Source organism: Syntrophotalea acetylenivorans (assembly GCF_001887775.1).
GTDB lineage: Bacteria > Desulfobacterota > Desulfuromonadia > Desulfuromonadales > Syntrophotaleaceae > Syntrophotalea_A > Syntrophotalea_A acetylenivorans.
The window spans coordinates 2706332-2821674 of record NZ_CP015519.1; the positions used below are offsets into that span (position 1 = coordinate 2706332).

The following is a 115343-nucleotide window of genomic DNA, read 5'->3' on the forward strand; positions in this document are numbered from 1 at the left end:
CCTCCAGAGCAAAGGTGGGTGGATAGCCGAAGTGTCAGGGGAAAAGTCGGTCAGCCTCGCACCAGACGATACCAACCGGAAGCAAGCAGTCCCCAGAGCAGGCACAGGCCGCCAATCAATACAGGTGTCAGAGCCCCGTAACCGAACCCGAACAGGCCCTTGCCCTGGTTGGGGAAGAACACCAGCAGAGCGTATGCGGTCGGTGCCAGGCTGATCAGGATGCCTCGCATCGGTACTTGGTTGGGCAGCATCGGCAGGGCCAACAGCAGCCCGCAGAGGCCGCCGAACATGAGGCGGGCGTAAAGCCAGCCGGTGGTAAGACGGGGCCCCAGGGCAACTCCCATCCAGGCCGTGACACCATCTCTCCCTAGCAACCAGAAAACCACGCAGGCAACCAGGGCGGCAACCGTGCCGCTGACATAGGCCAAGCTCAATTTGCGTAACATCGATTCCTCCGAAAATTCAAAACAAAATAAATAGAAAGTTTATTCCCAGCGCCCTCGTTTTTGCTGAAGGGTGATGACCTCCATCTTTCCTTGATCGTTGATCATGGAGGTCAGCAGCCAGCTGACGATGCCTATGACCAGTGAACCGAAGATCGCCGACCAGAACCCGGCAATATGAAAGCCGGAGATGACCCCGGAGACCATCATCAACATCAGGGCGTTGATAACGAAAGTGAACAGGCCGAGGGTGAGAATGTTGAGGGGCAGGGTTAGCAACAGCAGTAGCGGCCGAAGCAGGGCGTTGAGAATGCCGAGAATGGCGGCCGCAAAAAAGGCCGAAAAAACGCCACTGACCTGGATGCCGGGTAACAGATAGGCGGCTGCCATGATGGCCACCGTCAACATCAACCAGCGCACTAAAAGACCTTTCATTGCTTTCCCCTCCGAGAGTTGCCGGCACGAAAATGTGAAGGACGTTTTTCGGCCCGGCCAATGGTATCAAGGATAACGGATTTTTCCTTGTCTGGGAAGAGGGTAGGGCTCCTTTTGTTTTGGAGGCCGGAAACATAAAAACCGCGCCCGAAGGCGCGGCTCAAGTTCGGGAGAAGGGGCAGGCGGGTCAACAACAGGCGCAATACCAACCGGAAAATTTAGGAAGAAATACATTGTCGATAACGTGAATTGTGCCGTTGCTGCAGGCAATGTCGGTAGCGACCAGATAAGCATTGTCGATCTTATACTGGCCTACGTCCAGCTGAACGGTCAGTTGTTTTCCACTCAGGGTGTAGATGCTCTCGGTCTGCTCGATGCCCGCCCTGTCGATTTTCTCCTCGACAATATGGTAGCTCAGGGTCGACTTCAGTTTGTCGAGGTCGTTTACCAGGTCTTCGACATTGATACGGGTGAAGGCTTGATCGTTAGGGGCAAAAAAGGTGATGGGACCTGCTTCGTTGAGTCGTTCTTCCAGGCCGGCTTTTTTCAGGGCGGACAGCAGGGTGGTGAAGGAACCGTCCTCTTTCAGGGTGCTAAGGATGTCGTTCATGTCTGCTCCTTTGCTGTTTGCACCACATCTTTAAAAAGGTTGACAGATACGGTAATAATTATAGCGGTTAGGACGGCTAACCGCAAGATAGTCGCCGGTTTCAATCGGCCAGCATCTGCTGGATGCCGGCGAAAAAGCTGGTTGCCCGTTGCTCCTGTTGATCGGGGTCGAGGGGTTGGGGAGTGTCGCTGTCGATGCGGTTGAGGAGTTCCTTGGGAATCTCCTCGAGAAAGGGACTCGGCACCCGGACCTGCAATTGGCCGTATTTCTTGCGTTTGGCGGCGTGGAGCAGGGTCAGAGTACGCTGGGCGCGGGTGATGCCGACATAACAGAGGCGTCGCTCTTCTTCAATATCGGTAACGACCGATTTTTTGTGGGGCAGCAGGTCGTCTTCCAGACCGACCAGGAACACATGGGGGAATTCCAGACCCTTGCTGGCATGCAGACTCATGAGTACGACCGCATCTTTTTTAAGTTTACTCTCCTTGTCGTTACGGCCCGGTTCGTCGCGGTCGAGGAGAGAGACCTTTTCCAGAAAGCCGGACAGGCTCGGAGTGGCTTCCCGTTCTTCGTAAGAGGCCATGGCGTTGATGACCTCGGCGACATTGTCGGCCCGTCGCCGACCCTTTTCCGGGTCTTCAGCCGTTCGGTAGATTTCCTCTTCCAGGGCCAGGTCGCTTAGTAGTTCGCGGGCGGTATCACTCAACTTGCCCAGCTGAAAGCGGCGCCGAAAGCGCTCTATGAGCCGTACAAAGTCGACTATGGCGGCCCGGACCTTGTCTCCCAGTTCGGTGATTTCTTCCGCGTCTTTCAGGACCTGCCAGAGGGGGCGGTTTTCAGCCAGGGAGTGGCGAATAAGGTGGTCGGCGCTGGTGGTGCCGATGCCCCGCTTGGGAAAGTTGAGGATGCGCAACAGGTTGATTTCGTCCTGGGGATTCTGCAGAAACTTGAGATAGGCCAGTACGTCCTTGACCTCCTTGCGGTCGAAAAATTGTTGGCCCCCGATGAGCACATAGGGGATGTTGTCGTACCGCAGCTGCTCTTCAAAAGCTCGCGACTGGGCATTGGTCCGAAACAGTACGGCGAAGTCGCTGTAGCGGCATTCATCAGCGTAGCGCTCGGCCTGAATGCTTTCCACCACCATGCGGGCCTCGTCTTCACCGTCGTCGCAGCAGATGCAGTGAATGGGTTTGCCGGGACCGCCGGCGGTCCACAGGGCTTTGTCCTTGCGCTTCTGGTTATGGAGTATGAGGGCGTTAGCCGCTGACAGAATATTACCCGTGGAACGATAGTTCTGTTCCAGCTTGATCAAGCTGGTCCCGGGAAAATCCTTTTCGAAATCGAGGATGTTGCCAAGGTCGGCCCCTCGCCAGCCGTAGATGGACTGGTCATCGTCACCTACCACGCACAGGTTGCTGTGGGAAGCAGACAATAGGCGCAGCAGCTGGTACTGAGCGGCGTTGGTGTCCTGGTATTCGTCAACCATCAGATAGCGAAAGCGCTGTTGATATTTATCCAGCACGGCTGGCCGTTCCTGTAGCAGGCGCACGGTAAGCATGATCAGGTCATCGAAGTCGACCGCGTTAAAGGCTTTGAGGGCGCGTTGGTAGCGGGGGTAAACCTCGGCGGCCAGGCGCCCGTATTCGTCGTCGAAGCGTGGTCGAAAGGCCTCCGGCGGCTGAAGGCCGTTCTTGGCATCGGAGATCAGCCACAAAATCCGGTCGGCATCGATCTTCTGGTCACCCTGGTGCAGGCCGGAGCAGATGTCGCGGATCAGCCGGGTCTGGTCGGCGGTGCCGTAGATTGAGAAATTCTTTTTGTAACCGAGTTGGTCAATGTCCTCTTTAAGAATACGCATGCACAGGGCGTGAAAGGTAGAGACCACCATGCCTTTGCAGCGTTTGCGCCCGACCATCTCTTCGGTGCGCTGCTTCATCTCGCGCGCTGCTTTATTGGTAAAGGTCACAGCCATGACCTGTTCGGCCGGCACCTTCAGGGTACACAACAGATGCGCGATACGACAGGTGATAACCCGGGTTTTTCCGGATCCTGCGCCCGCCAGCAACAGCAACGGTCCGTCGACGTGGCATACGGCGGCCCGTTGTTGCTCATTTAGATTGGAAAGAGGCATAGAATGTAGTTCAAAAGGGGAGAAAGTTGATGCATTCGCAAAAACTCATAGGATTGCTAAACATAAAACCGGCTATAAAGGAGCCGGCTTCTATGGTCGATTCATATAGCGGAATCTTACCACGGTCCTTGGAAAAAGGGCAAGGTGAGCAGTGCTGCCGACGGCAGTCCGGGTAGTGAAAGAGGATCTTGGATGGCGGTTAAAGCTGCTGAGTATAGCGTTGCAGTCTGGCTAGGATCTCTTTCCGTTCTTTGCGTCTCATCCAGTATTTGAGCCAGGCCATGTTTGCCTCCTGTCAGAGCGCTTTGCTCTACAAAAAAAAGATAGGAGTACAATAATTGGTAAAAATTAAGATTAAAGTTATGTTAACAAGTGCGCTTTGTCCAGCTAAAAATGACATTTATTTAGGGGTTGAGAGGAAATAAAGCTTTCATGTGGGTCAAAAAGCGGGGAAAGTGCGTATTAGCACAGTTGGTTTTGCGGACTTGCGAACTTGTTTCTGCAGTTTTTGCCTCTTGATTTTCTCCTGTTATTTCTGTATGTTGCCGGCATGTTTAAAGCTACGGTCATTATTCTCAGTCTCGTTTGGGCTTCGTTGCTGCTGATCTCTTGGAGCGGCGCCGAAAATCCACCATCTCAAGTCAATGCTGTTGCCTTCGAGCAGCACGGCTTCTGAGCGTTCTCTGCGACCTGTCTTGGCGTGCGGAAGGGTGTTCCTGTTTCAATTTCCTGATTTTCAGCATTCGTGATGGCGTCGCAAAAAGTCCGTCCTACGGCGTTACGGTGTTTTTTCAGGACCTCGACATACCTGATATATGCCTTCGCCCCTGAAAAAACACCAAGCCTTGTAGGACAAGATTTTTGCTTAGCATCCTTCGTTTTTTTACGAAGCCATTATTCTTATTTCTCCTTGAACTAGCTCCGAGCCGTCAGCCGTCAAAGCGGCTGCCCTGCTTCGTGCCCCGGTGTTTGAATTCGGCATCGATGGCGTTGAGGACCTGCCACTTGTTCAGAGACCAAAGGGGAGCCAGCAATCGGTCACGGGGTCCGTCGCCAGTCAAACGGTGAATAAGGGTTTGGGGTGAAAGCCGTTCCACCATATCGACTACCAGAGACACATAGTCTTCCTGCGATAAGATCTCCATTTCTCCCTGCCGATAGAGATCGCCCAGTCCTGTTCCTTCCAGTACGTGCAGCAGATGCAGTTTGATGCCGTCGACGCCCAGTCGCGCCATCTCCTCGGCGCTGGCCAAAATCTGCTCCCGATTTTCACCGGGCAGACCCAGGATAAGATGAACGCAAACGCGCAGTCCTCTTCGCTTCGCCTGGTGGTAAGTCTTAACGAAAGTGTCATAGTCGTGTCCCCGTCTCAAGCGATTCAGGGTCTGGTCATGAATGCTCTGCAGTCCCAACTCCAACCAAAAATAGCTGCGCCGGTGGTATTCGGCAAGCAGGTCAAGAACTTCGGGTGGCAAACAATCGGGCCGGGTACCGACTGCCAGGCCGACCACTCCTTCGACGCCCAGAGCTTCATCGTAGAGACTGCGTAACCGGTCGACGGGGGCAAAGGTGTTGGAAAAGGGTTGAAAGTAAGCCAGAAAGTGCTCAGCTTTATATTTGCGGACCATGACTTCTTTGCCCGCCTGGATTTGTTCGGCCACCGAAAGGGCTGGTTCGATCCCTGCCGATCCGGAACCGGAGGGATCGCAGAACAGGCAACCGGGCTGGTCGCGGGTAGCGCCGCGATTGGGGCAGGAAAAACCCGCATCGACCGAGATTTTATGCACGCGCCCGCCGAAGCATTGTTTCAGGTGGCTGGAAAAGAGATTGTAGGGTTTGTTATTCATGGGATGGATTCTGCCACGGACCAGTCGTTGCGGGCAAGGCGGAAAGGTTAAAATTTTGATGGCAAAAAAATAAGGCCCGGCGGCTTGTTACAGGATCCTGAAGGGGTTGGCTTGCCTTCTGCGAACTCTTCTTGTTGACAGCAGTAAAAATAATTCGCAACATGCGTTGCAGTGACGCAGCAATGTCCCGTGAAGCTTTCGAATAAAACATTCTGAGGTAGGTTGATAGATGAAAAAAAAGCGCACCTTTAAAAATATCTTTGAAAACGCCCTGTTTTTGCCCCTCTACGTCCTTGTCCGGCATCTGCCCCGCAAGGCCGCCCTCTGGCTTGGTGCAGGGTTCGGCCGGCTACTGGGCCGGTTCATGTCCAGCAAACGTCGAATCGCCACCAACAATATGGCCAAGGCCTTTCCCGAATTGAGCGAGGCCGAACTTCGGCAGCGGATTAACGCCATGTTCGTTCACATCGGCAAAAGCGTCATGGAGATGCTGCGTCTCGACCTTTTTCGCAAAACGGATCTTGGAGATATCTTTCATGTCAAGGGGCTGGAGAATCTTCAGCAGGCTTATGACTGCAATCGCGGCGTGATTGTGTTGAGCGGCCACGTCGGCTTCTGGGAAGTCGGTACCTTTTTATTCCCCATGCTCGGTTTTCCCTTCGATTTTGTGGGCAAGAGGATGAAAAACCCCCTGGCTGACCGATTTATTACCCGGCTGCGGGAGTCGGCTGGCGGGCGTTGTATCGACAGCAAGAGCGGAGCGCGAAAAGTCCTCAAATCTCTGAATGAGAAAAGGGGGGTGGCCGTATTAATCGATCAGCACCGCAGCTCCAGAGAAGGGGTGGCGGTACCGTTCTTCAATCGCCCGGCCATGACCACCCCAATTATCAGCCGTCTGGCGATGAAGTACCAGATTCCGGTGGTACCGGTTTTTTCCTATCGTACCGCCGATGATAATTACGATGTCGAAATCCAGCCGATGTTCTTTCTACAAGATGAGCCTGAATCTTCAGTAGAAGAGAATACTGCTCTGCTGACCTCGATTATCGAAGAGGCCATACGTAAAGATGAGACGCAGTGGCTCTGGCTTCATCGGCGCTGGCGCTGAATCTCGCTTCGATACTTTTTCGAGGAAGCTCAGCCAGGCGATAAGATGTTGACACCGTGATAACACAAAAAGGCCTCACGATTTCTCGTGAGGCCTTTTAATATGGCTCCCTCTGCTGGGCTCGAACCAGCGACAATCTGATTAACAGTCAGATGCTCTACCAACTGAGCTAAGAGGGAATGATCGGTGCTTTTATATAGGATTTCATTGTTCTTGCTGGCATTTCCTGCCTTCGGGCTGAACCTCAGGGTTCCCGCCGGAAGTGAATTGAGTTTATACACTCTGGTAAGAAAGATGTCAAGCAGGAAAATGAGCAAAAAAAGCCCGCCGGTTTTTCTCTGCCAACGGTTCAGGGTAGGCTTCATTTGTTGTTCAGCGGCGGTCTGCAGGGCACCTTCATCGATTGCATCCTGAAAGGCAAATTGCTATAATTCTCTGGCCTTAACTGACCAACCGCCGCGGTCCTTCTGCCGCATCGATGTTTTTGCACCCGCAAGACGAACTATCGGCAGCCCATGTCCCTGGAACATAACATCAGTCCCCAATGGCTGGAAGCTCAATACCGGCTTTGGCAGCAGTCTCCTGAGCGCCTGTCCCCCGAATGGCAAAGCTTTTTCGAGGGGTTCGATCTGGCTCGACAGGCCGGGCTTCCGGCCATAAAGGAGGAATGCCACAGTTGTCCGATGGCCCTCAAACAGTCGGCGGTCGATGCCTTGGTCTATCGTTATCGGGATATTGGCCATCTGTTGGCCTGCACCGACCCCTTATCACCCTGTAAAACTGAACATCCCCTCCTGGCCCTGGAGACTTTCGATCTGGATGAAGCCGATCTCGATGAGGTTTTCTATGCGCGCCATCTGCCTGAAGGGCATGCTGATCTGCGTGAAATCATTCATCACTTGCGTGTAACCTATTGCCGGGCCATCGGTGTCGAGTTCATGCATATCCAGAACCCTATCGAGCGGAACTGGCTTCTGGAACGTATGGAAAAGGTGCATAACCAGCCGGCCTTCTCTCGCCGGGAGAAACTGACGATTCTGCGCAAACTACAGGAGGCGACCCTCTTCGAGACCTTTTTGCACCGCCAGTTTCTCGGTCAGAAACGGTTTTCCCTGGAGGGGGGCGAGGTGATCATCCCTCTGTTGGACCGCATGGTGCACAAGGCGACCTCCTTGCAGATTCAGGATCTGGTTCTCGGTATGGCTCACCGTGGTCGCCTCAATGTGCTGGCCAATATTTTCAGCAAGCCGCTGGAAAATATTTTTGCCGAGTTCGAAGACAATATCGAGTTTCACTTTGTCGGCGAGGGGGACGTCAAATACCATCAGGGGTTTTCTACCGATCTAGAGCTCGACGAAGGGCCTCTGCATCTGACCCTGGCCTCCAATCCGAGTCACCTTGAAGCGGTCGATACGGTGGTCGAGGGCAAGGCGCGCGCCCGTCAGGACGAACTGGGTGCTCAGGGTGAACAGCGCGTGCTTCCGGTGCTGATTCACGGAGATGCCGCTTTTGCCGGCCAGGGCATGGTGGCCGAAACCCTCAACTTGTCCCAGTTGGCCGGCTATCGCACCGGCGGTACCCTGCATATTGTGCTCAACAATCAGATCGGTTTCACCACGGTACCGAAGGATGCCCGTTCGACCACCTATGCCACGGATGTGGCCAAGATGCTGATGGTACCGATCTTTCACGTGCATGGCGAAAACCCGGAAGCGGCGGCCTATGCCGTCGATCTGGCTCTCGACTATCGGCAACGCTTCGGGCGCGACGTGGTGCTGGAGGTTATCTGCTATCGCCGCCAGGGCCACAACGAAGGGGACGAGCCTTATTTCACCCAGCCATTGATGTACGATAAAATCAAGCAGCGGCCGACAATGAGTGACCTCTATGCCCGTCAATTGTTGGATGAGGGCATTTCCCCGCAGGAGATTGACCACCAGGCGGAGTCTATTCAGAAGCGATTGGAGCAGGCCGCTGCACGAAAACATCAACAGTTGGATGTTGGCTATGGCGGTAAATGGCAAGAGATCACTCGCGAGTTTGCTCCGGTGACTCTGGAGACCGGCGTCGATGAGGCCACTCTGGTGGCCCTCGCGGAAAAACTTGCTGCCTTCCCGGCCGGTTTTTCTCCCCATCTGCGGATTGCCAAACTTCTTGACCGGCGTCTGGCTGCCGTCAAAGAAGGGAGCGGTATCGACTGGGCTAACGCTGAAGCCTTGGCCTTTGCCTCTTTGCTCGCCGAAGGCCACACCGTGCGTTTATCCGGACAGGACAGCCGGCGCGGTACCTTCAGCCAACGTCATGCCACCCAGTTCGATGTCACCAGCGGTGAGGAATACACCCCCTGGATACGGTGACCAAAGATGCCAGCTTCTATGCCTATGATAGCGCTCTTTCCGAGCCGTCGATCCTTGGCTTTGAATATGGTTATTCGCTGGAAACTCCCTATGGTTTAACTCTCTGGGAGGCCCAGTTTGGTGATTTTGCTAATGGTGCCCAGGTCATTATCGATCAGTTCATTGCCGGCAGCGAGCGCAAGTGGAACCGGGTCAGCGGCCTGGTGCTGTTGCTGCCGCACGGCTACGAAGGGCAGGGGCCCGAACATTCCAGTGCCCGTATGGAGCGCTTTTTACAGCTTTGCGCTGCCGACAACCTGCAAGTGGTTTATCCCTCTACACCGGCCCAGTTTTTTCACCTGCTGCGCCGCCAGGTCAAACAGCCCTTTCGACGTCCGTTGATTGTCTTTACTCCCAAGAGTATGTTGCGCCATCCGGTTTGCCGCTCCCATCGGAACGAACTGGCCAGCGGTCGCTTTCAGGAGATCCTGCCGGATGGGGCCGCCTCGGAACAGGTGAGAACCCTGCTGGTTTGCACAGGGAAGATCTATAATGACCTGCTGGAACATAAGGAGCGGGAGGGGCGGACAGATGTGGCGCTGTTGCGTATCGAGCAACTCTACCCCTTGCGGGATGAGATACTAGAAGAATCCTTATCATTCTACCCAAAGGCCAATCGTTTGGTCTGGGTCCAGGAAGAACCGCGCAATATGGGGGCTTGGCAGTTCATTGCGCCGCAGTTGGCTCGTGTTAGCGGTTTGACGCCGGTTTATGTAGGCCGCCTGGCGATGGCTGCACCGGCCGGTGGTTCTCATCGTTGGTTCAAAAGCGAACAGGAACAGATCGTTAGCAGAGCCTTTGCGGGCAAAGGTGATGAATCGCACGGAACATTAGCGAAGGAATAGCTATGGAATTGAAAGTCCCGGAAATCGGCGAATCGATCTTTGAAGCACTGTTGGTCAAATGGCACCAAAACGATGGTGCCAGTATCAGTAAGGACGATCTGCTGTGTGAGCTGGAAACGGACAAGATCACCCTGGAACTGCACGCCGAAACGAATGGCGTGTTGTCAGTCAGTGTTCCGGAAGGAACGATGGTTAAAGTTGGCGAGGTGATTGCCGTCCTCAAGGAAAGCGAAGAGTCGGTTATCCCGGAAGCACAGCCGGTCTCAGAAGCTCCTGCTGCTGAATCCGTTGCCCAGCAGTCAACGGCTGCACCGGTGACTGTTGCGCCGAAAGAGGTTCTTGCAGCGGAGCCGGCGGTGGGTGAGACAACGGCGACGAAGCCGCTGCCACCAATAGCGCCCCCAGTCCCCGAACAGGCGCCGTCTTCGGATCAGGACGACCGTATTACCCGTCAGCCCCTGACTCCCATTCGCCGTCGTATCGCAGAAAGGCTGGTCGCTGCCCGCCAGCAGACCGCCATGCTGACCACCTTCAACGAAGTCGACCTGAGCCGAATGCAAGCTCTGCGGGCCAAGCATCAGGAGACCTTTCGCCAGCGGCATGGCGTTAAGCTGGGATTGATGTCCTTTTTTGTTAAGGCGGTGGTTGAAGCTCTTCGGGAATACCCCCTGGTCAACGCCCGCCTCGAAGAGGATGCGATTGTCCAGCAGCATTTTTACGATATCGGTATCGCCATCAGTGCCGAAAAGGGTTTGGTGGTGCCGGTATTGCGGGATGCTGACCGTCTGCATTTCGCTGAAATCGAGCAGGCTATCATCGATTATGCTGAGAAGATTCAGAGCAATCGCCTGGGCGTCGCCGATCTCAAGGGCGGCACTTTTACCATTACCAACGGCGGGGTCTTCGGTTCTCTGCTCAGCACCCCGTTGCTCAATCCTCCCCAGTGCGCGGTACTTGGCATGCACACCATTCAGCAACGGCCAGTAGTGCGGGATGACGAGATCGTGATTCGGCCGATGATGTACCTGGCTTTAAGTTACGATCATCGGCTACTCGATGGGCGGGAAGCGGTCGGCTTTTTGAAGCGGGTTTGTGCTTATGTTGAGGAGCCGGAGGAGATGTTATTGGAGTTTTAATGGTATGTTTCCGGTAGGTTGAAGAAAGATCTACATCGCTGGGTTGCGTCCGCGGCAGGGGAGGGAGGGGTGTCAGGTTTTACGTATTACGCTTTAAGCCTCACGATTTACGGTTTCACCCTCTGAGAGTGCCGCCAAACGCAGGGATTTTAATCCGGAACAGAAAGACGTCTGAGCGTAGCGAATCTCGTCTTTCCCGGATTATAATCCCGAAGAGAGGGAACCCGCCGCAGGCGGGCCAACGGGGGGCGACCTTCTTTTGGTTACTTTTCTTGGTCGTCAAGAAAAGTAACTCGCCTGGCCGGGCGAAACCGGCCGACTTTAAAGGTGGCGTGGATCAGCTTTCCAGCGTTATTGGAGAAAAAATCAAGGTCGCGGGGTTGCGCCCCCGCCCGACGCCTTACTCTTTTTCTGCGCGGCAAAAGAGTAAGCAGAAAAACGCGCCCCGGTACGGTTCATAAACATAGGTAACACTTTAGTTCAGGTACATGGGTAACACTTTTTGTATCCTATAGGCACTTTCTACAAGGAGGTGCCCATGCCCTGGAAAGAGGTGAAACCTATGGACCAGAAGCTGCTGTTTATTGCCGACCACCTTCGAGCGATGGACACCTTCAAAGGCCTTTGTCACCGTTACGGTATTAGCCGAAAGACCGGCTACAAGTGGGTGGCTCGCTACAGGGAACTAGGTTTCGAGGGGTTGCAAGACCAACCTCGGAAGCCCCATCAACACCCCCTGAAGACACCCTTTACCGTACGCAAAGCGATCATTGGCCTCCGTTCAAGCCAGCGGGATCCGCCGGGGCCGAAAAAGATTCAAGTGCTACTGAGGCAGAACCACCCAGAATGGGACATCCCTTCCAAGACGACCATCTACAAGGTCCTGGCGGAGGAAGGATTGATTCGTCCTCAAAGACGGCGCAAACCGGTTCCTGTCGGTCAGCAGCCCTTTTCTCCAGTGCATCACCCGAACGATGTCTGGTCGGCGGACTTCAAAGGGCAATTCAAGACTAGAGATGGCACTTGGTGTTATCCACTCACCGTAATGGATCATCAATGCCGTTACCTTTTAGAATGCATAAATTTTCCAGGGCCGCGGCTAGAACCAACCAGAGACGCTTTTGAATCCCTTTTCCGGGAGTATGGGTTGCCATGGCGCATTCGTACCGATAATGGCGTACCCTTTGCCTCTAACTCGCCCGGTGGACTGTCCCAGCTATCCAAATGGTGGATTCGCCTGGGCATCGTGCCAGAACGAATTGAACCGGGAAAGCCTCAACAAAATGGGCGGCATGAACGGATGCACAGAACACTTAAGAACGCTACGGCCATTCCTCCGGCGCCAACAGCCCAGCTTCAACAGCAGGCGTTTGATGCATTTCGCCAGCAGTACAATAACGAACGCCCTCATGAAAGCCTTGGACAAACAACACCGGCATCGAAGTACAGTCCCTCAACACGCAGCATGCCTGAAAAGCTACCGGAGATAGAGTATCCTGGCTACTTTCGAATTGCCTTAGTTCATCACAGCGGCATCATTCATCATCAAGGGCATCGTGTTTACGTCGCCGGCCTTCTCAAGAGCGAAAAGGTCGGTGTCGAAGAAACCGCTGATGGCATCTGGGACGTTCATTTTGGACCATTGAGATTAGGCAGCTTCGATATGCGGGATATCAAGAAAGCCCACAACGACTACTTGAAGCTTAATGTGTAACCTATGTATGCGAACTTTTGTGTTACCTATGTCCTTGACTCGTACACCCGGCTCCTTGCCCTGCGGGTTCCCTGCGCTGCGCAGACGTTTTGCGGGCGGGGAAAAACTCGCTGCGCTCAGACAGTTTCCCCGCCTGATCGCAAAACATCCACTCCGCTCCGGCTGTGTCACAGGGGGGAGAGAGTCTAGGTCATATTCAAAATCATTCGTCGGTACAAAGAGAAGTAAGACGCCCGGCCGGGTAAGAACGGCCGACCGGGTCTCACAACAGCAAAGAGCCATGGTATCTTTTCGAGACCATGGCTCTTAATCTGTTTAAGAGGATGTCGGCGACAGCCTTAAACTTTGTCCTCGGTCTTGCTCACTGCCTCGTCCTTAATACGGTCGAGCAACTCGGCCAGCACCGGCTTAACATCCTCGCGCAGGGCGCCAGCGACGATGATGAACAGCAGGTCGTCTCCGGGATAGAGCTTGCCCTCGCAGGCTTCGGCCATCACCTTGTAGATGCCCGGCTTCTGCTCGTACTCGCGGCACAGTTCGGCGACCTTGGCGTGGTCGGCCTGAACATTGACAGCTTCGACTTCACTTTTGTCGCCCCGCGACCAGCTTCGCACTATGCCGTTGTGAACCAGTACCATGCCGACGTTCTTGGCAAATTCCGGGTCCTTTTTCAGTTCCGCCAGAGTTTGACTGATATCCATTTATCCCTCCTCGAATGCGCGTAATTAATAAAGATGTCATTTTATGTCGTTGACAGTTAATGCCAGTTGCGCGGCCATCTGTCAAATGAAACCCATTTTTCATTCGCCACACTGCAGACAGTCGGCGTCATCAACGCATTCGAGATAGCGCTGAGATTGCATGGCCGCCATGCAGCCGCTGCCGGCGGCGGTGATGGCCTGGCGAAAATGGGGGTCCTGCACATCTCCGGCGGCAAATACGCCACAGACACTGGTCTCTGTGCCATTTTTTGTTGTCAGATAGCCCCAGTCGTCCATCTCCAGTTGGCCTTTGAACAGACCGGTGTTGGGATGGTGGCCGATGGCGATAAAGACACCGTCGCAGGTTAAATCATTTTCTTTTTCGGTCTTTAGATTCTTGACAGTCAGGCCCTGAAAGCCGGTCTTTGGGTCGCCTTTCAGGGTGGTGACCACCGAATCCCACAGGAACTCGATTTTTGGATGTTGCAGGGCACGTTCGGCAAGGATCGGGCCGGCCCGCAGTTCGTCGCGGCGGTGGATGACGGTGACTTTGCTGGCGAACCGGGCCAGGAACAGGGCGTCTTCCATGGCGGTATCGCCGCCGCCGACCACGGCTACTTCCTTATCGCGATAGAAAAACCCGTCGCAGGTGGCGCAGACCGATACCCCGCGGCCGTAGAGTTCCTTTTCGTTGTCCAGACCGAGCATGCGCGGCGAGGCCCCGGTACAGATGATCAGAGACCGGCAACGGTAGGATTGATCATCGACCCAGACTCGAAAAGGCTGAGAATCCAGTTCGACTTTTGTCACCTCGCCATCGACCAGTTTGGTACCGAAATGCACGGCCTGGTCGCGCATTTTCTCCATCAATTCCGGGCCGTCAACGCCCTCGGGAAAGCCGGGAAAGTTTTCCACCAGGGTGGTACCGGTGAGTTGGCCGCCGGGCTGAATGCCGGCGATCAGCAGGGGACAACAGTTGCTGCGCGAGGCATAGATGGCTGCCGTGTAACCGGCCGGACCGGAACCGAGAATAATCTGATCGTGAACACCGTTTTTTTCAGGCATGAGAACCCTCCTCGTATTGTTCAGCGGCATGATATGACGAACGCACCAACGGCCCGGATTCAATCCCGGAAAAACCCAGCTCTTTGGCCTTTTGAGCCAGTTCGGTGAATTCCTGCGGCGGCAGATAGCGCTGCACTGGATGGTGTTTCTTGCTGGGGGCCAGATACTGACCGAGGGTCAGTAGAGTGACTCCGGCTGCCCGAAGATCTTTAAGCACGGGCAGAATTTCCTGGTGGCGTTCGCCAAGACCGAGCATCAGTCCCGACTTTATCGGCAGCTCTGGGGCTTGTTGCCGAATCTTCTCAAGCAACTGAAGAGACTTCCGGTAATCGGCCTGGGGTCGAACTTTGGGATAGAGGCGGGGTACTGTCTCGATATTATGCCCCAGAACATCGGGCGCAGCTGCGACAATGGCAGCTAGTGCCCTCCAGTTGTGTTGCAGGTCGGAAATGAGCAGTTCGATACGGCAGGCAGGGGAACGCTGACGCACCGCCTGCATTACAGCGACAAATTGGGCTGCACCCCCATCGGGCAGATCGTCGCGGGTAACGGCGGTAAAGACTGCGTGCTGCAACTCCAGTTCTGCTACCGCCTCTGCCAGTCGTTGAGGTTCCGTTGGATCGGGGGCAGAGGGAATGCCCTCGCCGATGTTGCAGAATCGGCAGGTGCGGCTGCACTTGTCTCCCAGCAGCATAAAGGTCACGGTGCCGCTATTCCAACACTCTCCGCGGTTGGGGCAGGCGGCATCATAGCACACAGAGCGCAGTTGCCCCTGGTGATGGTAGGCAAGAATTTGCCGGTAGCGAGGTCCGTGGCCCAACGGCGCCCGAAGCCAATCAGGGTGGGGATAGGGCAGAGTCATGGGATTTTCGTTTCGTATTTTGATAGTCAGGACCGTTGGCCTCCATGGTCCTATGTTGCCGGGTTATTGCTATTCGGTGGTTACCGGCGGTTCTGGTCTATCATCCTTGGCGACAATCTTGACGAAGCAGCCGGGACAGCTTTTACGCACTTCCTCGACCCAGCGGACTTCGGCTGCTTGCTGCGAATAGAGAAGTTCCCGCTCGTATTCACCGAGTAGGCGGCTGACCGTGGCGCAATCGGCTGCGTCGAGGGGCCGAATAGCCACTTGTGCTCCCTTGGCCAGGCGTCTGTACAGGGCCTTTTCGGTGAGTCCCATGGTTTCGTCGAGATGGCAATAAACAGTGCCGCCGGTCATGCCCGAACAGAGCCAGGGACCGGGATCTCCTAGAACCACGGCCTTGCCGTCGGTCATGTATTCGAAGGCAAAGCCCTTGAGATTGGCCCGGCCGGCAATATTCCCAGCTCGGTCGTCGACAGGTTGATGGATATGCCCGCCCAGAACCACCTCTGCCCCCGAAAGGCGAATGCAGGCCCGACTGTCCGTGTCTCCCTGTATGAGGAACAGGCCTCCGGTAGCGCCGTAGGCCAGGCCCTTGCCGACCGCACCGCCAACCCTCTGTCCCTGGCGGTTTTCCCCTTTGAGGACCACTATTTTGCCCCCCGTAGCTCCCTTGCCGACTCCATCCTGAGCGGCGCCCTCGACCCGATAGTTGATGCGGGGGATATTGAAGGCGGCCAGGCCGTTGCCTGGAATGGCTCGACGCCGGAATTGCAGCAAAACCCGCTTTTCCGCCGGCCAGCGTCCTTCGAGTTCGCCGCGGGTCATGGTGCCGGCCAGGTAGGTGCCGATAGCCCGGTCACTGCTAGAGGCGCTGTCGTCCTCGTAACGAACACGATCCTCGGGACCCTCAAAGGCTTCGGTGACCAGGCTTGAAATAAGCGAAGTCAGGTAGTTGAGGGGCTTGCGGATGATGCGTACATCGCTTACCGAACGGGGTTCCTGGACAATTTTAACCGGGGCGAGCAGCTCGTCCAGGTCGAGACTCTCGAGGCCCCTTTGCTGCTCAAGCAATTCGGCTTTGCCAACCAGGTCCTGAGTGCGGTGGAAGCCGAGACGGGCGGTGAGCAAGCGAATCTCCTCGCCGAGAGCACGAAAAAAGGTGGTTTCGTAGATGATACCGTTTTCCAGGACCCGCGGCACGAATCGTTTCTGCCCCTGGGCGTGGGCTTCTTCCAGCGTTTCCATCTGGGTAGCGATGCCGACGTGGCAGGTGCCGAGATGACAGGTCCGGCAGGCGGTGCAGCCGATGACCACCATCGGCAGGGTGCCGAAACCGACCCGGTTAGCGCCGAGCAGCAGCATCTTGACCACGTCGCGGCCGCTGTGCATGCCGCCATCGGCCCAGATTTCCACCTTGTGACGTAAGCCGGCTTCGGCCAGGGCGCGATGGGCTAATCTTACACCGATCTCTGCCGGCAAACCAACAAACTTGATGGCATGCCGGCGGGCGGCGCCGGTACCGCCGTCGTAGCCGCTGATAGTGATAATGTCGGCACCGGCTTTGGCGATGCCCAGGGCGATAGTACCGATACCGGCCACCGCTGGCACCTTGACCGAAATGCGAGCACGGGGGTTGGCGGTCTTCAACTCCTCGATGATTTGCGCCAGATCTTCGATAGAGTAGATGTCGTGATTGTTGGAGGGGGAAATGAGCGTAACCCCTTCCTTGGCATGGCGCGCCTCGGCAATCTTGGCCGTGACCTTGAACCCCGGCAGGTGGCCGCCTTCGCCCGGTTTGGCCCCCTGACCGATCTTGATTTCGAGAAAATCAGCCGAGTTGAGCAACGCCATGTGGGCTCCGAAGCGTCCTGAAGCGATCTGCTGGCCACGGTTGCGGCGGTAATTGCCCAGCATGTCGGGGATTTCTCCCCCTTCGCCGTTCATGCAAATGATATTGAGTCTTTTTGCAGCCTCAGCATAGATGCGAAAGGCCGTTTCCCCCTGGGACCCGAAGCTCATGGCGGAAAAGAGGATCGGCAGATCGTGGCCGCCGATGGTCGCATCGACCTCTTTGGGATCGACGGTCAGCGGTTCGGGAAAGGAGAAGCCCAGCAGATGACGGATAGCCAGAGGATTCTCGATTTTCAGCTGACTGATGAGCTTGGACAGGTCGGCGTAGTTGGCTTCCATCTTTGCCACTGAAGCGACCATTTTCCAGATCCGGGGATAGAGGCGAAATTGGCCCACCAACGGTTGTTTTTTTCGGCTTCGAGCCAAACGGCTTCGTTCCAGCCAAAGCTCTTCCAACTTTTCCAGGGTCAGGCCGCCCCGGGGCGAACCGCAGAAGTTGGGTACTCCAAAGATTTCAGCCAGTTCCGGCCCCAGGCCGATGGCGGCGAAGGGGCGCCCATAACCGCCCAATTCGTGACACCCCATGGTCGACATGACTTTTTCAAGGCCTTTGGCCAGCACGGTAATCAATTGTTTCAGGCCGGAGGGGAATTCGTCGGCCAGTTCCCACATCAAATAGGGGCAGAGAGCATCGGCGCCCATGCCGATGGCGAAGATCAGGTCGTGCAGATTACGCAGGGCACCGGAACGCACTACCAGAGACGTGCTTCGACGCAAACTGCGTCCAGCCCCATCCTCAATGTTGCTGAGGGCTCGATGCAGATGAGGCACCACCAGAAGCGGATCGATAAAACTGTTGCCGCTACTAAAAGCACTACTGTCATCGATCAGCAGCAATGAGGCTCCATTGGTGACGGCTGCCAGAGCATCATCCTGCAGTCGTTTCAGGGCTTGGCGAACTGTTTCGCCGCGGCGCAGGTTACAGGCCAGGGTGCGATGACGGTAGCGTCCGCCGCCAAAATGGCCAAGCAGCTGTTCCAGAGAGAGCGTTCCGAATTGTGACGCCATGGCTGCGTCGCCTGCCTGCGACGCAAGGCGGCGTCCGCCGGTGAGTAGCGGTACGTCAAGGGCAACGGCTTGCCGTACCCGTCCCTGCAGGCGTGGGGCAGGGCCGAGATAGACCCGCGTGGAGAAATGCTCCGCTTCACGCTCCCTGTCGATGGCCGGGTTGGTAACCACGGCGACCTGTTCTTTGAAAAAGTCCGCCAGATTCTGGCTGCTGGTGGCAATGGCAGCGAGAGGCCCGTCGTATCCGAGAGAAGAGATGGGTTCTTGCCCCTTCTCCGCCATAGCCCGCAGATTGCGCAGGTCGCTGCTTTTCCAGGCCATGGCCGATAATAAGTTGTCCCGCAGCAACCCCTTGCTACGGCCGAAAGCAGCGATTGCCGTCTTCTTGCTCGATTGTAGCTGCCGGGCATGGGTCAGCTTGCGAGTATGCCCGGTCAGAGACGTGCGGCGACTGAAACATTTGTATACCGACTGCCGTAGCTCTTCATGAGTGAGTACGGTCACCGGTTGCCCGCTTGGGGCCAGCAGCCCGATCTTTTCTCCGGGAGCCAGGGTTATGGGATCGGAAACAATCTCGTCCTGCGAGACGACGCCGACTTCCGAGGAAACGAAATATTCCCTTTCTGTTTCGCCGAACCACAGGGGCCGCAGGCCCATAGCGTCGACACTGAAAACGCAGTGACTTCCAAGCCGGGAAATAATGGCCGCAGGCCCCTGGGCGCTGGCTTGGAACATATGGCGGAAAAAGGCGTACATGGGGCGCAGCTCTTCGGGCAGCTGCTTATGATCATTAAAAATCGGTGGAAAGATCAGTTCCATGGCTTCGAACAGGGACAGGTCGAAGCGGCGGATCAATCCTTCCAGAATCCGGTTGAGATCCTGAGAATCGCTGCCGCCGAGGGGGAGTTCTATTCCCAGCAGCCGGGCTTCTTCGCGCAAGCGGGGGATGGTGTTGATTTCGCCATTATGGCCGAGCAGGCTGAAAGGCTGGGCGCGCAGCACGTCAGGCAGGGTGTTGGTGGAAAAGCGGCTGTGGCCGATCGTGAGTGCCGAGAGGAAGTCCCGGCGTTTCAGATCGGGGTAGTAGCGGGCGAGCAATTCAGGGGCGCCGAGAACCTTATAGGAAGCAACCTGGGTCGAGAGAGAGGCGACATGAACCGGCAGCTTTGTCTCCAGAGCCAGATGCAGATCGTAGAGGATTTTACGGAGATCGCTCTCGGCCGGTCCCTGGCAGGCCAGTTGCCAGAAAAAGGGTTCCGCCTGACGGGCGTTGACGGACAGGACTTCGCTGCGTACCGGACAGGGCCGTTCAACAAGCAGCTGCAGGCCGGCAGCGGCAAAGAACTCCAGGATTTTGCCACGTAAGGCGGCCTCGGGGGCAGCAGCCTCTGCCGGCAACAGCAGGTGGGCGACCACGAAGCGGTCACTTTCAGCCAGGTCGGCAGCGTAGCCGGATTGGGCCAGGCGTTCCTGCCACAATAAACGGGGGATATCGCTCAGTATGCCGCAGCCGTCGCCCTCGCCACGAATTTCGCCGGCTCGGTGCCCCATCTTGATCAAGGCGTCGATGGTTCGTTGCAGGTTGCCGTGGGTCGGCGTGCCGAGCTTCTTGATAAAGCCGATAATGGCGCAGGCATCCCGCTCTGGTGGCGGGGCAAAGGGACTGTTGCTGGCGGGCAGAGTCATGAGAGCTCCCGGGAAAGGTCATTGGGGTCCGGATCGATTCGTTAACTACTCCCTTTATTCTAACCCAAGATGCACGGTCCTCAATAGACGAAAGGGGGCCGGCCTTTCGGCTGCCCCCCCTTTGCAGAGATTCTTGATCGGCGGTTATGGCGATCAGCGTAATTTAAGCATGAGTTTGATGGCTTTATCGATGCCGACGGCGACCTGGGCGATGTTGTCCGCCAGCATGTAGGCCGGGGTGGTAACGAGCTTACGTTGTTTGTCGACTACCACCTCATCCACAGGGCAAGCCACGTGCTTGACGCCCATGGAGTCAAGGGTCGCGGCGGTGTCCCTGTCGGTGCCGATGGTCAGTGTTGCGGGGGGCTGTTGTTGACCAAGTATTTTGGCCAGCATGGCGGGAGCGATACAGATTCCGGCCAGGGGTTTTTCGGCCGCCAGCATTTCGGCGACCAAACGCTTTACCTGTTCGTTGACGGTACAGTCGGCCCCTTGAACGGCGAAGTCACACAGGTTTTTGGCGGCACCGTATCCGCCTGGAAAGACCAGAGCGTCAATATCGTCTGCCTTGACCGTGGCAATGTCGAGAATCTGGCCCCGGGCGATGCGGGCCGATTCGACCAACACGTTACGGGAGCAGCCATCTTCGGTTTGACCACTGAAATGATTGATAACATGCATCTGTTCCATGTCCGGTGCCATACACACAGCTTCAGCACCGGCTTTGGCAATGGCCAGCAACGTCAGGACTGCTTCATGGATTTCACTGCCGTCGTAGACGCCGCACCCGGCCAGCACAACTCCGACTTTGATCATGACATTACCTCCTGGTCTTTGCGAAAGCATCAAGTTTAACCGTCGGCCTTTGTTGGCCAAGGCTGTTTATCCATTGTCGTGAGATTTAGGGTAAGGCTCTATTAAAGTATCTCCCCCGGTGCAATAGTCAAGCAATGCCCCGTTAATCCCTTGAATAAACCACGGCTACCGCGCGCACCGGATCCGGAGCAATACCGACAAAGCCATGGGGTTCTTTGGAGTCGTAATAGATGGAATCGCCCGGATCGAGGGTCATGACCTGGTCGCCGTAGTGGAACTCCAGTTTGCCGGTAAGTAGAAAGATAAATTCTTCACCTTCGTGGGTTTCCAGCAATTCGTCCTGCCAGGGCCTCACGTCGAATTCGATGAGAAAAGGCTCGAGGCTACGCTGTTTTTTTCCGTAAGCCAGAGAATGGTAGTTGTAGGGGGAGCGCCCCTGGCTGCGGCTGGCTCGCCAGTCCATGCGGCGGCTCTCGCCGGCCCGTACCAGGACACATTTTTCAGCTCCATCCTGTTCCTGAAAAAAGGTCTGCAAGCCGACCTTAAGCGCTTTGGAGATGCGCAGCAGGGTCGCAAGGGGCGGTATGACCTGTTCGTTTTCGATCTGCGACAGCAACGGCTTGGAAAGGCCTGTCGCCTCGGCAAGGTTTTGCAGGGTCATGCGCCGTTCCTGGCGCAGGCGGCGGACCTTAAGGCCGATGAGCAAGCCTTTGACTTCTTCTCTGATATCGTTCATTGATGACTTACCTCGTTGTATTTATTGAATTCCTACCTTGCATGGCCATGGCAAGTCAAGGACTTATTGCCGGCTTAGCGGCAGTCTTTTGGTTCTTTGACGACACTTGAGGCCATGCTATCATGGAGCTACCTTTTTACCAGCGAATTGAGAGTGTTTTCTGCATGAACTGCCCGTCATTGCCACCTATCGAGGCGATCCTGTTCGATCTCGATGGTACCTTGCTCAATGTCGAAATGGATGCCTATATCTCCGGTTATGTGCGAGGGCTGGCGCGCCATTTCAGTGACCTTGCCAATCGCTGCCGATTTGCCGATACGGTGGTGGCAACCGCTTTCGATCTGCTCAAGGCCGATTGCGGCGAACAGACCATGGAAGAGCTTTTCCTTGATTTGCTCCAAGAGCGTCTCGGTATCAACGCCGAGCTCTTTCGCGACCGATTGAACCAGTATTGTGACAATGGTTTGCACCGCCTGGCGCCCCTGGTGCGCCCCTTTCCCCTGGCCCGCAAAATCTTACAGTATTGTTTCGACAGCGGTCTTCGGGTGATTATCGCTACCAACCCCGTTTTCCCTCTTCCGGTGGTTGAAGCGCGTCTGAAATGGGGCCAGCTGGATGATTTTCCTTTTGAGTTGATCACCAGTTATGAAAACAGTCGATATTGCAAGCCTCATCGTCAATATTTCATGGATATTCTCTATTCTCAGGACCTCACTCCGCAGCAGACGATCATGGTTGGCAACGATACCGAATACGACCTGCCGGCCCAGCGGGCCGGGCTGACCACCTTTCTTCTGGACACCTGTCTGATTGACCGGCAAAACCGGTTGGCTCATGCCGATTTTTGCGGTAGTCATCAAGACCTGCTGGAACTGGTCCGCTGTATCGTCGCAAACCGCCGAAACAATTGACACCGGGGGCCTTTTTGGTTACTCTGCTGGTTGTTTTTCTCTGTTGAAAAAGGTTTTTTCCGTCATGAGTATCTATCGCTTTGTCCTTCTGGCCTGCCTGCTGGCAGGCGTCCTTCTGGGGGGCTGCCGAGAGCAGCGTCAGGAGGCCAGCATTCCCGTTTCGGTACGGGACAGCAAGGTCGCGCCTCCAGTAGAGAAGCCGCCGAAGGAGTTGCTCACTACCCAACGGGCTTTTAGCGAGGTGTCGACGAAGGTTACCCCGGCGGTAGTCAATATTCAGGCGGCGCGGGTTCGCCGTGGGCCGCAGCTCGGCCCGATGTTCGAAGATTTTTTCGGAGAACTGTTCAAGCGTCATCCTCAGCGTCAGCAACAGACCAAGAGCCTTGGTTCCGGAGTCATCATCAGCGCCGCAGGTTTTATTTTGACCAACGAACATGTGGTCAAGGGAGCCGAAGAGATCAAGGTCAAGCTGGCCGACGGACGTGTTTTCGACGGCGAGTTGATCGGCACCGACCCCGATACGGATGTGGCGGTACTCAAGATTAAGGACAGCAACGAGCTGCCGGTAGCGGTGCTCGGCGATTCGGATGCTCTGCAGGTCGGCCAGTGGGCGCTGGCGATCGGCAATCCCTTCGGTCTCGACAGCACCCTGACCGTCGGCGTGATTTCGGCGACCGGTCGTACCGATGTCGGTATCGAGGCCTTTGAAGATTTTATTCAGACCGACGCCTCTATCAATCCCGGCAATTCGGGTGGGCCGTTGCTGAATATCTACGGCGAGGTGATCGGCATCAATACAGCCATCGTCGCTTCCGGTCAAGGTATCGGTTTTGCCATCCCTATTAATCTGGCGCGTCTTATCGCCGGTCAATTGATGGAGAAAGGCGAGGTTGTTCGCGGTTATCTGGGGGTCGGTATTCAGCCCCTCTCCCCCGCCTTGGCCGAGTCTTTTGGTCTGGATCGCCCTACCGGTGCATTGGTTAATCAGGTATTGGCCGGTTCGCCAGCCAGTGTGGCCGGGTTGCGCCGCGGCGATTTGTTGTTGACCTATAACGGCCGTGAGATCAGTGGGGTGCGTAGTCTGCAGTTGCTGGTTGCCAATACCCCCGCCGGCGGTACTGCCGAACTCGGCATTCTGCGGGACGGTGAGCGTATGCAGCTGACGGTGACCATTGTCAGCCGCGAAGAGCAAGCGGCCGCGAACGAAGCCACGGAGTCGGGCAAGATCCGGGACGGCCGCAAGACCGGTTTGGGGCTGACTGTGATTCCTGCCGAAGAGGGCGGGGTGAGGATCGAGGCTGTCGACCCCGAGGGCGCCAGTGCCAAGGGCGGCGTACGTCCCGGGGACCTGGTTCTGGCTATCAACCAATATAAGATCACAGACCTGTCTTCTTTTGAACGGGCAGTGCAGGGTATCAAGCAGGCCAAGTATGTACGATTGCTGCTCAAAAGGGGCAGTGCGACACTCTACCTGGCCTTTCCGGCATCATGATCGGCACCGGGGCGGACGATTCTTCATCGCTGTCTCTCATCCAGTACATTTATCCGGAAGTTCAGGGCGGATGTAGCGTCCGTTTTACCTAGGGAGGTACCATGGCCAGGGTTGTTGATAATCCTCAAATCGCTTTTCGATTGGCGCGCGCCATCGTTTCGGATGTCGCCCTTTATAACCAGAGCAAAGTCAAGGAAGGGATCGAAAACGATACGATTTTCGATCTGTTGAACGAGGAACTGCAAGAAGGGCGAGAGCACTTTCTGACCCGGGTTTCACCGGAAATTGATAACAGGGATCAGCTCTTTGATCGAGCCATTGTCGACATTATGATTAAACAGGCCGGCAAAATAAAAAGCCCCATATGGTAAATGGAGCAGGTGCAGCGTTTTATCTTTGACTATTCGCGTTCGCCCGAACGACTTGACTGTTTTCTGGCAGCGGCGCTGCCGGAACTATCCCGCTCGCAACTCAAGCGTCTCATTGATGAGGGGCGGGTCACTCTCAACAACGCGGTCGCCAAGCCCGGCACTAAGCTTAAGGGCGGCGAAGAAGTGACTGTTTCTCTGCCCGAGCCGGTGCCGACCGAAACCCTTTCGCAAGCCATTCCCCTTACTGTCCTGTATGAGGATTCCCAGCTGATTGTCATCGACAAGCCGGCCGGCATGGTTGTGCATCCGGCTCCCGGCCATTCCCAGGGGACCCTGGTCAATGCCTTGCTGCATCATTGCCAGGATTTATCGGGAATCGGCGGCGAATTGCGACCAGGCATCGTGCATCGCCTCGATAAGGATACCTCGGGGGTTATGGTGGCGACCAAGACCGACGCTGCCCACCAGCACCTGGCTCAACAGTTCAAGGATCACAGCATCAATCGCCGCTATGTCGCCTTGGTCCACGGCTTGCTGCCGACGGACAAGGGAACGGTCGATAAGCCTATCGGTCGTCATCCGACCCAGCGTAAGAAAATGAGCACCAGCAATCGCAACGGTCGGCAAGCCGTGACCCACTGGCGTGTGTTGCAAACCTACGAGGAGGACCGGCTAAGCCTGGTTGAGCTGCGCCTGGAAACGGGACGCACCCACCAAATTAGAGTTCACTTCGCCGATATGCAACACCCGGTTCTTGCGGACCCGGTGTACGGTGGGAATCGCATCAAAACCCTTAAGGACCCCGAGCTGCGCCGGTTGGCCGCAGATCTCGGTCGCCAGGCTCTGCACGCCAGACTGCTTGGTTTTATCCACCCGGTCAGTGGCGAGTATCTGGAATCTTCCAGTGCTGTTCCCGCAGATATGCAGACAATTATCGATTATTTAGAAAACAAATATTCAGCGGCTTCTGCCGTTTGATCATAACGGGAGTGCAACCATCATGAAACAAGTACGACAGGGAAAAATCAGTTATCTGCAGCCTGCCTGGGCGCCACAACACAACCTGCAGGCCGGTTTCAGCACCCGCAACGGCGGCGTTAGCCGACCTCCCTTTAATTCGCTCAATCTGGGTTACAATACCGAAGATGCCCGCCATAACGTGGAGGGCAATCGTTCTACTCTGGCCCGCTCCTTCAATTTGCAGACCCATCAGCTGCTCACGGTTAATCAGGTTCATGGCAACGATATCCTGGTGATCGATCAGGCGAATTACGATCTGTCGCATTTTCTGAGCATTGAAAGTGACGCCATCGTTACCAACCAGCCAGGTATAATGATCGGTGTATTGGTCGCCGACTGTTACCCTGTTTTGTTGTTCGATCCTCAGCAACGGGCCGCGGCAGTGGTTCATGTTGGCTGGCGGGGAGCCGCCAACGGGCTGTTGGGCAAGGCCGTTGCTTCTTTGCAGAGCGTCTTCGGCAGCCGCCCCGAGAATTTGCTGGCCGCGGTCGGTCCCGGTATTGCCGCTCACAGCTACACCGTCGATCGTCCGGTGCGGGACGCCTTCCAGGCCGGTAGCGGCCACTGGTCGCGTATCGCCGAGGAAACCGACCTTCACCAGTGGCAGCTCGATCTGCAAAAGAGTTGCCTGCTGCAACTCGAAGATGCCGGCCTTGCCGCCAACCAGGTCAGTGTCGTCGCCGAATGCACTTGTTGTCACCGCGAGCTGTTCTTCTCCTACCGGCGCGACCAAGGGCAGACCGGACGCCAGATGGGCTTTTTGTTGTTATAAGCAGAGAGTCTAGTTATTCCGGTTACACCTCTAAGCGGCGCCTCACGCCCGCTCCTTGCAGTCGCTTAAGATGCAAAGAGAATCAATCCGGTTTTCTGCTTTTCTTTGCGCCTTTGCGGCTTGAGTGAGCGAAGCGAACGGGCGTGAGCTAGGGGGTTGATGTGTGTTTTTCTAGGAGCAGGTAATTTGGAATATTTCCCCGAGGTATCTGAAGAGCAGATTCGCCGCGAGCGGGAGAAAGCCCGCGAGCTGCGTCGCAGCCAGTGGTGGAAAAACCGCATTGCCACCGGTATCTGCTACTATTGTGGCAGTCAGGTAGCGCCTAAGGCGCTGACTCTTGACCATGTAGTACCGGTGATTCGCGGCGGCCGTTCAACTCGTGGCAACTGCGTGCCCTGCTGCAAAGAATGCAACAACCAGAAAAAGCATATGCTGCCCGTTGAGTGGCAGTCCTACCTGGAGCGACTCGGCAAGGAACCAGCAGACTAAGGTCAAAAAGAAAATAGGTTTTGTCACCGCCCCCTGTAGTCAGACAGCTGCAGGGGGCTTTTTTGCGCCTTCTTTACCCGATCTTTACCGAGTCTTTAATCGCTGGCAACAGGCCTGAGATAAGATGTGCCTCAAAGGAAACAAAGAGTTTTTCAACTTCCGGGAGGTAAAATCATGAGAAAATCAGTAATGATGATGTTGACGGGGTTGATGGTTTTGGTGCTGGCTGGATGCGCCACTACCGGTAGCAAGATGGACGATCACGGCATGATGGACAGCAAGGTCAAGTGCCCGGCCTGCGGTTTCGAATTCAACGAGCCGTCCGACGCCTGATCGACTCTCTGAATTTAGGGTAGATACGAAAAAAGGCCGTCCCGCGACGGCCTTTTTTAATTATTTTTTGCGCCATAATCCGGGTTCAGCTCAGCAGGGCATCGGTCTTGGCGGCCATAATAAGGTCGTTGCGGTGCAGGCCCTTGATCTTGCGCGTGTACCAGCGCACCGTCACTTTACCCCATTCGGTAAGGATCTCCGGGTGATGCCCCTCAGCCTCGGCCAGGTCGCCGACTTGGTTGGTAAAGGCCAGAGCTTCGGCAAAATTGGTGAACTTGTAGTCCCGGCTCAACACCTCAATGCCGCAGACGGTCAGAATCTCCCACTCGGGAATCTGCGGCCGAAACTGCGCGATCTCCTCCGAAGTGGCCGGGGGGGCGCCTTTTCGACAAGCTTCGCACTTTAATTCGCATAAGTTTTCCATGCCCGACTCCTGTTTCCGCCGGTTTCGTTTTGGGTAGCCGGCATTCGTTAATGCTGCTTACTCTATCAGCATACCGGATATGAAGCCTAATGTACAAACCGGCGTGAGGTCGTTTGGTTGGGCAGGGTCTGATAGGTCAGGGATTTAAGCGAACACCTCCTAGAGCTCTTGCAAAACAATTGCACTTGGTTAGTATTTGAAAAACAACATAAAAAAACAAAAAATATCAAACGAAATATTGGCAGCAAATTGCAAACCAGAACTGGGAGGTTCCATGTTTAAGCTCTGCAGTTGGTGTCAATCTAAAATCGGCTGGGATATTAATCTTAAAGGTGAAAGTTATGGCATTTGCATAAAATGTTTACGGAAGTTTTTTCCGAAAGAGTGCTCGTCAATTATTGGAAAAATGAATCGAATCTAGTTTTATAGAAACGCATAGCATGTATCCTGAATATCACCAATTCCAAAACACCAAAAGCCCCCGGTTGTCCAACCGGGGGCTTTTCCACTATGTCAGAGGCTATAAGGTTCTGGTTTATGACCACATCTGGCCGCTGAAAACAATCTGGAACAATATGTTGGACACTTCTGCCCAGGAAGGATCCTTCATTCCAGAAGCCTTTTAGGAAACCAAGACCAATGCAAGGGATACAATCAATCCTAATTGCATGAAGTCAATAAGCAGTTTTGGGTCGGCAAAAGACTATTTCATCCATAAACAGCCCTTTGCGAGACTTGCTCCGTAGTTGGTCTTTGTTAGCATAAAATTAGGTTCGGGCATAAATGCTTGGTGGACGGCTCAACCCCACTGGCAGAAGGAAGTTGTCAAAATGAAATACAGGTTTAGTCAATGCTTGTTGGTTGCAGTGGTCATTATGTTTGCGGCTGGAGGCTCCATCGCGAAAAATGAACTGGTTCTAGCCACTCAGCAGGGCCAGGCCATAAGCATGAAGGTCTTGCTTGGGGAAGGCGCGAACATGAAGACTGAAACCACCGAAGATGAGGCTTCCATATGCGTTTTTTTAGCGGCCAAACGATCTGACCTTTAGAACGAGGTGGGCCATGAAAATATTGGGATCTTTGTTTTGGGTAGCAGTAATAGTGTCGGTCGTATTAACAGGCTGCACAACGGCCGTAAAGATGGAAACGGCTCGATCACTGTCAAAGGAACAAGCCATTGTGTTTGGCAAAGTCAATGTCATTGTAGATGGCAAACGTATCGAGATGACTACCTCTGGCTTTAAAAGCTATTTGACCATTGAGTTCCGACAGAGGGGAAGTTCCACAATAATGGAATACAAGGTCGATAAGACCGGCTACTTTTATTGGCCCTTGGCACCGGGAGAGTACGAAGTCCTTGGCGTTTATGGTTTTTCGGCAGAGGTTGGTTTGTTTGAAATGAAGGTTCCGCTAGCACAGCCTGTTTATATACCGTTTACCGTAGGCCCTGAAATCGAGAGTTTGTACCTTGGCGATCTCACCTTAGAGTTGCGCAGGACTCGCCACCTCGTGCAAAGGTTAGATGACAATTATCCGGAAGCCACCCAGGAGTTCCACAAGAGGTATCCGGACGCGCATAGCGATCCTCTGAATAGAGTAACAAAACTCCAACCACTCAACCCCGGAACGTATACCAAAGAGACGTACATCTGCGGCGGCGCTTGGGGAATATATTGTTCATCCAAAAATATTGGTGTTACACCATCATCTCCTGATCGTCTCCAAGATGTCGTCGTTGCGAGCACAACACCAACTTTGCGATGGGGGCCTTCGTCCATACCCGACATCAAATATGATGTAGCAATATACGAAGCCTATGATTCAACCTGGCGGAAGATCAATTTAGATCTGTTGACGGGGAAAAAAAGGTGGCGCCGAGGGCGACTGCTGGCGTATGCGCAGGGCCTTACAGGGCCCACATTCAAACCAGATGTTGCACTCCAGCCTGACACGACATATTTATGGTCGGTGCGTCTGCGTCGCGGTGATACCGTATCAACTTGGTCACAAGTCAAAAATGCTCTTATCCATCCAGAAGCGTTTTGGTATTTCGCGGTTGAGCAATGGGAAACGTGGTTAAACTTCACTACGCCAAACAAATAACATCTTTGGTGCTCCGTTGTTAAGACAAGGGGTTTAACTATTAGTAAGCAGAGAGGAATAAAATGAGACATATAATCCGTCAATGCCTGCTCGTTGTGTGTGTGCTTGTCTTGGCCGCTGGGTGCACCACAACGCAAATGAAGTTGTATAATGCGGCATTAACTGGTGACAACTACTCTGTGAAGACTTTGCTTTCACAGGGAATTGACATCAATTCGGGGGGCCAAGGTGGCGCAACCCCCCTTATGGCTGCTTCACAGAATGGCCATATTGAAACCGTCAAGATTCTGCTTGCAAAAGGCGCAAATGTCGACGCACAAAGAGACCAGGGAGAAACAGCCCTTTCATATGCTACAGATCATCCCGATATCGTAAATCTTCTGCTTGCTGCTGGTGCGAATACTGAGTTGAAAGATATTTTAGGTCAGACTGTTCTCATATATGCTTCGATGGAAGGCAAAACTGAGACTGTAATGGCCCTCATTGAAGGTGGTGCCAATATTAATGCGATAGGTGCTAGCCCGGATTTTACCGCTCTTATATCTGCCTCAATGAACGGTCATGCCGAGATTGTAAGAGCTCTCATTGATGCGGGAGCAGCTGTCAATATTAGGAGCGAGAATTTAAACATAACAGCACTATCGATAGCTATCCATAATGACCATACAGAAATAGTCTCTTGGCTCCAGAAGGCTGGAGCAACAAAGTGAGGGGGCCTTGCTTCCTTTTTGGATTTTGTCGGGAATAGCAAGTATGCAGGAAGGCCAGAGGGGCAGGCTTCCAAGACGCTAAGTTCAGGCATTCAGGCTTCCCTATGTGCCAGGATAGTTGTCCCAAAACCCGAAACACCTTTTCAGCCATATTGATCTTGACCTTCGCCGGTGGGTGTCAAATCACGACTTCTCAGGCACCGAAATGGCCTACCCTGAAAACAGGGTGGCCGATCTCATTTTGCGGCAGCTATAAGAACCTGAAAATGCTCCTTGAAACATCCAATAGAACGGGCTAACGTGTCCTTGGCTGTGTATGCACACAGGCCTGCTGACGCGACCCCTAGGGATTGGCCTCAGGAGCCGCTTTTTATGTCCGAAATTCTTGAGTAAGAGGTAACTGCAAAATTAATATGAAAAATTTACTCAGCTACCCGCTCCTCATTCCCTTGGCCTTGTTTCTCGGATTGGCACCTGTGCATCCACAGCCCCATCTAGTCGAGAAGCTGGGAATGCTGATGGAGGGTGCTCTAAAGAAGCCTATCGATATTTTCGACCTGGCTTGGCATACATGGCCCTTTGCACTTCTGATTGTTCGGTTAGGAAAGGATGCAAAGAGAACCAAGTAATTTTTGCGGTGGCTCTCAAAATGCACCACCTGTCAGACATGAAAGGCCCGCCAGGCGATTTGGCGGGCTTTTCCATTATGTCAGAGACTGGGGGAATTCTTCATCTCTACCAAAAACCAATGTTCAAAACTAGATGTAAGAATATAGACAAGACCCTACCCATTTGACCCTAATTTCCGACTGGGTTAAATTGGTTAAGTCTTATTTATGCAGATTTCTGAAAATTTCCAGAAAGGAATAATGAAAGAAAGTGAAAACCACCTATAGTGATGAAGGTGTCTGTTTTTGTTTTATGTGGATCACTTGGGATTCCGTTTCAGAACTCATGAGTGCCTTGAAGACTAAGGACTAGTCAATCTCTATTCACCAGCCATGTGATAGGTGCAAAGGTCTATGGGATTTGATGAAATATCCATCGTACGTTAACGGATAAGGAGCCAATCTTGGCCTCTCTGAACTTTGAAAAGGAAAAAGACTCCTTCCGGAAATTCTACGACAGCAACTCGAAACACTTCGAGAAGGCCAAGAAGGCCTATATCCGCATCATCAGTTCCTTGCTCAAGGGGGCTGATATCGGCGAGGTGACGAAAATCGAAGGCCGGGTCAAGGACAAAGAGGAGTGTATTAAAAAATTTAACCGTAAATATCAAAGCAAGCTCGAAGCGGATGACCAGCCATACGAGATCAAGGACTACCTTTCCGACCTGATCGGCATCCGTATTATCTGCCTCTATGAGGACCAGATTGAAGTAGTGGCTGAGGTATTGAAACAACACTTCAAAATTATCGATGTCACCGACAAGATCTCGGCTGTTGAGAGTACCGAGGATTCGTTTGGCTACAAAGGCCTGCACATGGATCTTGCCCTGAACGATCAGATGATCTCCCTGCCGAAATACCAGCAGTATGCCGACTATCCCTTCGAAGTGCAGATCAGGTCTTTGATACAGGATGCCTGGAGTGTTCTTGACCACAAAATTAAATACAAAAAATCGATTCCTACAGATCTCAAACGCAGGATCAATGCTCTATCCGCCCTTTTTGAGTTGGCCGACCGTGAGTTCAAAGAGATCCGCAACGCCACCACCGAGCTCATCCATCAAGCCACGGTGGCTCCGATCAGCGACGCCTTTGATGACAGTAGGGAGACTGCAGATCAGCCATCGACGGTGACCAGCGAAAAGACAGTCAATGCTTTTAACTTTCTGCGTGTCGCGGGACATTTTTTCAGAGATTTCGAATTCGAAGACTATAAAGTTGATGACTTCGTCCAGGACATCCTAAAGCTGGACGGTGGCTTTAAAAAGTCGGAGCTACACAAAAGCTTGAACACGAATCTTAAAACCGTCAGAGAGTATAGCGATTATTTCATGGCCAAAAATCCTGGTAACACCTTCAGCCCCTACACCGCGATCCGGCATTGTCTGTATCTCTACGACCAGGAAACCTTCAGCCGGATTTTATCCAAGGGACCCAAAGATCGCTTCGAAGGGTGGCTGAGAGAGTTCCGGGGGGACTATACCTAATTCACCATTTGAAGGCGCAGTGAATCGCCACGTTTATCTTAGACGGTTTCAATTTACCCCCATGTCAACTCATAAATTACAAAACATAAGACCTATAAAAGGCTCACCTGATTCCTCAGGTTGGGCCTTTCCTATATATTGATTGAAGACCTGCCCAGCTTTGCCAAAGGCATAATAGGGCACGCCAGTGGTCTTGAACCAGCCGGCTGAGCGGGTAGACTGAAACCTGAAGCCGAAAAATCGCCGGTTACTATTCATCTTGAACAACAGGCAGGCCACCATGCAGGAACTCTATTGGAAAGTCGATAACCCTTTAGCCCGCCTGGCGGAGTTGACCAGCTTTTCCGGTGATTTATGGGAGCGGCCTTTGCGGCGGGATGTACGGTCCCTGGGTAAGTTGCTCGGCACCGTGATTCGCGAGCAGTCCGGCGAGGAGATCTACCGGCTGGAAGAGGAGTTGCGCCAAGGCGCCATTGCTCATCGCCGGAGATTGTATCATGCTCAAGGGGATGCCGGCATCTGGCAGGACGATCCCCAGTTGCAGGTGGCGGTGGAATTGATTCGCGGGTTGTCGCTGACCGACGCCGGGCAGATCGTCAAGGCCTTCTCGACCTTTTTTGAATTGGTCAACCTGGCGGAAACCCAGCATCGCAAGCGCAGACTGAGGGCGGTGCGGCTGGCAGCGGAGGCGGAGGACAAGCCTGGTTCGCTGCGCGGCACTTTGGTTCGCCTGCGCGATAAGGGCTTCAGCGCCGAGCAGGTTTTTGAGGGCTTGCGCCACATCGAAGTGATGCCGGTGTTCACCGCTCACCCGACCGAGGTGGCTCGACGGGTGACCCGAACCAAACGCCAGCGCATCGCCGGGGCTCTGGAGCAGCTCAACCGGCCGCTGCTGTTCGATGCCGAGGCGGCCCGTCATCAACAGGCGATTTTGTGCGAGATTACCGCGCTGTGGCAGACCGAAGAGATTCGCAGCCACAACCCAACAGTAGAAAACGAAATCGATATGGGGCTCGACCCCTATGCCCCTTATCTGATCCCCGCCCTGGACGATTTCTACCCTGATCTGGCGGCGGCTTTGGACGAGGTCTTTGAGTCCCGTGTTGCACCCGGCGAAATGTCGCCGGTGGTCCGCTTCGGTTCCTGGATCGGCGGCGATCGGGATGGCAATCCGAAGGTGAGCCCGGAATCGACGGAAACGGCGTTGATAAAAGCCCGCCATGTGATTCTCGACAGTTACCTGAAGGATGTGGCGCAACTTAAGGAGTTGCTTACTCCGTCCGGTTGCCGAGTGCCCACCAGCCCGGCCTTTCGCCAGGTTCTGCAGGGGTATCGGCAGACCCTGCCTGCCGCCGCCGAGGCCATGGCCGCCTTTCCTGAATGCGAGCTCTATCGCCAGTTTTTAGCGGCCGTCGGTTACCGTCTGGCCTGTTGCCGGCACTCGCCGCAGTCGGCCGAGGGCTATCGCTCCGCCGCTGAGTTCGAAACAGATTTGCGCCTGTTGCGGGACAGCCTGGAGCATCACCGCGCCCGGCGCCTGGTCTGCGAGTACCTCGATCCCTTGTTGCGCAAGGTGTCCACCTGTGGTTTCCACTTGCAGGTACTCGATATCCGCCAGCATGCGCGGCTGCACGAAGAGGCCGAAGCCGCCCTGGCTCGGGGACTATGTGATGATCAGTCGGTGGTCACGGTGATGGAAACTTTGCGGGGGGTGGCGCAGTTGAAACGGCTGCATGCTCCGCAGGCCATCAGCCGCTATGTGATCAGTGGTACGAGTTGTGCCGAGGACATGAAACGCTGGCTACGGCTGGCGGAGCGAGCCGGAGTGCGGGTGGCGGCGGATGAAAAAAGAGGTGATCCGGGGCTGATGCCGGTGCCCTTGTTCGAGTCCATTGACGATCTGCGCCATGGGGCGAGCATCTGTCGCGAGCTGTGGAGCTCCGCTGACTACGGGGCGCTGCTCGATTCCTGGGGCCGCAGTCAGGAGGTTATGCTCGGATATTCCGATTCCAACAAAGACGGCGGCATGTTTACCAGTACTTGGGAAATTCACAAGGCGCAACGGGCTCTGCAGCAAGCCGCACGGGAGTGCAACATCCACCTGCGTCTGTTCCACGGCCGGGGGGGTACCGTCGGCCGTGGTGGCGGTCCCACCCATCGCGCGATCCTCAGCCAGCCAGGGGACGGTTTCTCCGGAGCGTTGAAGATCACCGAGCAGGGGGAAGTTATTAACTGGAAGTACGCTGATGTCGAGCTGGCACGGCGCACCTTTGAGCTGACCGTGGCCGCCAGCCTGGAGAGTTTGCTGTGCCCCGAGTACGGCGACACGACCGCCCAACCTCGCTGGGAGGAGGCTCTGGAGGAGATGTCCGCCAGTGCTCTGGACTTCTACCGCGCGCATATCGCCGATAACCCCGATCTGGTGGGCTATTTCGAACAGGCGACGCCGGTGCTTGAATTTGAACTGGCTAAGATCGGTTCGCGACCGGCGCGGCGTAAGACGGCCGGTGGTTTAGAGGATTTGCGTGCGATTCCCTGGGGCTTCGGCTGGATACAGAGCCGCCATGTGCTGCCCGGCTGGTTCGGCGTCGGTCAGGCGCTGACCGCCTTTGCCGACAAGGGGCTGCAGGCTCGGCGGCTGCTCTGCGAGATGATGGAGGACTGTCCTTTCTTCGCCGACCTGATTCGCAACGTAGAGTTGGCTTTGACCAAGGTCGATCTGCCTATCGCGCGGCGCTATGCCGAACTGGTCGGCGATGCGGCGTTGCGGGAGCGCTTCTTTGGCCTGGTGGTTGCCGAGCACCAGCGGACCCTGGCGTCAGTGCTCGAGGTCACCGGCCAGAGTCGCCTGATGGAACATCAACCGAGCCTGGCCCGGTCCCTGCGTCTGCGCACTCCTTACGTTGATCCCTTGAGCCTGATGCAGATCGAGTTGTTGCGGCGCAAGCGGGCCGGGGAAGAGAGCAGTGAACTCAACTACCTGTTGGCCGCCACCATTCATGGCATCGCCGCCGGGCTGCGCAATACCGGTTGAATAGAGGGCAGGGGTTTATTCATTCTCCTCTTCCGCAAAGTCTTCATCGAAAAAAGTCTCAAGAAAGCGCTGGTTAGCGCGAAGTTGCCGGGCTATACCCAGGCGTAATTTTTCGAATTCATCGATCGGTTCCACATCTGATTGTTCTTGTTCTGTTTCTGGCGGTTGAGCTGGTTCAGTCACCTTTACCCTCCTGAGCTCGTTGATAAATCTCCACATAGCGGCCGGCCGACTGTTCCAAAGAAAAGTATCCACTCACATGGCCCGTTGCATCAGACACGTCCAGTCGTCGTGGTTTTGAAAGCGTTTCAGGGCCCGATCCAGGATTTTTATGAGGGCCTTGACCGCCGGGGTCTCGGCGCTGTAGGGGATGCAGGGCGGGACAATCAAAAAAAATCTTGCTATATCCGAAAAACCGGATTAAGCTTTGCCTATGCAAGCAACCACGGAAATATTCAAAGCCCTGGCCCACCAGACACGATTGCAGATCCTTTGCTTGTTGTTCGACGGCGAGGTGTGCGTCTGTAAACTCATGGCGATTCTCGATCTACCGCAATCAACGGCCTCCCGGCATCTTGCGATCCTGAAAAATGCCGGGCTGGTAGAAGACCGTCGTGACGGCACCTGGTCTCACTATTCCCTGGCCAGTGAGAGCAGCCTATTGGCCGACAGCTTGCTGAAGGTGCTTCAAGAGTATCTGCCGGCCACCGTGGAAGGAGCGACCTACCGCCAACGCCTCTCGGAGGCTCTGCACAAAGAAAAGTACGTTTGAGTTTTTTTTTAGAATATATCCGAATTTACGGATGCATGCCTTTTGGGCTGATAGCCTGTATAGCTAATTCCAGGAGCGTGAAAACGAACAAAAAGATTTTGCAGGTGATTGCTAGAGAATACCGTTGTTTTTCCATGGGTTAAGCGGAAACAAGCCAAGAGGGAAGTAACCTGGTCGATAACGAAAAGGCTGTGAACGTAAAAAGCGCGAAGCTGATAGCTGTGGGGGTAGCAGTAGCCACGTGCTGCATTCCCAGCCTCGAATGCCAGATCAATGCGGTCGGGGAGCAGGGGCAAGCCCAATAGAACTTGATACAGCTGTCAAAATAAGAAAAACGATACTTCAAGCGCCTATGGAGAATATAGATTAAAAGTGTGAACAACTAGGTACTTGAGGGGTGTCGCATCCAAGGTAAGGGTAAACCTGTTTTGCTGCGACGGTATTCCTCTGGATTTTTTCGCCAGAGAAAGTTCAGAGCAATACAAATCCCTTTGGGTAAGAGAAAGTCCTTTTCGTGCAAGCGAATTACTGAAGTGATACAGGCCCCTAGGCATGAACTACGTTTAGCAAAAGGAAGGTGACCCAATGGATGCACCGGACAAACGGAAAGAACCGACGCCGCAGGAACTGTTACGGGATGTACTGACTCTCTGTGCTGACTGCGACACCTGCCGTACCATGATGGAAGAGGACTGCGCCTTTTTCATCGAGCTCTACCGTCTGCAAGATCAGGAACGGGAAGACGGGGTACCGATCAGCGAGGAGCAGTTTCGCTACCTGGCTGAGCTCTGCACCTTTTGCGGCCTGTGCCCCTGCCCCAAGGTGCCGATGGACGTGATGGAGGCCAAGAGCCGTTATATCGAGAAGGAAGGCATGCCATTGGCGACCCGCCTGCTCAACGATGTACCGCTGATGGCCCGACTGTGCGGCACCTTTCCCAAACTGACCCAGGCCCTGCAGTCAAATCGACTTAGCGGATCGCTGCTTCGAAAGGCGACCCGCCTGCACCCCGACCGGCAGCTCCCCACCTTCCCCAAAGACAATTTTTTCTCCTGGGCGGCCAAGCGTGGTCTGGACCGGCCGCAGAAAGGGGAGCACCGGGTCGCCTATTTCGCCGGCTGCACCGCCGGCTACCTGTTTCCTGCCATAGCTCGCAGCGTGGTGGAGATTCTGCAGCACCACGACGCCACGGTCTACGTACCGCCCCAGCAGTGCTGCGGCATGCCCTTTCTGGTGGAGGGAGGCCGTAAGCGCACCCTGAAACTGAGTCAGGCTAACATGGAAAACCTGCTCGGAACATTGGAGGATGGTCACGATCTGGTCTATTCCTGCCCCACCTGCGGCTTCTTCCTCAAGAGCCTGCTCAAGGAACGAGCTTACTATTCGGACACCTACCAGCAGTCGGTCGATGCAAAGGAAGGGCAAATAAAGGTTCCCGCTCCGGAAAAAGGCGAAAATCAGTTCTGGACTCTGCACAAGATCATGTACCGGCATATCCTCAAAGACGACGGCTACTTCTCCTCCCTCGACCCTCTGGCCCGGGTCAAGCTTTCCGAAAATCTGCTCGATTTTGCACTCTATCTGACCCGCATGCAGACCGAAGGCCGGCTTAAGACCGACTTCCAGCCTTTGCCCGAGCGCATGGTCTATTTTGCTCCCTGTCATCTGCGTGAGAAGAAAATAGGTCGCCCCTACCTTGATCTGCTAAAACTGGTTCCGCAGCTGGATATCGGGGAGGTAGGTAGCGACTACGACTGCTGCGGCATGGGTGGGGTGTTCGGTTTCAAGGAGCACTTTCACCAGAAGTCCCTCGACCTGGGTGGACCGCTGATGGACAAGATCCGCGCCCAGGACCCCCAGGCCATTGTCACCGACTGCATGAGCTGCCGGCTGCAGTTCAACCACTGCCTGCCCTATCCGGTGTACCATCCGGTGGAGGTGCTGGCCCGGGCCTATGGCGTGGCGCTAATGGAAGAGGGCGGCAGGTAGCGAGATTTTCTGTCGGCCATTCCGTGCCGGCTGTCGTCCCGCGCATTGAACTTGATGATCCTTCAAACAAGGAAACTGCTATGAACTGGAAAAAGGAATGGAAAGCGCTGGCGGTGATCGTAGCCGGTTTTCTGCTTTGTTACTACCTGCCGGTTGACTGGCTTAAGAGTCTCGAGCGCCTGCAGAACGCTCTCTGGGAGTCCCTCTACCTGGTCAAATGGTACGCCCGCGAACATGTGCTGTTGTGTCTGGTGCCGGCGTTTTTTATCGCCGGGGCGGTGGGGGTGTTCATCAGCCAAGCCTCGGTGATGAAGTACCTCGGCGCCAGGGCCAACAAGGTGCTGGCTTACGGGGTGGCCGCGGTTTCGGGTTCGGTACTAGCGGTGTGCTCCTGCACCATTCTGCCCCTGTTCGCCGGCATCTATCGCATGGGAGCGGGGCTCGGACCGGCCTGTGCCTTTCTTTACTCGGGACCGGCCATCAACATCCTGGCCATCGTTCTCACTGCCCGGGTCCTCGGGCCAGAGATCGGCATTGCCCGCGCCATTGGCGCGGTTCTATTCAGCATTGTCATCGGCCTTTGCATGCACTTCTTTTTCCGCAAGGAGGAATTGGAGAAGATCGATGCCCAGGGTATGATGCCTGAACCGGAAGTGTCCCGCCCCTTATGGCAAAACGCCGGCTATTTTGCCGCTATGGTTGGTATCCTGGTATTTGCCAATTGGGGACGCCCTGCCAGCGACAGCGGTCTGTGGCACGCCATCTATTTTCACAAATGGGCCATTGCCGGCGGGTTCGCCATCGCCCTAGCGCTGATCCTGATCGGTTGGTTTCGGGTCTGTTGGTGGAAGATCGCCCTGGTCGGCCTGCCGACCCTGGTTCTGTCCCTGTTGTTGCCGACAATGCCGCAGGTGGCCTTCGTGGTCGGGGTGCTCGGATTGTCGCTGGTCATCAACACCGAACGGGGCGAAATGCAGGAATGGTTCTCCTCCTCCTGGGGCTTCGCTAAGCAGATCCTGCCGCTGTTGCTGATCGGCGTGGTGATTGCCGGTGCCCTGCTCGGCCAGCCCGGCTCCGAAGGCCTGATCCCTTCGGCCTGGGTGGCCAATTCGGTGGGCGGCAATTCCCTGGGGCCAACCTGTTCGCCTCGGTGGCCGGAGCCTTTATGTATTTTGCCACCCTGACCGAAGTGCCGATTCTCGAGGGGCTGCTCGGCGCCGGCATGGGCAAGGGCCCGGCACTGGCGTTGCTGCTGGCCGGACCGGCCCTCAGTCTGCCAAATATGCTGGTCATACGCAGCGTCATGGGTACCAAGAAAACCCTGGTGTTTGTTTGTCTGGTGGTGGCCATGGCAACTATCAGCGGTCTTATTTTCGGCGCCTTCTGGGGCTGAGCGGCAGGCTGACAAACCTTACTTCAATACTATTGCAAGTGTAAAAGAAAGGAGAGCGCGATGAAAAAACTTCAGATCCTGGGTACGGGCTGCGCCAAATGCCAGAAACTGGCGGAAAATACTCGCCTGGCCGCCGATGAACTTGGCATCGATTACCAGCTGGTGAAGGTGACGGACATCAAGGAGATTGCGACCTTCGGCGTCATGATGACCCCGGCCCTGGCCGTCGACGGCGCGGTCAAGCTGGTGGGCAAGGTGCCGGAAGCCGGGGAGTTGAAAAAGTACCTGGACTGAACTCCGACTTCTCTGCGAGTAAAGACTGCGACGATCATGCCTCGATGGCAGACAATTCCATAGCAAAGGCCCGCAGGAAATTTCCTGCGGGCCTTTGCTATTTGGCACTTCAAGACTTCAGCGGTTGTTTCAACCGCAGGCTATTCTTCCTCGTCCTCTAAATTCTCGTTCATAAACCCTTCCAGAAAGCGTTGGTTGCTGCGGATCTGCCGCTCGATATCGCGGCACAACCGCTCAAGTTCGCCCTCCGATTCCGGTTCCGGGGTTGCCACGTTCAATTTTTCGTCTGACATTGACTCACTCACCTTTACACTCCTGAGCTCGTTGATAAATCTCCACATAGCGGCCGGCCGACTGTTCCCAGGAAAAGTCCTCGGCCATGGCCCGCTGTACCAGACACGCCCAATCATCATGGTCATGGTAGCGTTTAAGGGCCCGATTGAGGGTTTTTATGAGGGCCTTGGCGGTCGGGGCCGTGAAGACAAAGCCATTGCCTAGCGGGTTTTTGTCGACATCGGATACCGTGTCGGCCAGGCCGCCGGTACGTCGCACCAGAGGGATAGCACCATAACGCAGGGCGATGAGCTGGCCGAGGCCACAGGGTTCGTAATGGCTTGGCATTAAGAACAGGTCGCTGCCGGCGTAGATGCGTCGGGCCAATGAGTCATCAAAACTCAAGGTAATGGAGACCAGTTCCGGGTGTTTGTCTTGTAAGCGACGGAAGAAGGCCATATGTTTTTCCTCGCCGTCGCCGAGCAGGACGAATTGCAGGGGGCGGCGAATCAGTTGAGGCCAGGCCGCTTCTAGAATATCCAGGCCTTTCTGGGTGGCGAGGCGGGTGACCATGGCCACTATCGGCAGGTGGCTGTCCCGTGCCAGTCCCAATCTGTGCTGCAAATCGAGTTTATTTTGTATCTTGGCCTTCGGATTTTCGGCGCTGTACGGGGTATGCAAGGCGGCATCGGTGGCCGGGTTCCACTGTTGGCAATCGATCCCGTTAAGGATGCCGATCAGCTCCTTGCGTCGTTTATGAAGAATGCCTTCGAAGCCGTGACCGAATTCAGGGGTTTGAATCTCCCGACAGTAACTGGGAGAAACGGTGGTGACCAGGTCGGAGAAGAACAGCCCCCCTTTGAGGAAGGAAAGCTGGCCGTAATATTCCAGTCCTTCCATGTGAAAAAGGCCCGGGTCGAGACCGATCTCGGTCAGGGCTTCCGGGGGAAACAGTCCCTGATAGCCGAGGTTGTGAATGGTCATCACGGTGCCGGTGCGGGTGTAAAAAGGGTCGGCCGCCCGTTCACTGTGCAACAGCACTGGAATCAACCCCGTTTGCCAGTCGTTGAGGTGCAGCACGTCGGGGCGAAAGTCGAGTTGCGGCAGGGCTTCGAGCACCGCTCGACAAAAGAGCCCGAAACGCTGGGCGTTGTCTGGATAGTCGCCAGCGGCTGTGCCGTATAATCCCTGACGCTGAAAGAATTCGGGATAGTCGAGAAAATAGACAGGAACTTCCCCAAGCCGCCCCAGGTAAATACCGACGCTGCGGAGGGCACCGGCGATCTCCACTTCAACAGTCACTTCGAGTCGTTTGGTGACGAAGGGTTTTTCGCTGATGCTACGGTAATAGGGCATACAGATTCGAACGTCGTGGCCGAGATGAGCCAGGGCTTGCGGCAAGGCGCCGGCGACATCAGCCAGCCCACCGGTTTTGGCAAAGGGAGTCACTTCGGAAGCGACAAGCAGAATGTTCATCGATAGACCTCACAGAAGTAGCAGTCGAAAAAAACTTATCGTAAGCTTTGCAGGCGGTCAAGGCGATAACCGGCATGTTTCCCGGCGGCGACCAGCTTTTGCGCCTGTTCCCATAGGCGCTCAAGGCGCAGATTCAGGGCTGCTCCGGTCTCTTGAGTTGCGGCAACCAGGGCCGATATGGCGAACAGGCCCGAAGCCAGCTCGCTAAGTCGCTCGGCACACATCCATTGATGGCCTTCGTATTCATGCACCTGAAGAAAATCACGAACCGTGTCGTCAGTGACCAGATCACTTAGCGAAAACTCCTTCGCCAACAGGTCTTGCCAGCGGATCAGGGCGATCAACAGCAACTGATCTTTGTTGATAAGGCATTGAACCAAGGGCTCGCGCAGCAGGTAATCATCGAGCCAGGCGATGACGCGAGTCGGGTCGTTGTCGCCGGGTGTGAGGTCGCCAAGGCGATGGAGAAGCAGATAGGCTGGTAGTACCTCGTTTAGCGATTCAGCCAGGATACGGCAAAGCTCGCGGCGGATAGAGATCTTATCGGGTTTTCTGCCTGTGGAGGCTGAAAACTTGCTTAGCGCTTGAAGCTCAGAGGCCAGCCCTGCCACCAACTCAGTGCTGTCCCCATGCGGACCGGTGAGAGGCTGCAATTGGCCGATAAACGCCTCGAAGCCCCCCAGCAACGGTTCGGTCTTTAGTCCGCTCAACTCCGCAGTGGCTTCTTCGGTGGCTGTCGAAGGGAGTAGCCGGTCCCAAAACGGGTCTTGCAGCAGTCGATCAAAGGCGCTCAGCAGGGGTTCTAGATGAAGACGCTTGAGTTCCAAATCAAGATCACTTACCGGTTGACCGTTGAGTTGCCTGCATAAGCGGCTCCAGCTGCCGTCGGTATCGATCAGCTCACAAAAATCAACAAAGACCTGGTACTGATAGCCTTCCAGCTGGAAGAACAGACCCTTTTCTTCCAACTCAGCACCAGAGCGCAGGTAGTGTTGCCCGCTATGCTGATCGCGAAAGCGATAGTAATGGCGGCTGTCGCTGTTTACCCCGAGAGCGGCGGTCAGGGTGGTGGTCGATGGCTGGCGACCGCCGTGGGCGCCAAGCCGGGCTTTAGGTACGCTGTGGCGAACCCAGCCAGCTGCAGACCCGGATCGGTTGTGATAGACCACCAGTGCCCGCTGCTGCCCGCAGCCGTTGGAATAGGCGAAGACGTCATTATTGACCCCGTGGGCCGTTTCGAAGGGATAGAGTTCAAAAAGCTCGGCTTCGCTGAATAGGTGGCGTTGATGGAGCAGAGGAAATATCTGGGTTTCGTGATGGGCGACGAAGCCCTCATCGACCGTCTCTTCCCAGTAGGCACGCCGGTACTCCATGCCGTACTTTTCGGCAAAACCCTCGATCTGACCGTGGCCGAACATGGGCAGACCGGGCAGGGTGACCAGTATGACCGCCACCCCGAAGTATTTATCTCCCCTGCCGAATTGCTCCACCGCAGTGGCCTCGTCGGGATTATTCATGAAATTGACGAAGCGCTTGAGGATTTCCGGGTTGAACTCCAGAGTATTGCGCAGCAGTTGCTGATATTTACCGTTGTCCTCGTTCTTGAACATGTGCATGAAGGCACTGTTGTAGACCCGGTGCATGCCCAGGGTACGAACGAAAAATCCCTCCATCAGCCAGAAGGCCTCGGCCAGCAGCAGGGTGTCGGGGACCTCGGCAGCGACCCGGTCGACCACCTCGCGCCAGAACTCCACGGGAAAGATCCGGTCGAATTCTTCGGCTTCCATCCAGTGTTCGGCCCGGGAAGGGACTCCGGCGCCGCCGCCGGGGCGAGGAAACCATAGGCGCTGGTAGTGTTTTTTTGCCAGGGTCATGGCGGCATCAAAGCGGATCACCTTGAAGGTCCGGGCCACCTGCAAGATGGTCTGAATCATCGCTTCGCGCACTTCGGCCATCAGAAAATTGAGCTGCGCGGTATCGTTCCAGGGGGTATGGGTGCCGTCGTTGCCGTGGTAGATGTAGCGGACCCGGCCGCTGGTCCGGTCGATGTGCTGGAACACCACCGCCGCATCGCTGTGGTCGAAGTAGCCGTTCTCGATCTGCAGGGTGACGTCATCTCTGCTGGAGAGGTCGGGGCCGTCGAATCGGTAGCAGGGGAAGGGCGGATAGTCGAGTTGCACGAACCAGTCGGGGTGCTCTTCCATCCAACGGGAAACGATGCCGGTATGGTTGGGGACTACGTCGCAGGCCAGTCGCAGCCCCCTCTGCCAGCAGCGGTCATGGAGTTCATCCAGATCCTGCTGACCGCCGAGATCCTCGGCTACGGTGTAGTCGTAGAGGGAGTAGGCCGACGCTTCGGCCTCGGGGTTGCCCATGATGCGCTTGATCTGCTTTGAGGCCGGCGAGCGCTCCCAGAGGCCGATCAGCCACAGGGCGGTAAAGCCGCGCTTTGCCAGCAGGTCGAGTTCGGCGTCGGGGATCTGGCTCAGACGGTGTATGGGCCGGCCGTACTGGCTGGAGAGCTGATCGAGCCAGACATAGATGGTTTTGGCGATCAGAACCGTCCGGGGCATCCAGTCGGTATCGGGGGAAAAGCGTTCGGCCTCCGGTTCGGTCCTGGTTGCCGCCGGGTAGTGGGGCACCGGCACCTGCGGTTTCCCCCAGCCCCTTTGCTGCTCTTCGCTGGCAAGCACGTCAAAGGCACTGTCGATGCTTAGCAGTAAATCTGCCGGCAGAAACTCCGCCCAGTGGAGCCTCACGTAGTTTAACTGGTCGGCCAGAGAATGGGGCGAAGCCTTGATGGGCGCCCACAACAGGGCGGTGAGGGAGGTTCCCAAAGAACCTATACCTTCTTCATCCGTCAGCAGGGTATCGAGCCGGGATAGTAGCTGGCGGTAGTCGCAGCGTTGTTGCAGACCCGTGTCATCGAATAACGAGCGCAGGTCCGTTGTGGCTGGATTGTCATTTTGTACGGCGAGCAGAAACAACTCCAGTAGAGTTTTTCGATAACCGTCCGATGTGACCGACAGATATTTCGCCAAAGGTTCGCCGCTCAATACCGTGTGTGGCGGAAACAGCTCAATGAGTGTTTGCAGGCTTGGTTGCAGTCCGGCAAGATCAAAGCAAAGCCCTTCGCTGATCCTTTGGGAGAGAAACCGCTCGCCGAGCTTGCGCAGAGCCCGGTTCAGTTGCGCCAGCAGATTGAGTTGTGCCCCGCCACCGACCGTAGTCGGCAGTTTTGCACCAGCCAGTCGCAAATAATAGAGGGCTTCGGCGGAGGAGGGGCGGGGCGGCTCAAGGACCAGCTCGTAGCGTTTCCGCGCCAGGGCGGAAAAAGGCACCGAGAGGGGAAAGTAGGGTGTCCGGTCAATAGAAACAGAAGACATGGCGATTCCGATAGCTTAAGAAGGAAGGTTCAGGGGGGCATCACGGAGAAACGCGGCGGCTTCTTCAGGAGCTGTAGGGTTACAGTAAAAACCGGTACCCCATTCCAGGCCGATGGGGCGGGCCAGGTGCGGCGCCAGTTCGATATGCCAATGATAATCGTATGCCAGGGAACTCCAGTAGTGGGGTTTTCCCGGCCGCCGATGGGGCAGTGGGGCGCTGTACAGAACAAAGTTGTAGGCTGGGTCACGTAGTACCTGCCGCTGACGGCGCAGCAGATCACCCAGGGTTTCAGCCAGGCGAGCCAAGCCGCTGTGGTCAAGCTGGGCGAAGTCGTGACTGTGCCGTTGCGGGGCGATCATGATCTCGAAAGGCCGTCGCGAGGCATAAGGAGCAAAGGCCAGAAACTCGCCGTCGTTACGCACGATGCGGCGGCCGTCGGTGATCTCCTGGGCGAGAATGTCGCACAACAGGCAGCGCTCCTTGCGCGCAAAATAGCTTTGGCTCGAGACTAAGGTTGCCCTCACCTCTGGTGGAATGATCGGCAGGGCCAAAATCTGTAAATAGGCATGGGGGATGGTGGCGCCAGCTTCCACCCCGTGGCTCTTGAAGGGTAAAATACAACTGAAGCGCTGGTCCCGACGCAGGTCGATCAGACGGGTTTGCACGGCATGCAGCACATCGGCCAATTCTGTGGTGGAAAGGTCGGCGGTGCTTCGGTCATGGTCGGGAGTTTCAATAATCACCTCGTGAGCGCCGATTCCGTTCATGGCATCGTAGAGTCCCTCGCCGCGCTGGCCCAACTCTCCTTCAATACCGAGCATGGGATATTTATTCGGTACTACCCTTACCCGCCAGCCCGGTTGGTTGGGCAAACTGCCATCGGGGCGCAGGGCAAAGATTTCAGCGGGGGTCTTGCTTTCCTGGCCATAGCAGAAGGGGCAGGCGGTAGTGGTCAGTTTCTGGCGTTCCAGAAAAAAGTCCTTCGGGCCTCGGCCCCGCTTGTCAGCTACGGCAACCCAGATGTTTTTCAGCGGGTCCCAGCGCATTTCGGACACGGCATATCTCCTTCCGACAGATTGTTGCAGCATGTTCCTGTAGAAACTGAGGGCTCAGACGAACCAGTGTTGTGCTTCCAGTTCGGTGCCCCGGTAGCAGAGCCTGATTGTCCCCTGATCGGGCCAGCGGGCTGTTTCGCCGCCGGTCCGGTAGAGGTGGCAGGATAACGCAAAATTGTCCATCGCTGCCAGCCCCAAAGGTTTTAAGGCCAAGGCCAGCTCGAAGATCGAGTGGTAGGCTGCCCGGCCGGCATTAGTCATCGGTTTATCATCGGCTGATTTGATGGTCAGCACTCCGCTGGAAGGCACAAAATGCGCTTGTAAATCCCGTGGTCCTGAAATGCGAATCTCCAGGATCGCATCTTTGGCGACAAGTTCTTCCTGCCAGGTACCGAAATCGATGCGCAGATAAAAGTTATTTTCGTCATAGCCGAAGAAAATATTGGTCAGTTCCTGCGAAACGGCGTGCATCGCCCCGCCCGATTGCAGCTCAACGCTGCCGGCTGCCAGCCATTCGAAATAGTCGCTGACGTGGCCATCGATTTGAGGGCTGATGAGCGCGATCGGCTCGTGAATGCGACTGTGCCGCAACGGCTCTTTGATGGGATGGTGCAAAAAGCCGGGCACGGTCAGACCGGTGTTTTGATATACAGCCTGTAGTTGATGGCGGAACAGGCGGTCAAAGGTCGCGGCCTGGGCAGTGGGGTGATGGTCGCCAAACCACCAGAACCAGTCGCTCCCTTCGGCTCTCAGCAGATGCAGCAGCGGCTTGGGCAGGTCCTGACCATAGTCATTATTGATTCCTTCGACGATGGTTTCCCGCCGTACGCGATGCAGCCATTCCCAGGCGGTGTTCTCTTCGTTGTGGCCGATCCAGACATCAAAATCGCCGTTGATCCAGGACCCCGGTGCCAGGCTTGGCAACGCTGTTGCCTTCCGATCGGTCAGAGCTTCGCCGACGGTGACCATTTTCAGGGTGGCATCCTTCTGTAGACCGCGATAAAAAGCATTTAAAAATGGATAGCCGTTGTCAGCATAACTTTCCCAGCAATTTTCACCGTCCAGAATCAGAGTAACCAGACCTCCCGGTACCTGTTTGGCAATGGCCCGCAGGCGGTCCAGCAGATCCTTCGCTGCCGCCTGAGGATCCCAGCGGGCATAGACGAACCCAATGCGGTCGGAAAGCTCCCGATCGCGAAAGAGCAGGGGGAACCCTTGATAATGATAGGGCCGGTAGAGTTGTTTCCGGTCCCGCAAGCCGTCTGCCAGGCTGTTGGCTAGAATCGCCTCGTCCGAAGCAGCCCACAGGGCCCCCTCTTGTTGCAGAATAGTCAACGCTGCGGCGCTAACTGCCCCCTCTGCCGGCCACACTCCCCTGGGCTGCTCGCCGAGATACCGGGAGGCGATCTGTTGGCCGTAGCGAACCTGTTGTCGGGCGTCTTCCGGAAACCGAAAGGGTTTGGTTGGCAACAGGGCATCCTTGCGGGCGCTACGGGCTATCTCGCTGTCGCACAGCAAGGGCAGGATGGGGTGAGCATAAGGACTGATCGACAGTTCGATGGTGCCGTCCTGTTCGGACTGACGATAGGCTTGCAGCACTTCGGCCACAACTTGGTCGTAACAATCCAGCAGGGCCTGTTTGTCCCCTTCGCTAAAGGACGCGCCTTTTCGCAACAACGCACTTACCGTGTTTGATTCCCGGCGCAGGTAATGTCCGGACCAGGCCAGCAGGAACAAGACCTGCAAATCACGCAGGTCCTGGGTTTTAAAGCGTCTGGCCGATTCCGGAGCGCTGTCGTCATTCCGCAACCGGGCCAGTTCGCGATAGCGGCGATGGGGTTGAATATGCCGTTCGTTATGAACGGAAAAAAAGGAGTTCACCGCGAAGATGCGCTCCCCGTCCGTCATTTCCTCCGGGTTCATGCGTGCCGTTTCCAGCCATAAATCCTTTGCTCTGCCGGCTTGATAGTCCGCCAGCTGCTCCAACAGGGTCGGTACCAGGTTGAAGGTCATTCTGGCGCCCGGTACCTCCCGGGCGGTGCGCAGCATCTCGCTGTAGTCCTTGACGGCATGTAAATAGGTCCAGGGCAACAGAACTCGACTGCTGGCCGGGTCACGATAGTCTGGCTGGTGCATATGCCATATCAAGGCCACTTGCAGGGATTGCATGAAACCTCCGGGCATAGCCGGTTAGCTTTGCAGAAGCTCCTGTTTCCATTCCTCAATCCGCTGGCAGTAGACCTCCAACAGGGTGTCGGCCCGATTCGCAACGACCGATTCGGCAATAATATGCATTACCGGACGATGCTGGTCGGGAAGGACCAATACCCAATCGTTGTCGATGCGCACTTTGACGCCATCCAGGAATGAGGCTTCCAGATCAACGGAATGTTCACTCATCTTACGCATCAGGCCGCCTTTAAGCTCCCAGGAACAGGGTATCTGGGCCTGACGGTAGCTCCGTGTCGGCAGAGTCTGGCGTATGCCGCCGAGAGTTTGTTCGGTGCGGGCCAGCAACTCAAGGATCTTGGCGATGCTGAACAGGCCGTCGAAATGGGGCTGGAAGGGCGGAAAGGCCAGTCGGCCATCCATGGCAGCCACCAGTTGTACCTGTCGTTCGCTACCCGCTTCTACAAGGGAACGGGCGTTGTTTTTAGTGCGCTTGACCGTCATGCTCCAGTCGCCGGCAAGCTGTTCCACTGTTTCCGGGGCCGCCACCGGCATGACCAGCACGCCGTTGTGCTCGGCTCGGCAGACCAACGCCGTAACGCAGTTGAGCAGGTCGATCTCGGATAGGATGACTCCGGTTTCGTCTACCAGTTGCAACCGCTCACCGGAGGGGCAGATCCGGCAGCCGATGGTCGCACCGAGGCAAGTGACGATGCGTGAGAGCTGATCCAGGGCTTGTTCGATATCCTCAGGCGAGTTGCCGGTGACACTCTCATCGACGTTGGAATTAAGTTCAATGACGTTGCAGCCGAGTTGGGTTAGCAGTCTGGGCAGCAGTTCGCCGGCCGGCGAATGATTGAGGTCAAGGACCACCTTGAGCCCTTTGCTCCGTAGCAAATTGCCGTCCAGCGCGCGTAGAAAACCCTCGCAATAGTAGTCGAAAATCTGCGGGATTTCCTTGATGGCTCCAGGCTCGCTGAAATGAACCCGGCGGAAATTCTCTTTAAAAAAGACTCGCTCAATGCCCTTGGCCATACCCGAGGAGAGCTCCATTCCGTCAGCATCGTGAAAGATAATTTCCGTTGCTGCCAGGTCTTCCCGCGCCTGGCGAAAGTGTACACCGCCAACTTCACCGAAGGTGGTGAGTTTGTAGCGCAATACCGGCAAAGGGATGCGTTTGGTATCCCGCACGTTGACGCCGGCCGACAGCAGGCCACCGACGAAGGCTCGTTTGAGCATGCGCGATGAACGAATCACGTCGCGGCCTGCCAGTACATAGGAATCCCGAGGCAGAGTCGAACCGTAGGCGGCGCCGAGTTTAGCGCAGAATTCCGGTGTCAGCTCGATGTTGGTCAGCCCTCCGACCTTGGCCCCTTCGAAGAGCATCTTGCGCCACTTTTCACCCCAGATCATATTGGCGGTGACGATGGAGCCCCCTTCGATGATCTTGCTGGGCCAGACCTTGACGTCCTTTTTAATATAGACTTCGTCGCCAACGGTGGTGTCGTCACCGAGAATGACGCCTTCCTCGATGACCACCCCGCGTCCCATGCGAATGCGGTGACAGAGACCCGCCCCTTGAACGCGGCTGTCCCGCTTGAGGTAGACGTTGTCCCAGACCACGGTGTTTTCAAGCTCGACGCCGTCTTCAATGATACAGTTACGGCCGATGATACAGTTTTTCAACCGGGCTCGGCCCTTGATTTGAGTGTTGCTGCCAATCACGACCATGCCTTCCAGCAGGGCCGGTTGACCGTCGCTGAGAAGGGTCTCCTCGCCCAGATAAATCCGCTCAAGCCCGGGTGCCGGGCTTTCGTCGATATGCACGTCTACCTTGCCTTGCAAAATGTCCTGGCTGGCCTCCAGGTAGGCGTCGGTGTTGCCGATGTCGGCCCAGTATCCGGTCTGGTTGCAGCCGAATAAGGGTGCCTGGTCGGCCAGCATCTGCGGAAAGACGTCTTTGGACCAGTCGCGATTCTCGCCTTCGGGGATCAAATCGAGAACCTCTGGCTCCAAGACGTAGATGCCGGTATTAATCGTATCGGAAAAGACTTCCCCCCATCCCGGTTTTTCCAGAAATTTGGTGATGCGGCCCTGTTTGTCGGTGATGACTACGCCGAATTGCAGGGGGTCGGTAACCGGGGTTAAGGTGATGGTCGCTTTGGCTTGCTTCTGTTCATGGAAGTCTACAATGGCCGACAGGTCGAAATCGGTCAGCAGATCACCGCTGATGAGCATAAATCGTTCGTCGAGATAGGCAGCGGCGGCCTTGACGGCCCCGGCCGTTCCCAGGTCTTCCAGGGGGGTGACATAGGTGATGCGCACACCGTATTCGCTGCCATCACCAAAATAGTGCTTGATGACTTCCGGTTGATGGTAGAGCAGCATGATGAGTTCGGAGATGCCGTGTTGTTTCAACAGTTCGACGATATGCAGCATGATCGGCCGATTCACCAGGGGAATCATTGGTTTCGGCATGTTGATGGTGAGTGGTTGAATACGGGTGCCGAAGCCCCCGGCCATGATGACTGCCTTCATGCATTGCCTCCGTTGGTTTTACTTCCTCTCTTTGCCAAAACTCTTTCGATCTCCGCCTTTAAGGCTGAGGTGTCGGAACTTTTGACCACATAGCCATCGGCCAGCCAGGACGAAAAATCCTCTTTGTAGCAGCTGTAGGCGCTGCAGAGGATTACCGGTAAATCCTTTCTTTCCTGGACAATATCCTGAAGGATATCAAGACCACTTTCGTTGCCCATATGGATATCGAGCACCACCAGGTCAAAAGTAAAACGATTGAGCAATTCTGCTGCCGCAGCGCCGCTTTCGGCCGTATCGACCTGATAACCGGCATCTTGCAGGTCGGCGGCGTAGAGATGGCGAATGTTCTTTTCATCGTCCACGATCAATAAACGCATCAGCTGTCTCCCGGATTTTCATGCCTGGTATCAGGGCCCAAATTGGTCACCACCGGAATTTATTTAAAATCAGGCAACTTATCTCCGGTGCCAGGCTCAGTTAAAAATGCAAGAACAACGCTTAAAAAGCGGTGAAAGTGAGTGTGTATGCAACGCAGCAGGTTCATAACCGTTAGATGGGATGTCACACGTCAACTTAATGAAGCCTATACAAAAGCCCGGAAAGTATAACAACCATTTCCCGAATTTCAACGGTCCGGCAAAGAGATTTTGGGAAGCCCCAGAGTCATCGGTCGATTGCCCGCAGCGCGTTGTCTGGCTGGTAACCGGTAGGAGATTATGAAGAACATTCTCGTCCTAGGTTTATCCTCCAGAAGTCTGTTGCCGTCAACAGCGATGCGGCTTATACTCGCTGATAACCGATTAATGAGGTGTGCATCCAAATCGTATACCCTGCAGATCAGGGTAAAGAATGATGACCTTGCAAAAAAATGCCGCCCTACGGCGTTATGGCGTTTTGTCTGGACCTCGACATACTTGATGTATGCCTTCATCCCTGGATAAACACCAGGCCTTGTAGTTCGGAATTTTTGCTTAGCCATCCTGCAAGTTTTTACGAGTGCATTAAGGGATACTTTTGTGAAAGTTTTCAATTTTCTGAAATTCGGGAAAAAGACCCGTCGCAAAAAGAACACCAGGAACAGCCGACGTCTGACAAAACGAAAGTTTTTGCTGACGGCTTTGCTTGCCGTGTTGTTGCTGGTTGTTATGTATGTTGTCTGTCTCGACTATACGGTACGGACCCGTTTTGAAGGCCGCCGTTTCGCCCTGCCGGCCCGGGTCTATGCCCGCCCTCTAGAGCTCTATGCAGGTCTTAAATTGACGCCGGCAAAACTGGTTGCCGAACTGGAGTTGCTCGGTTATCGGGAGGCGGGGCTTCCCCGTGAGCCGGGTAGCTATCGCTGGCGAAACCAGCAGGTGGACCTGGTGACGCGGCCCTTTACCCATGGGGACGGTCCTCAGGAGTCGATTTCTCTGAGAGTGACTTTTTCCGGTGGTCAGGTGGAGGCTCTGCAGGGACGGAAAGACAATGCCGTCATTGAACTGTTACGTCTTGATCCGGCCCTGATCGGCGGGATTTATCCGGGGAATAATGAAGATCGGGTATTGGTGCGTCTCGAGGAGGTGCCACAACGGCTGGTCGATGCTTTGATCGCAGTGGAAGATGTGCGTTATTTTTCACATCGGGGCATCGATCCGCGGGGCATCGCCCGGGCTCTTGTCATGACCGTCAGCGGCAAGAGCGTGCAAGGGGGCAGTACTCTGACCCAGCAGCTGGTCAAGAACTTTTTTCTGACTGCTGAGCGCACCGTGCGTCGCAAGCTCAATGAAATGATCATGGCACTATTGCTCGAGATGCATTACAGCAAGGAGGAGATCCTCGAGACCTATCTTAACGAGGTCTACCTTGGCCAGGATGGTAACCGGGCCATTCACGGTTTTGGCCTGGCCAGTTCCTTTTTTTTCGATAAGCCGCTGATGCAGATCGATCTGACCGAAGCGGCCTTGCTGGTGGGAATGCTCAAAGGGCCCGCCTATTACAGCCCTCGGCGTCATCCGCAACGGGCTCTGGATCGGCGCAACCTGGTGCTGGGGGAGATGGCGGAGGCCGATTTTATAACCGATCAGGAGTTGCTGGCCGGTCGCATCATGCCGTTAGGGGTGGTCGAACGCCCGCCGCGGGGAACTTCGCCCTATCCGGCCTTTTTAAGTTTAATTCATCGCCAGTTACGTCGTGACTATCGCGACGAAGATTTGCGCTCGGAAGGCCTGCAGATTTTTACCACCCTCGATCCCTGGGTGCAGCGGGCTGCCGAGAATGCCTTAAACAAGCAGCTGAAGCGGTTGGAGCAGGGCCGTGGCATTGCGGCGGATAGTCTGCAAGGCGCGCTGCTGGTGACCGATGCGCAAAATGGCGAGGTACAAGCGGTGGTTGGCGGACGTGATCCCCGATTCGAAGGATTCAACCGGGCTCTCGATGCTCAACGTCCCATCGGTTCATTGATTAAACCGGTAGTTTTTCTCACCGCCTTGCAGCAACCCCAAAAATACACCCTGGCCACCTTGCTGGACGATAGTCCCTTATTGCTGCAACAACCGGGCACCGAGGACTGGCAGCCTCAGAACTACGATAAAGAGTTTCATGGGCAGGTGCCGCTGCACACGGCTCTGGCTCATTCTTATAATGTCTCCACCGCCCGCCTTGGCCTTGAACTCGGAGTGCCGTCGGTGATGGACAATCTGCGTCGGCTTGGCGTCGACCGGGAACAGCCGGGCTATGCTGCCAGCCTGCTCGGTGCCGACACTTTTTCTCCTTTGGAGGTGGCGCAGCTCTACCAAACCCTGGCCAGTGGTGGCTTCCGCACCCCGCTGCGAGCGATTCGCGAAGTGTTGACCTTTACCGGTCAGCCGTTACAGCGTTATCCGCTGGACGTCGAGCAGGTCGTTGATGCATCTTCCAATTACCTGGTAACGGCAGCCCTGCAGGAAGTGGTGCAGAAGGGCACGGCTAAAGGTTTGCATCGTTATCTGCCGAAGGATTTGGGTATTGCCGGCAAGACCGGTACCACCGATGATTTTCGGGATAGCTGGTTCGCCGGCTTCAGTGGCGATCGGTTGGGGGTGGTTTGGGTCGGTCGCGACGACAATGAGCCGGCTGGTCTGACCGGAGCCAGCGGTGCGATGACTGTCTGGGCGGAGATGATGGCCGGTCTGGGTCTTGAGCCGCTGCTTCTTCCGGTGCCGGATAATATAGAGAGAGTCTGGGTTGAGTCCTCGTCGGGCCTGCGCAGTGCCGCCGGCTGCCCCGATGCCATCGAGCTGCCTTTTATCGTCGGATCGGCGCCTACCGAATCGGCCCCATGCGGGCCGGGTTCAGGCGGCAATTCAATCAAAAGCTGGTTTGAAAGGATCTTTAAATAATGAGAGCGTTGCGCCCTGTTGTTCCCATGGTTTTGGTTCTGCTATTGGCCAGTTGTGCGGTGGTGCCGCAGACCCGGACCCGGCCAGTTGCTTCCAGTAACCCGGCGGTCCTATCCCTGCTGGACAGAGCCCATAAACAGAGTGCAGCCGGTGAGTTAGAGCAGGCCGGAGCCAGTCTCGAACGAGCCCTTCGCATCGAGCCGCGTAATGCTTTGCTTTGGCAGGAACTGGCCCGGGTTCGCCTTGATCTTGGCCTCTACCGGCAGGCGGAGAGTTTAGCCGCTAAATCGAACGGCTTTGCCGCTGATAACCGTACCCTGCGGGGAGAAAACTGGCGCATCATCGGACAGGCACGAAGCGGCCAGGGAGACTATCGCGGAGCTCAAGATGCTTTTGATCGGGCTGAAAAGCAATAATTTCTTTCGCTGAAAACTGAATTTTTCGGGTCTACAAAGGCCCCAAGGCCACCCCGTTAAGAGAATGTCTTGGGTATGCCGGGGCAGTGTCTTGTGGAAATAGGGCCGCCCCGACCCGGGAGGGCAGGCTTCTTCCTGTAAGGTCACGGGGATGGTAGATTATTGGAACTCCTGCTTGGCAGCCGCTTATTTGTCAGGGGTATCCGTAGGAGGATCGATTATCTCCGCCCAGAAGGTGCTGCCGCCGCCTGGAGTTTCTTCTACCCAGGCTCGCCCGTCGAAAGTTCTAGCAATCTTCTGTACCGTGGCCAAGCCAATCCCTGTGCCTTTTTCATTCTTTCTTGTTGTTCCTCGATAGAAGACCTCAAAGATCCGACTACGCTCCTCTTCCGGAATTCCCGGGCCGTAATCGCGAACGTAGAGACGCACTTTTTTGCCCATTCTCTCGCCTCCCACCTCGATAATGTCTCCCGGTTTAGATCCGTATCGCATCGCATTGCCTATGAGGTTGTGAAAAATTTGAGCCAAAAGCGTCCTCGGCACCCGCAGCGCCGGGAGTTCATCAACCGTCACGGACACTCCTGTTTCGGTGGTTAACTCGCCGAGGCCGCACACCACATCACTGACGACCTCTTCCGTGTTGACAGGTTTGGCGGGCCGCTCGATTTGCCCCGCCCTGGCTAAGGCGAGAAGATCTTCCATCAACTCCACCATTTTAGTCCCTGACTCATAGATTAAGGCCAAACCTTTGAGTTCCTGCTCTTCCAGTCGATCTTGTAAGCTTTTTTGTAAAAGTTCAGCGAAACCTAGAATGACGGTCAAGGGAGTGCGCAGGTCATGACTTACGGTATAGGCGAAGGCTTCCAGCTCCCCGTTGGCCTCCCTCAATTTTTCCTCGCTTTGCCGCAAGCTACTCTCGGCCTTCTTTCGGTCCGTGATGTCGTGTACGATGGAAAAAAGCAGTTTTTTGCCACGTATGGTATGTGGACTGCTGAACACTTCCACATCGCGGATTGTTCCATTGGCAAGGCGGTGGCAAAAATGAAAACAGCGCTGCTGTCCCGAGTTGATGCTTTCCATTGCCTGAAAAACCTGGTCCGGGGGCAGAGCGTTGATATCGGAAATCTTCATTCGTGACAGTTCCTTCTTGCTATAACCATAGAAGGAACATGCAGCCGAATTAGCAGCCACGATGGCGCCGCTCTCCGGGTCTATTAAAAGCATAACCGCACAATTGTTCTCAAAGAATGCTCGATATTGTTGATCTCGCTCTTCTGTCAATTTGCGTTCGGTGATGTCCTCGTAGGTGCCTAGAATACCGACCACCTGGCCTTTGCCGTTGCGCAAAGGAATCTTGTTGGTGTCTATCCATACTTGCTTGCCATTTGCCTGCAGCTGTGATTCGGCAATATGAAGCTCGGGGGTCTCGGATTCAATAACCCGGTGGTCGCACTCCCGGTAGAAATCGGCTTCTTCTTTTGTCCAGGGCAAGTCATAGTCGGTTTTGCCGACCAGTTCCTGGGGGGTCTCAACCCCCGCGGCTCGGGCGAAGTTGCGATTGCAGCCGAGGTAGACGGAATCACAGTCTTTCCAGAAGACGTACTGGGGAATGTAGTCGAGGACCAGCTGCAGCATTTGCTGCGATTCCCGTAACAGGCCCTCGGCCTCCTCGCGCAGCATGATGTCCTGCTGCAGGCGTTGGTTTGTCTGATTAAGCTCGGTTGTTCGTTCGGCTACCAGCTCTTCGAGATGATCTTTGTATCTTTTCAGCTTCGTTTCGCTGAGCTTACGCTCGATGATTTCATGATTCAGTTCATCGCGCGAAGCCGTCACCTCTTTGAGATTGACCACCATCTGGTTGAAGGAGCGGGAGAGCTGGCCGATTTCATCCTGGCCAGCGACATTGAGCTGCTGGTTAAGTTGGCCCTGGCCAATACGATCAAAAACCGCCACCGCCTCATCCAACGGCCGGACAATGCCGCGGGTGACATAATAACCGATCAGCAGCGACAGGACGATAACGACCGCCGCTACCCAGGCAATCCATTCGATCATATGGGCCAAAGGACTGGCCATGCGCTGCCGGATGTCGGCATAGTCATCGTTATAAGCGGTGACCATAATGACCCAGTCCCAAGGCTCGAAGTAGGCAATAGTTGCGCTTTTACGCCGAGGCTGGGTTTCGCCGGGGTTTTGCCAGGGGTATTTATAATACAGGGTGGGGATCGCCTTGCCGGGCTGATCGCTGCCAAGGTTGGGAGCTTTGTCGATAATCGACCGAAAAGACTTGAGACTCAGGTCGTCTCCTTTGAAAACATCTTCCCCGTCCCGCTGTCCGCCCTTGGAAATGAGGTACTTTCCGCGCTGCTCGCCCTTTGCCCCAATGGCTGCCACATAGCCGCTTTTGCCGATGACGATATCCTGAATAACGCGCCTGAGGCTGGCAACGCTGTCATGCTTTTTACCTACATACAAGGCACCGATAACCCTGCTTTCGCTGGCATCCCAGAGAGGTTGATAGCCGGTTTGATACCAGTTGTTGACGACATAGGCGCGCCCGGAAAACACCTCCCCCCGCAACAGCGTTTCGATTACCGGATTGGACGAACCGTCAGGATTGTAGCGGGGAATATATGTGCCTATGGCGCGACTGCCGTCCAGGTTGGGAACCGTGGTGGCGACACGCAGCATGTCCCCCGTTTCGTTAATGCGCTGAAACACGGTACAGGTTACCCCTTGAAGCTCAGACACCTCGTCAACAAGGGGAGTCGGCATAGCAAAGTCTGTATTGTATCCAAGCCAATGGCCGTTGTAACGTACCTTCGGCAATGCCACCTGATGGCTTTCCCCGGAAAATTGATTGACCGCCTGCCATGTGAATGAAACAGTGTCATCGAAGGCTAAATGTCCCCGGCGGACAGCGAGTTCCATGGCCACCTTTAGTCCCTGGGTGATCATCTGGTCCAGAGATTCTTCAATGGCCCGGCACATGAAATAAACATCCTGGGCCACCCTTTTGGTTTCGCTGCGCACGAATTGCTCGACTTCCGTGCCGACATTCCGCGCTAGAATCTTTTTTTGATATAATGCGACACCGAAAATGGAGATAGCAGTCAAAAGGACCAACAGCATCGCCATTCCGGTTATTTTTGTCCTGATCTTCATACGGCATCCTTGTGGTGAATTACCGATTAAGTTGATGCTCGACTTCCGTAAGTCCCTATTTCACCAAGCAAAGTTAAAGCGTATCAATGGGCCCTTACGCTTTGTCCGAGGAAAAAGCGCAATATAGCGTGCCCGGTTCCTTGGACGCAAGTCTGGCTTATGCCGGCAGATGATTTTTAGCAGTTTGAGTTTGGCTTCTGTGGTGTATAACCGAGGTTTATTCCAGCGGTAAGATTCGTTTGGTCAAGTCAACACCCACAACAATAGCTGTGAGTTAGTAAAGCTCTCAATTAAAAAGATAGAAAATTAAGGTTTCGAATTTTTATATAAACAAGCCCCGCCTTGGCAAGGCGAGGCTTGTTTGTGTTTTGGCCTGGTTTTCGCCAGACAGGCTTGTCAGGCAGGAGGCATCTCCTGCCAGGCATGCAGGTGACCTATCGGCATTTCCCGTCCTTCGATACGGTCGAGAACATGAACCGCCGCCTTGAATTTGCGGAATAACATGTCGATATCGTCGTGATAGCCGGGGTAATGATAGGGGCCGGACATGCGTCTTTCAATGGTGCGGGAAATTTCCTCCAGATGCTCCAATGCCGCCAGGCGTTCCTGGCTAATCATGGTAGTCGTCATGGCCGTCGCTCCTTTCGGTTGATGTCTTCCTCTATTATAGGGACGAGGCTGCCATCGGCACAAGGCCCGGCCTCAGCAAGTTGGAATAGTTGGTAGAAAAGAGGGCCGTTGAAATCCTGCAATAGGCAGGTTAAGGTCTTGAATTATCGCATAAATACTTCTTCGTGGACTTGCTAGGATGTTCCAGGAAGTGCTACAGTCATATTGTAAACACAATAAGTAGAAAGGGGGATCAAGGCATGCGAGTCAACGTTAGATGTTTCGGAACTCTAGAGAAGTTTCAAAAAGGGACCAAGCCTTGGGAAATGCCGCTCGGTGCAACAGTCAATGAGATCACTCAGATTATGGGAGTCAAGCCCGACGAAGTGAAGATCGCTTTCGTCAACCACAGAGAAGTGCCGTTGAACACCCTGCTTCACGAAGGGGATGAAGTGGGCCTTTCGCCCAAGACCGGCGGTATGTAGAGGTTGTTTCTATGCAGGCATTTTCTGGAAATAGAAATTGCCGGTAGTTGATGGTTTAATCAAGAAGGGCATCCTGGAATGGATGCCCTTCTTGTATTTGAATGGCAGAAAAAAGTTATCCGGTTTGGGATGATCTCAATCTTCGCGGCAGTGCCAGGGATAATAGACCGGCGGTAAAAACCAGGGCTACGGAAGCCCACAGGCAACCGGGCAGACCACCGATTTGGTAGAGTAATCCGGAAAGCAAGGTGCCGAGCAGGCGCCCGGCGGCGTTGGCCATGTAGTAGAAACCGACATTGAGGGCAACCTGGTCCCTTTCGGTGTAGGCCAGAATGAGATAGCTGTGGACCGAAGAATTGACGGCGAATACCAGACCGAAAAGGGCCAGTCCGGCCACCACCGTCAACCAGGGGGAAAGGTCAGCCTGCACTCCCAAGGATATCAGGGCGGTAAGCGCCGCCAGGGAAAAGGCCCCCGCTGCTGCCGTGCCTCCCTGTGGTGTGCCGCCAGCCAGACCGCGTCGCAGCAGGTGAGGGGCAAAGGCCTGCACGCCACCGTAGCCGATCACCCACAGGGCAAGAAAACCGCCGACCTGGGTATGGCTCCAGCCGAGGTTAGCGGCGAAAAAGAGTGGTAACCCAACTACAAACCAGACGTCCCGCGAGCCGAAGAGAAACAGACGGGCCGCAGAAAGCAGATTGATGTTGCGGCTTTTCGCAAAGATGTGGAAAAATTTCACTTTTGTCTTGGCACGGCCTATGTCTTTTGGCAGGGCAAGGATCGCTGCCAACAGCACCAGCGCCAGAGCGGCGGCCATGGCCAGCAACGAAGCGCGAAAGCCGAGCCAGCTCAGCAACACCCCGCCGAGAAAGAAGCCGGCTCCCTTAAGGGCGTTTTTTGAACCAGTCAAAATAGCAACCCACTTGAACAGGGTGCTTTCTTCGCCTTCCGGCAGCAGAACCTTGATGGCGCTTTTGGAGCTCATTTTAGTCAGGTCTTTGGCGACGCCTGACAGGGCCTGGGCAGTCATCACATAGGCCACCGAAAGGGCTGCCGGCCAGTCAGGCTGCAGCCCGGCAAGGGCCGAGAGAGCCACGACCTGCAAGGCCAGACCGGAAAAAAGGGTGACCTTCAGCCCAAAATGGATGCCGATCCAGCCGCCTACCAGGTTGGTGACCACCCCGCAGAGCTCGTAGAGCAGAAACAGCAGGGCGATTTGCATGGCGCTGTAACCCAGAGCATGGAAGTGCAGCAGCACCAACATGCGCAAAGCGCCATCAGTAAGGGTGAACCCCCAATAGGCACCCGTTACCAAACTATAGTTGCGGAGGGCCGTCATTTTAATGTGTTGGCCACCTTGCGGCACAGCTCCATCATGCGGTGGGCGTAGCCCATTTCATTATCGTACCAGATGTAGAGTTTGAGTTGCGTGTCGTTGACCACCATGGTGCTCAGAGCGTCGACGATGGCCGAACGGGGGTCGCTTTTAAAGTCGATGGAGACCAGGGGGCGATACTCGATGCCGAGAATCCCTTTCAGGTAAGAGTCCGCCGCGTCTTGAAACAGATCATTGACCTCTTCGGCGGTGACCGGTCGCTGCATTTCGAAGACGGCGTCGGTGATCGATCCGGTGAGCAGCGGGACGCGCACTGCATGACCATTCAGTTTGCCTTTTAGTTCAGGATAAATATAGGTTATGGCGGTGGCCGATCCGGTGCTGGTAGGGATCAGGGACATGCTCGCAGCCCGCGCTCGGCGAAGATCTTTGTGGGGGGCGTCAACCACGATCTGGGTGTTGGTCATGTCATGAATGGTGGTAATGACGCCGTGACTTATACCGACCTGCTCATGCAGCACCTTGACCACCGGTGCCAGACAGTTGGTGGTGCAAGAGGCGGCGGTGAGCAGATGGTGTTGTTGCGGGTCGTAAAGATGGTCGTTGACGCCCATGACGATATTCAACGCTCCTTCTTTGACCGGCGCTGCAACGATGACTTTCTGTGCGCCTTTGTCGAAGTAGGGCTGCAGCAGTTGCGGGGTGCGGAACTGACCCGACGATTCGATAACCACATCGACTCCGTAGTCGGCCCAGGGGACCTCGCCGGGGGTCGACTTTTCGCTGAAGCTGATGGGCTGACCGTCGATGCACAGCCCATTGTCGGTGACATCTATCTCATGCGGCCAGCGGCCATGTACCGAATCGAATTCCAGCAGGTGAGCGGCTGCTTCGGCGCCACCGGCAATTTCGTTGATATGGACGATTTCCAACTCGGGCCAGTCCCAGGCCGCGCGCAGGGCCAGCCGACCCATGCGGCCAAAGCCGTTAATGCCGATGCGAATGCTCATGATGAAGTTCTCCTGAACTGTAAGATTGTCTGGATGAGCCCCTTGCGGAGGTGCAGGTCCGATGATGAGAAATTGAATTTATCCGCGTAAGCGGATATTGTCAAACTGGAATCATTGCGGAAGTCCTCTGCATGAAGAGAGCTGTTGCTCTTTATTAAAAAGCTTGCTTTTTGCCAGTTACCCGTGATAGAAGGGCCTTACTTAAAGAAGGTTGTGTAGTTTTTCGTTGCCGAACAGATTGATCGTCAGTCAGTTTTTGGAGCCGCGCAGACCTTAAGGAATGAGCGGCTCTTTTTGGTGCAAGCGGAAATAACGCACAACAATCAACATGTTCCCAGTTGGGAACCAAAAGAAAGAAGAACAAAAATGGTACAAGGAACTGTAAAGTGGTTTAATGACGCCAAGGGATTCGGTTTTATCGAGCAGGACAACGGCCCCGACGTTTTCGTTCACTTCTCCGCTATCGAAGGCGATGGATTCAAATCCCTTGCTGAAGGTGACCGGGTTGAATTTGAAGTGACTGAAGGCCAGAAAGGTCCCCAGTCCGCCAACGTCCGTAAGATCTAATAGCGGCCGAATCCGGCTTTTTATTTAGATCTAAACCCCGCCTGTTCTTTAGGGATCAGGCAGGGCACAGTTAGTGAGTTTACCGTATCGTCGGCAAGCTTCAGTACTGGCAAGCCCCGCTTCTAAGGAAGCGGGGCTTTTGTTTTTTGAACATATGCACGCTGATTGAAAAATGATCAGCAAGTTTGCAGGGTTTAGCTGTTCGCTCTTAAGGTTGGCCAACCTGATCAATTAGTGCGGCTAGCAGGGTTTCGATGTCTCGTTCGGTGTTGAACCAACCGGGGCTGATGCGCACCGTGCCCTGGGGAAAGGTTCCGAGACTGCGATGGGCCTCGGGGGCGCAGTGCAGGCCGGCGCGGGTGCAGATATCGTAGTCGCGATCAAGGGCGAAAGCAATAGCGGCAGGATCCTGGCCGGTGATCGTGAAGGACAGGGCAGCTCCCTGGCGGTCCATAGTGGCGGCGCCGTGGACGCATAGGCCGGTAATGGACGACAGTTCCCGGCGCAGGATTTTGACCAGGGCCAGTTCGTGCCTGCGAATGGTGTCAAGGCCGGTTTCCAACAGGAACTCAATGCCGGCTTTCAGGCCGGCCAGGCCCGGGGTGTTGGCGGTGCCGCTTTCGAGGCCTTCTGGAAGTTGTTCCGGTGGCAGGGGCAAAGTGGAGTCGCCTCCGGTGCCGCCGACCATCAGCGGCCGCAGCTGCAGGCCATCTCGTACATAGAGTAGTCCGGTGCCGGGGGGACCGAACAGTCCCTTGTGGCCGGGCACGGCGAGCAGGTCGATGGCCATCGCCTCGACGTCGAGATCGAACAGGCCGGCGCTCTGTGCCCCATCGACCAGCAGCAGAATGCCCTGTTGCCGGCACCAGGGCCCTATTTCTTCGACGGCCTGGCGGGTGCCGCTGACGTTGGAACAGTGACCGATCACCAGCAGCCTTGTTTCACGCGTACAGGCATTCTTAAGCTTTGCCGGTTCGACGAAGCCGTCAGCATTGGCGGAAGCCTTGATCACCTCAACGCCATTGCGGCGCAGTTGCTCGAGGGGACGCAACACGGCATTGTGTTCCATGGTGGTGGTTACCACCCGGTCGCCGGGGTTAAGTAGGCCCAAAAGAGCCAGATTGAGAGATTCGGTAGCGGAGGCGGTAAACACGATGCGCGAAGAATCGCTTATCCCGAACAGCTTGGCAGCCGCCAGACGAGTTTCAAACAACAGCCTGCTCGCATCAATGGCGGCCCGATAGCTTCCCCGCCCCGGGCTGGCGCCAAGTTCCCGCAGAGTCTGGTCTGCGGCCAGGTAGACCGCCTCGGGCTTTGGATGAGAGGTGGCAGCGTTGTCGAGGTAGATGGTCATAGCGGCAGTATTTAGAGTTTGCGGAAACCAGCTCCATCGCGGACGAAAAGTTCAGCGGGCGTCAAATCTGCATCGGATAAAATACTTCCGATTTCAAGGGCCAGTTCCGGCGCAAAGCGAATGGCCAGGCCGCAAGCCGAGCTTAATTCACTGGGGGCGGGAATAAGAAGAAAATCGACAGATTGCTCCTTAAGTATTTTTTCCGCCGCCAAAACCTTATGTATGGAGTGAAAAAGGGCAACGTAGTCCTGTTCCCGAATCATTGTTTCCTTCAGTCTCTGGGTACGTCCAGCATACGGTCGAGCGAGGTCTTGGCCCGCGTGCGAATCTCTTCCGGTACGGTGATCACCGGCGTAAGGGTTTTGAGGCTGGCGTGCAGGTCCTCAAGCGAGATCAATTTCATATTGGGACAGATCAGTGCCTCGCTGGCCAGAATGAATTCCTTATCCGGGTTTTCCTTGCGCATGCGGTAGAGGATACCCATTTCTGTGCCGATGATGAACTTTTTCGAGGGGAAAGTGTTTACATACTCGTACATGCCGCTGGTTGAACAGATATGGTCGGCCAGTTCCAGTACCTCGGGGCTGCACTCGGGATGAGCGATAAAGGGTGCATCGGGGTGTTCGGCCTTGGCCTTCTTGACATCTTCTACCAGCAGATTTTCGTGGCTGGGGCAGAACCCCTGCCAGAGATGGAAAGTTTTTTCCGGAACGAAAGAGGCCACATAGCGTCCCAGGTTACGGTCGGGAGCGAAGATGATTTCCTTGGCGTCCAAGGACTTGACCACCTTGACCGCGTTGGCGCTGGTGCAGCAGATGTCTGTTTCGGCCTTGGTCGCCGCGGTACTGTTGACGTAGCTCACTACGGTGGCGTCGGGAAAGCGCTGCTTCATCTTCCTCAGCCCTTCGGCGGTGATCATGTCCGCCATGGGGCAGCCGGCGTCGGCACGGGGCAGCAATACGGTTTTGTCGGGGGCAAGGATGGCAGCGCTTTCGGCCATAAAATGGACGCCGCAGAAGACTATGACATCTTTGTCGGTGCGGGCGGCTTCCATGGACAACCCCAGGGAGTCGCCGGTAATGTCGGCGATTTCCTGGATTTCATCCCGTTGGTAGTTGTGGGCCAGGATCAGAGCGTTGCGTTCGGCCGCCAGTTGACGGATTTCTTGTTTGAGGGTTTCCTGATTCATCGCGTACAATATCCCCTGTTGCGGTTAGGTTGTTTGGGTTTCCAGTTTTTATTATAAAAGCCGCTTGACGTTATGAGTGCACTATTGATTTTTCTATTTCCGACAAAATTTGTCAAGTATGAAATGGTGAACGGGCTTCCTGCCGCCCCTTGTCGTATGATGATTGTCTGTTGCGGCAAAGGTCTGTATACTTCGGACGGAGCCTTGGAATGGGCTATTTAGTGCAGTTACAGTTAGCAACGAAGGGAATGCAGGGATGAATATATCGGATCGTTACCGAGAATTGACCGATGATGTGCAATTACTGTTGGATTCTCCAGTGGATGCTTCCGGCGATGAGGTGCTGAAAGCCCAGCGAATCATCGAACAGGCCGCCCAGGAGATGGAGGAGCTGGAAGAGTTGGTCGGCGAGATTCCGCAGATGAAGTTGGAGTCCAAACTGACCCCGGTGTTGTTGAAAAGCCACAGCCAACTTGACCGGGCTCGGCTGTTGCTGGTAGAGCAGGGAGCCGAGGACCGCGCGGCGGCTGTTTGGGAGCTGGAGCAGAAGATTTATCGTTTGCTCAATGCCCTCTAGGCGGTGGGGCTGTCGCCTCTGTGACCTTGCATGGTGGGCAATCTTGTTTAGAGTTGTAACAGGGATGATATTACTCTATTAACAAGGCCAATCAGGTCTCGAAAGGAGGCGTATCCATGTCGCTGGGAAAAACCTGGTTTACTCCGAAAGAGGCGGCGTCCATGTTCGGCATCGATGAAAAGCTGATTCTTGAATGGGTCGAGGAAGGTCTGGTGCGCTGCGAAAGGCTTGAGGGCAAGGTTGCGCAGGTCAATCTCGATGATCTTAAGCTGGAGGTCGAGGCCTTTCTCAAAAGCTCCTGAGGATGGAAGAAGGTTTTATCAGGTCGTAGAATGACCAATGCGCCCGGCTTTAGCCGGGCGCATTGGTTTTTGTTAGGCGATAGGGCGACCGCCCATCTTTTTCAAGCTGGCATGGGCCTGGCGAAGCAGGCGTTCGGTGTCCGGCCAGTCGATGCACTTGTCGGTGACGGACATTCCGTACTGCAACTCGTCGATATCGTCCTTTAACGGCTGATTGCCCGCTTCGATGTTACTCTCCACCATCAGGGAGTTTATGGAGCGATTGCCCTGGGATATTTGCTCGATAACGTTGTTCAGCACTTCTTCCTGACGGGCATGATCTTTATAGGAATTGGCGTGGCTGCAGTCGACCATTATGGATGGTTGCAGGCCGGCCTTAGATAGCAGGGCTTCGGCATGGGCAATGCTTTCGGCATCGTAGTTGGGCTTGCCGCCACCTCCGCGCAGGACCATGTGCCCGTCGGGGTTGCCGCAAGTCTCGACGATGGCGGTGCGCCCTTCGCGGTCGATGCCGAGGAAATTGTGGGAGTGAGTCGCAGCATCAATGGCATGAACGGCGATCAGCAGATTGCCATCCGTGCCGTTTTTGAATCCGATGGGAAAAGACAGTCCGCTGGCCATTTCCCGGTGAGGTTGGGATTCGGTGGTGCGAGCACCGATCGCGCCCCAGCTGACCATGTCGGACAGGTATTGCACGGTGATCGGATCGAGCATTTCGCAGGCGATGGGCAAGCCAAGGTTTGTCACTGTGCAGAGCAGATTGCGGGCTACACCGAGGCCCTTGGATATCTGATGGGAGCCGTTGAGATCAGGGTCATTGATCAGCCCTTTCCAGCCGATGGTGGTACGGGGCTTTTCAAAATAGACGCGCATCACCAGCAGCAGCTGGTCGGATAGCTCCTGATTCAGTTTTGCCAGGCGCCGGGCGTAATCGATGGCGGCCTGAGGATCATGAATCGAACACGGGCCGACGACGACCATCAAGCGGCTGTCGTGATTATGAATGATATCCTTGACCTGTTGTCGCGACTGGGTCACAAATTCTGCGGCCTGCTCCGACAGGGGAAAAACCTGCTTCAGGTCGGTAGGAGCGATGATCGGGGTCATGGAGCGGACATTTAAGTTGGTCGTGCGCTTCATTGAAGGCCTCTCTGCTGCGGTTGTTGTTTCGATGCCGTATGCAAACGGCAGATCAAGCAGTCACTTTAGCGATTTTTCAGAAGAAAGTCAAAGTTTAGCGCCCATCCAAATGTACGGAAAGGTTTGACACTGTGCTGCCCGATTCGGTATAAGTTGAAGGCTAATTGTTGAATATGACAAACTAAACTTGATGGCGTCGCAAAAATTCCGTCCTACGGCGTTAAGGCGTTTTTTCAGGACCTCGACATGCTTAGGTGTATGCCTTCGCCCCTGAAAATACATCTGGCCTTGCAGGTCGAAATATTTGCTTAGCCATTCTGGAAGTTTTCGAGAGTGTATCAATCTGGTTGGGAAAGGAGAAAGCATTGTGGCGATCCTCAATGATCTTTTGATCGTATTCGGTGAAATGGTTCTGATGCTCTTGCAGATCTATATCTTCATCGTCGTTGCCCGGGCGGTGATTTCCTGGGTAGGGCCCGATCCCTACAATCCGATTGTGCGCTTTCTCTACAATGCTACCGATCCGGTTTTGCAGCGTATCCGGCGAGTTTTGCCCCTGCAGTTCAGCGGTGTCGATCTTTCCCCTATGGCCCTGCTGTTTGCCCTCTTTTTTATTCAGAACCTGATCCGGCGTTTGCTGTTGCGCCTCGGCTGAGGAGCCCACCATGACTATTACTCCCATCGATATTCAACAGCATCAGTTCAAAACCCGGCCCATCGGTTATGAAAAGAGTGGCGTCGATCACTATCTGGAGCAGATCGCCGAGGAACTGGAGAACTACCATCGTCAGGTTCAAGAGCTGAAAGAGGAGCTGGCTCATACCAAAGCGGCTCTGCAGGAGATGCGGCAGCGGGAAGCTGCGGTTAAAGAGACCCTGCTGACCGCTCAGCAGATCACCGAGGAGATCAAGGCCAACGCTCATAAAGAGGCGGAGATTTCAATGGCCGAGGCAGAGCTGGAAGCGGAAAGGATTATCTACGACGCTACGAAACGACGTTCGGAGCTGCTGAACGAGATTCAGGAGATTCGCCGACAGAAGGTTTCCTTCGAGTCGTCTCTACGTGGTCTGGTCGAAGGTCATCTGCGAATGCTCGATATCGAGGCCTTGCCGTCGGAAGAGGGTGCTTCGGTGGCACAAATAAGTTCTGAAGTCGAGCCGTCGGCTAGAGAAATGTTGCCCGAGCAGAACGATGAGGATTCGCAGGGCCGATGAGTCCCTATCTGCAAGGCTGTGAGGATGGTGTCGTCATCAGCATCTATGTGCAGCCGCGAGCCAGCAAAAACGAAGTGGTCGGTTTGCTGGGTGAAGAACTTAAATTACGCCTTACCTCGCCTCCCGTAGAAGGAGCGGCAAACAAGCTGTGCCGTGAATTTCTAGCCAAGCTACTGGGGGTGGCCAAGGGTCAGGTCAGTCTGGTGTCTGGCGAAAAATCCCGTCATAAACGGCTCCTGGTCCGAGGCCTCACTTCGGACCGGGCCCGTCATATCCTGGAAGGTTGATCTTTTTAGATACTTCCTTCCCGTCCCTCTCCTCTGGTCCCAGTCCTTCCTGCTCTCCGATGATTTCTGACCTGTGTTTGTCTGTTCCTTATCTCTAAGGTAAAATTTTAAAAAGCTGAATTAACGAGAAGAGAGAACTTTCTCGCCCGAGGTGGTGCCATGAATAAAATCATCCAAGCCGAGCGCTATGCCAAGTATGTCGATGAGATTCGCAAGCTTAAAGACCGGAATGCCGACTTGGAGAGCCTCAACCAGCGCCTTTCCAGGCAACTGGATGAGTTGCATGGAGAATACCTGGAGTTGCGCTACGCAATGAAAGGCATGGCATCGCAGGCCGAGGTGCTCGTTTTGCGTAAGAAGGTTCTCGAGTTGCAGAACAAGCTCCAACTCAAATAATCTGCTTGCCACACGTATTGAGGGTGGATTCCCAGGCCCAGTCATATTTGCTGGTGCTCAACCGATGTGTTCCGGCAGTGGAATCGCCGGAGTCGGGCTGAACAAAGATCAGTGCTGGGGGTTAAGGGTTGAAAAGGCCGCCAGAGGAATAATCCCCTCCTCCTCGAAACTCACGGTTCGGGACAGTACACCAAATCCTCCTAGGGTGACTTGACCATTAATGGCAAAAGGGATGTCCGTTTGTTCCTGGCGGTTGCGGCCGATGCGCAGCAAATTGAGATAGCTGCTCGACAAGCGTAAGGTCAGGCTGCCTGTGTCATGAGCGGCGATATGGACCTCTTGGGCTGTTTGACCTTGTGCCACCTTAATGTCATCCAGGCTCAGAGCGTAGACGGCCCGTTGGATTTTCAGAGGAAAGTCATTGGGGTTATACAGGCTCAAGTCAGCACTCATGATGGCATGACTGAGCGTCAGGTTCTCCAGTTGCAGGCTGAGCAGGCTGACTTCTGGCGGTATCGGTCGAATACTGGCGCAGGCGGTGAGCAGCAGGGCGATGCCGGCGAACAGAAACGTCTTGATGATGCGTCTCATGGCAAATCCTTTCGGGAAGGAGAACTCAGCGGCGCTGCAGGAAGCGTCCAAGGCGCAGCAGCAGGCCCTGGCGGGTTTGCAGGGCGCCATGGGGGCATAGCTCCTGGCAGCAAAAGCAACCGATGCAGCGACGGTAATCGATGCGTAGCCGACCCTTTTCGATGGTCATGATCTCTGGTGGACAGTGTTTGACGCACAGACCGCAGAGTGCGCAACTCTGGCGATCAACCTGGGGTCGGGCACTGAGAGATTGTTTGAGAGGGGTTCGCAGCCAACCTGGCAGGCCGAAGTTGACGTCGGTGGTTTTTGCTGGTCGAAAGTTGCGGCAGCGCAATTCCTCCGGGGGGATGCCGCACAGTTCGATCTGGCTGAGTTGGCTTCCCGGACGATGACTGGCTGCCGCTACCCGCTGAGTCCAGACTTCCTGTGGGCGCATTCCGGCCAGCTGGCAGGCCACCGTATCCAGGGCCAGCGGGTTGCTGCTGGCCAAGAGAGCTCCCATGTGGATGGGGTCACCGCTGCCGGGCCCGTCCCCTTCCATGGCGGTTACGGCATCAGCGATGGTCAGACTCGGGGCGATGTGTTCGGCCAGTTCCAGAAGCATCAGGGCGAAAAAAGCCTTGTCGGAACCCGCTTGCAAATGAAGCCTCGGTTTGCGCATACCGACCACGGCCCCAAACAGGTTTTTCACCCCACAGGTCAGGCCCATCATCTGGTGGGTTTTAAGTTTCGGCAGGTTGATGATCACATCGGCATCGAGGATGTCGCGGGCAATCTCCAGTTGATGAAAAGTCGATCCCTGAGGTCGAACGGAAACCGATTCGCTGAAAGGGGCGAATTTTGCACCGGTCTCTTCGATCATGGCCAGGATGCCGCAACGCCTGGCCACTTGCAGCGGGCTACCGATACCGGGAGAATCGCCAACCGCCACCTTGCCGCCGACTTTCTGCACCATGCGAATCACGGCCCGCACAATTTCCGGATGGGTGGTGACCGCCAGGTCCGGGTCTTTGGCTGCCAGCATGTTCGGTTTGAGAAGTACCCGTTGTCCGGGGCTGACGAAAGCGGCCATCCCCCCTGCCGGCGCCAGAAGGAGTTCCAGAGCCTGTTCTACTTCGGCTCGTCGATAGCTCGAACATCGGCCGAGGCTTACCTGTGTTTTCATCCGGCCAAGACCTTGATGTGCATTTTTCGCTGTCTTGGGCCGTCAAATTCGCAGAAGTAGATTCCTTGCCAGGTGCCGAGTACCGGCTTCCCTTTTTCAACGATGAGCAGTTCGCCGGCTCCGACCAGAGAGCTTTTGATGTGGGCGGCGCTATTGCCTTCCCCGTGCTGATAACGGTCTTCAAAGGGAATCACTTTGTTGAGTTCCATCGTGATGTCTCTGGTGACGTCAGGGTCGGCGTTTTCGTTGATGGTCACCGCGGCGGTGGTGTGGGGGACTTGCAGCAGGGCCAGTCCCGAGTCGATGCCTGTGGCGGCAATGACCCGGCAGATCTCGCGGGTGATATCGATCATTTCCACCCTTTGCCGGGAAACAATTTCGATGCTGGTCATAGGCGCTCCTCTTTCAGTTGATCAACGATAGTGCGCAAAACCCGTCGCCGGAACAACAGGCTGGTGTGGCCGCTGCCGGATAGTTCGATGTTGTGGGCGCCGTCGAGGCGGGCATGTTCATAGGGCAGCACCATGTTGTCGTGACGGCTGTAAATGGTGCTGATGCGGGCTTCAGGCGGTAAGGGCGTTGTGGCCAGCCGCTGCAGGAAAGGGGAGCCTGGCATGAGCAAACGACCCAGTGAAGAGAGAGCGAAGGGGGCCAGCTTTGAACCGCCGTTGGGAGTGGCGATGAGCAGGCACCGATCGACTTTTTGGGCGCCGCCGCGAATTTGCAGGTAGTTGCGGGCAATGATGCCGCCCATGGAATGCCCGATCAAGTGGACTTTCTTCCGACCGTTGGTCTGGCGCAGTTCATCCACCCGATTGGCCAGCCGTTCGGTCAGAATCTCCACATCTTTCCAGGGAGGCAAAGCGATAGTATGCAGGTTGGAAAATCCCTGGCGGTGAAGACAAAACTTGAGCCATAGCCAGCAGGCGGGTGACTGAAACAGGCCGTGCAGGAAAATAATCGGTTGTTGCTCGCCCGTAGAGACCTTCTCTTTACGGTTGAGCCAGCCGAGAGGCTGCAGTAGGATGGTCAGGGTCAGGCAGGTGGTTTCGACGGCAATCAGGGCCATGCTAAACAACAGGCGGCGTAGCGCCAGACGATTGTTCAGCAGCTGCGGATCGCGGTTGGCGTATTCGTACCAGGCCATGGCAAAGGTCAGGCTCACCACCCCTGCCACAAGACCAATAAACAGAGCTAACAGACTAAAAAAAGTGGCCAATGTCCCTCCTCAAAGAAAGTATTATTACACGCACATCGAGAGGCGTCAACGGCTTTGGCGGAGGCTATGATGGAGATTTTTAAGAGGTTTTGTCATAGGTCTTTGTGAGGTGCATATGCAGCAATTGATGGCCGATTTTGAGCAACATCTCGCCGTTGAGCGGAATCTTTCCGCCCATACCCGGCGGGCCTATAGCCAGGACCTTGAAGAGTTTCGGGTATTTTTAGAACAGGATTCATCGCCCTCTGCCGCAATAAGGGTGACGGATGTCGACACCCTGCTTTTGCGCCGTTATCTGGCCTATTTGCATCGCAAAAACAGTCGTTCTACCATCGCCCGCAAGCTTTCCGCTCTGAGAAGTTTTTTTGCCTATTTGGTGCGTCAGGGGGTGTTGACCACCAATCCCGGTGAACTGATCTCGACCCCGAGACAGAAAAAGTATCTGCCCAAGACTCTGACCGTCGATGAGGTCTTCGCGTTTATTGAACGGCAGGGAGGCTCCGAAGTTCTGGTGTGTCGGGACCGGGCCATTCTTGAGGTTTTTTATTCCTGTGGCTTACGGGTCGGTGAGTTGACGGCCCTGGATATCGGTAGTATCGATCTGGAGCAGGGACTGGTTCGGGTTCTCGGCAAAGGCGGGAAGGAACGGTTGGTGCCCCTTGGTCAGAAAGCCCGCGTTGCCCTGGTGCGTTATCTCGATGTGCGAAGCACGGGGCAAGACGAAGAGGCTCTGTTTCTCAATTATCGCGGTGGCCGCTTGAGCGCCCGCAGTATCGAACGCAATTTCAAGAAGTTGTTGCTTCAAGCCGGTCTGGTCAAGGACGCCACTCCCCATAGCCTGCGCCATTCTTTCGCCACCCATCTCCTCGATGGCGGCGCCGACCTGCGTGCCATACAGGAACTGCTCGGTCACGCCTCCCTTTCCACGACCCAGAAATATACTCAGGTCAGTCTAGATCGTTTGATGGAGGTCTACGATAAGGCCCATCCTCGGGGCCGGAAGAAATAGTGTTGAAATCACTTCGGAACACCATTGTGTGGGCCCTTTTTCCGTCTGATAAACCCTTGATAATCCGATAATCAATCTGAGAAAAAATATAAGATGGCCCAACCTATCAATATAAGGTTGGGCCGTTTGGTTTTCTGTAAATCGTGAGTCGTGAGACAGGCCATTTCAACAAGTTCATATGCCGTTTGAACAACTAGCTGTTGTGGATGTTCATCAGAGCGGGTTTCTTGCAATCACGTATCCGAAGCTGACCCAACGACCTCTGTCAATTTCGAGTGTCTTAGGGTCTTCATCAGGTTTTGCTTTGCAGAAAGGGTCGTGCTTGGCATATTCGAGCCACCAATCTCTGGAATCTGGAGCATATGCAGACTCAATCACTTCAAAACCAGCCTTCTTAACTGACTCGACCGTGGTGGACAAATCGGAAAAACATTCTTTCCACGGATATTCGCTTTGCGACACGTATGGTTCGAGGTCCGCGGGGATATCGACATCGAGATGCATCGGTTCCCCCAGGCCGAAGGTGCCGCCTGGCTTAAGAACCCGGCTAATTTCTTTAAGACAGGCAATATAACCCTCCTCGCCATTCATAACGCGTAACATTTCCAGCGCGGTGGTCGAATAGACGAAGTCAAAGGAAGACGTAGCAAAGCCGGTCTCTGGAACGCCTGTTTTAAGCGCCAAAAAAGCATTGGCAACGCCCCAAATTTCGGCATTCTCCCGGGCATGGTCGATCATCGGTCTGCCATCCATGCGGTCGTCCCAGGGGTCGATTCCTGTGACCGAAAGGCCATATTCTTTTGCCAGAAAACAACTCTGGTAACCCCGATTACAGCCAACGTCAAGAAGGCGCTTGCTCTTGCTCAGTCCCATCTTCTCGGCGATAAATTCTGCCACCTTGAGGCCGCCAGGGCCGCTGCACTGAGCGTAAATGGTATCGAGATCCGTGTATTTGGACGCTTTTGGATAGTCTTGTTTTTCCATCGCTATTTCCTGGTCGGTATTTATTGAGTTTTATGGTTTTTGTAGCAACAAGCAAACGTAGGAAAATTCATCGCCATAGAGTTGGCCGATCCGAATCTCTTTCTGCATATCTTCAAAGGCCTTGCTTGGGCCATACTTTTTGATCGCGGCTTCACACTGTTGCTGCATATCGCTGTAGAAATTTGTCCAGTCTTCACGAGGCAGAAGAAAAGAATCAAGGACCTGATATCCAAGCTCTTCAGCAAGTTTCCAACGATTATCTGGGGTTGTCATAGCGGGGTAGCCTGATTCCCAGAACTGAGCGCACTCTGGTGACAGTTGGTCTGTGAGCAGTACAGCATCGCTGAAGAAAAGAGACCCTCCCTTCCGGAGAAGTCTCTTCCAGTCGCGAAGAGCTTTCTCAACCCCCATGATGTAGGCACTTCCTTCAGCCCAGAGCAGATCGAAGCTATGATCGGGGAAGGGCAGCTCGAACATGCTGGCGTGAACCGTTGTAATCCGCCCCGAAACACCTAGATTTTCGGATTTTTGCTTCAGGCTTTTCAAAAACGGATCATGGTTGTCGACGGAGGTTATTTGTGCTTCGCAAGCATCCGCCAGAGCCAGGCTGGCAGAGCCATTTCCACAGCCAATATCCAGAATCGTTTTAATTTCAGCCGGCTGAGGAATCGACTTGAACGCTCTTAGGGTTGATTCGGTGCTGCCCGGTCCAGGCCGATCCATCTGTTCATAAACGGCAAAAAAGTGTTCCATATATTCCTTGTTCGCGACAATGTCACGGGAGACACAACGGATATGGAGGGCTTCTTTTTCACTGAAACCAAGCTGTTGCAGCCATTGGATATGTGCGGCTGAAGATTGCTTGTCAAACTGATTGTGCCATTCATAAAGCCGCTTGCTAAAGGTTTCACTTTCGATTGACCGGCCGGTGACTTTGCTGTAAAGGGCAGCAAGGACATCCCGAGCCGTCTCCATCTCCTTTAGCTCCTGTTCAAGGCTGAAAAGCCTCTGTTCAAGGAGACTCGCATCGACTTGCCCTGCTAAAAAGCTTTTGCATTCCTGAAGGGTCAGGCCGGCTTTCTGAAGCTGACGAATCAAGATCAACTGGTTGAAGTCCTGTTCGGAATATTGGCGATAGCCATTGGTCGAGTCGCGAGTCGGTTGGATCAGCCCAATCCTTTCGTAATAAAGGAGTGTTGAACGGGCAATACCGACCCTTTCGCATAGATCTGCAACTCTGTACATAAGGCTCCTGACTTGAATTAAAGCGGAGATAACGGAAGTTTCTCTCCTAAGCTAACCTATGAACCTTTAGACAGGTCAAGGAATTTTGAGGCGAATTTTCCAATGGGGGCGAATTTTCGAAATGCCTCAGTCCAACCATTTGAAAGGAGTGTGGGGGATAGGTGATTACTGCAGATCTCGCATTGTGGTAACGGAGGATGATGGAGTGTTGAAATTCGTCCCCAAAAGAGAGACCGAATGCCCGATATGTTGAGATATCAAAATTCGAAGTTCTCCAGAAAACGTGAGTCTAACATCTCGATAAAGCCTGACACAGGGGGGCGCCGTTCTTGCGATATGAGACAAGCCCACCAAACGATCTTGGTGGGCTTGTTTTGCCAGATATGGGGTGCTTGGCAGGAAAGGCCAACCCAAGCCAATCTGGCCCTCACAGTTGATGATGAGGACTCTAATTCAGAGAATCATCCTTCCAATATTTCGTACCCGTGACTGTTGCCTGGAGGGCCAATCCGGACTCTGTTAGCTGGTATATGGTTATATTGTCGATGACTGCTTCACCGCCGACAGCAGCTCCTTTGTCACTGGCTTTGGCGGCAGCATCGGCTTGACCGCCAAAAGCCCAACCTTTTTCTGTAAAGCGGTTCATAGTTTCCGTGTCGTGAAAGACAAAAACGGCGCGAAAATCTTTAACGCCTAGTCCCAAGCCGATGCCAACTTCCCCCATTTTCATGAAAGTTTGCTTCCCTGTCCTGTTATTTATCACCACACCGTGGCCGCCACCAACACTGGCAAAAATAATGTAAACATTTGCGTTGCTGAAGACAGCATATCCCGGAGCTTTGGAAATTTGGGATCTTACATCCGGCTTTACTTTGTAGAGATCGGTAAGAACATCATTTTTCATGTTGAGGATTGCTTGGCGTTTTTCCGCCTTGCTGTTCCCGGCTGTGGTTGCACAACCACTAATACTCAATATTAGAACTATTCCCAATGATACCAAAATCCGAGTCACGATTGGCCTCCCTATCCTAATGGTTTGAGGTGTCAGGCATCCAGATAGCGCTTTACAGGTGCCGAATGTATCAAAAATCGACATTTGTAGGTACCGATAAATTTATTAAGGTGGCTGATGCCCTGTTGAACGACAATTGTCTTAAACTTTTTTTATTTATCAATGAATCTAAAAGTATCCCGATTTCAGGATTGTCTCTGCCCCCCTGACATATTGGAAGATCCAGCCAGGTTTCTTAGGTTCGCTGTTTGGTCTTGCCAATATTCCTGACCGTGAGGTAGGTTATGAAAATCTTTCATGAGACAGTTTATTCTCGCATCTAAGCAGAGTCAGGTGTTTCGGGGGGGACTGATAGGGTTCTTGCCAAGATGGGGAGTTGGAACGTTCGTTAGCTGATCAGATCGGAGTATTAAAATATCATGCCGATACGTTGGGATTTCAAGGAGCATCTTTCGCTGGGCAAGTATGTCCTGCGCTGGTTTTTGCTGGTTTTGCCCATGTCCGCCCTGGTCGGGTCGGCTGTGGCTCTTTTTTTATGGATGCTGCACGAGGCGACGGTGCTGCGCTGGGAACATCCCTGGTTGGTCTTTCTTCTTCCCCTGGCCGGGGTCGTCATTGTCGTCAGCTATTCGCGTTACGGCAAGAATGCCGAAGGGGGCAACAATCTGGTCATGGAGCAGATCCATGAGCCGGGGGGCGGCGTTCCCTTACGCATGGCGCCGCTGGTGTTGCTGGGCACGGTAGTGACTCACCTGTTCGGTGGTTCGGCTGGTCGGGAGGGGACTGCGGTGCAGATGGGCGGTAGCATCGCCCAGGTCTTTACTGGGCCGTTGAAGCTCGATGAGGGCGATACGCGTATTCTGCTGACGGCGGGGGTTGCAGCGGGATTCGGCGCGGTATTCGGTACTCCTCTGACCGGGGCCGTCTTCGCCCTGGAGGTATTGGCTCTGGGCAGCATGCGCTATAACGCCTTGATCCCCTGCCTGATGGCGAGTGTTATGGGCGACTTTTTCTGTACCGCCTGGGGATTGGCCATACCCCTTATCACATCAGCGGCGCGGCCATGCAGATTTCGCTGCCGGAGTTCCGCATCGACCCGCTTTTGGCGGCAAAGATCGCTATCGCATCGGTGGCCTTCGGCCTGGCAGGATTCCTGTTTGCTGAATTGACCCACTCCTTTCAGAAACTGTTCAAACGCTTTGTTCCCGCCTACTGGGTACGGCCGATTATCGGTGCCGCCCTGGTGCTGGGGATCAGTTGGCTGCTCGGCACTCGGGACTACCTGGGAATCGGTGTTACTACCGCCACGGGCGAAGGGGTGTCGATCGTCAACGCCTTCACCGGCGGTGTGACGTCCTGGAGCTGGTTCTGGAAACTGCTGCTGACGGCCATCACTCTCAGTGCCGGTTTCAAGGGCGGCGAGGTGACGCCGCTGTTTTTCGTCGGTGCGACTCTGGGCGCGGCGTTGGCAGGGGTACTCGGCGTGCCGGTCGATCTGCTGGCCGGGGTCGGTTTCATTGCGGTCTTTGCCGGTGCCACCAACACGCCATTGGCCTGCACCATTATGGGAGTGGAGCTCTTTGGTTCCCAGTATCTGATCTATTTTGCCACGGGCTGTTTTCTCGCCTATCTGTTCAGCGGCCATTCGGGTATCTACTTGTCTCAACGCATCGGCATCGCCAAGGGTAATCACCTGGATCACGATGACAAGACATCGTTGCGCAATGTTCGTGAGGAGCGCCGGGGGCTGTTCGATCGGTTTTTTTAGGAGGGTGTTGGTTTTTCGTGGCGACAGGCCTTAATTTTATCGGCAAACAAAAGAAGAGCCCATCCGTTTTCGGATGGGCTCTTCTTTTGCTACTGTTATGTATGCTGGGGTCAATCCCAGTTTTTGACCTTCATGGTGCCGTGCTCGGCCAGGTGTTGCTGCATGCGGAATACTTTGTCGAGCATGTGCGGTTCGTGGCCGCAGCCTTTGGCCAGGCAGATGCTGCTGGCCCGGTCCAGGTACTCCTGCAGGATCGGCCGGTAATCGGGGTGAGCGCAGCGATAGATGATGGTCTCGGCCCGTTCGCGGGGAGCGAGGCCGCGCAGGTCGGCGAGGCCCTGTTCGGTGACGACCACGTCGAGGTCGTGCTCGGTGTGGTCGACGTGGGGCACCATGGGCACCACGCAGCTGATACCGGTCGGGTCGGTTTTGCTGGGGCGCACCGAGGGGGTGTGCATGATCGACAAAAAGGCGTTGCGCAGGAAATCTCCGGAGCCGCCGATGCCATTGATCATGCGGCTGCCGCCGACCAGAGTCGAATTGGCGTGGGCGTAGATGTCGAATTCCACCGGGGTGTTCATGGCGATGACGCCGAGACGGCGGATGATTTCCGGATTGTTCGCCAGTTGTTGGGGGCGCAGTACGATTTTGCTGGTGTACTCGTCCCACTTGTCGTAGAGCCTCTGGAATCCGCCCTCGCTAAGGGACAGGGAGGTGGCGGAAGCAAAGTTCAATTTGCCCGAGTCGAAGAAGTCGAGCATGGTGTCCTGCAGTACCTCGGTGTAGACGGTCAGGTCGGAAAAGGGGCCGTTAACCAGGCCGCCGACCACGGCATTGGCGATGTTGCCAACCCCCGATTGCAAGGGCAGCAGGTTGGACGGCAGGCGCCCGGCGCGTACTTCGGATTCGAAGAAGTCGAGTATGTGTCCGGCGATACGCTCCGAGACGTGATCGGTGTTGCCCAGCGGTCGGCCGTTGTCCGGTTCGCGGGATTCGACGATGGCCACGACTTTGTTCGGATCGCAGGGCACCCAGGGTTGGCCTATGCGGTCGCAAACCTTGCTGATGAGAAACGGCTGCCGGTTGGGCGGCAGATCCGGAATGATGATGTCGTGCAGCCCCTCGTGGGAGGGGATGGCGGTGTTGAGTTCGATGATCAGTCGTTCCGCAGTCTGAATGATCTCGCTGGCGATGCCGACGGAGCCGGCCAGAATGATGTTGCCTTCGGGGGTGATGGCCGAGGCCTCGATGATGCCGATATCGAGCTTGCCCCCCAGGTCTTTGGTGTAAAAGCCGTAAAGCAGGTCTTGGGCGAACATGGAGAGGTGTTTGTCGTTCATCAGAATGCGGCCGCTGTTGATGCCTTTCTGAATGTTCTTGCCGCTCTGGTAGGGCCAGCGCCTGGAGATCATGTCGAGGGATGCCCAGCGGTCTTCCGTTTCGGTGCCGACGGAAGCGCCGACCAGCAGGTTGAAGCGCAGCTTTCCTTGCAGGTTGTTGGCTTCGACATGGTTGGCTAGCGCCTTGGGTATGGCCTTGGGGTAACCCACGGGGGTGAAGCCTGACCATCCCAGGTTCATGCCGTCCTTGAACAGCGGAAGGACCTCTTCAACAGTTTTGACCCGGTTGCGCAGGATAGGGCAGCCGATTCGGCTTTCTAGGGTGGACATGATTCTACTCCTTGATCTGATAATGCGGACTGCTTCCCTGTCGCCATAGGTTTTCGAGCCAGTAGTTTTACGCAGGTTGCGCAACTATGGGCAATGGCAGAGCGAATATCCAGGGCTTTCGACGGGAGAGTTAATGACCCGATGGGGTCTGATGCCGGAGAACTGCCCGGAATATACGGCGGGTTGTTTACGGTGATGCTGAACTATAAAAGTGCCGTATACGGACGTCAAGAGAAAACCCGGCTGAAAATAAGCCCGGTTTTCTTAGTGAAGCGAAGTCAGAGTTCTTCCCGAAGCAGTTTTTCTGCCTGGGCGTAGTATTCGCTGCCCGGATAATCCTGCAGCATTTTTTCCAGGGTTTTTACTGCCAGGGCAGGGTGGCCGTTGTCCAGATAAGCTTGACCAAGATAGAAAGCGACCTGGTCCAGTCCCGAAAAATCCGGGAAGTCTTCGTAAATGGCGATCAGGCGGTTGATGGCCGAACGGTGCTCACCGGTTTTAAGGTAAAAGCGACCGACGTAGAGTTCGTGTTGGGCCAGATGGTCACGGCAATAGCGAATAATCTCCGGAGCTTCTTTGGCTCGCCAGTCGTCAGGGTAGAGACGTTGCAGGCTTTCAAAGGTGACAATGCTGTTACGGGTTGCCGTCTGATCGCGGTCAATGGCCAGAACCTGATTGAAATAAGACATGCCCAGGCGACTCAATACCCGGGCTGTTTCAGGGTGTCCCGGATGCTGCTTGAGAAAAGTTTCGTAGGCGCTGGCAGCTTCGGGATAGTCCTCTGCCGCAAAATGGGTGTCAGCCAGCAGTAGTTCGGCTTTGGTGTTAATCTCGGCCGATTCATAAATTTCTCGGGCTTTTTCCAGCGAGGTGACAGCTTCCATGTAGTTGCCGTCATCGAATTGGGTTTTGCCCTGGAGGTAATAATCTTCAGCGCTTTTAGGTTGGGGGGGGGCGCCGCCTAGGCAGGCCGCAAGAAAAAAACAAGACAGTAAGACACACAAAAAAGCCGGTTTCATATATCTAGAACCTCAACATTGGATGATTGATAAAAGCTGCGGTAGAGGTTAAGGGATTTGCTGTTGTTTGTCAAACAAACAGGCGTTGTCTGAAAGGCAACAAGCGGGATCAACTGTGAGTGAGGGCGAGTTTCCCTTTGAGTTTTTCTAGCGCGGCTTTTTCGATCTGACGAATGCGCTCGCGACTGACACTGTAATGGTCGGCGAGCTCTTGCAGGGTCTGGGGAGTATCGCAGAGGATGCGTTGCTGAATGATGTGACGCTCTCGTTCCTTGAGTACCGCCAGTGCATCTTCCACCTGGTTGGAAAGAACTTGAGTTTCTTCCTGTTCCAAGAGCAGTGTTTCCTGGTTTTCGCGCTCATCAGCAAGAGAGTCCAACAAGGTATAATCGCTGCCCTCTGTTAGTTTCAGGTCGAGGGATGCGTCCCGGGCGGCCATGCGCAGAGCCATTTCCTCGACTTCGTTGTCGCGCACCGCCAATTCACTGGCAATATCCTGAGGTTCTTCGCGGCCGGTCAAACGCCGCAGAGCGCGCCGGGTCTGGTTGAGTTTGAAAAAGAGTTTCTTCTGAGCCTGAGTCGTTCCGATTTTCACCAGAGACCAGTTTTTCATGATGAAATTATTGATGTAGGCCCGAATCCACCACACGGCATAGGTGATGAATTTAAGTCCCCGCTCAGGATCGAATTTCCTCAACGCCATCATCATGCCGATGTTGCCCTCTTGAATAAGGTCAAGAGTTTTTAGCCCATAGCCTCGATATTCATGTGCGATTTTGACTACGAAACGAAGATTTGCACAGATCAGACGGTGGGCGGACTGCCGGTTGCCATGGTTTTTGTAGGACGTAGCCAGGCGATATTCTTCTTCGCGGCTAAGCAGGTCGAATTTTTTGATCTGGGCAATATATAGGTCAAGGGTGTCGGTAACGACGGGCAGGTAGAGGGTGCTCATTGAAAAGGCCTCCCTGGAATTGAACTTTGTTTGAGTTTTGTTAGCACTCTGATGCTTAGAGTGCTAATACATATAGCAAATCATATTTAATGTTGCAAGCAAAAAGATCTGCTTGCCTTTAACTCCTCTTGCGACATTCATTTTGATGGTGCTTCGGTCTTTGCTTGAAGTCTGTTGAAGGTGTTGACGTGGCAGGGTCGGCTTCCGCTTCAAAGTGCGACCAGATGCGCGTTGACTATCTGCAAGGGGCATATGATAATGAAGGACCATTCGGCCCCCATTGTTTTGTTGGGGCTTCAATGTGGCCTGATCTGGCGTGATTCATGCCGGAGATACTCACGTGATCCGCTATCGCAAAGATGATATGTCTTGCGGCGGCGGGGTGTTCTTTATTCAGGGGCTAGTTCATGACTCTTCCTGCTGGTTTGTTACGTATGGCACCTTGGGCCCATGCCCTGCTGACCGAGGTTCTGCAGCCCGGTGGTCTGGCGGTGGATCTTACTGCCGGAAACGGCCGGGATACTGATTTTTTATTTCGACTGGTGGGCGAGCATGGCAGGGTGCTGGCTTTCGATGTTCAAGAAGAGGCTTTGCAGGCGACGGCCAGCCTGTTGGAGCAGCAGGGGGCAAAGATTCGGTCCGGCAGCCTGAAGGCCGGTGAACCATACGCGGAGTCAGGCATTTATCTGGTGCACGATTGCCATAGCCGTTTGACCAGTTACCTGAGCGAACCGGTTCCTGCCATAATCGCTACTCTCGGTTGCTTGCCCGATAGTGACACCGCTTTTGCCACTGCGTCCCCTTCGACTCTTTCGGCATTGCGGGCAGCTCTTGAATTGCTCCTTCCCGGTGGCCGTCTGGCAGTGATTTGTTATGTCGATCCTTCGGGGCGCGCCACGGAAGCGGAAAAGGTCCAGCAGCTCTTTGCCGGATTGCCGCCTGAATATTGGGATGTATTGCATTTTTCCGTGCCCAACCGCCAAGTTGCGCCGACCCTGTTGGTCGTTGAACGACGGCCGCGATAGCGGGTTTCTTTCCTTTAGCGAGTCGTGAATGTCAGTATTGAAACGGGATCCTCTGGATACCCTGCATAGCGTCTTCGGATACCGATCCTTCCGCCCCTTTCAACAGCAGATTGTCGATGGCTTGATCGCCGGGCAGAGTGCCTTTGTGTTGATGCCCACAGGTGGTGGCAAGTCGATCTGTTACCAGTTGCCTGCATTGCATCGCCCTGGAACCGCCATCGTCGTTTCTCCCTTGATCAGCCTGATGAAAGATCAGGTCGACGCCCTGCGGGTCAACGGCGTCCGCGCGGCATTTTATAATTCATCGCTTCGTAGCGCCGAGGCCCGTCAGGTTCTGGCACAGCTCCACGACGGTCAGTTCGACTTGCTCTATGTCGCTCCAGAGCGATTGATGAGTGAAGGCTTCCTGGAGCGCTTGCGGCAGGTGCCAGTGGCCCTATTCGCTATCGATGAGGCCCATTGCGTCTCTCAATGGGGCCATGATTTCCGCCCGGAGTACGTCCAGCTGGGTAATTTGCGCATGCTTTTTCCCGAAGTGCCGTTGATCGCATTAACGGCTACGGCGGATGCCCAGACCCGGGAAGAGATTCTGCAACGCCTTGGTTTGAACAATGCCGCCAGTTTTATCGCCGGCTTTGACCGGCCTAATATTCGCTATTCGGTGGTGGAAAAGAGTAAGCCGGCTCGCCAATTAATGGACTTTCTCGGTCGGCAGAAGAATCAGTCCGGTATTGTCTATGCGCTAAGCCGCAAGCGGGTCGAAGAGGTAACGAAAAAGCTTCAGCAGGCAGGATTATCCGCCGCGGCTTATCATGCCGGCCTTGGTGATGAAGAGCGGCGGCGGGTGCAGGAGGAGTTTCTGCAGGACGATCTGCAGGTGGTGGTGGCGACTGTCGCTTTCGGTATGGGGATCGACAAGTCCAACGTCCGTTTCGTGGTCCATTACGATCTGCCCAAAAACATTGAAAGTTACTACCAGGAGACCGGCCGAGCCGGGCGCGACGGGCTGCCGGCCGAGGCGCTGCTGTTATTCGGCTACGGCGACATCGCCATCAGTCGAGGACTGATCGAACAGGGCCGCAATGAGCGCCAGAAGCGCATCGACCTGCATAAGCTTAATTCCATGGTGGCTTTTGCCGAGGCGCAGCTCTGTCGCCGGCGTGTGCTGCTTGGATATTTCGGCGAGCAATTGGAGGCCGATTGCGGCAATTGCGATATTTGCCTTGATCCCCCTGAACTCTATGATGCTACCGAAGATGCCCAAAAAGCTCTGTCCTGCGTCTTCCGGGTCGGTCAGCGTTTCGGGGCCGGCCATGTCATCGACGTGTTGCGAGGTGCAAAGAATCAGCGCGTCGGGCAACTGGGGCACGATAAGCTATCGACTTACGGAATCGGTCGCGACCATAGCCAGGAGGCCTGGGGCAGCCTGTTGCGTCAGCTGATTCATCTCGGTTATCTGGAACAGGATGTAGGCAACTATTCGATCCTCAAGCTGACAGCCACCGCCCGCCCTTTGTTGCGCGGCGAAGAAGTGTTGAATCTGGCCCGACCGCGGGTACGGGTTGGCGGGACGAAAAAGCCGTCCAGCAAGAGGGCGGAGGAGTATCAGCCCGATCCGAAGCTGTTCGAGGCCTTGCGGACCTTGCGCAAGAGCTTAGCGGAGCGCGACCATGTGCCGCCCTTCGTGGTCTTCAGCGATGCCACCCTGGCAGAGATGGCCAGTGTTCGTCCTACTCATGACTCGGCCCTGCTGGAAATAAACGGGGTAGGGCGGCGCAAGTTGGAGCGCTACGGCACCGAATTTCTTGACCTGATTCGTTCCCATTGATTACAGAACATGGCTGGATTTTATCCGGAAGCGGCTTTTTTCCGTCCTGGCGGCGTCAATCTGCGGCCTGCCACTAATGATAGCGATCAGAGGAGTCTTGTAGTGAAAATCGTATCCTTCAATGTCAACGGGATTCGTGCCCGACTGCACCAGCTGCAAGAGCTGGTCGAGCGGCAGCGGCCTGATATTATCGGATTGCAGGAAACCAAAGCGCAAGATGCAGATTTTCCCCTGGCTGCCGTACAGGAACTCGGCTACCAGGTTCAGTATCACGGCCAGAAAAGCCACTACGGTGTGGCCCTGATGTCTCGCTGTGAACCTCTTGAGGTGCAGAAGGGATTTCCCGATGACACTGAGGACGATCAGCGTCGATTGTTGGCGGCTTCCTTTGCTTTGGATGATGGTGGCAAGCTGTGGGTCCTTAACGGATATTTCCCCCAGGGTGAAAGCCGCAGCCATCCGACCAAGTTTTCTGCCAAAGAGCGTTTTTATACAAAATTGCACCATTTTTTGCAGCATCGCTTTGATCCGTCCGACCGGCTGGTGGTGACGGGGGATCTCAACGTGGCACCGGACGATCTCGATGTCGGCATCGGCGCCGACAACGCCAAGCGCTGGCTGCGAACCGGTAAATGCAGTTTTCTGCCGGAAGAGCGCCAGTGGCTGCAGAACCTTCAGGAGTGGGGTCTGGTCGATACCTTCCGTGCTAAAAAGCCTTTGGCGGATAACCGCTTCAGCTGGTTCGACTATCGTAGCCGGGGTTTCGACCGGGAGCCTAAACGGGGTTTGCGCATCGATCTCTTATTGGCCAGTCAGCCCTTGGCCGAATGTTGCAGTAATGTCGGAATCGACTATGATATTCGTGCCATGGAGCGTCCGTCGGATCACTGCCCGGTTTGGGCAGAGTTCAATCTGGACGTATTTAAGAAGGCCGAATAAAACTAGTAGCTTATGAAATAATGGGGCTTTTCGTGGGCCTTTGGTTGGCTCTTTTTGAATGTCGAGGGCACGGCAGGCAAGTGCGATAAAAGGTTGACAGTTCAACTATAAAACTGGTATTAGCCTATGGGTTATTCTGACAGAACACGGTTAGTGTCATGTTAGAAATTCATTTGAAATCTGTTGTGTGAAGCGGCAGGGGGTCGCTTCATTTTGTTCAACAAGTTGATGGAAGTTTTGGGAGGTAAATGTGAACCGGAGCAAATTTGCAGTATTGGTTGGCGCCCTGTGCGCCGTAGTATTCGCTTTCTCCATGGTGTCTACCGCCATGGCGGCTGAAGATTTCAAGCGCTGGAGTCTGAGCACTCAGATCATGTACCTTGACGTGGATCTCGGTGCCGATGATCTTGATGCTTATGGCAAAATTAGTGCCGAAGACACCATGACCGGCGGTCTGGTGGTGGAATACTTCTTCACCCCCAACGTCAGCGCCGAGCTGGTGGCTGCTATCGCCCATGTCGATATCGATCTTGGTAGCGCTGTTGCTAACGGTGACACCTGGGTGCTGCCCCCTTCTTTGTACGCCAAGTACCACTTCATGCCGGAATCAAGAATCAGCCCTTATGTTGGTGCTGGCATTAACTGGATGTTCTTCTGGGGTGAAGGCATGACTGTGAATGCATTGGGTAACGCCGACGCCGAACTGCAGATCGATAACAGCTTTGGTTGGAACGCCAAGATCGGTGCCGACATCAAGATCACCGAGAACGTTTATGCCAATGTCGATATCATGTACCTCAACAACGAAACCGAGCTCGACACTGCTATAGCCAGAAACGTCGATCTCGACGTCGAAGTTTGGAGCTACAATGTTGGTCTGAAGTACCGTTTCTAAGATTTAAACATAGAAACATCCAAAGGGTCTGCTTCGGCAGGCCCTTTTTTTGTTCCATATTTGAGAAATATTTCACAGCAGGTATGGGGCGCAGGGACGGTTGGACCCTCTGGCTTCTCGAAATGATTCACCGCCAAGAGCGCAAGGAGCGCAGAGAAAAATCAATAGTTGTTGGCTAGCTGGGCTATGCCGTCCTTGACGTTGAGGGAGGGAGATATTGTCAGTAGCCCCACTTCTTTCTCTGATATGTGTCTTTCCTCTGCGCTCTCGGCGTCCTTGGCGGTAAGATGCTTTTAACCGCTATTCAATTTGCCGCAGGGCGCAATGCGCGCTGTGAAAACCCGGTGAAAAATGTCGACTCGAGGTAGGTGGCAACAGACGGTTTTGTTTTCTCCACGGTCATTGCGGGGAGTGGACGGGCATGAGGCGGTCTTTGTCTAAAAAGAAAAGGCCGGACAGGTGGCCGGCCTTTGTTACATCAAGTGCTGGAAGTTTGAATTATTCAGGGGTAATCGCGCAGCAGGACAGCTCAACCCGGCGGTTTCGCTGCCGTCCTTCGGCGGTGTCGTTGCTGGCAATGGGGGCTTTCTCACCGAAGCCGCGAGCAAAGAGTTTGTCCGCATCCAGGTCGAAGTTCTCTACTAGATAGGCGCGTACGCTTTCAGCCCGACGTAGGGACAGGGCTTCATTGTACGGCTCATTGCCCGTCGAATCGGTATGGCCGGCAACCAGGATCTTTTGGTTGGAATATTTGCGAATAAAGGCCGCGCCCTTGGCCAGTTCGTCATGGTACCTGGGTTTGATATCGGACTTGTCGACATCGAACTCAATAGACAAAGTGATGGAAATGGGACAGCCTTTTTCGTCCACCGTTAAGCCGGCCGGGGTTTCAGGGCACTCGTCCATGTCGTCGTAGACGCCGTCACCATCGCTGTCTTGGGGGCACCCCTTGTCGTTCACCGTTGTCCCGGTCGGGGTTTCCGGGCAGTCATCAAGATAATCGGCAATGCCGTCACCGTCGCTATCCAGCGGGCAGCCGGTTTCAGTCACGGCCACGCCGGCGGGGGTGTCGGGACACTGGTCCAGTTCGTTGTAGACGCCGTCTCCGTCATTATCCAGCGGGCAGCCGGCTCTGTCGACCGCTATTCCGACCGGCGTGTTGGCGCAGGCATCACGTATCTCGGGTACTCCATCTCCATCGCTGTCGATGGAAGGAACAGGCTTGGGCGCTTCTGTGGTTTTGCCGCCCATCAAGTAAGTCAGCCCGGCGGTGTAGGTAAAGTTGTGTTCGGGATCGCCGAAGGCTAGAATGTGGCGGACGTCGCCTCGTAGCGCCAGGTCCTCGGTGAAAAAGTATTTGAGGCCAACCCCGTAATCGATGAGAAAACTGGTGTCCGTACCCTCGTTTTTGGGGTCTAGGGATATACCGCCCAGGCCACCGGCGATATAGGGAACCAGGGCGCTGTCGGGCATGAAGTGGTAGAGGGTATCAAGGCGATAGACCAAGCCGTCGACGTCGGAGCCGCTGCTGTTGGCGTTGGCGTCGAAATAATTGAGCACGAACTCTGTGCTCCAGGTATCGGTCAGGTTGTATCCCAGGCCAAGGCTGTAGGCTAGTGCATCGTCCAGGTCCTGATCGCCTTCAAAGATATAGCCGCCGAGCATGGGCGAAATATTAAAACTGTTGGAGCGGTTGGCTGCCGGCACCGGTGCGGCCAGTAGACCGCAGGCAACGATTGCAACCGCAATTCTGGCCAGCAGGCTCTTTAAGTTGTTCATTGGGGTGTCTCCTTGGGCCGTAATTTCTATCGTCAAGCCATTGGTGCAGGGCGCAGAATATCAGTTCAAATAATAGCATTGCTCATAGACATTTTAAAGAAAATTTTCACAAAAGGCGCACAAAAAAAGGAGATATCGTTTGTTCTGTCTTGACCCTGGTGGTGTGCTGAATTATCATTATCAGTTTTCAAATCCAAACTATTGTAGGAGTTAACGTCATATGAACCATCCTGAGCCAGCCGAAACCAAACAAAATCGGTCCCGGTCCTTGCTTCGTCTAAGCAAGGCCGCCCGCGTTAAGGAGCTGAATGCTCTACCCGTGGAAGAACGTCTGGCTATGATCCACAGTGCTCAAGGGAAGGACAAGTATAGCCTGTTGCTTGATGCCGCAGATGGTCAGCAGTTGCTCCAGATTTTACCACCACAGGATCTTTTTTTGTTGATCAAGGAATTAGGGCGTGAAGATTCCAGGGATCTGGTCGCCATGGCCTCCATGGACCAGGTAACGGTCTGCATCGATCTTGATAGCTGGCAGGGAGACCAGCTTGACGATGAGACGTCATTAGACTGGCTTTTGGCGGCTTTGGGGGGACGGAAGAAGAGCAGTTGCAGAGACTGTATGATTTTGATTTTGATCTTCTTGTACTGATACTGCAGCGGTCGATGACAGTTGTTAAAGGGCCTGATGATTTGTGTGATGACGATCAGGAACCGGGTTCGGGAGTGATGCCCTATGAATTCGAGTTCCGGGATGCTGAATTGGCCAAGCCCTTAGGTGCTCTCGTTAGTGCGTTGTTTTGCCGAGATGAATTTTTTTGTCGGCGTTTGCTTGACGCATTGCGCAGTGAATTGCCTTCGGTGCTGGAAGAAGAGGTTTATCAACAAAGGCGTAACCGTCTTCTTGAATATGGTTTCCCGGATTCTTTTGAGGCGATGGGGGTCTATGCTCGCCTGGATGTCGACCGGTTTAACCTGGATGAGTTCTCCCGGCCGGAGACTTTTTTCGAGCCTGGTCCGGTGGCGCCAGGGTTTGCTCTGGCCGAAGTGCCTTCAAGTTCTTTGCTGGCCGAGGTCCTTGCCGCCGGAATCGACGCTGCCAATGTCTGGGATCTGAGTTTTCTGCTGAATCGGGTGATGGTTGCCGACCGTGTCGATGTAGGCGACTCTGCTGCAGTGCAGGAAACCCTGGAGCAGGTATACGGATATTTAAATATCGCTTTGGAGCAACTTTGTGGCAGCTCCCTGGAAAAAGCTCAAGAGCTTTTTGAGGGGACCTATCTGGTAGGGCTGTTCCGATTTGGTTACAGTGTGGTTCTGGGGTTGCAGCAGGAAGCTCGTCGTTTGACGGCTTCTTCTGTCGGACCTTATTTGGATGGTCCATATGCTGCGCTGACAGCGTCCCTGCTGGGGCGGAAACCGCGCTATTGCATTGCTTTTGATGGAACAGCACGGGCGGGAGACCTCCCCTTTTCGTCCTTGAAGCAGGTCGAGGCGACACGACAGAGGTTGGCTGATGTCGAAACGCAACGGCGTTTGTTTGAAGGGTGTTTCCCCTTTGATCTGCCCGGTTCGCAAGAGCCTGAGGCGGAGCGTTCTGGCCTTGCTGAAGTCGACCAGCTGACCCTGTCTGAGATTTTCCTGACCGCATTGGCCAACCGGATACTGAACCGCGACTTCGCACCGGCGCCGATCCCTTCTGGCGATCTTTCCGTATTGCATGGTTTGATTGTCGAAAACGGTCGAGTTTCCGCATCTTTGCGCCAAAAGACCTTTGACTGGTTGAATTCGCTGGAGCCGGGGGCGGAAAACTTTGGTCATTTTTGTCTTAGCATTTGGGATGAAGAATTCTGCGGTCTTGACCCTGCGGCTCTTGACCCCCGCTATATCGGTGGATTGCTCCTTAAATAATCAATCCCCATAAAAAACAAACACAGTGCTAAAAATGTCCTTTCAGAATATTTTTTTTGTGTGAGCTGCTTGATTTCCCCCTAAAGCTATGTTAATAGGATTGAATTAAGCAGCGATGAGGTCTTCGGTTGGCGGTAGCAGAGGGTTGCCTGAACGGTCGTTGAAATCCTTGCTGGCTTATCTTTTCGAAGTTGTCACAGGGCAACGAACGTTTGGTCAAGTTGCGAAACAAAGGAGTAGAGAAATGGCAGAAGGTGTAGTGAAGTGGTTCAATGACGCCAAGGGGTTCGGGTTTATCGAGCAGGAGGGTGGTCCCGATGTTTTTGTACATTTTTCGGTAATTCAGAGCGAAGGATTTAAATCTCTGGCCGAAGGCGAGCGGGTGAGCTTCGAGATCACCGAAGGTCAAAAAGGTCCACAGGCAGCCAATGTGGTGAAGCAAGGCTGACCTGTTCATTTTTAGATTTTAAGGCTCCCCGGTGAATACCGGGGAGCCTTTTTTGATGGTGCGCTATAAAAGGTCCGCCCTGCGGAGTTCCGGTGTTTTTTCAGGGCCTGGGCATATTAAAAGTGTATCTTAACCCTCGAAAAAAAATACTTGAAATTATTGCTCAAATTCATCAAAGGTGCTTTGCCAATAGCTCTTTTGAGGCGGCAGGCAGGATAGATGGTGGACGGTTTAGTTTCTGTGTTGCAGGTGCACGACCGTTTCCAGGTGCGCCGTCTGGGGAAACATGTCGACCGGCTGCAGTTCGGTGACCCTGTAGCTTTTTTCATGCAGGAGGTCAAGGTCCCGGGCCAAGGTTGCCGGATTGCAAGAGACATAGATGATCCTGGCCGGTGCAAGTTCGGCGAGTGCTTCCAGGACTTCTGCCTGACAGCCGCTGCGGGGCGGGTTGATTACTGCCACCTTGACACTGTCGGGAGCCAGATCGTGAATCAGTTCGGCGCTGTCTCCCGCCAGGAAATGGCAATTACCCAGGCGGTTCATTCGGGCATTTTCACAAGCATTGAGCACGGCTTCTTCGACCACCTCAATACCGGTGACACTACCTGCGTCTTTGGCCAAGTGCAGGGCGATGCCGCCGATGCCGCAATAAAGGTCCAGGGCGGTCTCATGGTTTTCGAGGGCAGCCCATTTGCGGACCAGCTCGTAAATGCGGGCGGCCTGTTCATGATTAACCTGGAAAAAGGAGGTCGGTGAGATTCGCAGACGGATATCGCCCACCTGATCGATGAGATCCGGAACTCCGAGCATCCGAATCGTTTCCCGACCCATGACCACATTGCCCGTCGACCCGTTGATGTTCTGGTGTACTGATATGACCTCGGGGACTTTACGGGCCAGCCACTTGGCCAGATGTGTAATTTCCCGGTAGTTTCGTTCTGCGGTGACAAAGGTCACCATGGCCTTTTCGTTTTTGGGGCTGACCTTAATCAGCAGGTAGCGCAGCAGGCCGCGCCGGGTTTGAGGGTCGTAAATGAAGATCTTTTGTCGCTGAATTTCGTCTTTGACCGTACGGACAATGCGGTTGATCAGCGGATGGTGAAGGGGGCAGTCTTCAATGTCGACCACCTTATGAGTGCCGCGGCGATACAGGCCGATATGGACTTTCCCTCGTTCTTTACTCAGGGCCAGTTTAGCGTTGGTACGGTAGCCTAAGGGATGTTCGGCAGCCAAGATCGGTTGGGGTTGAAGGTCTTTCAACATTTCAAAGTCGGCTAGCGCCTGCTTCAATTTCGCCGATTTGTAGCGAAGTTGTGCCTCGTAGTCCATCTGGATCAGGGCGCAGCTCTGACAACGTTCTGCAAGATTGCAGGGCGAGGTTCTGCGTAACGGACTTTTTTCCAATACTCGACGTAGTTGGCCGATGCTGCGTCGCTGACCGGAATGTTCGATGGCAACGAGAACTTTTTCTCCGGCAAGGGCGCCGGCAACCAGCAATTCCTTGCCTTCGTGGTAGGCAATCCCGACCCCTTCGTCATTAAGTTGACTGATGGTGGCCTGGGTTGTCGGCAGGGACTGTCGGCGTCGGGGGCGATTATTATTAGTAGGGCGTTTGGCCATGGTTCGTTTCCGATTAAAGGTGGGTCTTATTGCTGTGTTCGCGCACCTTACTCTGTCGTCGCGTTGCTGTCAACGCCGCTGCGAGCGGGGCCAGGATACCCTGCCTTGACTTGTACAATGGTCAGTCGTACACTTTAGCCGCTCCAAGTTATGAAAATGATAGCGAAGTTGCCATCGATGGCTGAAAAAGGATAGTTATGCCTCAACAAACCCGTCAGATTTTTGTAGGTGATCTCCCCATCGGCGGCGGAGCGCCAATAGCTGTCCAGTCCATGTGCAGTACCGATACTCGGGATATTTCGGCGACCTTGACCCAGATTGAGGGGCTGACGACTGCCGGCTGTGACATTGTGCGTTGCGCCGTGCCGGATGAAGAGGCGGCCGATGCTCTGGCGGCGATTCGCAAGGGCTGTCGCATTCCCCTTGTCGCTGATATTCATTTCGATTACCGGTTGGCCCTGGCGGCTCTCGAAAACGGCGTCGATGCCCTGCGGCTCAATCCCGGGAATATCGGTGAGCGCTGGAAAGTCGAAGAGGTGGTCCGGGCCTGCGCCGAACGCCGGGTACCGATTCGTATCGGCGTCAACGGGGGATCTCTCGAGAAAGAACTGCTGGCCAAGCATGGTCATCCCTCCGCTGCTGCCATGGTCGAAAGTGCCCTGGGTCATATTCGTATCCTCGAGGATCTTGGCTACCGGGAAATCAAGGTCAGCCTCAAGGCCTCGGACGTTCGGCGAACCGTGGACGCCTATCGCCTGTTGGCAGAAAAAGTCGATTATCCCTTGCATATCGGTATTACCGAAGCCGGCACGACCTGGGGCGGTACGATCAAGAGTGCCGTGGGGCTTGGCACTCTGCTTTATGACGGTATCGGCGACACCTTGAGAGTATCCTTGACCGGGGACCCGGTGGAGGAAGTTCGGGTCGGCTGGGAGATCTTGCGGGCCCTGGATTTGCGTGATCGGGGCCCGATCTTTATCAGCTGCCCGACTTGCGGCCGCTGCCAGGTCGACCTTATCCCCGTTGCCGAGGAGGTCGAACGGCGATTGCGTGATCTGCCCAAAAAAATTGTGGTGGCGGTGATGGGCTGTGTGGTGAACGGTCCAGGCGAAGCCCGCGAAGCCGATGTCGGCATTGCCGGAGGCAAAGGGCAAGGCTTGCTGTTTCGCCGTGGCGAGGTGGTACGCAAGGTGCCACAGGACGAACTTGCCGATGCATTGGTGGCCGAGGCCTGGAGTTTGGTTGAAGAGGAAGGGGCGATCGAGGGCGGCGAAAAATGATCAATTGCCAAAAGTATTCATAAGATTATCTAAAAGCCGGTTTTCCAGTTTTGTCTGGAGGCCGGCTTTTTGTTTAGTTTATTCGATTTGAACCATTGAAAAAAGCGTATCTCACGCCCGTTCGCTTCGCTCACTTAAGCCGCAAAGACGCAAAGGAAACCCGAAGAGAAGGGTTTTGACTTTCTTTGCGTCTTTGCGGCTTGAGCGACTGAAAGGAGCGAGCGTGAGAATGTTTTTGAATTTTAATCCTTTTTTCTAATGTCTATGTATAAGGTCTTTTTCGACCTCGGGGTTTGACAAGGTCCAACCTGGCGGGTATTTAAAAGGGCGAGCCTATGCGCTGGAAATTAATAAACATTTCATGATCCCCCTTGAAAAGGAGCTGATTTCGTGCTGACTCAGACCAAGGCCTGGCAGGATCTCTCGAAACATTGGCGAGACGTATCTGGATTGCACATGCGGGATCTGTTTGCTGCAGAGCCTGACCGTTTCGAACGCTTTTCCCTGTCTGTGGAAAATATTCTCTTTGATTTTTCGAAAAACCGCATTACCGACGAAACCCTGAAACTTCTGTTCGATCTGGCGCGGGAGACGGGGGTGGAAGAAAAACGCGAACGCATGTTTGCCGGTGAAGCGATCAATTTTACCGAAGGCCGGTCCGTGCTGCATGTGGCTCTACGCAATTTTTCCGACCGGCCCATGCCGGTGGCCGGCAAGGACGTCATGCCGCAAGTGCGCCGCGTACTGCAACAGATGAAGCGTTTTTGTGCACAGGTGCATAGTGGCGACTGGCTCGGATACAGTGGCCTGCCGGTGCGTGATGTGGTTAATATCGGAATCGGTGGTTCGGACCTCGGTCCTCTGATGGTCACCGAAGCCCTTAAGCCCTATGGCCAGAAGGGACTGCGGGTTCACTTCGTTTCCAACGTCGATGCGTCTCATTTAACGGAAACTCTCAAAGACCTCAACCCCGAAACGACCCTGTTTCTCATCGCCTCCAAGACCTTCTCCACTCAGGAGACCTTGACGAACGCCCATTCGGCCCGAGATTGGTTGCTGGGTGCCGCCGGAGATGAACGGGCGGTTGCCAAGCACTTTGTCGCCCTTTCCAGCCATGTGGAGCGGGTGCGCCGGTTCGGCATCGACCCGCAAAATATGTTCGAGTTTTGGGATTGGGTCGGTGGGCGCTATTCTTTGTGGTCGGCTATTGGTCTGTCCATCGCCCTCTATGTCGGTATGGATCAGTTTGAAGAGTTGCTGGCCGGTGCCCATATCGTGGACGAGCATTTTCGGCAGGAACCACTGGAAAGTAATATCCCTGTCATTATGGGATTGCTCGGTATCTGGTACGCTAACTTTTTTGGCGCCAAAAGCCATGCTGTTCTGCCTTACGATCAATATTTGCACCGCTTTCCCGCTTATCTGCAACAGGGAGATATGGAAAGCAACGGTAAACGCGTACGTTCTAATGGTCAGCCGGTGCAATGGTCCACCGGGCCGGTCGTTTGGGGCGAACCGGGCACCAACGGTCAGCATGCTTTCTATCAACTCATTCATCAGGGCACCCACTTGGTGCCGGCCGATTTTCTGGCGGCCGTGGTCGGGCCTCATCCCCTGGGTCGGCATCATGCGATTTTGCTCTCCAACTTCTTTGCTCAGCCCGAAGCACTGATGAAGGGGCGTACGGAGCAGGAAGCCCGTCAAGAGATGCAGAATGCCGATCTTGACGCCAATGAGATTGAGCGCCTGTTGCCCCATCGCCAGTTCCCCGGCAATCGACCGAGTAATTCCTTTTTGTATCGCAAGTTGACTCCTCGAACCCTTGGCTCCTTGATTGCCCTTTATGAACACAAGATTTTCGTCCAGGGTGCCATCTGGGATATCAACTCCTTTGATCAATGGGGGGTGGAGTTGGGCAAGCAGCTGGCGGGAACGATTCTGCAGGAACTTGAAGAAGAGGGGGCGGCGAATGGCCACGATGCTTCGACGAACGGCCTGATTAATTACTATAAAAAATCCAGCGGTCGATTGGACTGATAGGAGCCTCCGGCCTAAGGGGAGTGCTTATCTCAGGTTTATAATGTATTTGTGCCGAGAGCTTTCGTGCGGAAGTGGTGCCGTGCTATACCATGCGCGCGGCATTGATCCTGTCCGGCATTGTGTTTCGATAAATAAGGAGTTGAATTTGTTGAGCTTTTAATTGTTGGCTAAAGGGTTGCTGCACAGAAGCCGATATAAGAGCGGTATACGATAGATTCTTCTTCAAGGAGCAGTATTGGTGAGCAGGCATTTAAATGTATTGATCGTCGAGGATAGCGAAGATGATGTGCTGTTGTTGAAGCGGCACTTGCGTCAGGGAGGGTATCTGATTCATTGCGGCTGGGTCGATACGGCAGCGGCCTTGAATCAGGCTTTGAGCGAAGAGAGCTGGGATGTGGTTATTTCCGACTATTCGCTCCCTTCTTTTACCGCCATCGATGCGCTATTTATGCTGCAGAAAAAAGGACTGGATATCCCTTTTATTATCGTTTCCGGTGCCATCGGCGAGGAAATCGCAGTCTCGGCGATGAAAGCGGGTGCCCACGATTATGTTATGAAGGACAATCTCGCACGGCTGGGGCCTGCCATCGAGCGCGAACTGCGCGAGGCGGCCATGCGCCGCGATCGGTATGAAGCTGAAGAGGCTCTTAAAGAAAGTGAACGGGAGAATCGTGAGATATCGCGGGAATTCCGTGCCTTGTTGGACAATATCCCCGATTCTCTGACCCTGCTCGATTCGTCAATGCAGGTGGTCTGGTCTAATCTCAGTACCGCTAAATTGTTGAATTGCAATCCCGACGAATTGGCAAATCACCATTGTGAAAAACTATGGACAGACTGTAGCGCTCGCGGCGACGATTGTCCGGTGCGTAAAAGTTTTATCAGTTGCCAGGTGGAAAAAGCGGTTATTAAGGCTAATGATGATCGCACCTGGGGGGTGCGGGCGATTCCGATTTCCAATCGCCACGGCCAGGTTGTTAGCGTCATCAAGATGGCCAGTGATATTACCCGCCAAATTCAGTTGCGAGAAGAAGCCAGCCGGGCCGGTCAGTTGGCCTCTCTGGGTGAATTGGCTGCCGGGGTGGCCCATGAGATCAACAATCCCATCAACGGCATCATCAATTATGCTCAGATTCTGGCTGATCAATTCAGTGAAGATGCTGAAAATCAAGAAATCGTGCAGGAAATAATCGATGAGGGGGAGCGAATCGCCAACATCGCGAAGAACCTGCTCGACTTTGCCAAGGCTCGCCCCGAGTTCAAAAAACCCGTATCGGCAGAAGATATACTGGCGGCATCTCTGGCCCTGACCAAGTCACAACTTAACAGGGATGGCATCAAGTTGATAATCGATATGAACCCAGGCCTACCCCCGGTACTTGCCCATTTGCAACAGGTTCAGCAGGTAATACTTAATCTAATCAGCAATGCCCGTTATGCTCTGAATCAGAAATATTCTGCGGCGGATCCGGAAAAGATCTTTCACATCGAATCGGAACTTTGTTCTACCCCTGGGGGGCGTTTGTGCGCTTGTCTTTTCTGGACCAGGGAATTGGTATTGCCCCGGAGGTATTGCCCAAGGTTATGGATCCGTTCTATTCCACCAAACCGAGTGGCTCCGGCACCGGCCTCGGCCTGAGTATCAGCCACGGGATTATCAAGGATCATGGCGGAGAGATCAGGATCTTTAGTGTGCCTGGGCAATATACCCGCGTTGTTCTCGACCTGCCGGTAGCCGATGCTGATTGCCAAATGGGCCAGCAAGAAGAGGTTGGCGGCAGCAGATGAGAAGAATCGGTTTTTTTGGTGTTGCGCTACTGTCCTCGTGGAGCCTTTTGCTGGTCTGGACCTATCAAGAGGATTCCTCAGAGCTGCTGGCTGCGGGCCTGGGAGGAACGGAACAGATCCGCTTCTACGTGATTCTTTTTTTGGCCTTACAAAGCCTTATAATCCTCTTTTTGTTGCCCCATGTGCGTTGGCAGAAGCAGGCTCAGCGAGCACTTCGGAGCAGTGAAGAACGTTTCAAGGCGGCTGCATCGGCTATTAGCGATGCCTTGGTAGCCATCAACGATCAGGGACTGGTGGTGCTTTTCAACCCGGCGGCTGAGCGCTTATTCGGCCATAGCAGGCAGCAGATGCTTGGTCAGACCCTCGATGCTCTGCTGCCGATGAGATACCGGGAGCGACATCGGCAGGCGTTGACGGATTATTTTTCCAGTGGTTCAGGCAGCCGGGTCTTTGGTTCCCCTCTGGAGCTCCCGGCCCTGTGTGCGGATGGCAGGGAAATCATCGTCGAACTTTCTCTGTCCTTGTTGTCCGAAGGCGATTCCCGCACCGTGCTGGCATCCTTTCGGGATATTTCACGGCGTAAGGCCGATGAAGAAGCGTTACGGCAAAGTGAGGAGCGCTTTCGGGAGTTGGCCGATCTGCTGCCGCAATCGGTTTTTGAGGCCGACCAGCAGGGCCGTGTGACCTTTGCCAACCGTATGGCCCTGCAGTTTGCCGGTTGGAGCGATGAGGATCTGGCTCGGCAACCATCGGTTATAGACCTCCTCGGTCCCGAAGACCGGCAGCGGGCGGCAGCCAATTTTCAACGGGTTCTGGCCGGAGAGCTGTTGTTGAACGAAGAGTACTCTCTGCAGGTCAGTGCTGAATCGTCTCCTGTGACCGTGGTTGTAGCTGCGGCCCCCATTGTCCGCCAAGAGCAGGTCGTCGGTTTGCGGGGTATTGCGGTCGATGTCACCGAGCGCCTTGCCGTGGAGCGGATTGCCCGCGAAAACACTGAAAAATTCAAGCGCCTTTATCAGGAATACCAGGCCCTGCTCGACCATATACCCGATGCCATCACCCTCTACACGCCTGAACTGACCGTGGTTCGCAGCAATCGTGGGGCGGCAAGGTTGCTTGAGCTGCCGGTCACCGAACTGCCGGGCACTCATTGCAGCGCCCTGTGGGCCGGCTGCTCGGCGGCTGGCGACCACTGTCCCGTTGAGCGTTGCTTTCGTTCCGGCCAGGTGGAACAGGCCTTTACCAAGACCGATGACGGCCGCTCCTGGCATGTACGGGCTTTTCCAGTCTGTAACAAGGAGGGCGAGCGGATTAATGTTATCTCTCTGGCGAGCGATGTGACCCGCCAGCGGCAACTCGAACAGGAGGCCAGCCGGGCCAATCATCTGGCCTCGCTGGGCGAACTGGCTGCCGGAGTGGCCCATGAGATCAACAATCCCATCAACGGCATCATCAATTATGCACAGATACTGGCCGATGACGGCCAGATCGGTGAAGACAACCGGGAGGTATTGCGCGGTATTACCGAGGAAGGGGAGCGCATTGCCAATATCGTATACAACCTCCTTTCCTTCGCCCGTGATCGGCAGGAGACGAAGACTCCGGTCAACCTTGGGGAGGTGTTGACCGCGGCCCTGAATCTGACGGAATCACAATTGCGTAAAGACATGATACTGTTGGATGTCAATGTGGACCCCGGTTTGCCCCTGGTTAATGCACATTTTCAACAATTACAGCAGGTTATGCTTAACCTTATCAGCAATGCTCGCTATGCCCTCAATCAGCGTTACCCCGAGGGCCATGTGGGTAAAACTTTTGCTATCCGCTCCGAGTTTGCTCAAGAGGCCGGCGGGGATCGAATCAGGTTGGTGTTTCACGATGGAGGCACCGGTATTCCGGCCCATCAGTTACCCAAGATCCTGGATCCCTTTTATACGACCAAGCCGAGTGGGGCCGGTACCGGACTTGGTCTGAGTATCAGCCACGGCATTATAGAAGACCATGGTGGTCGCCTTGACATCGAGAGTGCCGAGAACCGCTTTACCAAGGTCACCATCGAACTGCCCACTGCCAAAGGAAGTGATTTGTTATGAAGCCCAAGATATTGGTCATCGACGATGAAAAAAGTCTGCGGTTCACTTTTCAACGATTCCTCTCGGATGAAGGTTATGAAGTGGATACGGCCGCTGATTACCAAGAGGCTTTGCTGCGTATCGGACAGGAATGTTACGACGTGGTGTTCAGCGATATTTTGTTGGGAGACAAGACCGGCATCGATGTGTTGCGGGCCATCAAGGAGCAGATTCCTTTGTGCCCGGTGATCATGGTAACCGGCTATCCCAATATCGAGACCGCTTCCGAGGCGCTGCGCCTTGGCGCTTTCGATTATATTTCCAAGCCGGTGGTCAAGAAAGACCTCTTGCAGGTAGCCCGGGCCGCCATCAAATACCGTCATGTCGCCGAGGAGAACGAACGCAATCGCATTAATCTTGAAGCGGTCTTTTCCAGTGTGGGCGATGGCCTGATTATTGTCGATCAACAGGGGGAGCTTCAGCGGGCCAACGAGGCGGCCCAACGAATATTTCAACTGGATGAAGAAGTGCTTGGGCAACCCTACAGAGAGGCTTTGAGCAACTGTTCCGTTCGCAGTTGCGACCTGTTGCAGAGCACCCTGGAGACGGGCCGGCAGGGACAGCTCGAACGTATCGAATGTGATCACTCGCCAAACAGCCGCCAAGTGTTGACCCTGCTAACCTCGCCCTTGGTTAACGCTGTCGGCGAAGCCATCGGGGCGGTATTGGTGACCCGGGATGAAACTCGTATAGACAAACTGGAGCGTTCCCTGCGCAAACGCCATAATTTTCATAAAATGGTCGGGGCCAGCAATAAAATGCAGGAGCTCTATTGTCTACTCGACGATTTGGCCGATGTACCTTCGACCGTATTGATCACCGGCGAGAGCGGTACCGGAAAAGAGTTGGTTGCGGAGGCGCTGCACAAGTCCGGGGTACGGCACAACAAGCCGCTGGTCAAAGTCAACTGCGCGGCTCTTTCCGATACCTTGCTCGAAAGTGAACTGTTCGGCCACGTGCGTGGCTCCTTTACCGGGGCGGTCAAGGATCGTATCGGCCGTTTTCAAAAGGCCGAAGGGGGGACCATCTTTCTCGATGAGATAGGCGATATCTCTCATAAGGTTCAACTGCGTTTATTGCGGGTGTTGCAAGAGCGGGAAATTGAACGCATTGGCGAATCGATGCCGACCAAAGTCGATATTCGTATTGTGGCGGCGACGAATCGCAACCTGGCCGAAATGGTTCGACAGGGCTCCTTTCGCGAAGATCTCTATTATCGGCTGAAAGTGATTACCATCCCGTTGCCGCCTTTGCGTGAGCGAAAAGACGATATCCCTTTGTTGGTAGAACATATGATCGATAAGTTGAATGGCACCATGGGCAAGGAGGTCACCGGGATTTCCCAGGAAGTGGCGGAATTTTTTCAGGAATACAATTGGCCGGGTAATATTCGTGAGTTGGAACATGTCATGGAGTATGCCTTTGTTCGTTGTCGGCAGCCAGTGGTTGCCCTCGGGCATTTGCCGGAAGATCTGCTGGCGACCAAAGACCAGAATTCAGACGCTTCGCCTCAGGTTGTCGAAGAAGACGAAGTACAATCGATCTGCAAGGCGCTGGAAAAGACCGCTTGGAATAAAGCTAAGGCCGCGCGATTATTGGGGATAGACCGTAAAACTCTTTATCGCAAGCTCGCCAAGTATGAGATCGATGCCTAACCCGATACCGCAAAGGACCCTGCGAGCTCGGCGATAACCTGTGCAGAGGCATTTGAGTTTTAGCTACCAAGTAAGGTAGATAGTTTTTTCTTTTCGCGGAAAAACAGCCCTTGTTTTAAAATTCGAAGTGTGGCGTGCCCCATAAGTGTGGACCTTCCGCAGTGTGGCACGCCACACTTTTTTTGTTTGTAAGCGATTCTCATAATGGCCGGGAAAGTCGGCCAGTGGTTGGTCCCATACCGGAAATGGTTTTTCAGTGGAAGGCTCAAAATGTTGAAAACATTGCATAATTTCGATTTAAAAAATTTTATTGAGTGTAATTTTTTGTTTTCGGGGTAGTACCTTGTTCCTTTGGTACAGCTTTTGCCATATCAGGTGGACACTGGTTAACAAAGCGTACTTTCTCTGGATCGCTAAAAGGGATTTATCGGATGTGTGTGGAAATGACTCCTGCGGACATAAATTCAACAAAAGTTAAAGTATGTCCGCTGGTAAACAATCCCCGGCGTGATTGCTATTGCCTGGACATGACCAGTCGCAACATCGAAAAGGTGGTGCGGTATTGCAGTGGCGATTATGAACAGTGCGCAATCTATATCAAAAGCCGTAAACCACGGCCCCATATCGAATAGGAGGCGAAATGGCCGAAGTGATGGAAAAGGATCCGCTGGAGTTGGATGATGCCGGGTACGAAACGGAAGATACTCAGAAAGATAAATTCTTAACCTTCTTTCTGGCAAATGAGGATTACGGAATCGCAATCCAGCATGTGATCGAAATCATCGGTATCCAAAAGATTACCGAGGTTCCGGACATGCCCACTTTCGTCAAAGGGGTCATAAACCTGCGCGGTAAGGTGATACCGGTAATGGATGTGCGGGCACGGTTTGGCCTTCCCGGTCAGGAGTACGATGAGCGTACCTGTATTATCGTTGTCAACGTCGACGATCAGTCGACCGGGTTGATCGTCGATCGGGTCTGTGAGGTCGCCGACATCCCTTCCGAAAATGTCGAACCGGCACCCGGCAGCGGCAAAGGGCAGGTCGACAGCTACATCATGGGCCTCGGCAAGGTTGGAGATCGAGTGAAAATTCTTCTCGATGCGCGGCGACTGCTGGCGATCTGATCTCGTCTTCAAAGTTTAGTTTCTCTGTTTAACAACCAATTTTCAATAAGGAAGCGACATGAAGCTCAAATCGATTCAGTTAAAGATTACCCTCATCGCCGGGGCCTGCCTGCTGATTACCGCCGGCGCCCTGGTGGCTTACAGCCTGATTTCGGCACACAACACTCAGCAGATGACTATCGAGCGGGTCTCCGCTGTGCAGCAGAAGAGTGCTCTCGATCAGTTGAAAAACCTGGCGGGTGAGCAAGCGGGAAAGGTTCAGGCCAAGTTCGACATCGCCCTTGATGCCGCCCGTACCATGGCTCATACCTTTGAGGTGGGCAAAAAGCCGGGTCCTAACGGCAAGCCGGTGCTGCAGATCGGCCGCGATCAGCTCAACGCCATTTTGCTCAACGTACTGGAAAAAAATCCTGAATTCAACGGTACCTACTCCTGTTGGGAGCCTAATGCTCTCGACGGTCGCGATAGTGAGTTCGCCACCGGCAAGGACGGCAACAACTCGGTGACCGGGCGATTCACTCCTTACTGGAATCGTGATTCCAACGGCAATATCGCCGTACAGCCCCTGGTGGAATACGACACTTACGATAAACACCCCAACGGCGTTCTGAAGGGCGGCTGGTATATCACCCCCCGGGAAAAAAATATTGAAAGCGTGCTTGATCCCTTCCCTTATATTGTTCAGGGTAAAAAGGTGTGGTTGACCACCCTCTCAGTGCCGGTAATGGTTAACGGCAAGTTTCATGGCGTGGCCGGAACCGACTACGACCTGACCTTCGTCCAGCAGCTCAGTGAAAAGGTCGACAAGGATCTGATGAACGGTCAGGGCGAGGTGGCGATCATCAGTTACGACGGCCTGATCGTGGCTCACAGCGAAAAGCCGGAACTCATTGGTCAGCACTTCAAGGCCGCTTTGGCCGATGGTTGGGAGTCCGCTCTCAAAACGGTACAGGCCGGGGACTCCATGGCCAGCATGGATGAAGCCAGTGGCATGGCCACGGCCCTGGGCGCTATTGAGCTCGGCCGCACCGGCCGGCCCTGGTCGGTTATGATCCGCATTGCCGAAGATGTTATCCTGGCCGAAGCCCTTGCTCTTGATGCGGCTCTGGAAGAGCGTAGCGATAGCGCCGCGATGTGGCAGACTTCCGTCGGCATAGTCGTGACCTTGATCGCCCTGGCTCTGATCTGGCTGGCCGCCCGCAGTATCGCTCGTCCGATTCGGGAAGCCGCAACCCTGGCTGATACCATCGGTGCCGGTGATCTTTCTCAACGCCTGCAGGTTCAAAGCGCTGATGAAGTTGGCCAGTTGAGTACCGCCCTTAACGCCATGGCCGACGGCCTGGAGCAGAAGGCGCAGATTGCAGAAAAGGTTGCCAACGGCGATCTGACCACGGAAGTCGAATTGGCCTCGGATAAAGACGTGCTCGGCAGGGCCCTGCACAAGATGGTCGATCGCCTCAACGATCTGCTCGGCCAGGTGCAGACAGCCAGCCACCAGATCAGCACCGGTTCGACACAGGTTTCCGACGCGTCTCAGACCCTGTCTCAGGGCGCGACCCAATCTGCCGCCTCACTGGAAGAGATTACCGCTTCCATGACCGAGATGGCGTCCCAGACCAAGCTCAATGCCGAAAATGCCGACCAGGCAAACTCCCTCTCCAAAGGGGCGCAAAGCGCCGCTAACAACGGCAGTGAGTTGATGTCCGACCTGGTCGATGCCATGAGTGATATTAATCGCTCCGGCGAGGATATTTCCAAGATCATCAAGGTTATCGACGAGATTGCCTTCCAGACCAACCTGCTGGCCCTGAACGCCGCGGTCGAAGCGGCCCGTGCCGGGCAGCATGGCAAAGGCTTTGCCGTGGTTGCCGAAGAAGTGCGTAATCTGGCCGGCCGCAGCGCCAAGGCCGCCAAGGAAACCGCTGAGCTGATCGAGAATTCAACAGCAAAAACCCGTCATGGCAACGATATCGTCGAAAAGACCGAAGCGGCTCTTAAAGAAATTGTTGGCGGCACCACCAAGGTTTCCGATCTGGTGGCGGAAATCGCCGCGGCCAGCAACGAGCAGTCCGAGGGGATTAGCCAGGTCAATAGCGGGCTGGGTCAGATAGACTCGGTCACCCAGCAGAATACTGCCAACGCCGAAGAAAGCGCTGCCGCATCCGAAGAACTGGCCAGCCAGTCGGCCCAGCTGCAGAATATGCTCAGCCAGTTTAAGCTCAAAGGCGGTGTACGCATGGCCAGTGCGGCTATTCCTCAGCCGGTAGCAGCTCCGAAGCGGACCGCTCCAGCCTTGGGATATGAAGGCAATGCGGCGACCTTTGCCCAGGCTGCTCCGGCGCCGACCGCCGATAACGATCCGAGCCAGGTGATTGCTCTGGATGACAAGGAGTTCGGCAAGTACTGATCGCTGAATCGTAAATAGCAGTAGAAAAACGACGGGCGGCAAAGGAACTTCCTTTGCCGCCCGTTTCGTATTTATGGTAGGGGCGAGGGACGTTAGAGACGCTTTACTGCAGGCAGGCTTGGTCTTTAGCGGTCGCTGCGGTGGAGTTCGGTCACGGTGATGCTATCGCCATCCTGTTCCCAGCGAAGATCAAAATCAAACAATTTCATACCGAAACTGTTCTTTTGCGGACGTTGCTGATAGTAGGCGGGGCGTGGGTCGTTGCGCAGGGTTTCGACGATCAATTGACGCAGGTCGGGATAGTCGCCTTGTTCCAGAGTCAGGCAGGTTTGTTCCGGTTCCGGCAGAAAGTTGACGGTTAGATGTCCCTTTGGGGCTTCGGCGGCAAAACCACCCTTGGCTGTGGCGATGGCGTCGGCATAGGGCAGATAAGGTTTGATGTCGATAATCGGCGTGCCGTCGAGCAGGTCGACCCCCTTGAGGTGCAAAATAATCTTGCCCGACTGCTGTTCAATGCGTTCCAACTCAACGGCGGAGAGACCGATAGGGTTGGGTCGAAAGGGGGAGCGGGTGGCAAAAACGCCGAGGCGGGTATTGCCGCCCAGGCGCGGCGGACGAACCGTCGCTTTCCAGCTCTGGCGATCATTGCCATGGAAGAGAAACAGCAGCCAGAGGTGAGAAAAGCCTTCCAGGCCGGTAAAGGCTTCGGCCTGGTTATAGGGCGGCAACAGTTCCAGGGTGGCGGTTGCCGCCGGAACCAGGCCGGCCTGGCGGGGGATGCCGAATTTCTCCTTGAAGCAGGAGCGGATGATGCCGATCGTTTCAAAATGAATATCCATGGCTGTTGTTTAGCTCTTTCGCAAAAACTTAAAGGATGGCTGAGCAAAAATTTCGTTCGACAAGGCTTGGTGTTATATCAGGGGGGAAAGCATACGTCGAGTATGTCGAGGTCCTGATGAAACGCCTAACGCCAAAGGGCGGACCTTTTACAATGCCATCTTGTTTAGCATGATTTTTGTTGCAATACCAGAGACGCCTTTCGGGGCAGAAACAGGGTCGAACGCAGAAACTAATTCGCGGTGCCGAATGCTTATGCTAGTATAGTAATTGCTAATCTTGGTGTTTTGGGAACCGAAAGTGCTCGACTTGGCAACTATTGTCCGGAGACATTGTATGCACCACAAAAGACCTCCTCTAAAATCCATGAGTTCGATGGGTGAAGATAGCCGCAGCCTCTATGCTTGTCTGATTTATCGCCAGGATTGTGAGCGGAACAGGGAAGTGTCCCGTTATCTGGCGGCCGGTTTGGATGTGAAAGAACAGGTTGTCGTCGTTATCTCCGGTCCCTTACAAAAGTCTTTTTGTGCCGCACTGCAAAGTCAGGGATTGAAAACCAGCGAGGCGGAACAAAGCGGCCATCTGCTTTTTGCCAGTCCCGAAGGTCTTGGTTTGGTAACGGCGTCTTCAGTCGCCGATGCAGTAAATTGTTTAGCCGCTGTCGGGCGTAAGGCGATGGCGCAAGGGTTTCGCGGTGTTCGAATCTATTGGGAAATGTCCGGGGCTATGCTGGAGAAAGACCTTGCCTGGCTGCAGGAGTGCCTTGCCGGATGTGACCGTTTGGCGGCAACCACCGATATTTCCCTGCTCTGCGGATATGACCGTCAGCAAGTACCCGGCAGCCTGCTGATAGAAGTCCTGGGTCTCTATCCGCTGCTTATTCATCGGGGGAAACGGATTGCCAACAGCCATTATCTACTTTCAGACGCTAAATCGGCACCTTCTTCAGGAAGCTTTTTCAGGGCCCCCGATGAAAACACAGGAAGCCACCGTGAAAAGCGCAACAAAAGGCCCTATCGCCGCGGGCAAGTCCTTGATGCCATTTTTTCCGCGGCCCCTATCGGTCTGTGGGTGCTGAACAAAGAACAGCGCATGGTCTTCACCAACCAAAATTTTTGCCTTGCCACAGGGGTCAGTGAAGAGCAGTTTCTGCAAGCCCCCCACTATTCAATGGTTATGTCTGCCGACGAAGCGGTCGAGTGCATGCTTTCCGATGCTGAGGCCTTTAGAGCCGACGGACCGGTGGAAAGTGAAGAACTGATCAGTTCGGTCGATGGAGACCAGCATATTTTTCGGATAGTGAAGACCAAGGTGGTCAATGAAGAACAGGATGTCGAGGGGCTATTGGGGCTGGCCATCGATATTACCGAACAAAAAGAAGCCGAGCGTCGTCTGCGGCATAGCGAAGCCCGCTTTCGGGATATCGCTTTAAGTATAGGTGATTTTATTTGGGAACTGGATGCCGACGGCCGTTTTATCTATTGCTCAGATAAAGTTGAGGAAATGCTGGGGTTTGCAGCTCCGGAGCTGCTCGGCAAATGTTTTTTCGATGTAATCACCGGCCGAAAGGCCAAGGATCTGGAACGCTTGATTTGCGATTCGGAAACCCCCAAAGAGGCTTTTAGAAACCTTCAAGGCTGGGCTCTCGACAAAGAGGGACAATGGCATTTCCTGCGTATCAGTGGTGTGCCTATTTTCACAGAAGAGGGTATCTGTCAGGGATTTCGCGGAGTGACCGAGGACGTTACTAGGCAAAAACAGGCCGAGTCCGGAGTGAAACGAGCTCTGATTCAGGCCGAGCAGGCGCGGGATCAAATTGACAGTATCATCAAGTCGACTGCGGATGGTTTTATTGTTACCGATCCCCGCAATCACCATATTGAACTGATTAACGATTCGGCCCGGGAGTTTCTACAAGGCGGACCGCAAAGCCTGGTCGGTCAACCTGTTGCCTATGTAGTAGAGGACGAAGGGCTGCTACGCCAGGTCCAGGAGATTTATTCAGAGCATGCCCCGCCCTTGCTGCAAACCGATATCCGCTTGTCGAAATCAACGGCGGCAAAAGGGCGTATTGTACAAGCTCGCACCTCGCTGATGCGCAACAAGCAGGGGAGGGTGAACGGTGCTCTTACCGTATTACGGGATGTTACCCGCGAGCGGGAGCTGGATCGCATGAAGGCGGAATTCATGTCCATGGCCGCCCATGAGTTGCGTACCCCCTTGACCGCTATTCTCGGTTATTCTGAGTTGTGCCTGAACCCGGAGGAGTTCGGCGGTTTTAATGGGGCTCAACAAAAGGAATTTATTGCCGAGATTAACGACAAGGCCGAGGTGTTGGCGAAGCTGGTCAATGACTTGCTCGATATCAGTCGCCTGGAGGCGGGCAAGCCGCTACCGCTGAATATCGAGAAAGTCGCTATAGAACCGATGCTTACGAAGTTAGTAAAACGCTATCGTTTGCTGGCTCCCAAACATCTATTTGAGGTTGATTTGTCAGGGGACCTTCCCGAGTTTGTGCCGGCTGATGGCGAAAGACTGGAACAGGTATTGGAAAACCTGTTCAGCAATGCGGTTAAATATTCACTGGAAGGCAGCTTGATTCGTGTGGGTGGAGAGAGGGTTAACGGTTATTGCCAGATATCGGTGATCGATCAGGGGATTGGCATGACCAGCGAGCAGGAAGACCGGGTTTTTGACAAATATTACCGGGCCGATTGTTCCGATACGGCTGCCAGGGGAATTGGGCTCGGCATGAGCATCGCGAGGGAGATTGTTGAGCAGCATGGCGGTGCCATTTGGTTGGAAAGCGCAACGGGAGTGGGAACCCGGGTCACTTTTACCGTTCCGCTTAAGCGCTGATTTTAGCCTGCGTAGCGCCTCCGTAAGGTCATTGTTGCAACAATTTGTCGATAATTGGGCGGTCCGCCGGGAGTAAATCGTATTCGGGCAATTGCTCCACGGTAAGCCAGCGGTGCTCGTCGACCTCCAGATTGCGAATAGCTTCGCTCAAGGGAAGGCATTCATAGACCAGAATCAGTACGGGCCCCCAGTCATAGCGGTGATAGACCACTTCAAAAATTGCTCCAACCTCGATTTCAAGGTCGAGTTCTTCCCGTAACTCCCTTTTCAGGGCTTGTTGCGGTGTCTCGTTGTTTTGTAGTTTGCCTCCCGGAAACTCCCAGAATCCGCCCTGCTGCTTGTCCGCAGGGCGTTTTGTTATCAAGATCTTAGAATCCTTGCGCAGCAAGGCGGCGGTGACGATCAGCGGTGGCATGGGGTTCCTTTAAATGTGATGCTTCAGATGGCGGGAGGAATGAACAGCAGGCAGTATACCGTGCAGACAAGGTGGGAGGAAGGGGCTTTTTTGCTGACGGCGAAGAACCGATATGTTAAAGGTTGCCATCTTGAAACATTTGGAATGCAGCAACTCATTGGAACCGGAAAAAGGGTGATGTTTAAAATATCCGAAAAAGGACGGGGCATCCGCGACATGTTCGATGCCATTGCGCCCCGCTACGATTTCCTCAACCGTCTCCTGTCTCTGGGAGTCGACCGCCGATGGCGGAGTTTTGCCGTGGGGCAGTTGCAGATCCCCGACGGGGGAAAGGTGCTCGATGTGGCGACCGGCACGGGGGATGTCGCTCTGGAGATTGCCTCACGGACCCCGGAGTCGGTTCGCGTCGTCGGTGAGGACTTCACCCAGGGAATGCTGGCTGTCGGTCAGCAGAAGATCGACGCCTCCCCGTTTGGCAGCCGGATTTTCCTGGTGAACGCCCCCTGCGAAGCCATCCCCCATCCCGATCGGACTTTTGATGGAGTCACCATCGCCTTCGGAATTCGCAACGTGGTCGATCGCCTGGCGGGCCTCCGGGAAATGCGCCGGGTCCTCAAACCGGGGGGCAGGGCGGTGGTTTTGGAGTTTTCCAATCCGCGAAGCCGCCTTTTCAAGGCCCTCTACTATTTCTACTTTCGCCGCGTCCTGCCTTTTCTCGGCGGTCTCTTCTCTCGGCGCAGCGCCTACCAGTACCTTCCCGATTCGGTCCTGGAATTCCCCGACCAGGAAACCTTCAAAGCCCTCATGGAAGAGGCAGGGTTCTCTTGTCTGCAGCATTTCGATCTGACCTTCGGCATCGCCACGGTTTATGTGGGTGTGTGTCCAGATTAATTCCCCCCCCCCTCCCTCATTGTGGAATGGAAATGAACGCCCGGGCCACAACTCTTGGAAAAGACACTTTTCCATGTACACTTCTAATTGAGATATGGACTTGGTAATCGGATTGTTTGGTGAAAACCAAGCTCTGATAGGTAGCTGCGACCAAGAAAAATTTTAGAAATATCTTGGTCTTAAAAACATAGGGTGACGAAAATGAGCAGATTGATCAATCGCATCAAAATGGTCCTTCGCATGGTGGCAAAGGGAGAGGCCGGTCTGCTTGGCAGGGAATTCACACGGCGCTTGTATTCGAACGAACGTTCCTTGGGTCTGCGGCGGGATCTGGATGCCCCTTTCGAGACGCCTGCGGCAAAAATTGCCATCCAAATCCGTCCATTGCGTGAGGAAGATGTGACTGAACTCCTGGACGAATGTGCCGAAGGGTTTTCACGTGAGGCTGTTAAGGAACGAGCCCAGCGTAAGCTTCTTCTTCGCGAGAAGATTCCTGCGTGTTATGTAGCAGTAACGGAAGATGACAGGCCGGCTTATATGCAGTGGCTTATGGCGGCTGAACAAAATGCCAAGATACAAGCGTATTTCAGAGGTGGGTTCCCGGTTCTCAAAGAGGACGAGGGCCTTTTGGAATTCGCTTTTTCTTTGGAAAAATACCGTGGAATGAGAATTATGCCTCACGCCATGGCTGAGATTGCAAAAAAGGGTCGTGATTTTGGCGCAAAATATATCATCACCTTTGTCCCGGAAGAGAATATTCCGTCGCTGAAAGGATGCAAGCGAGCCGGCTTTTCTCCTTATATGGTACGTGTGGATCGGTGGCGATGGTTCCGGCGTTGCAGTGAATTCCAAAAATTGCCACCAGATACAGCATATTCTTTTGATGGTTAACCCGTTGTAGAAGTGGTTTCCGTCATAACAAACAAAAAAATGAGTTAACCGGGTTACTGTGAAAGGCTGCCGGTCTTTCCTCGCTGAATAAACAACTCAATTTATCACAGATAAGATTGTTGCATGACTGGAGGTCTGTTGCTCATATCGCTGGCATAGAATAACCACAGGGTGAATTCCAATGAGCACATTGATGAACCGCGCCAAAATGGTCTTTCTCCTGCTGGTCTCGGGGAAAATAGGGTTGCTCGGAAGAGAGTTCAAGCGGCGCTTGTATTCGAACGAACGCTCCCTGTGCCTGCGGCGGGATCTGGATATTCCTTTTGAGACGCCTGCGGCTAAACTTGCTATCGAAATCCGCCCATTGCATGAGACAGATGTGGGTGAACTATTGGATGTCCATGACGAAGGGATTCCAGGTAAGGCTGTCAAAGACCGGGTCCAGCGTAAGCTTTTTCTTCCCGAAAAGGTTCCTGTGTGCTATGTGGCAGTGACTGAAGACGGCAGCCCGGCTTTTATGCAGTGGCTTATGGCGGCCACAGAAAATGAAAAGATACAAGAGTATTTTTGTGGTGGAGTGCCGGTTCTCAACGAGGATGAGGGACTGCTTGAATTCGGGTTCACTTTGGAAAAATATCGCGGCCTGAGAATTATGCCTCACGCCATCTCTGAGATCGCTAAAAAAGGTCGTGATTTCGGCGCGAAATATATAATCACCTTTGTTCCGGAGAAAAATATCCCATCGCTGAAAGGATGTAAGCGCGCCGGCTTTTCCCCTTATATGGTTCGTGTCGCCAGATGGAGGTGGTTCCGACGTCGCTGTCAATTCAAAATGTTGCCGCCTGGGACACCATTCTCCTTTGACAGTTATCCGGCTGCCGAACCGGTTCCCTCTTCAACAAATGAGAAATTCAGTTAGTTTCTGGCCGGAAACAGCCCTTTTCCGTAAGCTCTAGGTCAATCTATGTCCTTGCTTTGTGCGCCGTACCGCGGTGTACGCCTCCGCGCAAGGCTTTGTCATCCGCGAATGCACTACGGCCCCTGGGGCGCCGGCTTCGCAGGCTGGCCGGTAATGACTTCGCCGGGATCGGTGATCAGTTTGCCCGGCAGCCCCAGCACCCGCTTGAAAATACCAAGGACCTTGGTTGAAACCGAGGTCACCGGAACCGGTAGAACCTTGGGGGATTTGCTCGGTCCAGTGATCTCAAAATGAGCCGTGATCAGAGCTTTTTCCTTCCCCGTCAGCAGCCAGCCGGCGACCGGTATGTGGGTAACCAGCTTGTCGACAGTGCCGAAGGGTTTGACGCCAAGAATCAAGTCAAGTTCTTTGTTGACCAGGTTAATATCCCCTACCAGCGACAGGTTCATGGCGTTGCTGGTTATAAGCAGGTCTTCTGTTGTTAAAACTCCGTCACGCAGAACAAAGCCTCCCTCCAGGCTGGAAAAAGGCATGCCCTCTTCAACCATGTCCGGTAATTGCAGGGTAAGAATCTGGGAGACGTTGAGCAGGGAGAAGACCTTGGCTAAAAAGGTGAACTTACGCAACACGCCTTCCTTGATTGTCAGCTGAAACCCGCCATCTGCAGTCGGGAGAAAATTCGCTCCCAACTCACCCGTCAGCTGAAAATCTCCATCCAGTGCACCGCTGAGCAAACCTTTTTCCCCGAGTACTTTGCCGTATTGCAGGGTTGATGCCTCGACTCCCTTGATCTGTCCCGAAACGGTGAGCAAGCGATTCTGATTAGTATCTTTATGCAGGGCGATTTGAGCCAGACAACTGCCGCCGCCGGTGTGGAAACGCAGTGGGCTGAGACGCAACACGCCGTCAACGGAAGTGACGGTAGTCGTGGCCTGCTCAACGAGCAGGCCCTGATAGGTGCCCTTGGCGACTTCGGCCTTAACCACCACTTTGAGTCGGTTTTTCTTCGGGGTACGGGCCGGTTTTCTCGGTGCCTGCCAGAGGGCAACAACCGAATCTATATCGGCTTGTCCCGCCCTGGCGGTAAGATTAAGCTCCGGATTTTTGCCGCCTTGCAGAATGCCGCTGACGGCTACTTGGGTGCCGCTATCAAGCGTAACGTGCAGATCGTTGAAATTGACTTGCTTCCCGACAAAGACCAGGCTCCCCTTAAGATTGTGCAAAGTGGCTTTGGGAGAAGGGAAGATCAGTTCGTTGGCCCGCAATTTCTTCGCGTTGAGGTTAAGTTCGATGCGGGGCTTCGACCAGTTACTGATTTGGCCGCCGAGGCTGACTTTTGATTTGCCGAGCAGACCCTTTACGCCTTGCCATTCGATGTGGTCCGAAAAAAGTTTCAGGTTACCGGAAAAATTCTGAAGATCGCCTCCCAGGATTTTGGGAAAGTGGACTCCGCATTTTGTCAGGCTCAGGACTCCTTCTCCCTGTTGAGCAGCGCTTCCACTGCCCTGCAGGCTGTATTCGCCAGACAATTGGCCTCGCAGTTGAAAGGGCTCAAGAGCCGGGATCAGTGGAAGCCAGGTGGCAAGATCAGTGTCGGTTAAGGTCATGCGCAGAAGGTAGTCCTGCGCCCTTTGACGCTTATAATAGCCGATCGCCTTGAGTTCCAGCGGGCCGACCTTAAGGCTACTGGCGGTCAGTTTCAGTTCGTCGCTGGTGAGCAGCCCTTGTAATTTGAGACCGCTCGGCATGCCCGCTGGTTTGGCCAGCCCTGGTTCATAGCGCAGAGAGCAAGCTTGCAGGTCGGCCTGCAGGCTCCATTGTAGTTGGGAAAGCAGGCCGCCCATGTTGAAACTGACTAGAATCGGTCCTTCGGCTGTCAGTGGTTGTAGCTTAGGGTTGTCAAAAAGTTTTGCCAGGTTACGGCCTGGCAGAACCCATCCAGCACCAAAAGTGACGGATCCCGTAGGTTGAAAGGGATGGTCGATAGTGCCGGAAAACTGCAGAGGAGATTCGAGGACTTGGGCTGTTCCGTCATTCAAGGACAGCCGCTGCTGTTGCCAGGTGGCTGTGGCCTTCACCCTGGTAAAGAGCGGGCTCTTGCCAAAACGGAACTGCCCGTCCTCTAGGTAAAGGGTGGCCTCCTTGATTGTTTGATGCAGCGCCTGTTGCTGAAATTGAGAAAGGGGACCGGCAAAGCGACTGTAGCCCAGGCGCAGAGTCCCTCCCAACGTTTGTCCTTCCAGCAGATGGCTGAAGGGTGCCCGGGTGGCAGGCAGCAGGTCCGCGATAGTGCTCAGGGGCAGTTTCTGTGTGGACAGCCCGCCTTCTAGCCAGGGGTCCGCTTCTCCGTGCTGCAGGGAAAAGTGGCCAGCCAGTTGAAGCTCATTCAGGTGCAGAGTCAGATCATCGAATTTGTTCAGCCCGGTGTCCGCGGTCCACTGACCGGAAAATCCGAATTTTTGCAAGTTGAGCGGTTGAGGATAGTGCTCGGGGAATTTCAGTAACAGGTTTTCGCCTTGCAGGTCGGTCTTAAAAGAAAGGCCTTCCTCGGGCGAGCCATGAAGGGCCAGGTCCAGGGTGAGCCGACCACTGCTACCGCTGCAACCCGCTTGAGCGGCGTAAAAACTACACAGACCATTTGGATCGATATTTTTGAGATGGACTGACAGGTCCAGCCATAGTTGACGCCAGAGGGCAGGGTTCGTTGGTAAGGCCAGGCGGCCTGCAACCTCCAGGCGACTGGCCGGTTCCCCGGCCAGTTGGCCACTGAGTTGCAAACGGCTTTTTTGGCGAGAATAAACGTCTCGCAAGTTTAGATTGATTCCCGTCAGCTGCAGCTCAAAAGGAGTATTTTGTTGCCGCAAATCGTTTAAATTTATGGTGCCTTGCTCAATCTGCAGGGAATGGACCCGCACGGAGTTCAGCAGTTTGCTAAGCAACACCACGGGGCGCGCTTGAGTGGGAGACTTTTCTGCGGGCGTGAGCAGCGTGAAACGCACACGTGGGCGATGAAGAACAATCTTCTCGAAGCTGAGTTTGCCTATAAGCAGCGGTAACAGATTGGTTTGCAGAGACAGTCTGTCGGCTTCCAATAAACGGTCTTCCTTGCTGCCGATTTCTATGGTGGTGAAATCAAATGTCGGGCCCGGGCGCAATGACAGGCTGGCTGTGCCGAGTCGGACCGGCTGTGACAGGGCGTTGCTAAGTCGGACTTGCAGCTCATCCCGGTAGAGGTTCAGATCGAAAGTAGCCAGGAAATAGACAACCCATAGCAGGCCTGTGACGCTCAATAAGCCGAGTAGGGTTAAGATGGGGTGACGGCGGAACATAGGTATCCTTTGCTCGGGTTCATCTTGTCCGGCTATTGTGCGATATATGGCGCAGTGGAGCAACTGTAAATGAGATGTGTTGAATGAAGCGATTGGTAACCTTAGATCTCGGGCCGGCAGAAGCCGATAGCTGACAGCAGATGCTTCAGGTCTTGAGGCAGCGGGCAAGCGACGGTTAGCCTCTGCCCGGCGGTGGAGTCGGGCCAGGAGAGGGTGCAGCAGTGAAGAAAAGGTTGTTGCCGGTTTAAAACCTTCGGTCCTCCGTAACGTCGATCTCCAACCAGAGGGTGGCCGGCATCGGCCAGCTGACGGCGAATCTGATGTTTGCGGCCGCTGACCAGTTCAAGTTTTAGGAGCGAAAAGTGTTGGTTGCCCTCCAGGCGCCGGTACCGGGTGATGGCTGCGCGCAACTTGCCTTTGGCCGGTACCGGAGTATGCAATTCGCCGCTGTCGGCTGTTTCGCCCACTACCAGTGCCGTATAGTGCTTTTCCACCTGCCCGGTCATGAAGTAGTTACCCAGAACACCGGCCGCCCGGCGTCCCTTGGCAAACAGTACCGGCCCTGAGGTGCCGACATCGAGACGGTGCACCGGAAAAGCACCAAAGGGTAATTGCCGGCGCTTGAGCCATTTGTCCACCCGATCGGCGAGATTATCCGTTTCATGACCGACTCCGCGGTGTATCGCCAGGCCAGCCGGCTTGTAAACCGCCAGGAAGTCCGGCCCCTCTAACAAAACCTCGATTTTTTCCCGGTGCGATTCCAGCAGGAACCCTGCCAGGCGCTTGTTTCCCGGCAGGGTCAAAACATCCTCTGCCTGCAGCGGAGTTTGCTCGAGAGTGGCCTGACCGTTGAGCCGCAATTTCCCTTTGCGGATCAGTTGCTGCAGATAAGCGACGGGTGCGGCAGGAATCTGTTCCTGTAAAAATGCCAACAGGGATTGACCGGAATTTCTGCTGGTTACAGTTAATTTATTCATGGGGCTATGATAGCGCCGCCGCCTCTGCCTGGCAAGCGCTTCGCCCAAGGCCTTCGTAGTGCTTGACAGCGCATTTGTGTGGGCTAGCTTATGTCCTTTACATGGTTTTGGGAGATTGCTACCATGTCTCGTCATTTTTCTGGCCAGGGTATCGGAACAGATGCAGATCAAGCGCCTCGAAATAGTCGGTTTTAAGTCTTTCGTCGATCGGGTCAGTCTCGATTTTAACGAAGGCATTGCTGCGGTCGTTGGTCCCAACGGTTGCGGCAAAAGCAATATCCTCGATGCTATCCGATGGGTTATGGGGGAGCAGAGCGCCAAAAAGCTCCGAGGCCGCTCCATGGAGGATGTCATCTTCGGCGGCAGCGAGACGCGTAAGCCGGTGGGTATGGCCGAAGTGTCGATGATTTTTTCCAATGAACAGGGTCTTGGTCCCCCCGCTATTCGCGATTATCCAGAAATCATGGTGACCCGCCGGCTCTATCGCAACGGTGACAGTGAATACCGGCTGAACAAGACGCCCTGCCGGTTGCTCGATATTACCGAACTGTTTATGGATACCGGTGTCGGAGCACGAGCCTATTCGATCATCGAACAAGGCAAGATCGGCATGATTCTCAATGCCAAGCCCGAAGATCGCCGCTTTTTGATCGAAGAGGCCGCCGGCATCAGCAAGTTTAAAGCCCGTAAACAGTCAGC

The 115343-nt window shown here is 54.6% G+C and carries 99 protein-coding genes, 1 tRNA gene and 1 pseudogene (1 of these 101 cut by a window edge); 56 read left to right on the plus strand and 45 right to left on the minus strand.

Going from position 1 to position 115343, the window contains the following annotated elements; translation table 11 throughout:
* Window positions 1-50 precede the first annotated feature (50 nt).
* From A7E78_RS12400 to A7E78_RS12415, 4 genes are all read right to left on the minus strand, one after another.
* Window positions 51-446 (minus strand): hypothetical protein, encoded by a 396-nt coding sequence (locus A7E78_RS12400; RefSeq protein ID WP_072284575.1) that lies wholly within the window; start codon window positions 444-446, stop codon window positions 51-53.
* 39 nt (window positions 447-485) lie between these two features.
* A complete protein-coding gene (locus tag A7E78_RS12405; RefSeq protein WP_072284576.1) occupies window positions 486-878 on the minus strand; it encodes a phage holin family protein in 393 nt (130 codons plus the stop codon).
* A gap of 187 nt (window positions 879-1065) precedes the next feature.
* A complete protein-coding gene (locus A7E78_RS12410) occupies window positions 1066-1488 on the minus strand; it encodes a fasciclin domain-containing protein (protein WP_072284577.1) in 423 nt (140 codons plus the stop codon).
* A gap of 100 nt (window positions 1489-1588) precedes the next feature.
* A complete protein-coding gene (locus A7E78_RS12415) occupies window positions 1589-3619 on the minus strand; it encodes an ATP-dependent helicase (RefSeq protein WP_072284578.1) in 2031 nt (676 codons plus the stop codon).
* 493 nt (window positions 3620-4112) lie between these two features.
* On the opposite strand from A7E78_RS12415, the gene A7E78_RS12420 reads away from it, so the two are divergent.
* Window positions 4113-4295 (plus strand): hypothetical protein, encoded by a 183-nt coding sequence (locus A7E78_RS12420; protein ID WP_072284579.1) that lies wholly within the window; start codon window positions 4113-4115, stop codon window positions 4293-4295.
* A gap of 253 nt (window positions 4296-4548) precedes the next feature.
* Here A7E78_RS12420 and mnmL read toward each other — a convergent pair whose 3' ends face one another.
* The gene (gene mnmL / locus A7E78_RS12425; RefSeq protein ID WP_072284580.1) at window positions 4549-5466 is read right to left on the minus strand and encodes a tRNA modification radical SAM protein MnmL/YtqA; all 918 of its coding nucleotides are present in this window, start codon (window positions 5464-5466) and stop codon (window positions 4549-4551) included.
* A 229-nt stretch (window positions 5467-5695) separates the two neighbouring features.
* On the opposite strand from mnmL, the gene A7E78_RS12430 reads away from it, so the two are divergent.
* Window positions 5696-6574, plus strand: coding sequence for a lysophospholipid acyltransferase family protein (locus tag A7E78_RS12430; RefSeq protein WP_072284581.1), 879 nt, complete (start codon window positions 5696-5698; stop codon window positions 6572-6574).
* Between the two features lie 103 nt (window positions 6575-6677).
* Here A7E78_RS12430 and A7E78_RS12435 read toward each other — a convergent pair.
* Window positions 6678-6753, minus strand: a tRNA-Asn gene (locus A7E78_RS12435).
* Window positions 6754-7089: 336 nt separating this feature from the next.
* Here A7E78_RS12435 and A7E78_RS12440 point away from each other — a divergent pair.
* The 4 genes from A7E78_RS12440 to A7E78_RS12450 all read left to right on the plus strand — a co-directional run bounded on the left by A7E78_RS12440 (window position 7090) and on the right by A7E78_RS12450 (window position 12665).
* Window positions 7090-8931 (plus strand): thiamine pyrophosphate-dependent enzyme, encoded by a 1842-nt coding sequence (locus tag A7E78_RS12440; RefSeq protein WP_335743807.1) that lies wholly within the window; start codon window positions 7090-7092, stop codon window positions 8929-8931.
* Window positions 8928-9815: a hypothetical protein gene (locus tag A7E78_RS15660; protein ID WP_335743808.1), complete on the plus strand. Its 888-nt coding sequence runs from the start codon at window positions 8928-8930 to the stop codon at window positions 9813-9815. Before A7E78_RS12440 ends, A7E78_RS15660 begins: the two co-directional genes overlap by 4 nt.
* Before the next feature lie 2 nt (window positions 9816-9817).
* Window positions 9818-10951: a 2-oxoglutarate dehydrogenase complex dihydrolipoyllysine-residue succinyltransferase gene (gene odhB / locus A7E78_RS12445; protein WP_072284582.1), complete on the plus strand. Its 1134-nt coding sequence runs from the start codon at window positions 9818-9820 to the stop codon at window positions 10949-10951.
* A gap of 538 nt (window positions 10952-11489) precedes the next feature.
* Window positions 11490-12665, plus strand: a complete 1176-nt coding sequence (locus tag A7E78_RS12450) for an integrase core domain-containing protein (RefSeq protein WP_072284237.1) — start codon at window positions 11490-11492, stop codon at window positions 12663-12665.
* A gap of 338 nt (window positions 12666-13003) precedes the next feature.
* Here A7E78_RS12450 and A7E78_RS12455 read toward each other — a convergent pair whose 3' ends face one another.
* From A7E78_RS12455 to A7E78_RS12480, 6 genes are all read right to left on the minus strand, one after another.
* Window positions 13004-13366 carry a molybdenum cofactor biosynthesis protein MoaE gene (locus A7E78_RS12455; protein WP_072284583.1) on the minus strand — a complete coding sequence of 121 codons (363 nt, stop codon included), beginning with the start codon at window positions 13364-13366 and terminating at the stop codon, window positions 13004-13006.
* 99 nt (window positions 13367-13465) lie between these two features.
* Window positions 13466-14431 (minus strand): thioredoxin-disulfide reductase, encoded by a 966-nt coding sequence (gene trxB / locus A7E78_RS12460; protein WP_072284584.1) that lies wholly within the window; start codon window positions 14429-14431, stop codon window positions 13466-13468.
* Complete coding sequence (lipA, locus tag A7E78_RS12465; protein WP_072284585.1) at window positions 14424-15293, minus strand: lipoyl synthase; 870 nt, start codon at window positions 15291-15293, stop codon at window positions 14424-14426. The genes trxB and lipA overlap by 8 nt, the downstream gene beginning before the upstream one ends.
* A gap of 69 nt (window positions 15294-15362) precedes the next feature.
* Window positions 15363-19901: a glutamate synthase-related protein gene (locus A7E78_RS12470; RefSeq protein WP_072284586.1), complete on the minus strand. Its 4539-nt coding sequence runs from the start codon at window positions 19899-19901 to the stop codon at window positions 15363-15365.
* Between the two features lie 153 nt (window positions 19902-20054).
* Window positions 20055-20717 (minus strand): isoprenoid biosynthesis glyoxalase ElbB, encoded by a 663-nt coding sequence (elbB, locus tag A7E78_RS12475; RefSeq protein ID WP_072284587.1) that lies wholly within the window; start codon window positions 20715-20717, stop codon window positions 20055-20057.
* Between the two features lie 142 nt (window positions 20718-20859).
* On the minus strand, window positions 20860-21453 hold the full coding sequence (locus tag A7E78_RS12480; protein ID WP_072284588.1) for a helix-turn-helix domain-containing protein: 594 nt from the start codon (window positions 21451-21453) through the stop codon (window positions 20860-20862).
* A gap of 122 nt (window positions 21454-21575) precedes the next feature.
* Between A7E78_RS12480 and A7E78_RS12485 the strand changes: the two genes are divergently transcribed.
* The 7 genes from A7E78_RS12485 to A7E78_RS15095 all read left to right on the plus strand — a co-directional run bounded on the left by A7E78_RS12485 (window position 21576) and on the right by A7E78_RS15095 (window position 26841).
* Entirely contained in the window at window positions 21576-22364 is a 789-nt protein-coding gene (locus tag A7E78_RS12485; RefSeq protein ID WP_083553088.1) for an HAD family hydrolase, read from the plus strand.
* A 64-nt stretch (window positions 22365-22428) separates the two neighbouring features.
* Window positions 22429-23856 (plus strand): Do family serine endopeptidase, encoded by a 1428-nt coding sequence (locus A7E78_RS12490; RefSeq protein WP_072284590.1) that lies wholly within the window; start codon window positions 22429-22431, stop codon window positions 23854-23856.
* Between the two features lie 101 nt (window positions 23857-23957).
* The gene (locus A7E78_RS12495) at window positions 23958-24227 is read left to right on the plus strand and encodes a hypothetical protein (protein WP_072284591.1); all 270 of its coding nucleotides are present in this window, start codon (window positions 23958-23960) and stop codon (window positions 24225-24227) included.
* A complete protein-coding gene (locus A7E78_RS12500) occupies window positions 24228-25205 on the plus strand; it encodes an RluA family pseudouridine synthase (RefSeq protein ID WP_072284592.1) in 978 nt (325 codons plus the stop codon). It begins immediately after the preceding gene.
* Between the two features lie 22 nt (window positions 25206-25227).
* Complete coding sequence (gene pgeF / locus A7E78_RS12505; RefSeq protein WP_072284593.1) at window positions 25228-26019, plus strand: peptidoglycan editing factor PgeF; 792 nt, start codon at window positions 25228-25230, stop codon at window positions 26017-26019.
* Window positions 26020-26205: 186 nt separating this feature from the next.
* Entirely contained in the window at window positions 26206-26508 is a 303-nt protein-coding gene (locus tag A7E78_RS12510) for an HNH endonuclease (protein ID WP_072284594.1), read from the plus strand.
* A 174-nt stretch (window positions 26509-26682) separates the two neighbouring features.
* Window positions 26683-26841, plus strand: coding sequence for a hypothetical protein (locus A7E78_RS15095; RefSeq protein ID WP_158516111.1), 159 nt, complete (start codon window positions 26683-26685; stop codon window positions 26839-26841).
* An 85-nt stretch (window positions 26842-26926) separates the two neighbouring features.
* Here A7E78_RS15095 and A7E78_RS12515 read toward each other — a convergent pair whose 3' ends face one another.
* Window positions 26927-27265 carry a 4a-hydroxytetrahydrobiopterin dehydratase gene (locus tag A7E78_RS12515; protein ID WP_072284595.1) on the minus strand — a complete coding sequence of 113 codons (339 nt, stop codon included), beginning with the start codon at window positions 27263-27265 and terminating at the stop codon, window positions 26927-26929.
* 830 nt (window positions 27266-28095) lie between these two features.
* Between A7E78_RS12515 and A7E78_RS12525 the strand changes: the two genes are divergently transcribed.
* The 5 genes from A7E78_RS12525 to A7E78_RS12555 all read left to right on the plus strand — a co-directional run bounded on the left by A7E78_RS12525 (window position 28096) and on the right by A7E78_RS12555 (window position 35267).
* A complete protein-coding gene (locus tag A7E78_RS12525) occupies window positions 28096-28314 on the plus strand; it encodes a hypothetical protein (protein WP_072284597.1) in 219 nt (72 codons plus the stop codon).
* Between the two features lie 13 nt (window positions 28315-28327).
* Entirely contained in the window at window positions 28328-29368 is a 1041-nt protein-coding gene (locus A7E78_RS12530; protein WP_072284598.1) for a hypothetical protein, read from the plus strand.
* A gap of 137 nt (window positions 29369-29505) precedes the next feature.
* Window positions 29506-30078 carry an ankyrin repeat domain-containing protein gene (locus A7E78_RS12535; RefSeq protein WP_158516112.1) on the plus strand — a complete coding sequence of 191 codons (573 nt, stop codon included), beginning with the start codon at window positions 29506-29508 and terminating at the stop codon, window positions 30076-30078.
* A 1072-nt stretch (window positions 30079-31150) separates the two neighbouring features.
* Entirely contained in the window at window positions 31151-32233 is a 1083-nt protein-coding gene (locus A7E78_RS12545) for a GTP pyrophosphokinase (RefSeq protein ID WP_072284601.1), read from the plus strand.
* Window positions 32234-32513: 280 nt separating this feature from the next.
* A complete protein-coding gene (locus tag A7E78_RS12555; protein WP_072284603.1) occupies window positions 32514-35267 on the plus strand; it encodes a phosphoenolpyruvate carboxylase in 2754 nt (917 codons plus the stop codon).
* Window positions 35268-35282: 15 nt separating this feature from the next.
* On the opposite strand, the gene A7E78_RS15100 is transcribed toward A7E78_RS12555, so the two are convergent.
* Window positions 35283-35450, minus strand: a complete 168-nt coding sequence (locus A7E78_RS15100) for a hypothetical protein (protein WP_158516113.1) — start codon at window positions 35448-35450, stop codon at window positions 35283-35285.
* Window positions 35451-35700: 250 nt separating this feature from the next.
* Between A7E78_RS15100 and A7E78_RS12560 the strand changes: the two genes are divergently transcribed.
* The 4 genes and pseudogenes from A7E78_RS12560 to A7E78_RS12575 all read left to right on the plus strand — a co-directional run bounded on the left by A7E78_RS12560 (window position 35701) and on the right by A7E78_RS12575 (window position 39715).
* A complete protein-coding gene (locus tag A7E78_RS12560; protein WP_072284604.1) occupies window positions 35701-36039 on the plus strand; it encodes an ArsR/SmtB family transcription factor in 339 nt (112 codons plus the stop codon).
* Window positions 36040-36624: 585 nt separating this feature from the next.
* A complete protein-coding gene (locus A7E78_RS12565; RefSeq protein ID WP_072284605.1) occupies window positions 36625-38028 on the plus strand; it encodes a heterodisulfide reductase-related iron-sulfur binding cluster in 1404 nt (467 codons plus the stop codon).
* 80 nt (window positions 38029-38108) lie between these two features.
* A pseudogene (locus A7E78_RS12570) lies at window positions 38109-39421 on the plus strand (permease).
* Between the two features lie 60 nt (window positions 39422-39481).
* Window positions 39482-39715 (plus strand): thioredoxin family protein, encoded by a 234-nt coding sequence (locus A7E78_RS12575; RefSeq protein WP_072284606.1) that lies wholly within the window; start codon window positions 39482-39484, stop codon window positions 39713-39715.
* Window positions 39716-39855: 140 nt separating this feature from the next.
* Here A7E78_RS12575 and A7E78_RS15105 read toward each other — a convergent pair whose 3' ends face one another.
* The 7 genes from A7E78_RS15105 to A7E78_RS12605 form a co-directional block, all read right to left on the minus strand.
* A complete protein-coding gene (locus A7E78_RS15105) occupies window positions 39856-40020 on the minus strand; it encodes a hypothetical protein (RefSeq protein ID WP_158516114.1) in 165 nt (54 codons plus the stop codon).
* Window positions 40013-41464 (minus strand): glycogen synthase GlgA, encoded by a 1452-nt coding sequence (glgA, locus tag A7E78_RS12580; protein ID WP_072284607.1) that lies wholly within the window; start codon window positions 41462-41464, stop codon window positions 40013-40015. The genes A7E78_RS15105 and glgA overlap by 8 nt, the downstream gene beginning before the upstream one ends.
* Before the next feature lie 35 nt (window positions 41465-41499).
* Complete coding sequence (locus A7E78_RS12585) at window positions 41500-44850, minus strand: alpha-amylase family glycosyl hydrolase (RefSeq protein WP_072284608.1); 3351 nt, start codon at window positions 44848-44850, stop codon at window positions 41500-41502.
* Window positions 44851-44865: 15 nt separating this feature from the next.
* Window positions 44866-45897, minus strand: a complete 1032-nt coding sequence (locus tag A7E78_RS12590) for a galactose-1-phosphate uridylyltransferase (RefSeq protein ID WP_335743852.1) — start codon at window positions 45895-45897, stop codon at window positions 44866-44868.
* Between the two features lie 63 nt (window positions 45898-45960).
* On the minus strand, window positions 45961-48075 hold the full coding sequence (locus tag A7E78_RS12595; protein WP_072285157.1) for a hypothetical protein: 2115 nt from the start codon (window positions 48073-48075) through the stop codon (window positions 45961-45963).
* A 21-nt stretch (window positions 48076-48096) separates the two neighbouring features.
* Window positions 48097-50613, minus strand: coding sequence for a mannose-1-phosphate guanyltransferase (locus A7E78_RS12600; protein ID WP_072284610.1), 2517 nt, complete (start codon window positions 50611-50613; stop codon window positions 48097-48099).
* Window positions 50610-50993, minus strand: a complete 384-nt coding sequence (locus A7E78_RS12605; RefSeq protein ID WP_072284611.1) for a response regulator — start codon at window positions 50991-50993, stop codon at window positions 50610-50612. Before A7E78_RS12605 ends, A7E78_RS12600 begins: the two co-directional genes overlap by 4 nt.
* 636 nt (window positions 50994-51629) lie before the next feature.
* Between A7E78_RS12605 and mrcB the strand changes: the two genes are divergently transcribed.
* Together mrcB and A7E78_RS12615 are read left to right on the plus strand one after the other, a co-directional pair.
* Window positions 51630-53972 carry a penicillin-binding protein 1B gene (mrcB, locus tag A7E78_RS12610; RefSeq protein WP_235606749.1) on the plus strand — a complete coding sequence of 781 codons (2343 nt, stop codon included), beginning with the start codon at window positions 51630-51632 and terminating at the stop codon, window positions 53970-53972.
* Window positions 53972-54388, plus strand: a complete 417-nt coding sequence (locus A7E78_RS12615; protein ID WP_072284612.1) for a tetratricopeptide repeat protein — start codon at window positions 53972-53974, stop codon at window positions 54386-54388. The genes mrcB and A7E78_RS12615 overlap by 1 nt, the downstream gene beginning before the upstream one ends.
* Before the next feature lie 186 nt (window positions 54389-54574).
* Here A7E78_RS12615 and A7E78_RS12620 read toward each other — a convergent pair whose 3' ends face one another.
* Window positions 54575-57553: a Cache 3/Cache 2 fusion domain-containing protein gene (locus tag A7E78_RS12620; RefSeq protein ID WP_072284613.1), complete on the minus strand. Its 2979-nt coding sequence runs from the start codon at window positions 57551-57553 to the stop codon at window positions 54575-54577.
* 396 nt (window positions 57554-57949) lie between these two features.
* Window positions 57950-58183 (minus strand): hypothetical protein, encoded by a 234-nt coding sequence (locus A7E78_RS12625; RefSeq protein WP_072284614.1) that lies wholly within the window; start codon window positions 58181-58183, stop codon window positions 57950-57952.
* Window positions 58184-58422: 239 nt separating this feature from the next.
* Here A7E78_RS12625 and A7E78_RS12630 point away from each other — a divergent pair, with 239 nt between their 5' ends.
* Window positions 58423-58647, plus strand: coding sequence for a MoaD/ThiS family protein (locus A7E78_RS12630; protein ID WP_072284615.1), 225 nt, complete (start codon window positions 58423-58425; stop codon window positions 58645-58647).
* A gap of 115 nt (window positions 58648-58762) precedes the next feature.
* Here the strand turns inward: A7E78_RS12630 and arsJ are convergent, their stop codons facing one another.
* On the minus strand, window positions 58763-59986 hold the full coding sequence (gene arsJ, locus A7E78_RS12635) for an organoarsenical effux MFS transporter ArsJ (protein WP_072284616.1): 1224 nt from the start codon (window positions 59984-59986) through the stop codon (window positions 58763-58765).
* A complete protein-coding gene (locus A7E78_RS12640) occupies window positions 59983-60993 on the minus strand; it encodes an ArsJ-associated glyceraldehyde-3-phosphate dehydrogenase (RefSeq protein ID WP_072284617.1) in 1011 nt (336 codons plus the stop codon). Before A7E78_RS12640 ends, arsJ begins: the two co-directional genes overlap by 4 nt.
* A 366-nt stretch (window positions 60994-61359) precedes the next feature.
* Here A7E78_RS12640 and A7E78_RS12645 point away from each other — a divergent pair, with 366 nt between their 5' ends.
* Complete coding sequence (locus tag A7E78_RS12645; RefSeq protein ID WP_072284618.1) at window positions 61360-61560, plus strand: cold-shock protein; 201 nt, start codon at window positions 61360-61362, stop codon at window positions 61558-61560.
* A 208-nt stretch (window positions 61561-61768) separates the two neighbouring features.
* Here the strand turns inward: A7E78_RS12645 and A7E78_RS12650 are convergent, their stop codons facing one another.
* From A7E78_RS12650 to nadA, 3 genes are read right to left on the minus strand one after another with little or no spacing between them, the layout of a single operon-like run.
* Window positions 61769-62914, minus strand: a complete 1146-nt coding sequence (locus A7E78_RS12650) for an aminotransferase class V-fold PLP-dependent enzyme (protein WP_072284619.1) — start codon at window positions 62912-62914, stop codon at window positions 61769-61771.
* An 11-nt stretch (window positions 62915-62925) separates the two neighbouring features.
* Window positions 62926-63177, minus strand: a complete 252-nt coding sequence (locus tag A7E78_RS12655; protein ID WP_072284620.1) for a putative Se/S carrier protein — start codon at window positions 63175-63177, stop codon at window positions 62926-62928.
* An 8-nt stretch (window positions 63178-63185) separates the two neighbouring features.
* Window positions 63186-64103 (minus strand): quinolinate synthase NadA, encoded by a 918-nt coding sequence (gene nadA, locus A7E78_RS12660; protein ID WP_072284621.1) that lies wholly within the window; start codon window positions 64101-64103, stop codon window positions 63186-63188.
* A 256-nt stretch (window positions 64104-64359) separates the two neighbouring features.
* Between nadA and A7E78_RS12665 the strand changes: the two genes are divergently transcribed.
* Window positions 64360-64680, plus strand: coding sequence for a hypothetical protein (locus tag A7E78_RS12665; protein ID WP_072284622.1), 321 nt, complete (start codon window positions 64360-64362; stop codon window positions 64678-64680).
* A gap of 116 nt (window positions 64681-64796) precedes the next feature.
* The gene (locus tag A7E78_RS12670) at window positions 64797-64982 is read left to right on the plus strand and encodes a MerR family transcriptional regulator (protein WP_072284623.1); all 186 of its coding nucleotides are present in this window, start codon (window positions 64797-64799) and stop codon (window positions 64980-64982) included.
* Between the two features lie 72 nt (window positions 64983-65054).
* On the opposite strand, the gene A7E78_RS12675 is transcribed toward A7E78_RS12670, so the two are convergent.
* The gene (locus tag A7E78_RS12675) at window positions 65055-66122 is read right to left on the minus strand and encodes a 3-deoxy-7-phosphoheptulonate synthase (RefSeq protein WP_072284624.1); all 1068 of its coding nucleotides are present in this window, start codon (window positions 66120-66122) and stop codon (window positions 65055-65057) included.
* 367 nt (window positions 66123-66489) lie between these two features.
* Here A7E78_RS12675 and A7E78_RS12685 point away from each other — a divergent pair, with 367 nt between their 5' ends.
* The 4 genes from A7E78_RS12685 to A7E78_RS12700 all read left to right on the plus strand — a co-directional run bounded on the left by A7E78_RS12685 (window position 66490) and on the right by A7E78_RS12700 (window position 68019).
* Window positions 66490-66777 (plus strand): YggT family protein, encoded by a 288-nt coding sequence (locus A7E78_RS12685; RefSeq protein ID WP_072284626.1) that lies wholly within the window; start codon window positions 66490-66492, stop codon window positions 66775-66777.
* 10 nt (window positions 66778-66787) lie between these two features.
* Complete coding sequence (locus tag A7E78_RS12690; RefSeq protein ID WP_072284627.1) at window positions 66788-67336, plus strand: DivIVA domain-containing protein; 549 nt, start codon at window positions 66788-66790, stop codon at window positions 67334-67336.
* The gene (locus A7E78_RS12695) at window positions 67333-67623 is read left to right on the plus strand and encodes a DUF167 domain-containing protein (RefSeq protein ID WP_072284628.1); all 291 of its coding nucleotides are present in this window, start codon (window positions 67333-67335) and stop codon (window positions 67621-67623) included. The genes A7E78_RS12690 and A7E78_RS12695 overlap by 4 nt, the downstream gene beginning before the upstream one ends.
* 159 nt (window positions 67624-67782) lie before the next feature.
* Window positions 67783-68019 (plus strand): hypothetical protein, encoded by a 237-nt coding sequence (locus tag A7E78_RS12700; RefSeq protein WP_072284629.1) that lies wholly within the window; start codon window positions 67783-67785, stop codon window positions 68017-68019.
* Window positions 68020-68127: 108 nt separating this feature from the next.
* Here A7E78_RS12700 and A7E78_RS12705 read toward each other — a convergent pair whose 3' ends face one another.
* From A7E78_RS12705 to A7E78_RS12720, 4 genes are read right to left on the minus strand one after another with little or no spacing between them, the layout of a single operon-like run.
* The gene (locus A7E78_RS12705; RefSeq protein WP_072284630.1) at window positions 68128-68610 is read right to left on the minus strand and encodes an LEA/WHy family protein; all 483 of its coding nucleotides are present in this window, start codon (window positions 68608-68610) and stop codon (window positions 68128-68130) included.
* A 25-nt stretch (window positions 68611-68635) separates the two neighbouring features.
* A complete protein-coding gene (locus tag A7E78_RS12710; RefSeq protein ID WP_072284631.1) occupies window positions 68636-69775 on the minus strand; it encodes a DUF362 domain-containing protein in 1140 nt (379 codons plus the stop codon).
* The gene (locus A7E78_RS12715; protein ID WP_072284632.1) at window positions 69772-70167 is read right to left on the minus strand and encodes a secondary thiamine-phosphate synthase enzyme YjbQ; all 396 of its coding nucleotides are present in this window, start codon (window positions 70165-70167) and stop codon (window positions 69772-69774) included. The genes A7E78_RS12710 and A7E78_RS12715 overlap by 4 nt, the downstream gene beginning before the upstream one ends.
* Window positions 70164-70994, minus strand: a complete 831-nt coding sequence (locus A7E78_RS12720) for a lipase family alpha/beta hydrolase (RefSeq protein ID WP_072284633.1) — start codon at window positions 70992-70994, stop codon at window positions 70164-70166. The genes A7E78_RS12715 and A7E78_RS12720 overlap by 4 nt, the downstream gene beginning before the upstream one ends.
* A 115-nt stretch (window positions 70995-71109) precedes the next feature.
* On the opposite strand from A7E78_RS12720, the gene xerC reads away from it, so the two are divergent.
* Window positions 71110-72003, plus strand: coding sequence for a tyrosine recombinase XerC (gene xerC / locus A7E78_RS12725; RefSeq protein WP_072284634.1), 894 nt, complete (start codon window positions 71110-71112; stop codon window positions 72001-72003).
* Window positions 72004-72216: 213 nt separating this feature from the next.
* Here the strand turns inward: xerC and A7E78_RS12730 are convergent, their stop codons facing one another.
* The 3 genes from A7E78_RS12730 to A7E78_RS12740 all read right to left on the minus strand — a co-directional run bounded on the left by A7E78_RS12730 (window position 72217) and on the right by A7E78_RS12740 (window position 75244).
* The gene (locus A7E78_RS12730) at window positions 72217-72987 is read right to left on the minus strand and encodes an SAM-dependent methyltransferase (protein WP_072284635.1); all 771 of its coding nucleotides are present in this window, start codon (window positions 72985-72987) and stop codon (window positions 72217-72219) included.
* Window positions 72988-73017: 30 nt separating this feature from the next.
* The gene (locus A7E78_RS12735; RefSeq protein ID WP_072284636.1) at window positions 73018-74232 is read right to left on the minus strand and encodes a methyltransferase domain-containing protein; all 1215 of its coding nucleotides are present in this window, start codon (window positions 74230-74232) and stop codon (window positions 73018-73020) included.
* Between the two features lie 448 nt (window positions 74233-74680).
* On the minus strand, window positions 74681-75244 hold the full coding sequence (locus A7E78_RS12740; protein WP_072284637.1) for a lipid-binding SYLF domain-containing protein: 564 nt from the start codon (window positions 75242-75244) through the stop codon (window positions 74681-74683).
* 419 nt (window positions 75245-75663) lie between these two features.
* Between A7E78_RS12740 and A7E78_RS15540 the strand changes: the two genes are divergently transcribed.
* Together A7E78_RS15540 and A7E78_RS15545 are read left to right on the plus strand one after the other, a co-directional pair.
* Window positions 75664-76413, plus strand: a complete 750-nt coding sequence (locus tag A7E78_RS15540; protein ID WP_250637594.1) for a chloride channel protein — start codon at window positions 75664-75666, stop codon at window positions 76411-76413.
* Entirely contained in the window at window positions 76308-77012 is a 705-nt protein-coding gene (locus tag A7E78_RS15545) for a chloride channel protein (protein ID WP_250637595.1), read from the plus strand. Before A7E78_RS15540 ends, A7E78_RS15545 begins: the two co-directional genes overlap by 106 nt.
* A gap of 110 nt (window positions 77013-77122) precedes the next feature.
* Here the strand turns inward: A7E78_RS15545 and A7E78_RS12750 are convergent, their stop codons facing one another.
* The 3 genes from A7E78_RS12750 to rpoH all read right to left on the minus strand — a co-directional run bounded on the left by A7E78_RS12750 (window position 77123) and on the right by rpoH (window position 80656).
* Entirely contained in the window at window positions 77123-78682 is a 1560-nt protein-coding gene (locus A7E78_RS12750; RefSeq protein WP_072284638.1) for an acetyl-CoA hydrolase/transferase C-terminal domain-containing protein, read from the minus strand.
* A gap of 278 nt (window positions 78683-78960) precedes the next feature.
* Window positions 78961-79701, minus strand: a complete 741-nt coding sequence (locus A7E78_RS12755) for an outer membrane protein assembly factor BamD (RefSeq protein ID WP_072284639.1) — start codon at window positions 79699-79701, stop codon at window positions 78961-78963.
* Window positions 79702-79810: 109 nt separating this feature from the next.
* Entirely contained in the window at window positions 79811-80656 is an 846-nt protein-coding gene (gene rpoH, locus A7E78_RS12760) for an RNA polymerase sigma factor RpoH (RefSeq protein WP_072284640.1), read from the minus strand.
* 407 nt (window positions 80657-81063) lie between these two features.
* On the opposite strand from rpoH, the gene mnmM reads away from it, so the two are divergent.
* From mnmM to A7E78_RS12780, 4 genes are all read left to right on the plus strand, one after another.
* Window positions 81064-81681 carry a tRNA 5-(aminomethyl)-2-thiouridylate-methyltransferase MnmM gene (mnmM, locus tag A7E78_RS12765; protein ID WP_083553097.1) on the plus strand — a complete coding sequence of 206 codons (618 nt, stop codon included), beginning with the start codon at window positions 81064-81066 and terminating at the stop codon, window positions 81679-81681.
* Between the two features lie 28 nt (window positions 81682-81709).
* Window positions 81710-83509 (plus strand): DNA helicase RecQ, encoded by a 1800-nt coding sequence (recQ, locus tag A7E78_RS12770; protein WP_072284641.1) that lies wholly within the window; start codon window positions 81710-81712, stop codon window positions 83507-83509.
* Window positions 83510-83611: 102 nt separating this feature from the next.
* Complete coding sequence (xthA, locus tag A7E78_RS12775) at window positions 83612-84448, plus strand: exodeoxyribonuclease III (protein ID WP_072284642.1); 837 nt, start codon at window positions 83612-83614, stop codon at window positions 84446-84448.
* A gap of 250 nt (window positions 84449-84698) precedes the next feature.
* Entirely contained in the window at window positions 84699-85343 is a 645-nt protein-coding gene (locus A7E78_RS12780) for an OmpW/AlkL family protein (protein ID WP_072284643.1), read from the plus strand.
* Between the two features lie 498 nt (window positions 85344-85841).
* Here A7E78_RS12780 and A7E78_RS12785 read toward each other — a convergent pair whose 3' ends face one another.
* Entirely contained in the window at window positions 85842-87122 is a 1281-nt protein-coding gene (locus tag A7E78_RS12785) for an OmpA family protein (protein WP_072284644.1), read from the minus strand.
* Between the two features lie 220 nt (window positions 87123-87342).
* On the opposite strand from A7E78_RS12785, the gene A7E78_RS15550 reads away from it, so the two are divergent.
* From A7E78_RS15550 to A7E78_RS12800, 3 genes are all read left to right on the plus strand, one after another.
* Window positions 87343-87771, plus strand: a complete 429-nt coding sequence (locus A7E78_RS15550) for a DUF6178 family protein (RefSeq protein ID WP_072284645.1) — start codon at window positions 87343-87345, stop codon at window positions 87769-87771.
* Window positions 87729-89030 carry a DUF6178 family protein gene (locus tag A7E78_RS12795; RefSeq protein ID WP_250637596.1) on the plus strand — a complete coding sequence of 434 codons (1302 nt, stop codon included), beginning with the start codon at window positions 87729-87731 and terminating at the stop codon, window positions 89028-89030. The genes A7E78_RS15550 and A7E78_RS12795 overlap by 43 nt, the downstream gene beginning before the upstream one ends.
* 244 nt (window positions 89031-89274) lie before the next feature.
* Window positions 89275-89478, plus strand: coding sequence for a cold-shock protein (locus A7E78_RS12800; protein WP_072284647.1), 204 nt, complete (start codon window positions 89275-89277; stop codon window positions 89476-89478).
* Window positions 89479-89709: 231 nt separating this feature from the next.
* Here the strand turns inward: A7E78_RS12800 and rlmD are convergent, their stop codons facing one another.
* Window positions 89710-91098, minus strand: coding sequence for a 23S rRNA (uracil(1939)-C(5))-methyltransferase RlmD (rlmD, locus tag A7E78_RS12805; RefSeq protein WP_072284648.1), 1389 nt, complete (start codon window positions 91096-91098; stop codon window positions 89710-89712).
* Window positions 91099-91295: 197 nt separating this feature from the next.
* Between rlmD and ispG the strand changes: the two genes are divergently transcribed.
* The 9 genes from ispG to A7E78_RS12850 all read left to right on the plus strand — a co-directional run bounded on the left by ispG (window position 91296) and on the right by A7E78_RS12850 (window position 103526).
* The gene (gene ispG / locus A7E78_RS12810; RefSeq protein WP_072284649.1) at window positions 91296-92378 is read left to right on the plus strand and encodes a flavodoxin-dependent (E)-4-hydroxy-3-methylbut-2-enyl-diphosphate synthase; all 1083 of its coding nucleotides are present in this window, start codon (window positions 91296-91298) and stop codon (window positions 92376-92378) included.
* A 390-nt stretch (window positions 92379-92768) separates the two neighbouring features.
* Window positions 92769-94415: a glucose-6-phosphate isomerase gene (gene pgi / locus A7E78_RS12815; protein ID WP_072284650.1), complete on the plus strand. Its 1647-nt coding sequence runs from the start codon at window positions 92769-92771 to the stop codon at window positions 94413-94415.
* A gap of 241 nt (window positions 94416-94656) precedes the next feature.
* Window positions 94657-96057 carry a hybrid sensor histidine kinase/response regulator gene (locus A7E78_RS12820; protein WP_145924904.1) on the plus strand — a complete coding sequence of 467 codons (1401 nt, stop codon included), beginning with the start codon at window positions 94657-94659 and terminating at the stop codon, window positions 96055-96057.
* Complete coding sequence (locus A7E78_RS12825) at window positions 95943-96206, plus strand: sensor histidine kinase (RefSeq protein WP_072284652.1); 264 nt, start codon at window positions 95943-95945, stop codon at window positions 96204-96206. Before A7E78_RS12820 ends, A7E78_RS12825 begins: the two co-directional genes overlap by 115 nt.
* Entirely contained in the window at window positions 96203-98299 is a 2097-nt protein-coding gene (locus A7E78_RS12830; protein WP_083553101.1) for a PAS domain-containing sensor histidine kinase, read from the plus strand. Before A7E78_RS12825 ends, A7E78_RS12830 begins: the two co-directional genes overlap by 4 nt.
* Complete coding sequence (locus tag A7E78_RS12835) at window positions 98296-99993, plus strand: sigma-54 dependent transcriptional regulator (protein ID WP_072284654.1); 1698 nt, start codon at window positions 98296-98298, stop codon at window positions 99991-99993. Before A7E78_RS12830 ends, A7E78_RS12835 begins: the two co-directional genes overlap by 4 nt.
* A gap of 443 nt (window positions 99994-100436) precedes the next feature.
* Window positions 100437-100625: a hypothetical protein gene (locus A7E78_RS12840; RefSeq protein WP_145924905.1), complete on the plus strand. Its 189-nt coding sequence runs from the start codon at window positions 100437-100439 to the stop codon at window positions 100623-100625.
* Window positions 100626-100633: 8 nt separating this feature from the next.
* A complete protein-coding gene (locus A7E78_RS12845) occupies window positions 100634-101119 on the plus strand; it encodes a chemotaxis protein CheW (protein WP_072284656.1) in 486 nt (161 codons plus the stop codon).
* A gap of 58 nt (window positions 101120-101177) precedes the next feature.
* The gene (locus A7E78_RS12850) at window positions 101178-103526 is read left to right on the plus strand and encodes a methyl-accepting chemotaxis protein (RefSeq protein ID WP_072284657.1); all 2349 of its coding nucleotides are present in this window, start codon (window positions 101178-101180) and stop codon (window positions 103524-103526) included.
* 125 nt (window positions 103527-103651) lie between these two features.
* On the opposite strand, the gene tsaA is transcribed toward A7E78_RS12850, so the two are convergent.
* On the minus strand, window positions 103652-104365 hold the full coding sequence (tsaA, locus tag A7E78_RS12855; protein ID WP_072284658.1) for a tRNA (N6-threonylcarbamoyladenosine(37)-N6)-methyltransferase TrmO: 714 nt from the start codon (window positions 104363-104365) through the stop codon (window positions 103652-103654).
* 334 nt (window positions 104366-104699) lie between these two features.
* On the opposite strand from tsaA, the gene A7E78_RS12860 reads away from it, so the two are divergent.
* Window positions 104700-107222: a PAS domain S-box protein gene (locus A7E78_RS12860; protein WP_083553103.1), complete on the plus strand. Its 2523-nt coding sequence runs from the start codon at window positions 104700-104702 to the stop codon at window positions 107220-107222.
* A gap of 28 nt (window positions 107223-107250) precedes the next feature.
* Here A7E78_RS12860 and A7E78_RS12865 read toward each other — a convergent pair whose 3' ends face one another.
* Window positions 107251-107637, minus strand: coding sequence for a (deoxy)nucleoside triphosphate pyrophosphohydrolase (locus A7E78_RS12865; RefSeq protein WP_072284660.1), 387 nt, complete (start codon window positions 107635-107637; stop codon window positions 107251-107253).
* Between the two features lie 177 nt (window positions 107638-107814).
* Here A7E78_RS12865 and ubiE point away from each other — a divergent pair, with 177 nt between their 5' ends.
* From ubiE to A7E78_RS12880, 3 genes are all read left to right on the plus strand, one after another.
* Entirely contained in the window at window positions 107815-108528 is a 714-nt protein-coding gene (ubiE, locus tag A7E78_RS12870; RefSeq protein ID WP_072285160.1) for a bifunctional demethylmenaquinone methyltransferase/2-methoxy-6-polyprenyl-1,4-benzoquinol methylase UbiE, read from the plus strand.
* A 201-nt stretch (window positions 108529-108729) separates the two neighbouring features.
* Window positions 108730-109419 (plus strand): GNAT family N-acetyltransferase, encoded by a 690-nt coding sequence (locus A7E78_RS12875; protein ID WP_072284661.1) that lies wholly within the window; start codon window positions 108730-108732, stop codon window positions 109417-109419.
* Window positions 109420-109600: 181 nt separating this feature from the next.
* Entirely contained in the window at window positions 109601-110338 is a 738-nt protein-coding gene (locus A7E78_RS12880; RefSeq protein ID WP_145924906.1) for a GNAT family protein, read from the plus strand.
* Between the two features lie 113 nt (window positions 110339-110451).
* On the opposite strand, the gene A7E78_RS12885 is transcribed toward A7E78_RS12880, so the two are convergent.
* Together A7E78_RS12885 and A7E78_RS12890 are read right to left on the minus strand one after the other, a co-directional pair.
* Window positions 110452-113667: a YhdP family protein gene (locus tag A7E78_RS12885; protein WP_072284663.1), complete on the minus strand. Its 3216-nt coding sequence runs from the start codon at window positions 113665-113667 to the stop codon at window positions 110452-110454.
* 101 nt (window positions 113668-113768) lie between these two features.
* Entirely contained in the window at window positions 113769-114644 is an 876-nt protein-coding gene (locus tag A7E78_RS12890; RefSeq protein WP_072284664.1) for an RluA family pseudouridine synthase, read from the minus strand.
* 160 nt (window positions 114645-114804) lie between these two features.
* On the opposite strand from A7E78_RS12890, the gene smc reads away from it, so the two are divergent.
* Window positions 114805-115343, plus strand: the beginning of a protein-coding gene (smc, locus tag A7E78_RS12895) for a chromosome segregation protein SMC (RefSeq protein WP_072284665.1). Its footprint extends 2989 nt past the window's final position; the window shows 539 of its 3528 coding nt (coding positions 1-539); it begins with the start codon at window positions 114805-114807; its stop codon lies off the right edge, out of view.

Coding starts and splice junctions, on each gene's coding strand:
- elbB (WP_072284587.1), bottom strand. CDS start 20,717: ATGATCAAAGTCGGAGTTGTGCTGGCCGGGTGCGGCGTCTACGACGGC.
- A7E78_RS12565 (WP_072284605.1), top strand. CDS start 36,625: ATGGATGCACCGGACAAACGGAAAGAACCGACGCCGCAGGAACTGTTA.
- A7E78_RS12485 (WP_083553088.1), top strand. CDS start 21,576: ATGGAGCTACCTTTTTACCAGCGAATTGAGAGTGTTTTCTGCATGAAC.
- ubiE (WP_072285160.1), top strand. CDS start 107,815: ATGTTTAAAATATCCGAAAAAGGACGGGGCATCCGCGACATGTTCGAT.
- A7E78_RS12715 (WP_072284632.1), bottom strand. CDS start 70,167: ATGACCAGCATCGAAATTGTTTCCCGGCAAAGGGTGGAAATGATCGAT.
- A7E78_RS12585 (WP_072284608.1), bottom strand. CDS start 44,850: ATGTCTTCTGTTTCTATTGACCGGACACCCTACTTTCCCCTCTCGGTG.
- A7E78_RS12620 (WP_072284613.1), bottom strand. CDS start 57,553: ATGAAGATCAGGACAAAAATAACCGGAATGGCGATGCTGTTGGTCCTT.
- A7E78_RS12850 (WP_072284657.1), top strand. CDS start 101,178: ATGAAGCTCAAATCGATTCAGTTAAAGATTACCCTCATCGCCGGGGCC.
- nadA (WP_072284621.1), bottom strand. CDS start 64,103: ATGAATCAGGAAACCCTCAAACAAGAAATCCGTCAACTGGCGGCCGAA.
- A7E78_RS12835 (WP_072284654.1), top strand. CDS start 98,296: ATGAAGCCCAAGATATTGGTCATCGACGATGAAAAAAGTCTGCGGTTC.
- A7E78_RS12730 (WP_072284635.1), bottom strand. CDS start 72,987: ATGGAAAAACAAGACTATCCAAAAGCGTCCAAATACACGGATCTCGAT.
- A7E78_RS12450 (WP_072284237.1), top strand. CDS start 11,490: ATGCCCTGGAAAGAGGTGAAACCTATGGACCAGAAGCTGCTGTTTATT.
- ispG (WP_072284649.1), top strand. CDS start 91,296: ATGCCTCAACAAACCCGTCAGATTTTTGTAGGTGATCTCCCCATCGGC.
- lipA (WP_072284585.1), bottom strand. CDS start 15,293: ATGACTCTGCCCTATCCCCACCCTGATTGGCTTCGGGCGCCGTTGGGC.
- A7E78_RS12515 (WP_072284595.1), bottom strand. CDS start 27,265: ATGGAAAACTTATGCGAATTAAAGTGCGAAGCTTGTCGAAAAGGCGCC.
- A7E78_RS12690 (WP_072284627.1), top strand. CDS start 66,788: ATGACTATTACTCCCATCGATATTCAACAGCATCAGTTCAAAACCCGG.
- A7E78_RS12480 (WP_072284588.1), bottom strand. CDS start 21,453: ATGAACGATATCAGAGAAGAAGTCAAAGGCTTGCTCATCGGCCTTAAG.
- glgA (WP_072284607.1), bottom strand. CDS start 41,464: ATGAACATTCTGCTTGTCGCTTCCGAAGTGACTCCCTTTGCCAAAACC.
- A7E78_RS12415 (WP_072284578.1), bottom strand. CDS start 3,619: ATGCCTCTTTCCAATCTAAATGAGCAACAACGGGCCGCCGTATGCCAC.
- A7E78_RS12885 (WP_072284663.1), bottom strand. CDS start 113,667: ATGTTCCGCCGTCACCCCATCTTAACCCTACTCGGCTTATTGAGCGTC.
- mnmL (WP_072284580.1), bottom strand. CDS start 5,466: ATGAATAACAAACCCTACAATCTCTTTTCCAGCCACCTGAAACAATGC.
- A7E78_RS12710 (WP_072284631.1), bottom strand. CDS start 69,775: ATGAAAACACAGGTAAGCCTCGGCCGATGTTCGAGCTATCGACGAGCC.
- A7E78_RS12890 (WP_072284664.1), bottom strand. CDS start 114,644: ATGAATAAATTAACTGTAACCAGCAGAAATTCCGGTCAATCCCTGTTG.
- A7E78_RS12615 (WP_072284612.1), top strand. CDS start 53,972: ATGAGAGCGTTGCGCCCTGTTGTTCCCATGGTTTTGGTTCTGCTATTG.
- A7E78_RS12490 (WP_072284590.1), top strand. CDS start 22,429: ATGAGTATCTATCGCTTTGTCCTTCTGGCCTGCCTGCTGGCAGGCGTC.
- A7E78_RS12755 (WP_072284639.1), bottom strand. CDS start 79,701: ATGAAACCGGCTTTTTTGTGTGTCTTACTGTCTTGTTTTTTTCTTGCG.
- A7E78_RS12405 (WP_072284576.1), bottom strand. CDS start 878: ATGAAAGGTCTTTTAGTGCGCTGGTTGATGTTGACGGTGGCCATCATG.
- odhB (WP_072284582.1), top strand. CDS start 9,818: ATGGAATTGAAAGTCCCGGAAATCGGCGAATCGATCTTTGAAGCACTG.
- A7E78_RS12830 (WP_083553101.1), top strand. CDS start 96,203: ATGAGAAGAATCGGTTTTTTTGGTGTTGCGCTACTGTCCTCGTGGAGC.
- A7E78_RS12700 (WP_072284629.1), top strand. CDS start 67,783: ATGAATAAAATCATCCAAGCCGAGCGCTATGCCAAGTATGTCGATGAG.
- A7E78_RS15095 (WP_158516111.1), top strand. CDS start 26,683: ATGAGAAAATCAGTAATGATGATGTTGACGGGGTTGATGGTTTTGGTG.
- A7E78_RS12640 (WP_072284617.1), bottom strand. CDS start 60,993: ATGAGCATTCGCATCGGCATTAACGGCTTTGGCCGCATGGGTCGGCTG.
- A7E78_RS12590 (WP_335743852.1), bottom strand. CDS start 45,897: ATGCGCTGGGACCCGCTGAAAAACATCTGGGTTGCCGTAGCTGACAAG.
- pgeF (WP_072284593.1), top strand. CDS start 25,228: ATGAAACAAGTACGACAGGGAAAAATCAGTTATCTGCAGCCTGCCTGG.
- A7E78_RS12525 (WP_072284597.1), top strand. CDS start 28,096: ATGAAATACAGGTTTAGTCAATGCTTGTTGGTTGCAGTGGTCATTATG.
- A7E78_RS12555 (WP_072284603.1), top strand. CDS start 32,514: ATGCAGGAACTCTATTGGAAAGTCGATAACCCTTTAGCCCGCCTGGCG.
- A7E78_RS12880 (WP_145924906.1), top strand. CDS start 109,601: ATGAGCACATTGATGAACCGCGCCAAAATGGTCTTTCTCCTGCTGGTC.
- rlmD (WP_072284648.1), bottom strand. CDS start 91,098: ATGGCCAAACGCCCTACTAATAATAATCGCCCCCGACGCCGACAGTCC.
- A7E78_RS12625 (WP_072284614.1), bottom strand. CDS start 58,183: ATGACGACTACCATGATTAGCCAGGAACGCCTGGCGGCATTGGAGCAT.
- A7E78_RS12630 (WP_072284615.1), top strand. CDS start 58,423: ATGCGAGTCAACGTTAGATGTTTCGGAACTCTAGAGAAGTTTCAAAAA.
- A7E78_RS15550 (WP_072284645.1), top strand. CDS start 87,343: ATGAACCATCCTGAGCCAGCCGAAACCAAACAAAATCGGTCCCGGTCC.
- A7E78_RS12865 (WP_072284660.1), bottom strand. CDS start 107,637: ATGCCACCGCTGATCGTCACCGCCGCCTTGCTGCGCAAGGATTCTAAG.
- A7E78_RS12695 (WP_072284628.1), top strand. CDS start 67,333: ATGAGTCCCTATCTGCAAGGCTGTGAGGATGGTGTCGTCATCAGCATC.
- A7E78_RS12785 (WP_072284644.1), bottom strand. CDS start 87,122: ATGAACAACTTAAAGAGCCTGCTGGCCAGAATTGCGGTTGCAATCGTT.
- A7E78_RS12800 (WP_072284647.1), top strand. CDS start 89,275: ATGGCAGAAGGTGTAGTGAAGTGGTTCAATGACGCCAAGGGGTTCGGG.
- A7E78_RS12650 (WP_072284619.1), bottom strand. CDS start 62,914: ATGACCATCTACCTCGACAACGCTGCCACCTCTCATCCAAAGCCCGAG.
- A7E78_RS15545 (WP_250637595.1), top strand. CDS start 76,308: ATGCAGATTTCGCTGCCGGAGTTCCGCATCGACCCGCTTTTGGCGGCA.
- A7E78_RS12440 (WP_335743807.1), top strand. CDS start 7,090: ATGTCCCTGGAACATAACATCAGTCCCCAATGGCTGGAAGCTCAATAC.
- A7E78_RS12400 (WP_072284575.1), bottom strand. CDS start 446: ATGTTACGCAAATTGAGCTTGGCCTATGTCAGCGGCACGGTTGCCGCC.
- A7E78_RS12655 (WP_072284620.1), bottom strand. CDS start 63,177: ATGATTCGGGAACAGGACTACGTTGCCCTTTTTCACTCCATACATAAG.
- recQ (WP_072284641.1), top strand. CDS start 81,710: ATGTCAGTATTGAAACGGGATCCTCTGGATACCCTGCATAGCGTCTTC.
- A7E78_RS12430 (WP_072284581.1), top strand. CDS start 5,696: ATGAAAAAAAAGCGCACCTTTAAAAATATCTTTGAAAACGCCCTGTTT.
- A7E78_RS12600 (WP_072284610.1), bottom strand. CDS start 50,613: ATGAAGGCAGTCATCATGGCCGGGGGCTTCGGCACCCGTATTCAACCA.
- A7E78_RS12530 (WP_072284598.1), top strand. CDS start 28,328: ATGAAAATATTGGGATCTTTGTTTTGGGTAGCAGTAATAGTGTCGGTC.
- A7E78_RS12675 (WP_072284624.1), bottom strand. CDS start 66,122: ATGAAGCGCACGACCAACTTAAATGTCCGCTCCATGACCCCGATCATC.
- A7E78_RS12665 (WP_072284622.1), top strand. CDS start 64,360: ATGAATATATCGGATCGTTACCGAGAATTGACCGATGATGTGCAATTA.
- rpoH (WP_072284640.1), bottom strand. CDS start 80,656: ATGAGCACCCTCTACCTGCCCGTCGTTACCGACACCCTTGACCTATAT.
- A7E78_RS12410 (WP_072284577.1), bottom strand. CDS start 1,488: ATGAACGACATCCTTAGCACCCTGAAAGAGGACGGTTCCTTCACCACC.
- xerC (WP_072284634.1), top strand. CDS start 71,110: ATGCAGCAATTGATGGCCGATTTTGAGCAACATCTCGCCGTTGAGCGG.
- A7E78_RS12845 (WP_072284656.1), top strand. CDS start 100,634: ATGGCCGAAGTGATGGAAAAGGATCCGCTGGAGTTGGATGATGCCGGG.
- mnmM (WP_083553097.1), top strand. CDS start 81,064: ATGACTCTTCCTGCTGGTTTGTTACGTATGGCACCTTGGGCCCATGCC.
- A7E78_RS12560 (WP_072284604.1), top strand. CDS start 35,701: ATGCAAGCAACCACGGAAATATTCAAAGCCCTGGCCCACCAGACACGA.
- tsaA (WP_072284658.1), bottom strand. CDS start 104,365: ATGGATATTCATTTTGAAACGATCGGCATCATCCGCTCCTGCTTCAAG.
- A7E78_RS12495 (WP_072284591.1), top strand. CDS start 23,958: ATGGCCAGGGTTGTTGATAATCCTCAAATCGCTTTTCGATTGGCGCGC.
- A7E78_RS12705 (WP_072284630.1), bottom strand. CDS start 68,610: ATGAGACGCATCATCAAGACGTTTCTGTTCGCCGGCATCGCCCTGCTG.
- A7E78_RS12470 (WP_072284586.1), bottom strand. CDS start 19,901: ATGACTCTGCCCGCCAGCAACAGTCCCTTTGCCCCGCCACCAGAGCGG.
- trxB (WP_072284584.1), bottom strand. CDS start 14,431: ATGCCTGAAAAAAACGGTGTTCACGATCAGATTATTCTCGGTTCCGGT.
- A7E78_RS15540 (WP_250637594.1), top strand. CDS start 75,664: ATGCCGATACGTTGGGATTTCAAGGAGCATCTTTCGCTGGGCAAGTAT.
- A7E78_RS12500 (WP_072284592.1), top strand. CDS start 24,228: ATGGAGCAGGTGCAGCGTTTTATCTTTGACTATTCGCGTTCGCCCGAA.
- A7E78_RS12575 (WP_072284606.1), top strand. CDS start 39,482: ATGAAAAAACTTCAGATCCTGGGTACGGGCTGCGCCAAATGCCAGAAA.
- A7E78_RS12735 (WP_072284636.1), bottom strand. CDS start 74,232: ATGTACAGAGTTGCAGATCTATGCGAAAGGGTCGGTATTGCCCGTTCA.
- A7E78_RS12840 (WP_145924905.1), top strand. CDS start 100,437: ATGACTCCTGCGGACATAAATTCAACAAAAGTTAAAGTATGTCCGCTG.
- A7E78_RS12875 (WP_072284661.1), top strand. CDS start 108,730: ATGAGCAGATTGATCAATCGCATCAAAATGGTCCTTCGCATGGTGGCA.
- A7E78_RS12670 (WP_072284623.1), top strand. CDS start 64,797: ATGTCGCTGGGAAAAACCTGGTTTACTCCGAAAGAGGCGGCGTCCATG.
- A7E78_RS12860 (WP_083553103.1), top strand. CDS start 104,700: ATGCACCACAAAAGACCTCCTCTAAAATCCATGAGTTCGATGGGTGAA.
- A7E78_RS12455 (WP_072284583.1), bottom strand. CDS start 13,366: ATGGATATCAGTCAAACTCTGGCGGAACTGAAAAAGGACCCGGAATTT.
- A7E78_RS12750 (WP_072284638.1), bottom strand. CDS start 78,682: ATGTCCACCCTAGAAAGCCGAATCGGCTGCCCTATCCTGCGCAACCGG.
- A7E78_RS12595 (WP_072285157.1), bottom strand. CDS start 48,075: ATGCAATCCCTGCAAGTGGCCTTGATATGGCATATGCACCAGCCAGAC.
- A7E78_RS12645 (WP_072284618.1), top strand. CDS start 61,360: ATGGTACAAGGAACTGTAAAGTGGTTTAATGACGCCAAGGGATTCGGT.
- A7E78_RS12535 (WP_158516112.1), top strand. CDS start 29,506: ATGAAGTTGTATAATGCGGCATTAACTGGTGACAACTACTCTGTGAAG.
- arsJ (WP_072284616.1), bottom strand. CDS start 59,986: ATGACGGCCCTCCGCAACTATAGTTTGGTAACGGGTGCCTATTGGGGG.